Source organism: Halococcus salsus (genome assembly GCF_009900715.1).
GTDB classification, from domain to species: Archaea; Halobacteriota; Halobacteria; order Halobacteriales; family Halococcaceae; genus Halococcus; species Halococcus salsus.
On record NZ_JAAAJC010000004.1, the window covers coordinates 110,520 to 218,347 of the forward strand.

The window sequence follows — 107,828 nt, forward strand, 5'->3', positions numbered from 1 at the left end:
TCGTCGCCGGCGTCCTCGTCGTCGAGCGTGGTTCGCTCGCCGAGTTCGGAGACGTTGCGGACGACCGATTCGAGCCGCTCGTGGAGCGCCCCCGCCCGCTCGTTACGGCGTTCGCGCTTGAGCTCGCGGAGCCGCTGGTCGTACTGTTTCTCGAGCATGAACGCGGTCCCCGAACCCGCGTCGGCGATCTCGGTGTCGAGCTCCCCGAGCCGGTCGTCGCTGGCTTCGAGGTCTTCGACCAACGCCTGCTCGTCGCGCCGGAGTTCGATCCGGTACTCCCAGTGGCCGGCGACCGCGTCGAGGTAGTCACCGACGGTCTCGCGCTCCTCGCGGACCCACTCGCGCACGCTCTCGTCGCTCCCGGTCACGACGGTGTCGAACTGGAAGGGAAGCGGGGTGTCGAACGCCTCGCCCGCCTCGTCGACGACGCGCTGGTGCTGGAGCACCCACGTCCGCACCACGTCCATGTCGGCGGTGTCGTAGAGGGATTCACAGTCGTGAACCACGACTCCGATGTCGTCGACCGCGACCAGCCGCACGGGTTCGTCGTCGACGCCGGTCGCCGAGAACTCGGCGTCGCCGTCCAGCCGCACGGCACAGTAGAGGTACCGTCCCTCGTCGAACGCGTCGGTCTCAGACACCGTCGATCACGCCCCGTTCGTCGCGGGGTTCGTCGGCACGCTCGACGAGGTCCCGGACCAGCCCGTCGAGCTCGCCACGGAGGTCGTCGACCGGCTCCTCGATCCCCTCGTCCTGCTTGATGTTCTCGATCTCGGTTTCGAGCGCCGCCAGCTGCGAGCCCAGCCGCTCGATCTCCTCGTCGGTGAGTTCGCCCGACTCCATCCGGCGGATCGCCTCGCGTTCCATCGCGTCCACGAGGAGTTCGACCACCGTGACCACCAGGGTCATCAGCCCGTCGCGCGCCTGGTCGCCGTCGACGTCAATCGTCGTCATTGGCCTCCTCCACGACCTCCTTGGGCTCCTCGGTCTCACCGTCCTCGTCCGCTTCGTCGTCCTCGTCGGAGTCCGGCCGCGAACGGATCCCGGGCTCGCCCTGGTCGTCGGAGTCGCCGGCGGCGTCGACGACCTCCTCGCCGACCGCGTCGATCGTGGTCTGTTCGTCGTCCGTCTCGTCCGGGAGCTCGGACCGCCCGGAGGCCGCCTCGACCCGTTCCATGTCGGTGCCGTCCGGGAACTCGAGACCGTACTCGGCGGCGGTCTCGAACGAGGCGATCGCGGCCCGGAGCTGGACTCCGAGGAGTTCGGTGTCGCCGATGGAGACCACGATGTCGGCGTTGATCACGACCCCCTTGTCGAGCAGCATCTCCACCACGTCGGCGAGGCTGTCGCTCTCTCGCGTTGGACCGCCGCTACTCATCGTCGGCCTCCTCGTTCCGGATGCCCTCGAATCGCGAACCGTAGAGCCGGGGGTGGTTCGGCGCGTTCGAGTGGCGCGTCTCGGCCGGCACCGTCGAGTAACCCGTCGACGACCAGCTACCGGTCTTCCAGCCCGCGGTCATCGTCGAGACCGCGGTCGGGTTCCGGGAGGAGGGCTGGCCGATGTCGCCCCCGGTCTTCTCCTCGATCTTCTCGTTCGCGGTCTCGCGCGCCTCCTTGACCTGCTCGCGCGTGTCGAGCACGCTCTCGCGGAACTCCCCGATCGCGTCCCGGAGCTTCGATTGGATCGTCGCCTGGGCGGCCGCCTGCTGTTCGGCGAGCGAGGGACCGTCGGCCGACGACGTGCTCGTGTCCGGTCCATCGTCGGACGAACTCAGCATCGAGGAGTCATCGGTTCCCGATCCGTCGTCGGACGAACCAAACATGGACGAGTCGTCGGACGAACCCAGTATCGAGGAGTCGTCGGCCCCCGAATCGTCCGGATCGTCGTCGGTGACCTCGTCGGTGGCGTCCTCGAGTTCCTCTTTGTTCCGGATGAACTCCCGGACGTCGACCGACCCCCAGAGCTCGTTGAACTCCACGAGCGAGGCGAGCTGGGTGAGTTCGACCGCGCGGCCCGGTTCGAGGGTCGCTATCGCCTCCGGCAGCTCGTCGGCGTCGATCGCCGACGGGAGCTCCTCGATGTCGATGGCGTCGGGGAGCTGGCTCATGTCGACGGTGTCGAGGAGCTCGCCGGTCTCCTCGATGACGTTCCCGAGGTCCTCGATGTCCTCGCGGGCCTCCGAGAACGCGATCTCGCCGTTCAACACCCCGAGGAGCGATTCGATGTCGGTCTCGACGCGCTCGATGAGACCGTCCATCTCCGGCAGCTCGGGGAGTGCGTCCTCGGCCTCGCCGGATTCCTCGGCGGTCTCGGTCTCGTCGGTCTCCTCGTTCGCGTTCCGCTCCGAAGCGCCGAGCGCGGAGTCGAGCTTGTCGGCGGCCTCGGCCATCCGTTCCTTCGATTCGGAGTCGCTCATGCCGCCCCCTCGACGACGAGTCGAACGTCGAGCACGCCGTTGTTGAACGACGCGTCCGCGACCGCGAGGTCCCCACGCGGGAGCGAGACGCGTTCGAGTATCACCGAATCCGTCCCGACCACGAGGGTCTCGCCCGACGAGTCGACGCCCGCCGCGAGGTCGTGCGGGTCGACGTCCGGGAGGTCGAGCGTGACGATACAGCCCTCGTCGGTCGGGTTCACGGAGGCCGCGTAGTCGGTCTCGACCTCCGGGTCACGCGACTGCGACTCGTCCCGGCCAGGTCCGATCCCGACGTCGAGCCCGTAGTCGAACCGGGTGGAGCCGCTGCGGCCGCTCCCGGTCGCGCTCCGGCGTCGCTGGTTCCGTTCGTCCATGTCGGCGATGGTCTCGAACAGCCCCGACAACACCGTCCGGACGAACCCCGATCCACCGGCGTCGCTTCGTTCCGCGTCATGGTCATCGGATGTCATTATCGTTTCACCTCAACCTTGCTCGACAGCGTCTCGCGCGCCTCGCGCGCGACGTCGAGCTGTGTTCGCAGCTCGTCCTGTCTGCGTTCGTACTCCTCGACATCGCGGTCGCCGATCTCGAACAGCAATCGGTTCTCTTTGATCTCGTCCTGTATCCCCTGGACGTCGTAGAGCTCCTCGATCGCCATCGAGTGGATGACGTTCGCGACCGAGACGATCGGGCGCAGGAGGAGGTCGTCGAGGATGAACACTATTGCTGATTCCCCTGTGCACCGATCTCGATGTCCACGAAGTTGTACGGCGGCCACGGCCCGGTGTACTGGACCGTGAGGACATCGCCGTAGTCGTCGGTGACCGCGTCTACGGCCTCGTCGAACGCGATCCGTTCGTCACGGTCGACGAGATACGACCGGTTCATCACGAGCCGGTCGCTGAACCGGTCGTTCTCGGCTTCGTTGACGCTGGCCGCCGCGAACCGTTCGACGGCGTCCTCGCGAACCGCCTCGGCGTCGATCGAGGCGTCCTCGTCGGCGACGAGCTTGACGCCGAACTCGAAGTAGCCGTCGATCTCGCGGAGCGCCTTCGTGAACGCCCGCCGGCCGCCCCGAAGCACGTTCTTGAGCGCCCGGCCGTTCTTGAAGACCGACCCGAACTGCATCGGCACCACCGTTCGGCCGCCGTCGTCGAGCAGGACGGTCTGGAGGACGTCGTCGTGCGCGCGGGCGTTCTCGTCCGAGAGTTCGGGGTCCATCGTGTCGATGTCGGTCACGATGGCCGCGAGCGGGCCGTGGCTCACCGTGTAGGCGTTCGTCGCACCCGCAACGCCGTCGACCTCGAACTCCAGCTCCTCGTTCTCGACGACGCCGTAGGCGTAGAGGTTCTCGCTCATGATGGGACGACGCACGGACAACTCTCGCGCGCCATACCATAGTATCAGCGGTCGTGCTAATAGGCATGTCGCCAGCACGCGCAACCTCTCGCGGGACCGCGTTCGGTCTCCCGCCCCCCATTCGACGGCCGGATCGAACCACCGGCGGCACCCCACCCTGCCGGTGCTTGCCCAAAGAGTATTAGGTGGCCCATCCTCGAAGGGAGTACGATGAGTGCACGACCCTCAAGCGACAGTCTGGCCGAAGTGCTCGACCGAATCCTCGATAAGGGGATCGTCATCGACATCTGGGCGCGTGTCTCGGTGGTCGGTATCGAGATCCTCACGGTCGAGGCGCGCGTGGTCGTCGCCTCGGTCGACACCTTCCTCCACTACGGGAAGGAGATATCCAAGTTGGAGATGGCGAGCCAGTCCGGGGACCTCCAGGACCTGAAGGACCTCGATCTGGGTACCTCGCCGATGGTCCAGCCCGAACCCGACGAGCCGGAAGTCCGGATCGAAGAGCAAGAACAAGAGCAGTAACGCCCACCATCGGTCGGGCGTCGCGCCCGAACCCGTGCGGCGTTTTATATATCACCCCCGAGATGATACCATCCACCAATGGCTGACCTCGACCCAAGCGAGTATACCATCGACGAACTGCGCGACGAACTCGAATCGATCGACGACCCGGACACCCTCGAGGAGGTCCGCGAGTCCGAATCCGAGAACGAGAACCGGACCGGAGCCCTCGACGCGATCGACGAACGTCTCGACGCCGTCGAAGACGACGAGAGCGAGGCGGACGGCGGATCGGACGGGTCCGACCAGACCACCGCCGACGGTGGCGAGAGCGTCAGCCCCGGCATCCTCGAGGTTCGAAACCACGTCCGCGACGCCGCCGCGGACCTGATCGGCCGTCCGCTCGATAGCGTCATCGAGATCGAACAGAACGACGACGGCGACTGGCACGCCCTCGTCGAGATCGTCGAGCGCAACTCGGTGCCCGACACCCAGGACATCATCGGGCGGTACGCGCTCCAGGTCGACGACGGCGGAACGATAACGGGCTACCGACGGCTGGACCGATACCGTCGCGGCGACACGCGACGCGACGAGGAACCCTCGCAAGCGCTGTAGTCACCGAATTCCTTCTCAGCCGCTCGATCCAGCGAACCCAGCGATCGGTCAGTTCTCGGTGGCCGTCTCGTCCTCGCCGGCCTCGTCGATCGGGTCGTCCGTTGCCGACACCCCGACGCGCGTCGATTCGACGTCGCTGCCGACGCCGTGACCGAGCGAGATCGTCGGGGTGAGGGGCTCGCCACGAACGAGTTCGGGGAGCACGATCCGCACGGCTTCGAGCATCACGATGAAGACGATCGGGAGCACGAAGAAACCGTACCAGCCGAGGAGGGTCGGGCCGAGGATGTACGAGAACATCAGAAGTACCATGTCGAGCTGGCGACCCGTGATGTAGGGCTGGACGAACGTCTGGGGGAGGATGTCGAGCACGAGGAAGTAGACGACCAACACCCCGACCACGAACGCGAGCGCGCCGCGACCGGCGTCGAGCGCCTGCAGCGCGAGGTAGCCGACGAGCGGGAGATAGACCACCTTGCTGACAACGATCGGGAGGAGGCTCGTGAGCCCGGTGAGCACCGAGAGCGCGAGGATCAGCGGGACCTCGATGCCCGCCGGAGCGAGGAGGGTGGTGGCCTCGTAGGTGACCCCGGCGATGACCGTCATCGCGGCGACGAACAGGACGTTGCCGAAGAAGACCGATTCGAGGTCGGCGTCGACCGTCGAGGCGTAGGCGTAGGCGACGGTGTCCTCGCCGCCGACCAGCGACTCGAACCCACGCGCGAGCCGGTGGTCGTTTTCGAGCAGGTAGTACGAGAGCGCGACCGCGAGCGCGACGAGCAGGAGGCCGCCGAACACCGCGTTGAAGACCAGCGTGCCCTGCTGGAGCAGCGTCGGGAGGAGGTCGAGGACCTGACGGGGCTGACTGACGAGCTGAGCCGGGTTCCGAAGCAACGAGCTGACCATCGCCTGCTGGTCGGCGGGGAGCGCGCTGACGTTGAGGTACGTCGCGATGCTCTCAGAACTGTCGGAGAAGAGGAGCCGCCGGACCTGCTGGTAGATACGGAAACCGGTGTAGACGACGAGCAGGAGGATCGGGACGACCACCACGACGACGGTGGTGACCGCCGCGAGCCCGGGGGAGTCGGTGTAGCGCGCGAACCGTCGGCAGATCGGTCTCGTAGCGTAGTAGCCGAAGACGCCGAGGACGATCACACCGACGAAGGAGTACGCGAGATAGGCCGCGACGAGCCCGAGAGCGAGGACGAAGACCCACCACGCGACGCGCGCTCGGTTGGTGAACGGACCGAACTCGCCATCGGAAGCCATCGTCCCGTGCGACAGCCGCTCCCCGGAAAGCCCTTGCCCTTGCATGGGGACCGAACTCGACGGGAAGGTTTTAGGCCGCTTCGCCGTGGTTTCGGGGTATGATACTCTCGGACGGCGACATCCGCCGGCGGCTTGCGGCGGGCAGCCTCGCCATCGAGCCGCTCGCCGACCCCGCCCTCCAGATCCAGCCCGCGAGCGTCGACCTCCGGCTGGGTCGGGAGTTCCTCGAATTCCAGCGGACCAACATCCCCTGTATCCACCCCGACTCGACGAACGAGGTCGACGAGTACGTCACCGAGACCGTCGTCGACGAGGACGAGGAGTTCATCCTCCATCCGGGCGACTTCGTGCTGGGGACGACCGTCGAACGGCTCTCGGTCCCCGACGACCTGATCGCCCACGTCGAGGGGCGCTCCTCGCTCGGCCGGCTCGCGGTCGTGATCCACGCCACGGCGGGCATCGTGGACCCGGGCTATCGGGGCCAGGTCACGCTCGAACTCTCGAATCTGGGGACCGCGCCGGTCGCGCTCTCGCCCGGCATGCGGATCTCGCAGGTGGTCTTCACCGAACTCAAATCGCCGGCCGAGGAGCCCTACGGTGCGGGTCGGGGCTCGAAGTATCAGGACCAGACCGGGCCACAGGCCTCCCGGATCGGCAACGACCACGAGTTCGGTGGCGACCAGCGTGCCGGGATCGAGGGGGACGAGGAACCGCGATGAGGTTCGTCGAGGAGATCGTGGTCGACGAGTTCCTGCCCACGTTTCGCTCGCTGTTGGCCGAGCGCCTCCGCGAGCGCGGGCTGACCCAGAGCGAGGTGGCCGACATCCTCGACATCAGCCAGTCGGCGGTCTCGAAGTACGCCCACGGCGAGGTGGCGCGGAACGACCGGATAAGCGAGGACGACCGGGTCGCCACCCTCGTCGACGAGCTCGCCGACGGCCTCGCGACCGGCGAGACGACCCAGGTCGGCGCGCTGGTCGAGACCGAGATCCTGATCCGGGCGCTCGAACGCGGCGACCTTCTGGCCGATCTCCACGCCGAGGCGGTGCCGGGGCTCGCGGGCAACGCGGGCTTCGACGTCCACGACGCCGACAGCGACCTCCGAGCGGCCGAGCGCACGCTGGCGTCGGTCCGGCGCGGGCTCACCACGCTCGAAACGACCGGTGGATTCGCGAGCCTCATCCCGAACGTGGGCTCGAACCTCGTCGAGTGCGTCCCCGAGCCGAACGGGATCGAGGACGTCGCCGGCGTTCCGGGCCGGATCTTCGACGTGAAGGGCCGAACCACCGTGCCGGGCGAACCGGAGTTCGGGGTCTCGGGCCACGTCGCGGGCGTGTTGCTCGCCGCGCGCGCCGCGGGCAGCGACGCGCGCGCCGCGCTCAACCTCCGCTACGATCCGGCGATCGTCGAACGGCTCGAAGCCGAGGGCTTTCGCACTGTGGAGTTCGACGGCGACACCGACGCCGAGTCGGCCATCGGGGCGGTCGAGGCCGCCGACGCCGACGTGCTCTACCAGGCGGGCGGGTTCGGTATCGAGGCCATCGTCTACCTCCTCGCGCCGAGCGCCGAGGACGCCGCCGCCCGCGTCCGCGACCTCGTCTGATATGGGGCAGCACACCGACGCGGCGAACCGGGGCACGAACGAGGCGCAGACCTTCTACGGCCGGTGGGCGCGACTCTACGATCTCGTCGCCACCTTTCCAGGGGTCGGGTCGTGGCGCGAGCGCACTGCCGAGAGCCTCGACCTCTCGCCCGGCGACACCGTGGTCGAGATGGGCTGTGGAACCGGCGCGAACTTTCCGTACTTGCGTGAACGGGTCGGCGCGAGCGGCACGGTCGTCGGGGTGGATTTCACGCGTGGGATGCTCGACCGCGCGGCGGTCCGGGTCGAGGAGCGAGGTTGGCAGAACGTCCACCTCGTCCGCGGTGACGCGACCGCGCCGCCGATCGAGGGACCGATCGACGCCGTGCTCGGGAGCTTCGTGGTCGGGATGCTCGGCAACCCTGCGGCGGCGGTCGAGGAGTGGTGCTCGCTGGTCCGGCCCGGCGGTCGAATCGCGCTGCTCGACGCCAGCCGAAGCACGGACCCGCGGGCGCGCCCGCTCGACGCGCTCTTTCGACTGTTCGTCGCCGCGAGCGCCCCGCCCACGACCCGGCTCCGATACTCGACCCCGCCGTGGAAACCGCTCGACGACCGCGTGGCCGCCGCCCGCGAGCCGCTCGAAGGTCGTCCTGAATACGCCCACGAGGCGTTCGCGCTCGGGTTCGTTCGACTGAGTTCCGCCACCGTCGAGCGAGACGGCGAGACGCCTGAAAGCTCATGAGGGTAGGTTTGGAACAGTCCGGTATGGCGACGGACGACCCACGAAAGGACGAGCGAGCGCTGACGATGGCCGACGCCGTCCGGGTCTACAAGTGGCTGACCGTGCTCGCACTCGTTGCCTTCCTCGCGGCGTTCTTCCTCCCGCCGATCGTTCCAAGCGCCCTCACGAATACCGTCGTCGGCGTGTGGTTGCTCGCCACCCTCCTCGCGTTCGCCCACGTCGGGATCCGGAACTCGACCCACGGCGTCTGACCCTCACACAAGCGTTCGAGTCCATCCGCCGACTCGTCACGACGCCCCACCGGCGACCGAACGGTTTTCGACCCCGACCCGAGTAGTCGGCTCGTGAGCGACACTAGCAATATCGACCTCACCGCCCACCACACCGGGATCACCGTTCGCGACCTCGACACGGCCATCGAGTTCTACCGCGACGTGCTCGGTCTCGACGTCGCGGCGGAGTTCACCCTCTCGGACGACGAGTTCGCGGCGGCGGTCGCCGTCGAGGATGCCACGGGAAAGTTCGCGCACCTCGACGCCGGCGGGTCGCGCGTCGAACTCATCGAGTACGAGCCAGAGGGCGAAACAGTAGGTGAGACGATGGTGAACCAGCCCGGCGCGAAACACCTCGGCCTCGCGACGGACGACGTCGACGGCTTCTACGAGGGGCTGCCCGAATCCGTCGAGACGCTGAGCGAACCCCGAACGACCGGCAGCGGGTCGCGCATCCTGTTCGTCCGCGACCCGGAGGGCAACCTCGTCGAACTCGTCGAATCGTAGGGTCGCGGGATCAGTCGTCGGCGGGTGCCCGCGGCGTCAGTTCGATCGGGTCGGCGTCGATCCCGAGCTCGTCGATGGCGGCCTGGGCGGCGCGCTTGCCCGAGAGGAGCATCGCGCCGAAGGTCGGTCCCATCCGGGGCAGGCCGTAGGTCGTGGCGACCGCCATCCCGGACGCGACGACGCCGTCGTGGACCTTTCCGGTGTGTTCGACCACGCCGTCCTCGGACTTCCCGACCCACATCGAGTCGTGGCCCGGCGAATCGTGACCCGGCGCACCGTAGGAATCCTCTCCTGTGTGGTCCATCCCGGTCGCGCTCTCGGCGGCGCTCCCGAGCCCCGGCGCGTCGAGCACACCCCGTTCGTCGAGCTTCGAGACCACCATCGCGTCGTGGCCGGTGGCGTCGACCACGACCTCGCTCTCGACCGCGATCGGGTCGACGCAGGTGATCTCCCGCGGGAGGGCGTGGACCGGCGTCCAGTTCATCACGATCCCGCCGACGCGGTGGTTCTCGCGCACCACGATGTCGGTGAACTCCGTCATGTTCTGCATCTTCGCGCCCGCGTCACAGGCCGCCTTGATCAGTCCCGAACACGCCTCCGGACCGTTCGCGACGTAGAGCCCCTCCGAGTCCGCCGATTCCTCGTAGCTCACGTCGAGGTCGTCGAGCACCGACTGGGCGGGGTCCCGTACCGTGACCTTGTTCATCAGGAAACCACCGAGCCAGAACCCACCCCCGAGGTAGTTGTTCTTCTCGACGACCATCGCCTTCACGCCGCGCTCGCCCAACTCCGTCGCCGCCATCAGGCCCGAGGGGCCGCCGCCGACGATTATCACGTCCGACTCCGTGTAGTCGAGGAACTCCTCGGTCCACTCCTGGCCGATCGCTCGCGTGACGTCCGCCTCGCCCACGTCGCTGAACTGGGTCATACAACCCAGTGATATTCAGTCGTGGTAGAAAAGTGTTCCGTCGAGGGCGGGTTCGGCGTCGACGGCCGGGGTCGATCCGAAGTGCGTATAACGGGCGTCCCCGCCTTCCAAACTGGATGGAGTACGGTCTCGTCGTCGTGTGGTGGGTCGCCTACGTCGTGCTCGGGCTGTTCGGCCTGCCGGTCGCCGCGCGGCTCTGTTCGTCGCTGCCGGGCCGGGGGGCTGGCTTCTCGCTCGGGCTCTCGTTCGCCGTCTTCGGTCTCGTCGGGTTCTGGGTCGGCCACCTCGCGCTGGGCTGGGTCGCGGTGATCGCGGGACTCGCCGGGCTCGCGGTCTGTGCGATGGCCTCGGTCCGGGGCGGCGTCGAGGTCGACCGCCGGGCGGCCGCCGAGGTCCTCGTGGTGTTCACCCTCGTCTACCTGGTCGTGATCGCGGTTCGCGGCGTCGACCCGGGGATCACCCCCGACGGCGAGAAGTTCCTGGATTTCGGGCTCGTGATGTCGCTCTATCGTGCGCCCACTCTCCCGCCCGAGGACATGTGGTTCTCGGGGGAGGCGGTGATCTACTACTACGGCGGCCACCTCCTCACCTCGATGTTGAGCCGGCTGCTCGACGTCCACCCGTGGTACGGGTTCAACCTCTCGATGGCGGGCCTCTACGGTGCGCTCGCGGCGGGGGTCTACGAACTCGCCGGCGCGGTCTCGGTGGGCCGGCGGCTCGACCGTGCGAAGGAGACCCTCGGGGGAAAGAGGCTTTCGAAGCCCAACACGACACGGGCCCTCGCGGGCGTGACGGCGGTCTTCTTCGCCGTGGGCGCGGCGAACCTCGCGACGGCCGTTCGACTGGTCGTCCGTCGCCTGCCGTCGGGGCTCCGGGAGCCCGCGGCGGGTGCGCTCGCGTCCGTGCACACCCAGTTCGCGGCCGAGGCGATACTGACCCCGATCGCCTCGAACTACTACTTCAAGAGCGCGGGCCGGATCATGGCCGACCTCTACAACCCGTTCCCGCTGTTCGCCATCGTCCGGGGCGACCTCCGGCCGTACGCCGTGAGCACGCCGTTTCTCGTCGTCGTGGTCGGGCTCTGTTATGCCTACTACCGGACTCCCGAGACCCACCGCCGTCGGCGACAGGTCCTGCTGTTCGGCGCGATACCGTTCGTCGTCGGGTTCATCGTCATCGTCAACACCTGGGGGCTCGCGGTCGCCGGCGGCGTGGTCTGGCTCACGCTCACGTTCGCGCCGGCCCGCCTCCGAAACCTTCTGCCATCGAGGGCGGCCGCCGACCTCTCGCCGTACGTCGAACGGGCGACGACCGGTCGGGCATCGGCGGCGCTCGCCCGCCTCGTCGGTGCGCTCGTGGCGGCGGGCGTCGTGGGGGTTCTCGGAATCGTCGCGGCGCTACCGTTCGTCTTCGGTCCGCTCAGCAGCGGTCCCTCGACTCCGGTCGCGGCGGTCGCGGCGGGTGCGCGCAGCCCGCTCGGCTCGCTCCTCCTGATCCACGGGGCGTTCCTCGCGGTGTTCGTCGCCTACTACGTCGCACAGGTTCGCGAGCGCTGGCAGACCCCGGCCGCCGTCGCGGTGCTGTGCTGGTTCGTCGCGGTCGTCGTGCTGGTGCCCGCCGCGCTCGCCCCGCTCGCGCTGTTCGGCGTGCTGCTCGCCGCCGGCTGGTACTTCGTCGCGACCGACCGGACGGGTTTCGAGGGCGTCCTCGTTGTCGCGGGGCTCGGGCTCGTCCTCCTCGCCGAAGTCGTCTACATCAAGGAGGGCGGCGGTACCCGGTTCAACACCGTCGTGAAGACCTACATGCCGGCGTGGGTGCTCTGGGCGAGCGCGGTCGGGGTGATCCTCCCCCGGCTCGTCCGCGGTCGCCGGCGCTGGTCGTGGTCGCGCCGTCAGGTGCTCGCGGGCGCGCTCGCGGGCGTGCTCGTGGTCTCGACCGCGACGTTCGGCGGGGTCGCGTTCACGAGTCACTTCGCGAACTCGCCGGTCGAGGAGCCGACGCTCGACGGGCTGGCGGCGGCCGAGAACAACGTCCCCGGCCAGGTCGCGGGGATCGAGTGGCTCGACGACCGGTCGGGTCGCCCGACCATCGTCTCGGCCGCAAGCCCCTACATCTACCGCTGGAGCGCCGCACCGGCGGCGAGCCTCACCGGTCTGCCGACCGTGATCGGGGTGCCACACGAGATCCAGTACCGGGGCTGGACGGCCTACGCGGATCGGGTGCGAGCCGTCAACACGATCTACCTCGGAACCGACGAACAGCGCGTCGCGCTGCTCGACCAGTACGGCGTCGAGTACGTCTACGTCAGCCCGACCGAACGCATCCGCTACGGCGACGTCGAGCCGTTCGACGACCTCCAGGGTGTTCGGGTGGCCTATCAAGAGGACACCGTCACGGTCTACGCCGTCAACCAAAGTCGGTTGGCGACGTAGTCGGAACCCGACCTCAGTCCAGCTGTCCCGACCGGATCGCCCGTTCAGCGTCGGCGAGCGCCGCCTCGCGGTCGAAGTTCTCGATTATCGCGTCCCACTCCTCGGGTCGGTCGCGGAGGTCACGGGCGTGCTCGGTGATGGCCGGGAGCGCACGGACGAGGTTGTCGACCACCGGGACGGCGGCGGCCTGCGGCGAGCGCGACAGTGGGTTGAGGTCGATCACGATCTCGGTCTTGCCCATCTCCGCGAGCGCCGCGGCGCGGTCGCCGTCTTCCAGGGGAACCAACACCACGTCGGCGGCACCGATCCCGTCGGCATCGACCTTGCCGCGCTCGTGGGAGAGACCGGGGATCCGGGCGTCGGCGGTGAGTCCCTTCACCTCGCTCGCCCCGTGGTCGCGGAGGTGGTCGGCGATCGCGTTCATCCGCGCCTCGGTCCGATTGAAGAGGTTGACCTCGATCGCCGCATCCGTGGCGTCGGCGAGGTCGACCACCGCCTCGGGCGCGAGCGCGGCGACGTTGCCGTTGACGGAGACCACGGGCGACTCCGCGCGGAGGAGGTGGGCGGCGGCGGCGCGCTCGGCGGCGGCGGCGCTCTCGATGGTCCGTTCGCCGATGAGGTAATCGAAGGCCTCGCCACGGCCCTCCGCGATCAGCCCCTGTCGACTCGTGATCCCGGCGTCGATGCCGGCCTCGATCCGGTGGCGGGTCCGGAGCGACGCGCTCCGGGGGTGGTCGTCGGGGACCGCCGTGTGGCTCATACCACGAATTCGTGATGAATCGGGAAAAATCGACCGTTCCGTGCGCCGGGCGGTCAGACCAACCGCGCACCACACGGGTCGACCTCGCAGACGACCGGGTCGTAGCCCGCCGCCGAGAGGCCGTCGCCGAGCGAGATCACCGTGTCGCCGAGCATCGCCATCGCGGCCTCGCCACCCGCCTCGCGGACGGCCTCGATGGCCGCCTCGACGGGCGGGGTGAGCAGGTCGGCCTCGATCGCGAACGACCGCGAGAGCGCCAGCGCCCGCGGGAGCGTCGGTTCGTCGAGCAGCGCGTCGAGCGCGCGCTCGCCCGCCACCGAGAGGGTCCCGACGTCGCCACCGATGATCTCGTCGGTCGAGCGCCCACCGAACGAGACGTACTCGATCCGGGTTTCGGGTACCGAGAGCCCGTCGAGACGGTTCATCACCGGTGCGCCGGGGTCGAGTCGGACCGGGACCCCGCCGCGGGCCTGAGCCACGACATCCCCGAGGCCGGTTCCCGCTTCGACCTCGGCGGCGTGGGCCACCCCGACGAGTTCGTTCTCGGTGAGCGCGAGGTCGTCCGCGGCGTTCGCGACGAGCGCGGTCCCGAGCGCCGCACCGCCGGAGACCCCGAAGCCCGCGCTGACGGGGACGGAGGTCTCGACGACCGCGCGTGCCGCGACCCCGAGCGCGTCGAGCGTGCGGGTCACGGCCTCCATCTCGACCGGGTCGCCGTCGAGGACCACCGCAGGCTCGTCGGCGGGAACGAGTTCGACCGTCACGCCGTCGGTGAGTGCGAGGCCGACGCCTCGGGACCCTGTCTTTCGAGGGTCCTCGTGGCGGTGGACGCTGAAGAACCCCGTGACGTGACCGGGGACGAACGCCCGGAGTCGGTCGGTCGTGGCGCTCCCTCGGGCACGGCTCCGCGTCATATCCCAGCCTCGGCGGCGGCCGGGATAAGCCGCCCGTTCGGGCGGCGGATCGGTCCGCTCGATAGGGGTCCCGTCCGGTGGAATCGCCTGCACCCGCTGGCGATAGCGCTATGTATCGATCGGCTCTTTTCCCGCTACCGAATGCCGGGATCGAAACCAACGGAACCATGCCTCCAGCGTCGGGACGGCGAGCGGTACCCCCCGGAGGCGCGTGCGTGTCGGTGAACGACGGCGACCCCGGGGACGGCGACCGGACTCGGGAGGGTTCGACCGAGGCACCCGACGACGGGGACCCGATCCGCGAGTCCACCGGCCACGCCGCCTCCGGCGCGCCGAACGCGGGCTGGGCGATGGGCGACCGCTTCTCCTCGGAGGAGATCTTCCAGCGCGTGCTCGCCACCGCTGACGAGGAGGTCTCGACCGGCGCGCGCGAACTCTTCTTCAGCGGGCTCGCCGCGGGCTTCGCCATCGTGCTCACGTTCGTCGCCCACGCCGCGCTGACGGCGTACTTCCCCGAGAACACTTTGCTGGCCTCGCTGCTCTACCCCATCGGCTTCATCTACATCATCCTCGGGCGCTACCAGCTCTACACCGAGAACACCCTACCCCCGGTCGCGCTCTTTCTCGCCCGCCTCGCCAGCCTGCCCCTGATGCTCCGGGTCTGGGTCATCGTCCTCGTCGGGAACGTCCTCGGGGCGGGCCTCGGCGTGTTCGTGCTCGCCCACACTCACGTGCTCTCGCCACCGGCGATGGCGGCCGCCGCGGAGTTCACCCAGTCGGGTCTCGAAACCGGCTGGTGGGACCTCTTCTTCAAGGCGGTGTTCGCGGGCTGGCTGGTCGCGGGCGTCGTGTGGCTCGGCCACGCCGTCCGGGACTCGATCGCCCGTCTGCTCCTGATCTACGTCGTCTTCTACACCATCGTCGCCACCGAGCTCTACCACGTCGTCGTCACCGCCGCCGACGCGCTGTTCGCGGTCTTCGTCGGCGACGCCGGGCTGTTCGCGGTGTTCGCCGAGTTCTGGCTGCCGGTGTTGCTCGGCAACACCGTCGGCGGGGTCGTGCTCGTGGCGCTGGTGAACTACGGCCAGACCGAACGCCGGCGGTTTCCCGAGATACGCCAGCTCTCGACCCGCGAGTGGCTGTTCAGCTGGCGGGGCGGTCGCGACCGCGACCCGATCGACGTGGAGCAGGCGGGCCCCGAGAACGACTAACGGAAACGGGTCCGGAGCGATTCAGAGCAGCTCGACGACGGTGATGATCCCGTAACCGAGCCCCAGTGCGAGCGCCAGCGACCCGATCCAGGCGAGGACCGTGTACCCCATCTTCGCGCCGCTGACGCCCGCCCCGCCCGCCGCGTAGCCGCTCCCCACCACGGCGCTCACGATGATCTCGTTGAACGAGACCGGGATCCCGAAGACCACGGCGGCCTGCGCGATCGCGAACGAGGGGATCAGCGCCGCGATGGATCGTCGGGGACCGAGCGAGGAGTAGTCCTGAGCGATCGCCTTGATCATCCGCGGCGCGCCCATCCACGACCCCACGAGGAGACCGAGGCCACCGAAGATCAGCAGCCCCACCAGGGGGAGCGTTATCGGTAGCGAGGCTTCCCCTATCGCCGCGATCAGCGGCCCGACCGCGAGCCCGACCTGGCTCCCGCCGGCCGAGAACGCCACGAGACCACCGAGCACGAGCAGGAACCGGCGTTCGGCACCTTCCGCACCGCCCGACATGTCGTAGGCCAGCAGCCCCGCGGCGACGACCGCGGCGACGACCGAGACCAACGCGATACCGACCGACGACGACATCGAGAGGTCACGGGTGGCCGCGACCGCGATCGACGCGCCGCCGTCCGGCCCGAGCAGGGTGAAGGGGATGTTGGCGACGATGAGGCCGATGACCGCCCCCAGAGCGGGGACGCTGTAGCGTTCCGGGATCCGTTCGTCCCGGAGCAGCCGCGCGGTGGCGTAGGCGACCCCGCCGCCGACGAACGGGGTGAGCACCCAGAGCGCGCCGATCTCGAGGTACTTCGACCAGACCGGGGTCCCGCCGAGGCCGAGGCCGACGCCGATGACCGCCCCGGTCACCGTGAACGCGGTGGCGATCGGGTAGCCGGTGAAGATCCCGACCGCCACGAGGACCGCCGCGAGCAACAGCAACACCGTCGCGGCCGTCGGCGACAGCGTGAGCCCGCCGACCAGTCCCGTTCCGACCGCGTCCGCGACGTTCGCGCCCTGGAGGACCGCGCCGAGCAGCCCGAGGATCCCCACCAGGAAGCCCGCGCGCATCACCGAGATGGCGCGTGCGCCGACCGCCGGCGCAAACGGGGTCGACCCCGACGACCCCGCACCGATCGTCCAGGCCATGAAGAAGCTCGCGAGCACCGCGACGACGAGGATGGCTATCGTGCCGAGCGCAACCATCTACGTCGTGTCCTCCCCGTCGGCGGTGGCCCGCCGTTCCTCATCGCCGAGCACTACATCACTCATCGGAGTACTGTTCAGCGCGTCCGAACAAACGTCCGTCGCCGGCACCCGCATGGTCTTGCTGTCGGCATCAGCGGCGAAGTGATAGGGCTGTCGAACCACGGAAGCCGTGAAAGCGCTCGCAGGGGACGGTCGTTCGTTTTCAGTTGATCCACAGACTGATTAGCGAATACGTTCTAGCACAGCGCATACATGCCGTCGATAAGCGCTCGGATCCCCGACGAGGAGCGCGAAACCCTGGAGGAGGTCGCCGACCTGCTGGGCGAGGACCGGAGTACGACCATCCGAAAGGCGCTCCAGGCAGGTCTTTCGGACCTCCGGATCCGTGTCGCGGTTGAGCAGTATCAGACCGGGGAGATCTCAGTGAACCAGGCCGCACGGATAGCAAACGTCTCGCTCGGCGAGTGGCTTGAGATCGCCCACGATCGAAATCTTACGACCCAACTCTCACCGGAGGACCTGAAACGAGACGCCGACGCCGCACGAGAGTTGTGATCCTCGTCGATGCAACGACGCTTCTCTCGCTTGGAACCATCGGCGAGCTGGACTTGCTCTTGAACTTCGATCAAGACCCAGCGGTGCTTCCCGCCGTCGACGACGAAGTCGTGACCGAACCAGCACGTACCAACCTCGATCGATTCTACGACCACGACAGCGTCCGCGCTCCCTCGGACGGACTCGTTTCGTCCGACGAACCGATCGGGGACGCGAGAGGGGAGGCGGAACGGATCCTCGACCAGTCCGAAATCGATGGCGACTTCGAGATCGTCCTCGCAGTTCTCGTCGAAACCAAGGCCGGACGTTCCGTCGGGGTGGTCTCCGACGACCGACGAGTTCGGACCATCGCGAACGGGCTCGGCGCGATCGTCACGGGAACGGTCGGTGTCGTCGTCCGCGCGGTCGAGGAAGGGCTACCACCAAACGATGGGAAAGACCTGATTCGGGCGATCGACCGCCATGGGTTGCACATGACGGGCGAGTTACGCGAGACCGCGGACGAACTCATCGAAGACGCCGCAACCAGTTCCGAGTGATTACGGACTCGAACGCTGCCGTTCCTGCGAGATTCACTTCGTTCGTCTCGGTGACTCCAAGCGTCTTCGTCAGGGACTCAGACGCTGGCGATCTCGCGGGAACAGAACCGCCTCACGGATGTTCGGCAGGTCGAGCATCGTCATCACGAGGCGCTCGCCACCGATCGCCCAGCCAGCGTGGGGCGGCATGCCGTACTTGAACATCTTGGTGTAGTACTCGAAGGCCTCGGGGTCGAGGCCCTGCTGTTCGAAGCCCTCGACGAGCTGGTCGTGGCGGTGTTCACGCTGGCCACCCGAGACGAGCTCCATCGAGGGGGCCATCATGTCGAAGCCCGTCGAGAGTTCGCCGTCCTCGTGGTCCATGATGTAGAACGGCTTGATCTCGCTGGGCCAGTCGGTGATGAAGTAGTGGCCGTCGACGTCCGCGCCGAGCGCGCGCTCGCCCTCGGTGGGGAGGTCGTCGCCCCACTCCAGCTGCTCGTCGAGCTCGCCGGTCGCGTTGATCCGCTCGATGGCCTCCTCGTAGCTCAGTCGCGGGAAGGCTTCCTCGGGGACCTCGAAGTCCTCGTAGCCGAGGGTTTCGAGCTGGCTCTCACAGTTCTCGGCGACGGCCTCGTAGGCCGACCGGATCACGTGCTCGCAGGCGTCCATCGCCTCCTCGTGGTCGATGAAGGCCGACTCGAAGTCGATCGAGGTGGCCTCGTTGAGGTGGCGGGGCGTGTTGTGCTCTTCCGCTCGGAAGATCGGGCCGATCTCGAAGACCCGCTCCAGACCGCTGCCGACCATCAGCTGTTTGAACAGCTGCGGCGACTGGTTCATGAACGCCTCGCGCCCGAAGTAGGTGATCGGGAAGAGCTCGGTCCCGCCCTCCGTGCCCGTGGCGACGATCTTCGGGGTGGTGATCTCCGTCCCACCCAACTCGCGGAACGCCTCGCGGGCCGCTCTGAGAACCTCGGCACGGATCTCGAAGATCGCCTTGGCCTCGTCGCGTCGGAGGTCGAGGGTGCGGTTGTCGAGCCGCGTCGGAAGCTCGGCGTCGACCTTCTCCGAGGGGTCGAGCGGGAGGCCGGGTTCGGCGGGCGCGAGGACCTCCACCGACTCGGGCACCATCTCGACGCCCGTCGGCGCGCGCTCTTCCTCCTCGACCGCGCCGGTCACCGAGACGACGCTCTCGCGGCTCACCTCGGTCCCCGTCTCGACGAGGTCGTCGTCCATCGCGTCCTTCTCGAACTTGACCTGGATCTTCCCGGTGCGGTCGCGGACGATGAGAAAGGCAATTCCCCCAAGATCGCGGATCTCGTGGGCCCAGCCCGCGATCGTCACCGTCTCGCCCGGCTCCGCCGCCGCCGTCTCGGTTCGGTCGTTCATACACGGGATGCGAAGCCGTGGTTGTAAACGCCGTCGGTTTCGACGGATCCCCTGCGGGGAGTGTGACCCACGAGCGGCGAACGGGCCCGAACCCGACCCGTTTTAGCCCGCCGAACGGTGTGTTCACCCGTGCCATCCACAACTCCCGGGCGCGTCGTCTCGCTCGAATCGCCGAAGGTCGCCGAGACGAACAGCTACGAGCTGCCCACACCGGAACCGGGAGCCGTCCTCACCGAGGTCGTCCGGGCCAACATCTGTGGCTCCGAGCTCCACATCTGGTCGGGCAACCACCCGCTCATCACCGACGGCAGCCTCGGCCACGAAGCCCTCTGTCGCGTGGTCGAACTCGGCGACGGCGTGACGACCGATCGGGCTGGGGAACCCATCGAGGAGGGTGACTACATCGCGCCGGCCTACTTCATCACCTGCGGGGAGTGCGCGTACTGTGGCCGGGGCCAGTTCGGCCAGTGCGCGAACGCCTACCGGGAGTGGTCGAAGAACCCGACCGAGCACCCGCACTTCACGGGGACGTTCGCGACCCACTACTACGTCAGCCCCGACCAGTACTTCTACCGCGTGCCCGAGGGCGTGGGCGACAAGGCGGCCGCGAGCGCGAACTGTGCACTCTCGCAGGTCCTCTTCGGCTTCGACGAAGTCGGACTGAGCCACGACGACACCGTCGTGGTGCAGGGTGCGGGCGGACTCGGACTGAACGCGCTCGCCGTCGCGACCGAGAGCGGGGCCGAGACCATCGTCATCGACGGGGTCGAGCAACGTCTCGACCTGGCGCGGCGGTTCGGGGCCGACCACACCATCGACATGGACGAGTACGGAACCGTCGAGGAACGCGCCGAGCGAGTCCGTGAGTTGACCGGCGGGCTCGGGGCGGACGTCGCCGTCGAGGTCACCGGCGTCCCCGACGCGTTCAGCGAGGGAATCGAACTACTCCGGAAGGGCGGGCGCTACCTCGAGATGGGGAACATCGTGCCCGGCGAGACGACCGACTTCGACCCGGGGAAGATGACGCGCAAATCCATCGACGTCGTCTCGACGATGCGCTACGACCCGTGGTACCTCCGCGAGGCGCTCGAATTCCTGGCGGTTCACGAGGACGACTACCCGTTCGCGGACCTGCTCGACGCCGACTTCGCGCTCGACGACGTTCAGGAGGCGCTTCGGGCGTCCAACGACCGCAGCGTGACGCGGGGCTCGCTGGTTCCCGAGCGCGACTGAGCCGCCGAGTCGTCCGATGGAGTCACGGGAGTATCACGCAAAGCGGTTCACCACGTCGCGGCGGGCGACCCGAGCGGGAGGCCGCGTTCAGGACAGGTACTCGCCGGTGACCGTTCGACGCATCCCTCTGACGAGCTCCAGATATTCCTCGGGGGTGTGTTTCCCGCGTTTCGCCCGCCGGATTGACGCCTTCGCCTCGTCGTCGGCGAGGAGGTCGACGACCATGCAGGCCGTGAGCTTCGCCGGGATGACGTAGGCCATCTCCTCGTCGACGGCCCGGAACTCGGGGGTGTGTGGCGTGCCCTCGAACCCGCCGATCATCGGGTGAACACCCGGAACCACCTGGGTGACGTCGCCCATGTCGGTCGAACCCGTCGTGTGCGGGTCGCTGATGTCGATCGCCTCGGCCCCGAGTTCGGCGACCGCGTTCGCCTCGTAGGCCTCGATCATCGTCTCGTCGGTCTCGAACGGGAGATACCCGGGATAGTCCTCGATCGTCACGTCGGCCCCGACGGCCATCGCGCCGCTTTCGAGCGCCCGGTTGACGGCCGTGTTCGCCTCGGTGACCGCTTCGGTCGTTCTCGCGCGGGTGTACGACTCCATGCGTACGTCCGCCGGCACGACGTTGACGCCGTCGCCGCCCTTCGTGAGGATCGGGTGGACCCGAACGTTGTCCTCGTCGGCGAACGTCTCGCGCTGGGCGTGGACCGCGTTCATCCCGAGCATCGCCGCGTTCAGCGCGTTGGTGCCCTCCTCGGGGGCCGCCCCGGCGTGCGAGGAGCGGCCGCGATAGGTGACGAACTTCCCGACGAACCCGTTCGTCGACGACCGGGTGAGGACCTCCCGACCGGGCGTGTCGGCGTCGGCGTGGACCATCGTCGCGCAGTCGACGTGGTCGAAGTAGCCCCGTTTGATCAGTTCCTGTTTGCCCCCGAGGAACTCTATCTCCTCGCCGACCAGCGACCGACGGTACTCCAGGTCGAGATACTCCTCGGCGGGGACCGCGAGGAACTCGACGGTGCCGTCGAGTTCGTCGAGCAGTCCGGTGGCAGTGAGCCCGTAGGCGGTGCCGACCAGGTTCGCCAGCTGGGCGTGGTGACCACAGGCGTGACAGGCCCCGGTCTCGGGGTCGGCCATCGGGTGTTCCCAGTTGACGAGCGCATCGAGTTCGCCGAGCACGGCGATCGTGAACGAGTCCTCGTCGGGTTCGGTTTCGGCGGGAGTAGTGGCACGCGCCCCCGTGATGGCGAGGTCGCGCTCGACGGCGAGCCCCATCCCCTCGAAGGCGTCGACGACCTTCGTGGTCGTCGCGTGTTCCTTGTAGCCGAGCTCCGGCTCCGCCGCGACGGCCCTCGCCAGGTCGATGAGGTCGTCCCGATGCTCGTCGATCGCCGTACAGACCGCTTCCTTTGTGGTTTCGGTTGGTGTCATTCGATATCAGATGAGTCCTTGGTAGCTCAGGATGGCCTGGGCGATCAACGCGGAGCCGACGAACGTGCCCGTGAACGCACAGATGGCCACGACCACGATCTTCCAGCTCATTCGTTTCATGCTCGTCACCTGGAGCCCGATGGAGAGCCCGGCGTAGGCGAGGATCGGGGTCGTGGTCGCGAGGAACTGAACCGGGTCCGTCAGCGAGAGCACGAGTTCTTGAACCGGTGAGAACGGGAGCGAGAGCACCAGCCCGATCACCGTCGCGTACGCGAACGCGGGGAATTCGAGCGGGACGTGCCGCCCCAAGAGCAGGGAGACGAAGCCGATGACGGCGATGAGCGCCATGCCGGGGGCGGCCTCGACGGGGCTGATCCCGTAGCCGATGGCGTTCCCGACGACGGTCACGACGCCGATGACCACGAGCATCTTCGCGATGTTGGCCTCGAAGGCCGGCGATTCGAGCGTCACGCGTCCTCACCTCCGACGAGCGGCCGTGCGAAGGCGTACAGCCGGTTGATCAGCGGGAGGGAGACGAAGATCAGGACGTAGATCCCGGTGAGCGCCGTGAGGAGGTTGCTCGTCGCGGCGAACGCGAGGAGCCGCTCGGCCGACACCCCGCTCACCGCCTCCGCGAGCGAACTCGAACACGCGGTCATCATGCTCGCACTCCCCATCCCGCAGGCCATCGAGAGCGCCAGCGGGTGGAGACCCGTGATCGGCGCGAGCCCGCCGAGCAGCCCGAAGAAGATGGTCCCGAAGACGGTTCCCGTGAGGTAGACGCCGATGACACCCCGGCCCTCGGGCGATTCGATCCCGTAGCGCTCGGTGACGACGGCGAAGGTCGCCTCGCGGGCGATGCTCACCGCGCCGCCGATCGCCTCCCGCCGCAGACCGAGCAACAGCGCGACCGGCAGCGCGACGAAGATCGTCCCGAGGTTCCCGAGCTCCTGGAGCAGGAACGCCGGACCCGCACTGACCAGATTGTTGAACTCCGGACCGACCTGCGTCCCGTACTTGACCGCCAGCGGCATCAACGCGACCGTCAGCAGCGGGGCGCTGACCTCGCTGACGTCCTTCGAGACGACCGCCCGGAGGGGCTGGAGATACCGACCGAGCACGCTGTAGCTGACGAGGATCCCGATGACGACCGCGTACAGCAGCGGGAGCAACACCACCTGACCCGGCCCGACGCCGAACTGGTGGCTCCCGATCAGTTCGGACACGACGACGATCGCCAGCACCGTGAGGTGCGTCCGCAGGTGTATCGACCACCGACCGACGGTGCGGATCGGCTCCCACACCCCGGACCCCGGTTCGTCATTCGCCACACCGTACCTCCGTGGTAGACAGTTTCAACCTCATCGGTACGATGGTCGGCGATCCTGTCGGGTATGACTCTTTCCATACTGTCCCGGCGATTTCATCCAATTATTTAATCTTTCGTGAATATATCCGATCGTATGTTTTCGGCCGATGGTGGTGTTCCGACCGATAGCGTCGCGAGTCATCCGGACCATCCTCCACGGTCGAACACACATATTCTGCTGAAAACGCAGAATAACCGTATTTCTTATCACGATTCGTTTCCATAGGACAGTATGGAAAACGATTCAACATGGTAGCGGTCGTCGTCGTGGTCGACAGGGGTGGACCCATCGGCGGCGCGCTCGCGTCGCGAATCGTCGACGACGCCGGCCGGGTGATCTTCCTCGACGGGAACGAGCACGCGGTCGAGCGGGCGAGCGATGCGGGGGTCGACGCCCGGACGGTGGACAGCGGCCGGGCCGGCGTGTTCGACGGGGACGGCATCGAACGCGCCGACCTCGGGCTGGTGGTCTCGCCCGAGGACGGCCACAACCTCCTGGTCGGACAGTTCCTCCGTCTCAGGGGCGTCGAACGCGTGGTCGGGTTGGTGAACGACCCGGCGAACCTCGACGCGTTCGCGGGGGCCGGGATCGAGCCGGTCTGTGCCACGAGCACGCTGACCGGCGTGCTCGACGCGCGCCGACGTGAGCCGCGAGTTGGGGTCCGGAGCGGTACGACCGAGACCACGGTCGAGCCGCACGAGACGGACGAACCCTCCCGAACCGACGACCGCGAGCGGCTTCGGTCGGACGGCGGACGTGTGAGGCCGAGCGGATGACGAAGGGGCTCGAACGCGACCTCGGTCTGCCGTCGGTGCTCGCGATCAGCATCGGCGCGATGATCGGGAGCGGGATCTTCATCCTGCCCGCCCTCGCGGTGGACATCGCCGGCCCGGCCGTCGTGCTCGCGTACCTCATCGCCGGCCTGCTGGTGGTGCCGGCGGCGCTCTCGAAGTCCGAGATGGCGACCGCGATGCCCGAATCCGGCGGGACCTACCTCTTCATCGAGCGCGGGATGGGCCCGCTGCTCGGGACCGTCGCGGGGCTCGGCACCTGGTTCGCGCTGTCGTTCAAGGGCGCGCTCGCGCTCGTCGGCGGCGTCCCCTACCTGCTCTACCTCTTCGAGGTCCCCCAGTGGATCACGACGCCGCTCGCGCTGACGCTCGCGACGATCCTCGTCGGCATCAACGTGCTCGGCGCGAAACAGACCGGCCAGCTCCAGGTCGTCATCGTCGGCGTAATGTTGGTCGCGCTCGGCTGGTTCGCGCTCGGCGGCCTGCCGTCGGTCTCGCTCACCAACTACGAGGGCTTCTTCGCCAGCGGGACGGGCGGGATCCTCGAAGCCACGGGACTCGTGTTCGTCTCCTACGCGGGCGTGACGAAGGTCGCGAGCGTCGCCGAGGAGATCGAGAACCCCGGACGGAACGTCCCGCTCGGGATCCTCGGCTCGCTCGCGTTCACCACCGTTCTCTACGTTCTGATCGTGTTCGTGCTGCTCGGCGTCACCGACCCCAGCACGCTCGGGGACACGAACGCGCCGATGGCGCTCGCCGCGGACGTCGCGCTCGGGCCGATAGGGGTTCTCGCGGTCGTGGTCGCGGCGCTGCTCGCGCTCGTGAGCACGGCCAACGCGGGCGTGCTCTCGTCGTCGCGCTACCCGCTCGCGATGAGCCGCGACAAGCTCGCACCGCCCTCGCTGGGCGAGATCAGCGAGCGGTTCAACACCCCGAGCAACTCGATCACGGTCACGGGGGTCGTCCTGCTCCTCCTGATCGCGTTCGTGCCGATCCAGGACATCGCCAAACTCGCGAGCGCGTTCCAGATCCTCGTCTTCGTGCTGGTGAACGTCGCGCTGATCGCGTTCCGCCGCGGCTCCAAACCCTACGAACCCACCTTCCGCTCGCCGCTCTACCCGTGGGTGCAGATCGCGGGCGTCGTCGGCGGACTCGCGCTGTTGACACAGATGGGGACGGTTCCGCTGGTCGGCTCGGTGGTCATCACGCTCGCGGGCGTGGCGTGGTACCTCGGCTACGGCCGCCGTCGCGTCGACCGCGAGGGGGCGGCCGTCGACGCCGTGCGCCGCGAGATCGGTCGCCGGAGCGTCGTACGCACCCGGAACGCGATCGCGCCGGCCGGGGGCTACGAGGCGATGGTCGCGGTTCCCGAGACGACCGACCCGGCCCACGAGCGGGGACTGATCGGGGTCGCGGCCGACCTCGCGCGCGTGCAGGACGGTTCGGTGACGGTGGTCCGGTTCGACGAGGTGGCCGACCAGGTGCCGCTGCCCGCGGCCACCGACCCCTCGGAGGGGGATCTCGCATTCGAGGACCGTATCGAGGCGCTCGAAACCGACTTCGACGTGCCGGTCCGGGCCCACGAGACCGTGAGCCACGACACCCGTCACGCGGTCGCGAACGCCGTCACCGACCGCGACCCCGACGTGCTGGTGCTCGGCTATCGCTCGCGGGGGCTCCGCGACCGGGTGTTCGACTCCGACGCCGACTGGGTGCTCGCCCACACCGACTGTGAGGCGGTCGTCGTGGACGACCCGGAGAACGGGTTCAGGGACATCGAAACCGTGACCGTGCTCACGGACGAGGGTCCGTACGACCCGATGAAGGTGGCGGTCGCCGACGCGGTCGCGATGGCACACGGCGCGACGGTCCGCTTCGAGTACGCCGTCGACGACCGACCCAACGACGCGCGCCAGCGGGCGCTCACCGACTACCACGAGGCGATCGCCGAGGTCTGTTCGGCACCGGTTCGAACCGGCTTCGTCCGGACGGACGGCGGGCGACCCGATGCCGACACCGACGTGTTCGTCGTCGCGGCCGGGAACCGTTCGCTCGTCGCCGATACCGACCGGCCGGTGCTCGTGGTTCGGCCGCGGGGGGCGACACCCACCGGGCGGGTACGGCAGGTGCTCGAACGCTGGCTGCTGTAGCGTTCGCGACCAACGACAAACCCTTTCCCGGCCGCGGCCGCCTACCGGTCGTATGCCGTCCCGTGAACTCGACGAGATGGACCGGTACATCATCTATCGACTCCAGGGCGATGCCCGGAGCACCTCCGCCGCCCAGATCGCCACCGACTACGGCGTCTCGCCGAGCACGGTTCGCAACCGGATCGCGAGCCTCGAAGCCGACGGCGTGATCCGGGGGAGCCACCTCGACGTCGACTACGAGGTGGCGGGCTATCAGCTGTTTACCCTGATCTTCTGCACCGCACCGATACCCGAACGCGAACGGCTCGCGCGCGAGGCGCTCACGGTTCCGGGGGTGGTCTCGGCGCGCGAACTCATGACCGGCGAGGAGAACGTCCACGTCGTCGCGGTCGGTCGGAACGGCGACGACCTGAGCCGGATCGGCCGGGACCTCTCGGCGCTCGGGCTCGAGATCGTCGAGGAGGAGCTCGTCCACAACGAGTACACCTGTCCGCTCCACTGGTTCGACGAGACGAGCGACCCGACGGAAACCTCGGATACGGACGAAAACGAGTAACGCCGGACCCGGTCGTTCGACGGTGTTCGTGTCCGTTCAGGTCGCGTCGCTCACATCGCTTGAGCGATGGTTCAAGGACTCGCCGACGGCTCGCGAAAGCACACCGAGCGCGGTTTCGAACTCCTCGCGGGACCCGAACACCATCGTGGTCGGTGCATCCGGAACGCGAAGAACGGCACCGAGCGCGCCGACGATCGTCCCGACCGCTCGCACGAACCGCGACTCGTTTTCGATGTCCGCCCACGAGAGTTCGATCGTCATCGTGGCGCTGTCAGCGCGGATACGTCGAAGCCCGAGGATGTCGAAGCCAGCGTGTGTCCTGAAAAAGCGCCGTTCCTCCCACGATGTCTCCGCGATGTCCTCAGGATAGACGTAGAGCACTCCTTCGGTGACTTCGTACCACTGTTCGCCATCGGTCCAGCGGCCGAGCGTGGCGACCGGGACGAGGAGCGCGCTGCGCTTGTCGGCGAGGGTCCGAAGGTCGCGTTCGTAACCCGCATCGGCGGCCGAGACGTTCACGCTACCTCCAGTCCGGTAGAGCTACGTCTCGTCAGTGTGAATCACCAGTCCCCACCGTGGAAGTTCTGTATCGAGCAGCGATTCCACTGCTGATCGGCCCTTGGGAAGCGGGATTCGGTAGCGTTCGCCCGCGATCGGTTCCGTCGTCCACGAAGCCCGGTCGTCGACCCGTTCGAAGCGAGGGTCGGTTGGCGGTTCGTCACGCTCGGGATCGACCGCAACAGTCACCGCCGTGGCGTAGTCCATTGCGATTCTGGCAGCGTCGCTTCGGAGCGCAGTGCGACCGTCGACGCGGCGCCGATCGAGATGATGGGTTTCCTCGCGTTCTTCGGGCGGGCGTTCGTGCGGTCTTCGCTCGACCATCTCACCACCGATCCGGCGGCGAGCGAGAAAACGTTCCGCGTGATGACCGCGTCAGGCCGCGTCGTTCGCGCCCCGAACCGTCTCGCGAACGGCGTCACAGCCCGCGTCGTGGACGAGGTCGCCCACGATCACCGTGTCGGCGTGGGTCCCCATCTCGTGGGCCGTCTCGTAGTCGTGGACGCCGCCGCCGTAGAACAGGGTGGCCGAGTCCAGCGCGTCGGCCGCGCTCGCGACGATATCGGGGTCGCCGTAGGTACCCGAGTACTCGACGTAGATTATCTCCTGGCCGAACATCCGCTCGGCGACCGTGGCGTAGGCCGCGACCTCCTCGGCGTCGAGGTCGCAGTTCGCCTGGGTGTACTCCGCCACCGAGGACTCGGGGTTGAGCACGATGTACGCCTCGGTCCCGGTCCGGTCCCAGTCGATGTCCGAGTCCATCCGGACCCACTCCTTGTGCGCGCCGGTCATCCACGCGATGTCGCCGGCGTTGAACACGATCGGGACGAGGTAGCCCGAGAGGTCCTCGGAGTGAACGACGGTCGCCGAGATCCCCGGTTCGACGTAGAGCGGGACGTCGTGGGCGGCGCACGCGTCGATCACCGCCTCCATTTTCTCCTCGGTGATGCCCGTCGTGCCGCCGATCTCGATGGCGTCCGTGCCGGTCTCACAGACGTCGTCGTAGGTCTCGCCGTCGACGAGGTCCTTGTCGGGGTCGATCTTCACGATGTGGTTCCACTCGTCCCACGGCCCAGTCATACCCCTTCCACGTCCGAGCGCTACCTAAACGCCTTCGATCCCCGAAACGATTCGAAGAGTTCAGTCGGCCTTCGCCTGCCAGGTTCGGACGCTGTCGGCGCTCACGCCCTGGACCTCGGCGGCCACGGTGTCGGCCTCGCGCTCGCGGAGGTCGTCGAGGGTCTCGATGCCCACCGCCGCGAGCTTCTCGACGGTCTTCTCGCCCACGCCGTCGATGTCGACGAGATCGCCGACCGACTGGCGTTCTTGGTAGTCGCGGTAGTTACAGATCGGACAGCCGAGCTCCCAGGGTTCGTCGCCACTGTGGACGACGAGCTCGGGGAGGTCGTGTTCGTCGCAGCGCTCGTCGGTGACCTCGATCTCGCCGCGGCGCGGCAGGGGCAACGAGTAGTCGCAGTCGGGATACCGGGTACAGCCGACGAGCCGCGAACCAGTCCGAAGGGTCTTGATCGCGAGCTCGCCACCGTGTTCCTCGCCGCAGTCGGGACAGTCGCCTATGACCACGTCCGCCTCGGCGTCGGCCTCCTCGGCGGCACACAGCGGACAGCCGTGAACGAACGTGCTCCGGCCGTCGAGGATCTTGACCTTCCGGAGGTCGTGCTCGTCGCAGGTCTCGTCGAGGATGAGGGGTTTGCCGGACGACGGGAGCGGGAGGGTGAACTCGCAGTCGGGATAGCCGTCACAGCCCACGAAGTGCGAGCCGTAGCGGCTCTGTCGAACGAGGAGGTCGGCCCCACACTCGGGACACGGCCCGAGGGTCTTGTCCTCCTTCAGGGACTTCCGGAGGTCCGCGCCGAGTTCCTCGCGCGAGGCGTGGAGCTCGTCGAAGACGGCCGACAGCATCTCGCGGGACTCCTCGGTGACGTCGTCCAGACTGATCTCGCCATCGGCGATGGCGGCCATATCCCGCTCTAGCTGACTCGTCATCTCCTCGCTCACGACGAGGTCGGCGTACTGCTCGCCGGCGTCCACCACCGCGCGCGCGAGCCGGGTCGGCCGTGGCGGGTCGCTCTCGATGTACCCCCGGTCGTAGAGCTTCTCGATGGTGTTGTGGCGGGTGGCCTTCGTCCCGATGCCCATCTCCTCCATCCGCTCGATGAGTCTGGACTGGCCGCGTCGGCGGGGCGGCTGGGTCTCCTTCTCGTCGAGACGGACGTCTTCTACTGGGAGTTCCTCGCCCTCGTCGAGGTCCGGGACGTGGTTCTCGCTGGTGTTGAAATAGGGGTAGACCGCGTGGTAGCCGGGTTCGACCAGGCGCTTGCCGTTGGCCTTCAGGCTGTGCTCGCCGACGCGGGCCGTGACCTGGAGGTGCTCCCACTCGGCCGGGTCGGCCACCGTGGCGAGGAACCGCCGCACGACGAGTTCGTAGATCTCGCGTTCGTCGTCGCCGAGCGCCGACCCTGCTGGAAGCTCGCCCGTCGGGTGAATCGGCGGGTGGTCGGTGGTCTCCTCGTCGCCCTCGGTGGGCGTGCAGTCGCCGTCGAGCAACTCCTCCGCGTCCTCGCCGAACTCGCGGTGAGCGGAGAGATCATCGAGGAGGTCCTCGATGTCGAGGTCCTCCGGGTAGACGGTGTTGTCCGTCCGCGGGTAGGTGATGTAGCCCGAGGTGTAGAGCTCCTCGGCGAAGCTCATCGCGCGGCTCGCGGAGTAGCCCAGGGACCCCGCCGCCCGGATGTACTGGGTGGTGTTGAACGGGTTGGGTGGGTCGTCGGTTCGGGTCCGTCGGGAGACCTTCTCGACGGTCGCCGTGCTCGTCTCCTGCAGCGCCTCGTACACCGATTCGGCGAGCGCTTCGTCCCAGACTCTGTCCGTGCCGCGACCCTCGTTCGCGTCGAAGTACTGGACCTCGAACGCCTCACTGTCCTTCGTGAGGTCGGCGAAGAGCTCCCAGTAGGTCTCGGGGTCGAACGCCTCGATCTCGCGCTCGCGGTCGACGATGAGTTTGAGAGTCGGGGACTGGACCCGGCCGACGCTGATGAAGTCCTCGCCGCGCTGTTTCGCCGCCAGCGAGAGGAATCGGGTGAGCGCCGCACCCCACACGAGGTCGATCTCCTGACGGGCTTCGCCGGCGGCCGCGAGGTCGAAGTCGAGGTCCTCGAGGTTCGAGAAGGCCTCCGTGACCTCGCGCTCGGCGAACGAGGAGAATCGGGCGCGCTTGACCGGCGCGTCCGAGACCTCCCGAACGAGGTCGTGGGCCTCCTTGCCGATGAGTTCGCCCTCGCGGTCGTAGTCGGTCGCGATCACGACGCTGTCGGCGTCGCGGGCGAGCAGGCGAAGGGTTCGAACGATGTTCTCGCGGCTCTCGTGGGGTTCGACCACCACGTCGGCGTCGATGAGTTCCACGGGCTGGACGTCGCGCCAGTTCGAATACTCCGGCGGGAAGTCGTTCTCGACCACGTGGCCCGAGAGGCCCACACACCGCCGACCACCCCACTTGTAGACGTTGACCCCGTTGCGGCGCTCGACGTCCGCGCCGCCGCCGCTCAGGATTTCGGCGATGTTGCGCGCCGCGGTCTCCTTCTCGGTGATTATCAGCTCCATCGTGCGGCTCCCCCGTCGATCATTGGGGGACGATAGACCGATACGATAACTAAACCTTTCGGGAAACCGCCCGAGCGCGTCCGCACATACACGAGACGTGTACCGTCAGCCGTCGAGTTCGGCTCGAAGCGCCTGGTTCACGGTCCCAGGGTCGGCGCTCCCGCCCGTGGCCTGCATCACCTGGCCTACGAGGAAGTTGAGCGCGCCGTCCTCGCCGTTCTCGTAGTCCTCGACCGCGTCCGGGTTCTCCTCGACCGCCGTCGAAACCGCCGCCGCCACCTCGTCTTCCCCGGTCGTGCCGAGCCCCTCGCGCTCGACGACCTCGTCCGGGCCGTCGCCGTCGTCGAGCATCGCCCTGAGGACCACTTCCTCGGCGTTCTTCTCGGTGATCTCGTCCTCCTCGGCGAGTTCGATCAGATGGAGGAACTCGTCGAGCCGGTCCTCGATGTCCGTGACGGCCATGTCGCGGTAGTTGAGTTCTCCCAGGAGGGTGTCGGCGACCCACGAGGCCGCCACGTCGGGGTCGAAGCGGTCGGCCACGCGCTCGTAGAAGTCCGCCACCTCCCGGGTGGAGGTGAGCTTTCGGGCTTCCGCCGACGAGAGGCCGTACTCCTCGCTAAATCGCTCGCGGCGGGCGTCGGGCAATTCCGGGATCTCGACCTCCTCGGCCCACTCCGAGACCCGGAGCACGGGCAGGTCGGCTTCGGCGAAGTAGCGGTAGTCCTTCTCCTCCTCCTTCGAACGCATCGAGAGCGTGACCCCTTTGCCCTCGTCCCAGTGGCGGGTCTCCTGTTCTACGGTCTGCCCACGCTGGAGCGCGTTCTTCTGCCGGCTCGTCTCGTAGGCCAGCGCCTTCTCCGCCCCTCGGTGGCTAGAGATGTTCTTGACCTCCGTTCGGTTCGCCGTCGCGAGTGCCTCCGCCCCGATGGTGCCGTCGGCTGCGACCTCCTCGTCGGGCACCAGCGAGATGTTGGCGTCGATCCGGAGCGAGCCGTCGCGCGAGCTGTCGAAGACCCCGAGGTACTCGAGGACCTCCGTGAGTTTGGCGAGGAAGGCCCGGACCTCGTCCGGGCTCCGGAAGTCGGGTTCGGTGACGATCTCCATCAGGGGGACCCCGGCGCGGTTGTAGTCGACGCGGGTGTAGTCGGCGGTGTCGATGCCGCCGCCGGCGTGCTGGAGGCTCCCCGGGTCCTCTTCGAGGTGAGCGCGCTCGATGGCGATGGTGCGTTCGTCGTCCGCGACGGTGACGGTGAGTTCGCCGTCCCGACAGAGCGGCCGGTCGTACTGGGTGATCTGGAAGTTCTTCGGGAGATCGGGGTAGTAGTAGTTCTTCCGATGAAAGCGGGTTTCTTCCGGCACGTCGGCGTCGATGGCGGCGGCGAGTTTGAGCGCCCCCTCGACGGCGGCCTCGTTGAGGACGGGCAGCGCGCCGGGCAGCCCGAGGCAGGTCGGACAGGTGTGTGAGTTCGGCTCGCTGTCCTCGAAGTCGGTGCTGCAGCCACAGAAGATCTTGCTCTCCGTTTCGAGCTGGACGTGAACCTCGAGGCCGATCACGACGCTGTACTCGCGCGCCTCGACGGCTTGTGCAGTCATTGGAAGCCAGTTCGTCCGCGGCCGCTAAAACGTACCGGGACCGGCGACCCGACCGGGCTCACGCACGAGATGTCAACTTCCCAAATAGTGTCTGACGCACGTTTATATCCGTGGAATGACCGGTGACACCATGAGCGGCAATCGCGTCGAGAAGCTCGAATCGCGGGTCGAAGAGCTCGAAGCCTCCGTGAGCGGTCTCACCGAGGAGCTGATGCAGACGAAGGCCCGGCTCGCCGAGATCGAGGACGACTCGACCGACGAGTACATCGAGGCCGGCGTCGGGAGCGTCACGGACGGCGGGTCGAGCGAGACGAACGAGTCGAGCGAAGAAGCTAACCCCACGGAGCACGAGACTCAGGACACCGAACCGCCGGAGGCGGACGACATCATCGTGGCGTAGGCCACCCCCGCGAGCACCCCATGCACATCAAAACGCTCGTCTTAGAGAACTTCAAGAGTTTCGGCCGGAAGACACGACTCCCGTTCTACGAGGACTTCACGACCGTGAGCGGCCCGAACGGCTCGGGGAAGTCGAACATCATCGACGCGGTCCTCTTCTGTCTCGGGCTCGCACGCACCCGCGGCATCCGGGCCCAGAAGCTCACGGACCTGATCTACAACCCGAGTCACGACGACGGGCAGGACCCGAGCGGCACGCGCGAGGCCAGCGTCGAGGTCGTGCTCGACAACGCCGAGACGACCCTCACACGAGCCGAGATCGAAAGCGCCGCCGGCACCGACAATGTCGGTGACATCGAAGAGATCACCATCAAACGCCGGGTCAAACAGACCGACGACAACTACTACTCCTACTACTACCTCAACGGTCGCTCGGTGAACCTCTCGGACATCCAGGACCTCCTCGCGCAGGCCGGCATCACGCCCGAAGGCTACAACGTCGTGATGCAGGGCGACGTCACGGGGATCATCAGCATGACCGCGGGCGAGCGCCGCGAGATAATCGACGAGATCGCGGGCGTGGCGGCCTTCGACGCGAAGAAGGAGGACGCCTTCGAGGAGCTCGACGTCGTCGAGGACCGGATCGACGAGGCCGAACTCCGGATCGCCGAGAAGGAGGAGCGACTCGACCAGCTCCAGGACGAACGCGAGACCGCGCTCGAATACCAGTCGCTCCGCGAGGACAAAGAGGAGTACGAGGCCTACCGCAAGGCCGCCGAACTCGAGGAGAAACGGGCGCAGCTCGCCGAGACCGAGGAGCGGATCGCGGATTTGGAGGACGACCTCGCCGACCGCCAGTCCGAACTCGACGAACGACAGGGCAAGGTCGCCCGGCTCGACGACGACCTCGACGACCTCAACGAGGAGATCGAACGGAAGGGCGAGGACGAACAGCTCGCGATCAAACGCGAGATCGAGGAGATCAAGGGCGAGAAGAGCCGGCTGGAGGACAGGATCGACTCGACCGAGGAGCGGATCGCGGACGCCGAGTCCGAGCGCCGGCAGGCGTTCGTCGAGCTCGACAAGAAACAGGAGGACGTCGAGGAGTTCGAGCGCGACATTCGGAGCCTCAAGGTCGAGAAGTCGGGGATCGCCGCGGACATCGAGGACGAGGAGGCGAAACTCGCGGAGGTCGAAGCCGAGATCGAGTCGGTGGACACCGAGTACGACGAAGTGAAGGCCGACCTCGCCGACCGGCGCGAGGCGCTCGAACGCGCCAAGAGCGAGAAGAACGAGAAACAGCGCGAGCAGGACCGACTGCTCGACGCAGCCCGGCGGCGCTCGACCGAACAGAGCGAGAAGGAGGCCGAGATCGAGGACGCGCGCGAGGGGATCCCCGGGATCGAGGCGGCCATCTCGGACCTCGAGGACGAACTCGAGAAGGCCGAACGCAACGAAGCGAACATCGAGGGCGTCGTCTCGGACCTCGCCGAGGAGAAGCGCGAGCGGAAGGACGACCTCGACGAGGTCGAGGACGAGCTCCGGGCGGCGAAGGAGGAGTACGCGACCCTCGAATCCCGAAACGATAGTAGTGGATCGTCGTACGGCCGGGCGGTCTCGACGGCGCTGAACGCGGGGCTCGACGGGGTGCACGGAACCGTGGCCCAGCTCGGCGGGGTGGCGGGCGAGTACGCGACGGCGTGTGAGACCGCGGCGGGCGGGCGGCTCGCGAACGTCGTGGTGAGCGACGACGGGGTCGGCCAGCGCGCGATCGAACACCTCAAGTCCCGGAACGCGGGTCGGGCGACCTTCCTGCCGATAACGAAGATGCAGCGCCGGTCGCTCCCGAACCGGCCGAATCGCGAGGGAGTCGTCGACTTCGCGTACAACCTCGTCGACTTCCCCGACGAATATGCCGGGATCTTCTCGTACGTGCTCGGCAGCACGCTGGTGGTCGAGGACATGGCGACCGCGCGGGACCTGATGGGCGACTACCGGCTGGTGACGACCGACGGCGATCTGGTGGAGAAGAGCGGCGCGATGACCGGCGGGTCGAAGAGCGGGTCGCGCTACTCCTTCGAGTCCAGCGCGGGCCGGATCGAGCGGGTGGCCGACCGGATCACCGAACTCGAAGAGCAGCGACGCGACGTCCAGGAGGAAGTCCGGGAGATCGAGAGCCGGCTCGACGACGCCCGCGACCGGCGGTCGGCGGCGGCCGACCAGGTCCGGGACATCGAGAGCGAGATCGAGCGCAAGGAGCGCGAGCGCGCGGAGATCGAGTCCCGGATCGACTCGCTCGAAAGCGACATCGAGGAGATCGAGGACGACCGCGAGGCGGTCGACGCGGAGATGAACGAACTCGAGACCGCGATCGCGGGCTACGACGAGGAGATCGCGACCATCGAGGCGGATATCGAGGAGCTGGAGAGCGAGCTCGCGGACTCGGACATCCCGGAGCTCACGAGCGAGGCCGACGAGATCCAGGGGACGATCGACGAGCTCGAAGAGCGGATGGACGACCTCGACGGCGAGCTGAACCAGCTCCAGCTCGAAAAGCAGTACGCCGAGAGTTCGATAGAGAACCTCAACGACAAACTCGAGACCGCCCAGAACCGGAAGGCCGAGGCCGAAGAACGGATCGACGAGCTCGAAACCGCCATCGAAGAACAGGACGAGAAACTCAACGAACGCGAAGCCGCCGTCGAGGACTTGGAGGACGAGCTCGCGGACCTCAAGGCCGAGCGGACGGAGCTGAAGGCCGAACTGAAGGAGGCCACGGCGGCGCGCGACGAGCAGCGCGAGGCGGTGAACGAGGTCGAAGGGAAACTCGACGACCGCCGGGAACGCCGCGAGCGCCTCGGCTGGGAGATCGACGAGCTCGAAAGCGTCGTCGGCGAGTACGACCCCGAGGAGATCCCCGACCACGACGAGGTCGAACGCGAGATCGGTCGGCTCGAAGGCGAGATGGAGGAGCTCGAACCGGTGAACATGCTCGCGATCGACGAGTACGACGCCGTCGCGGACGACCTCGACGACCTCACCGACAAGAAGGCCACCCTGACCGACGAGCGCGGCGGGATCGAGGAGCGGATCGACTCCTACGAGGCCCAGAAGAAGGCGACCTTCATGGAGTCCTACGAGGCGATCAACGACCAGTTCGAGTCGATCTTCGAGCGGCTCTCGGCCGGCTCCGGGACGCTCCACCTCGAAGACCCCGAGGACCCCTTCGAGGGCGGGCTAACGATGAAGGCCCAGCCGGGCGACAAACCCATCCAGCGGCTGGACGCGATGAGCGGGGGCGAGAAGTCGCTCACGGCGCTCGCGTTCATCTTCGCGATCCAGCGCCACAACCCCGCGCCATTCTACGCGCTCGACGAGGTCGACGCCTTCCTCGACGCCGCGAACGCCGAACGCGTCGGCGAGTTGGTGGACGAACTCGCCAGCGACGCCCAGTTCATCGTCGTGAGTCACCGCTCGGCGATGCTCGAACGCTCCGAGCGGGCGATCGGCGTGACGATGCAGGGCGACAACGTCTCCGCGGTGACGGGCATCGACCTCGGGGCGGCGGAGGCCCCGGCGGATGATTGACGCCCCGCCGGAGCGGGCCACCGACGAGGACGAGGTCGAGCCGGTCGAACTCCTCGTCCGGCTGGCCGAGGAGGGCGAGATCGAGCCGTGGGACATCGACGTCGTCTCGGTGACGGACGCCTTCCTCGAACGGCTCGACAGCGCGGACCTCAGGACCTCCGGGCGGGCGCTGTTCTACGCCAGCGTCCTGCTCCGGATGAAGAGCGAGGCGCTGTTGGAGTCCGACGACGAACCCGACCCCGAAGCGGAGATAGAACCGTGGGAGGAGGGTTGGGAGGAACAGCGGGCGGACGGCGAGGACGACCTCGATTTCGACCCGGTAGCCTCGCTCGAAGCCGAGATGGACCGTCGGCTCGACCGCAAGCAGGCGCGGGGGACACCCGAGACCCTGGACGAGTTGGTGAGAGATCTCCGGGAGGCCGAACGCGACTCGTGGTGGAAGGAGTCCAGGACCTACGACACCAGCGGCTCGCCCAAGGGGTTCCAGCGTGGCACCCAGACCCTCGACTATCACTCCGACGACGGGCTCCGGGTCGACGACGAACCCACCGAGTCAGATGTTACGGGTACGGCCCACCACGAGGACATCGAGACCACCATCGCCGACGTCCAGCGCGTGCTCAGAAAGCAGTACGACGCCGGCCGCGACGAGGTGCTCTACACCGAGGTCGAGCTGGCGGGCGGCTCGCGCGTCGAGACGTTCCTGGCACTCCTCTTCCTCTCCCATCGGGGTCACGTCCGGCTCGAACAGGACGACCTCTTCGGCGACCTCTGGGTCCAGAACCCGGCGGCGACCGGGGCCTCCGAGGAAGCGGTCGCCGACTGATCCGATCCGGTCGCCGTCAGTCGTTCGTGGGTCGGTATCGGATCTCGTGGCGGGTTTATTGCCATCGACCTACCGGTGTGAGGTGTAATGGCAGACCCGTTCGGGCGCGCGCTCGCCGACTTCCATCACGACGAACAGGACGAACCGCTGGTCCAGCGCGACGGCGAGTGGGCACGCGAACACCCGGTCGAGGCGTTCTACTTCGGCACGTTCGACGAGACGAACCAGCGGAGCAAGTTCATCGAATCGTGGGTCGACGGACCGGTGCTCGACATGGGCGCGGGCGTGGGGCGCGACGCGCGGTATTTCCAGGACCGCGTCGAGACGGTGGCCATCGAGACCAGCGACGCGCTCGTGGAGACCATGCGCGAGCGGGGAGTCGAGGACGCGCGTCGTGGCGACATGTTCGCGCTCCGCGAGAGCTTCGGCCGCGACCGGTTCCGCTCGGCGTACGCGTGGGGAACCCAGCTCGGTCTCGCCGGTTCGATGGACGGGCTCCGGGAGTTCCTCGGCGACCTCGCGTTCGTCACGACGCCGGACGCCACGGCGACGCTCGACTGCTACGACCCCGAGCGCGTCGAGGACGGCGAGATGCTCGGCTACCGCGCCGATCCGACGCCCGGCCTCGCCTACCGCGTGATGCACTTCGAGTACGAAGGGACCGTGGGCGAGACGCTGTTGTTCAGGCTGTTCGGTCCCGACCGACTCCGCGAGGCGGCGGCGGACACCGACTGGCGCGTGGCCGAGGTCGAGCACACGAACGAGGTTCATTATCTCGCGGCGCTCGAAAAGGCCGGCTGACTCCACCGAAGGGGCGAAACGCCGATTACCCGGCCGCGTTTCGGGCGACTATGGAGGTCGTCGAGGACACCCTGGACGCCGAACTAGAGGATTTTCTGGCTCGACCGCTCTTCTGCCACCTCGGAACCGAATCGTCGGACGGTCCACGGGTCTCTCCGCTCTGGTTCCTCTGGGAGGACGGCGCGCTCTGGATCATCGCGACGCGCTCGAACAAGACCTTCCCCGAACGGATCGAGGCGGACCCGCGAACCGCGGTCTCGATCGTCGATTTCGACCCCGAAACCGGTCGGGTCGAACACGTCGGATTACGTGGCCGCGCGAGCGTCGAACCGTTCGACGGCGACCGGGGCGAACGGCTCCTCACCCAGTACCTCGGTCCCGACGAATCGGCGTGGGACGAGATGTTTCGGGATCTGGACGAGGTCGCCGAGCGGTACGCGTTCGTTCGTTTCGTGCCGGAGACGGTGGTCGAACGCGACCAGTCGTACGCCGGTAGCCTGTCGGGTTGACGCCCGCGTCCGTTACCGCAGGACGAATCCCTAAACTCGTCCGCGCCGGATCGCCACTGTGAGTCAAACATCGGACTCGATGCGAGCCGTACAGGTATCCGAACCCGAGGCCGACTTCGAGGTGGTCGAGCGCGACGTCCCCGAACCGGGCCCCGAGGAGGTTCGCGTCGCGGTCGACGCCTGCGGGGTCTGTCACAGCGACGCCTTCCTGAAGGAGGGCCAGTGGCCGGGCGTCGAGTACCCGCGGACCCCCGGCCACGAAGTGATCGGCCACGTCGACGCGGTGGGCGAGCGCGTCGAGAGCTTCGCCGAGGGCGACCGCGTGGGCGTCGGCTGGCACGGCGGTCACTGCTTCACCTGCGAGCCCTGCCGGCGCGGCGACTTCATCGCGTGTGAGAACGGCGACGTGACGGGCTTCGACCACGACGGCGGCTACGCGGAGTTCCTCACCACGCCCCAGGAGACCCTCGCGCGGGTGCCCGAGGACCTCGACGCCGCCGCGGCCGCACCGCTGCTCTGCGCCGGCGTCACGACCTTCAACTCGCTGCGGAACACCGACGCCGAACCCGGCGACCTCGTCGCGGTCCAGGGGCTCGGCGGCCTCGGTCATCTGGGTGTGCAGTACGCCAGCCGGTTCGGCTTCGAGACCGTCGCGGTCTCGCGCGGCACCGACAAACGCGACCTCGCCTTCGAACTCGGCGCGGACCACTACGTCGACAGCGAGGCCGAGGACCCCGCGGAGGCGCTCACCGATCTCGGCGGCGCGAAGGTCGTGCTCGCGACCGCGCCCCACGCCGACGCGATGGAGTCGGTCGTGGGCGGCCTCGGTGTCGACGGCACGCTGCTCACCGTCGGGGTTCCCGGCGAGCCCCTCTCGGTGCCGGTCCAGCCGCTCGTCACGAGTCGTCAATCCGTCGCAGGGTGGCCCTCCGGCGACGCGCGTGACTCACAGGACACTCTCGAATTCAGCGCGCTCCGTGACGTGGAGTCGATGGTCGAGACCTACCCGCTCGAGGAGGCCGAGGAGGCCTACGAACGCATGATGAACAGCGAGGCACGCTTCCGGGCCGTCATCGAACCCTGACGGAGCGATAGTTCGCGAAAAATCGGCGGTCGTCGGTCGCTCCCTTAGACGTCGTCGGTCTCGCGGTCCTCGTGTTCGCCTTCTTCGATCTCCTCGACGACCTTGTCACAGAACGCCTCCAGGTCGTCGGGGTTGCGGCTGGTCACGAGACCTTCGTCCACCACGACCTCCTCGTCGACCCAGTTTCCGCCTGCATTTCGGATGTCGGTTTCGAGGCTGTGGTAGGAGGTGAGTTCCCGGCCGTCGACCACGTCGGCCTCCACGAGGGTCCACGGGCCGTGACAGATCACCGCGAGGGGTTTCTCGGTCTCGAAGAAGTCGTTGACGAACTCCACAGTCGTATCGTCCGCGCGGAGGGTGTCCGCGCCGACGGTTCCGCCAGGAATTACGAGGCCGTCGTAGTCTTCTACTGTGACCTCGTCGAACGACTTCTCGATCTCGTACGAGCCGGCCGGATCGAGGTCGCCCTCGACGGTCTCGACCTCGCCGGTCTCGATGCCGAGCACGTCGACGCTGCCGCCGGCGTCCTCGACGGCGCTCTTCGGTTCGGTGAACTCGACCTCCTCGCTGCCGCGGGGTGCGAGGACGATACCGACGGACTTGCCTTCGAGTGGATCGGCCATTACATCACGTGAAACGGCCCCGACCGTCCTGAGGGCAAGGCTTGCGCTCGCAAACGGCTCGCTCAGTCGAGGTACTCGCCGATGAAGAGGTCGACGCCATCGCGGACCTCGTCGGGGATCGCCTCGCTCGCGGTGTTGATCGTGCCGTCGAGGGCGTGCTCGCAGTCGCAGTCGCGGTCGTCCGGCATCGTCTCAATCGCCTCCCGAACGACCTCGTTGATGTTGTCCTCGTTGACTTCGGCGTTCTCGAGCACCTCCTCCAGACTCACCTCGCTGTCGTCCTTCCAGACGTCGTAGTCCGTGACGCCGGCGAGGGTGGCGTAGCAGAGCTCGGCCTCGCGGGCGAGTTTGGCCTCGGGGACGGTGGTCATGCCGACCATGTCCCAGCCCTGGGCGCGGTAGAACTCGCTCTCGGCCTTCGTCGAGAACTGCGGGCCCTCGATGCAAACGTAGGTCCCGCCCGCGTGTGCGCCGTCGTCGAGGACGTCGTCGGCGGCCCCGAGGAGGTGCTCGCTCATGTGCGGGCAGTAGGGCTCGGCGAAGCCCATGTGGACCACCATCCGCTCGTCGAAGAAGGTGCTCTGTCGGTGTTTCGTGCGGTCGAAGATCTGGTCGGGAACCACGAGGTTCTGCGGCGGGAGGTCCTCGCGGAGGCTGCCGACCGCGTTGGTCGAGAGCACGCGTTCGGCACCCAGGTCCTTCAGGGCGTAGAGGTTCGCGCGGTAGGGGACCTCCGAGGGTGCGTGCTGGTGGTCGTGGCCGTGGCGCGCGAGGAAGGCGACCGCCTCGCCGTCGAGTTCGCCGATCGTGATCGGGCTAGATGGGGAACCGAAGGGCGTCCCGATGTGCTCGTCGTGGGCGTTGTCGAGGTCGAGCGCCTCGTAGATCCCGCTGCCGCCGATGAGGCCGATCATGCCGCGGCCTCCGCGAGCCGCCACTCGTCGTCGCCGGCGGCTTCGACCACCCCACGGCGCTCCATCTCGATCAGCACCTCGTCCATCCGGTTCGGTTGGGCGATCTCCATACTGATCCGGTCGATCTCGTGGTGTTCGGCCAGGAGATGACGGATCTCGTCGAGCGAACGCGGCTCCGCACCCATCACGCGGGTCACGAGGTCGACCATGTCCTCGATGAAGTTCCAGGGGTAGACCACCCAGGTCCACTCGTCGAGACGTTCGCCGACGAAGTCGGGTTCGAACTCGCTGGTGCCCAGCAACTGGAGCGTCGCGGTGCGGACGGCGTTGGGGTCGCGGTCGGTGACGTACTCGTGAGCACGCTCGATGGACCCACCCGTGTCGGCGATGTCGTCGATGATCAGGACGTCCTTGCCCTCGACACTCCCTTCGGGCATCGGATAGCGGATCTCCGGCTCCCCGGTCTTCTGGGCGGTTCCCACGTAGTGTTCCATCTTGAGGCTCGTGAGGTCGTCGAGACCGAGGAAATCACAGAGACACCGCCCGGCGAACCAGCCGCCGCGCGCGAGCGCGACCACGACGTCGGGTTCGTACTCGGCGCGCTTGACCTGGTTCGCGACGGCCCGACACCGACCGTAGATATACTCCCAGTTGGTGATGGTGCACGTGAAGTCGTCGGGAAGCTCTGACATGGACTCTGACGGACGAACGCGGTCGGACGTGTTAAGTCGTTGTGTCTTCGGCGACCGAGGTCGTCGACCGTCCCGTCTCGGCCTCGACCTCGCTTCCCGGCACATGAACGCACAACGGTGATGCCGGTCCGTCGGTCACGACCGATACGTTCGAGACCGAGCCGGTCGCGCCGCGCCGTATCGCGACCTCGCCAGCGAGCCGTCCCGCGTTCGGCCCCCTCTCGGGTTCGGAACCTTCTTTATCGACGTCAGTGAGTAACGATCCACGATGGCAGTACTCTGGCTCGACGCGGTCGGCAAGGACGACATCGACGCCGTCGGCGGCAAGGGGGCGTCGCTCGGCGAGCTCGCGGGGGCCGGCCTGCCCGTGCCACCGGCCTTCGTCGTCACGGCAGGGACGTATCGCTCGTTCATCGAGGAGACCGGCATCGACGACGACCTCTTCGCGGCGGTCGACGTCGACTCCGACGATTCGAGCGCGCTCGCGGCGGCGGCCGAGCGCGCCGAGGAGCTCATCCTCGGGACCGAGATGCCCGAGGAGTTGAAAGAAGAGATCCTCGAAACCTACGGCGACCTCGACGGCGGGGAGTTCGAGGAGGCGTTCGTCGCCGTCCGGTCGTCGGCCACGGCGGAGGACCTCCCCGACGCCTCGTTCGCGGGGCAACAGGAGACCTTCCTCAACGTCACCCGCGACGACCTCGTCGAGCGGGTGAAGGAGTGCTGGGCCTCGCTGTTCACCCAGCGGGCGATCTACTACCGCGAACAGCAGGGCTTCGAACACCGTGCCGTCGACATCGCCGTCGTCGTCCAGCGGATGGTCGACGCCGAGAAGAGCGGGGTCATGTTCACCTCACACCCCTCGACCGGGGCACCCGAGGTCATCGTCGAGGCGGCCTGGGGGCTCGGCGAGGCGGTCGTCGCGGGCGAGGTCTCGCCCGACAACTACCGGATCGACCGCGAGACCAGCGACGTGGTCGAGACCACGATCGCCGACAAGAAGACGATGTGCGTCAAGGACCCCGAGACCGGCGAGACCGCGATGCAGCCGGTGCCCGACGAGAAACGCGAGGCCCAGGTGCTCGACGACGACGAGATCGAGAGTCTGGTCGCGATCGGCGAGCAGGTCGAGGGCCACTACGGCGACCCCCAGGACGTGGAGTGGGCGATCATCGACGGCGAGGTGTTCATGCTCCAGTCCCGGCCGATCACGACCATCGCCGACTCCGGGGAGAGCCAGGCGGGCGTCGCCGACGGCAGCGGTGTCGCGACCCAGTCGGAGTCGAACGGCTCCGGGAGCGACGTCATCCTGACCGGGCTGGGTGCGAGCCCGGGGACCGCGAGCGGGGACGTGGCGGTCGTCAGCGAGCTCGACCAGCTCGACAAGGTGGGCGAAGGCGACGTGATCGTCACCGAGATGACGACCCCGGACATGGTGCCCGCGATGAAGCGCGCCGCCGGGATCGTCACCAACGAGGGCGGGATGACCTCCCACGCCGCGATCGTCTCGCGCGAGCTCGGGGTGCCCGCCGTCGTGGGCACCAGCACGGCCACCGACGAGCTCGAGGACGGCCGGCGGATCACGATCGACGGCGACAAGGGCACCATCCGTGAGGGCGCGGCCACCACCGACGAGCGCGACGCGGTCGAGGAGGTCCGCCCGCAGGCCCCCGTCAAACCGATGACCGCGACCGAGGTGAAGGTCAACGTCTCGATCCCCGAGGCCGCCGAACGCGCCGCCGCGACGGGTGCCGACGGGGTGGGGCTGCTCCGGATGGAACACATGATCCTCTCGACGGGCAAGACCCCCGAGAAGTACATCAACGACCACGGTGAGGACGCCTACATCGAGGAGATCGTCCAGGGGATCCAGGGCGTGGCCGACGAGTTCTACCCCCGCCCCGTCCGGGTTCGAACCCTCGATGCGCCCACCGACGAGTTCCGACAGCTGGAGGGCGGCGACGACGAGCCCAACGAACACAACCCGATGCTCGGCTATCGCGGCATCCGCCGGAGCCTCGACCGGCCCGACGTCTTCGTCCACGAGCTCGAAGCCTTCCGCCGGCTCTACGGTATGGGCTACGACAACGTCGAAGTGATGTTCCCGCTCGTCAACGACGTCGAGGACGTGATCCGGGGGCGAAACCTGCTCGAAGAGGTGGGTATCGACCCCGAGAAGCGGTCGTGGGGTGTGATGGTCGAGACGCCGGCGAGCGCGCTCTGCATCGAGCAGATGGCCGACGCGGGCATCGACTTCGCCTCGTTCGGTACCAACGACCTCACGCAGTACACCCTCGCGGTGGACCGCAACAACGGCCAGGTCGCCGACCGGTTCGACGAACTCCATCCGGCGGTGCTCGAACTCATCGGCCAGACGATCGCGACCTGTCGCGAGCACGACGTCTCGACCAGTATCTGTGGACAGGCCGGCTCGAAACCACAGATGGTGAAGTTCCTCGTCAACGAGGGCGTCTCGTCGATCTCCGCGAACATCGACGCCGTCCGCGACGTCCAGCACGAGGTCAAGCGCGTCGAGCAGAAGCTCGTTCTCGACACCGTCCGATAGACCGACCCCGCGGCTCGTGCGGTTCCGCGATCCGTGAGCGCACGTTCCGCCTCGGAACACCACACTTAGGTGCGACAGATACCCAGAGTCGCCCGTGACGTACCTCCCGCCGGTCGTCCTGCCGATTCTCGCTGGACACGTCCTCCAGTTCGGTGGTCTCGAACACGCGGTCGAGACCGCCTCGGGGCCGTTCGGGTTGGTGATCGTCGCGGTCTACTCGTTTCTCATCGCGATCGCCCTGCCGCTGCCGAGCGAGGTCGTCCTCCTCGCGGCCCAGTCGGGGCTCGGGTTCGGCTTCTCGGGCACCGTCGACCTCGCCATCGTGATCGTCGTGAGCGGGCTCGGCAAGGCCGCCGGCAGCGTCGCCGCCTTCGCGCTCGGTCAGGAGGCAAAACGCCAGTCCGGTCCGGTCATCGACCGGCTCCGGGAGTCGCGCTTCGACATCGTGGAGTGGTCCGAGCGCCGGACGGTCGAACTCGCCAGACAGTACGGCTACCTCGGGCTCGCGCTCGCGCTCTGTGTCCCCTTCTTTCCGGACACGATCTCGATCTACGCCTTCACCGTGCTCGAGGAGGACTACGCGAAGTTCGCGGCCGCGACCTTCGTCGGCAGCGTGGGCCGGCTGCTTGTGGTCGCGGGCGTGCTCGCACCGTTCTTCTCGCTGTGAAGCCTCCATCCCCTTCTCGCCGTGAAACCCCGCTTCGTCCGTCCGTTCTCACGCCGATTCGGCGGACGGGGGTAGCGGGCGAACACGGGTCCCCCGGGGACGCGCGTATCGCAACCCGGATTAGGGCATCGGCACTCGTTCCCCTATGGCCGATGGTGAGCACACTCGAACACTCGGCGTCGTCTCACTCGGTATCGCCCTGCTCCTCTTCGGCGGCGCGTCGTTCTTCCTGTTCCTGTATCCGGTCGAACCGCTCACGCCGTTCGTCTACGCGATCACCGCGGTGCTGTCCGTCGGCGGGGCCGGCTTCCTCGTTACCGGTCTCCGCCGGATCGTTTCCGGATGAGGGATCGAGCGATGTGGCTCTCCAGCCAGGCGACCGAGCGGTGCGGGTTCGTCGCCGCGGGACCGGCCGACCGACTCCATCTCCGAGTCAGTTCGACCCGCTGTCCTCGCGCTCGTCGTCCTCGTCGGTCAGTTCGCTGATCTTCCCCTCGACCTCGTCCTCGCGCGGTCGCCGGTCGATGCGCTCGTTCACTTCCTCGACCCGCTTCGTGACCTCGCCGACCTCCTCTGAGACCGTCTCCTCGACCCGCTGGTCGACTTCCTCCGAAACTGTCTCTTCGACCCGTCGGTCGACTTCTTCCGAAACCGTCTCTTCGACTCGTCGGTCGACTTCCTCCGAAACCGTCTCCTCGACCCGTCGGTCGACCTCTTCCGAGACCGTCTCCTCGAATCGCTGACCGACCTCCTCCGAGACCGTCTCTTCGACCTGCTCGTCGACCTCCCCGGTCATCCAGTACGGGTCGAACCGGGCCATCTTCCACCCGACGTGGATCGCATAGGAGACGAGCACGCCCAGTCCGAACGCGACACCGACGCCGGTGCCGACCGTGAGGATCAGGGCTATCGCGGCGAAGATCAGCACGCCGTAGGTGAGGTCCACGATCGAATCGACGCGATTCGGGTTCATAGACACACTATGAACGGTTGCAGGGATAGGTGTACCGTGAACCGCCCGACATCGGTTCCCGGGCCGCCGGATCCACGGTCCGGTGGCGAGGATCTCGAACTACGCCGAGCGGGAACGATCGTCGGTCGACGAGCGCACCGTTATAAGCTGGACTCGCCTCTTCATAGACTATGGTCGAACCTCTTCTGGTGGTTGGTCTCGTCGTCGCGCTCTTCGTCGGCTACAACATCGGCGGTGCGAACACCGGCCCAGCGTTCGGTCCGGCCGTCGGTGCGGGGGTGCTCTCGAAGGTCGCCGCGGCGGCGCTGATGTCGGTCTTCTTCTTCCTCGGCGCGTGGACCGTCGGTCGACGGGTCGTGGACACCCTGGGTCAGGACCTCCTGACCGACCCCGGGGTCTTCACGATCGAGACCAGCATCGTGGTGTTGTTCTTCATCGGCGGCGCGCTGTTCGTCGGGAACTACTCCGGGGCCCCCGCCTCGACGTCGATGACGGCCGTCGGGGCGATCGCCGGACTCGGGATCGCAACGAACGAACTCGACTGGGCCGTGATGGGCGAGATAGCGGTCTGGTGGATCGTCGCCCCGCTCGTGGGGTTCTGGACCTCGATGGTGGTCGGTCGGTACTTCTATCCCAGGATCAACAGCTGGATCGCGGTCACGACGACCGAGGGGGCCCTGCTCGAACTCGATCGGTCGGGGACGGTCCCGGTGCCACGGCGGGGGACGAACACCACCGTCCGGGAGCTGGCGGGCACGGTCGTCGTCGTCGCCATCGCGTGTGTCATGGCGTTCTCGGCGGGGACGTCGAACATGGCGAACGCGGTCGCGCCGCTGTACGGGGCCGGCGTCGCGCTGGACCCGTTGATGGTACTCGGCGGTGTCGCGGTCACCATCGGGGCGTTCACGATCGCCCGCCGAACGCTCGACACGCTCGGCAACGACATCACGACGCTCCCGCTGACCGCGGCCATCGTCGTCGCGGTGATCTCCTCGGGTATCGTGATCGGTCTCTCCGCGATCGGCATCCCCGCCTCGTTCGTCATCATCGCGACGATGTCGATCGTCGGGCTGGGCTGGGGACGAGCGACCCGCACCGTCGCCGTCTCGGAGGTTCGCCGCGAGCGGACGCCACCGCTCTCGGTGGACGCGCTGGCCGTCGACGAGCCGGGCGAGGACGCCCCCGCGATCGGCGAGGAGGAACCAGAGCGAGTCGCGAAAGCCGGCGAACTGTTCGACCCCGGCACGACCGGCCGGGTGATCGTGATGCAGAACGTCGTCCCGGTGCTCTCGACGATCGGTGCCTACGCCACGTTCCGGGTGGCCTTCGAGTTCTGGTGGTGACCGGGTCTCGGGGCCCGCTCGCGTACGCGAGGGGCGGACCACCTACCCTTATCCGTCCAGCGCGACGAGTGCCCGTCGTGAAACCGGTGTTCCAGTTCGGTATGCGCACGACGGTCTGGAGCGCCGGGTGGAGTCGGCCCTCGCCGCCGGTTCGGTAGCACGGACCGGCCACCGGGGCGGTGAACCGCGGCGCGTCTCCCGTATCGTTTTCGACCACCAGTCACCACACCCATGAAACCAACGAAACCCAAAACGCCGGGCTTTAGGCCCGCATCGAGGTATCGACACGTATGAGCCACGAGACGTTCCCCACCGACCACCCCGCGGTGGTCACCTGCGGGTTGCCCTACGCCAACGGCGACCTCCACGTCGGCCACCTCCGAACCTACGTCGGCGGCGACGCGCTGGCGCGCTCGCTCCGCAAACTCGGCCAGGAGACCGCGTTCGTCTCCGGATCGGACATGCACGGCACCCCCGTCGCGGTCAACGCCTGGGAGGAGGGCGTCAGCCCCGAGGAGTTCGCGCTCCGGCACCACGAGAAGTATCAAGAAACCTTCCCGAAGTTCGACATCGAGTTCGACAATTACGGTCACACCCGTGAGGAGACCAACGTCGAACTCACCCAGGCGTTCGTCGGCGAACTCGACGAGGGCGGCCACATCTACGAACAGGAGATCGAGGTCGCATGGGACCCCGAGGCCGACCAGCCCCTGCCCGACCGGTACGTCGAGGGGACCTGCCCGTACTGCGGCGAGCACGCCCGCGGCGACGAGTGCGACGAGGGCTGTGGCCGCCACCTCGAACCCGGCGAGATCGAGGACCCGACCAGCGTGGTCACGGGGAACCCCGCCGAGTACCGCACCCGCGAACACGAGTTCCTCCGGCTCTCGGACTTCCAGGACTATCTCACCGAGTTCATCGACCGACTGGAAGGCACCGCGAACGCGAGGAACCAGCCCCGCGAGTGGATCGAGGGCGAACTCCAGGACTGGTGTATCACGCGCGACCTCGACTGGGGGATCGAGTACCCCGGCAAGGAGGAGCTCGTGCTCTACGTCTGGGTGGATGCCCCGGTCGAGTACGTGTCGAGCACGAAGGCCTACTCCGAACGCGTCGGACGGGAGGAGTTCGACTGGGAGGAACCCTGGCAGGAGGAGGGCGAGCTCGTCCACGTCATCGGCCGCGACATCATCCAGCACCACACCGTCTTCTGGCCCTCGATGCTCCACGGCGTCGACTACAACGAACCCCGCGCGGTGCTCGCGAGCGGGTTCGTCAACCTCGACGGTAAGGGGTTCTCGACCAGCCGAGATCGCGCGGTCTGGGTCGACGACTATCTGGACGAAGGGTTCGACCCCGACCTCTATCGGTACTACATCGCCACCGGCAGCGGCTTCCAACAGGACATCGACTTCTCGTGGGAGCGCTTCGCCGAGCGGGTCAACGGCGAGCTCGTCGGCACGGTCGGGAACTTCCTCTATCGGTCGCTGCTGTTCGCCCACCGTAACTACGACGGGACGCCCGACGCCGACGTCTCCGCGGAAGTCGAGGACCGCATCGAGGACGCCATCGAGGACTTCCGGGCGGGCGTCAACAACTACTCGGTCAGGGCGGTCGGGCAGTCGGCCGTCAAACTCGCCCAGTTCGGCAACGAGTACATCCAGGGCCACGAGCCGTGGAACCTCGACGACCCCGAACGAGCCGACGTGATCCGCGACTGTGTCCAGATCGCGAAGGCCGTCGTGGTGCTTTCGGAGCCGATCATGCCCGGCACCGCCGAACGGCTCTGGGACCAGCTCGACGAGTCGGGCTCCGTCCACGAGGTCGGCGTCGGGGCGGCGCTCGACGCGCCCTCCGAAACCTTCGACGCACCCACAGAACCGTTCGAGGGGATCGACGACGACCGTGTCGCCGAACTCAACGAGCGTTTGGAAGCCCAGATCGCGGCGGCCAGCGAGAGTTCGGACACGACGGATGCCAACGAATCGGCGGACGAGGAGACATCCGACGACGAATCGGAGGACATCGCTATCGAACCGCTCGCCGACGACCGGATCGGGTTCGAGGCGTTCGGCGAACTCGACGTTCGAGTGGGCGAGGTCGAGCACGCCGAGGGGATCGAGGGCGCGGACGACCTCGCACGGCTGGAGGTGGATCTGGGTGCCGAGACCCGCCAGATCGTCGCGGGCATCAAACAGCTCCACGACCTCGACGCGCTGCCCGGAACCCGGGTGGTGGTGCTCGCGAACATCGAGAAGGCCGAACTGTTCGGTGTCGAGAGCAACGGCATGGTCCTCGCGGCGGGCGAGGACGCGGACCTGCTCACCACCCACGCCGACAGCCCGCCGGGGACGAAGATCCGGTAGTCGGGTCGGACCGACGGTCTCCGGAGGGATGTCGGGCGAGGGCGGTACGCACTTCCGTTTCGGGTTCGTAGCCGAGCCATGGCGGACGACGACGAGTGGAAGTACTCAGTCGAGGACTTCGAAGACCCCGAAGAGAGCGACGCGGGCGAAGCCACGGACGTCTTCGGCGACGCGCAGACTCGGCGGGAGATCGAACCCGAGTCGCCGAGCTTCGAGAACGCGCTGTTCGTGGTGTTCGGGGTCGCGCTGGCGCTGTTGATCCTGCTCGGGGTCTGACCCGTCCCCAACAGTTAATCGCACAGCCGCCCTGGGTTCAGTATGATACCGGCGCTCGGGACCGCGGCCGTGGCTGCGGTCCTCGGTTCGCTGCCCCTCCAGGTGACCGAGCTCGTCTTGGACCAGCTCCCGCTCGTACTCCTGATCTGTGGGCTCGCACTGGTCGGTGCGGAGGCGTTGGCACCCGGCGGGCACCTGATGGTACTCGGCGTCGCGCTCTTGACCGCGGGCATCGTCGGACTGGCGCTCGGCACCTTCCTCGCCCCGGTGTTCCTCGCGGCGGTGCTCGCGCCGGTCGTGATCGCGAGCGGCGCGGCGGCGTTCTACGTCTACCGGGAGTTCGACTTCTACGGCGGGAAGGGGTCGGGCCGGACGAGCGACTCGTCGGCGCTCCGGGGCAAGACCGGGCGCGCTACCGAACGCATCACCCACAGCAGCGGCGAGGTCAAACTCGACGAGGGGGGCTTCAACCCCTACTACGCCGCCCGGGCGCTCGACCGGGAGATCGAGGAGGGCGAGGAGGTGCTGGTCACCGACCCCGGCGGGGGCAACGTGGTGACCGTCGAGTCGCTCTCGATGATCGAGGACGACGAGATCGACCGGGCGCTGGCCCGCGGGCACGAGGAGTCGGCCGACGAGCGCGAGCGCGAGACCGCTTGAGAGGGCGGCGATGAACACCGTCGGAACGCTTATGCTTCCGAGATTCTGACATTCAGAGCGAGATGCTACTCGAACCGCTGCAGGTCGGCGCTCTCCTCCCGGCCATCGTCGTCCTGCTCCTCCTGCTGGTCGCGGTCGCAACCGTCTACAGCTCGATCGAGATCGTCAACGCGTACGAGAAACGCGCGCTGACGGTGCTCGGTGACTACCGAAAACTCCTCGAACCCGGCATCAGCTTCGTGCCGCCGTTCGTCAGCAACACCTACCCGTTCGACATGCGGACCCAGACCCTCGACGTCCCCCGTCAGGAGGCGATCACCCGCGACAACTCGCCGGTGACCGCCGACGCAGTCGTTTATATCAAGGTCATGGACGCGAAGAAGGCCTTCCTCGAAGTCGACGACTACAAGCGCGCGGTCTCGAACCTCGCACAGACCACCCTCCGCGCCGTGCTCGGCGACATGGACCTCGACGACACGCTGAGCAAGCGCTCGGAGATCAACAGCCGCATTCGACGGGACCTCGACGAGCCGACCGACGAGTGGGGTGTGCGGGTCGAGTCGGTCGAGGTCCGGGAGGTCAACCCCTCGCCCGACGTCCAGCAGGCGATGGAACAGCAGACCTCCGCCGAGCGCCGTCGCCGTGCGATGATCCTCGAAGCCCAGGGTGAACGCCGGAGCGCGGTCGAGAGCGCCGAGGGTGAGAAGCAGTCGAACATCATCCGCGCCCAGGGTGAAAAGCAGAGCCAGATCCTCGAGGCCCAGGGTGACTCGGTCTCGACGGTGCTCCGGGCGAAGTCCGCCGAGTCGATGGGCGAACGCGCGGTCATCGAGCGCGGGATGGAGACCCTCCAGTCGATGGGCGAAAGCGAGTCCACGACGTTCGTGCTGCCCCAGGAGCTGACCTCGATGCTCGGGCGGTACGGCAAACACCTCCCCGGCAGCGACGTCACCGAGAGCAACGACGACCTCCAGAGCCTCGACTTCGACGCCGAGACACGCGAACTCATCGGGCTCGACAACATCGACGAGATCCTCGGCAACATCGACGAGGAGGCCGAACTCGATGTCGAGGAGATGGAACAGGAGGCCGAAGCCATCAAGACCGGCAAGGCCACCACCGACATCCAGGACCCCGACGACGTCATCGCCGAGATGGACGAGCCGACGGGGACCGGATCGGGGCCCGACTCGACCGAGGCGAGCGACGAGGAACTCGAACCCGAGACGAACTGAGTCGACGCGCACACAGTCAAAGCCGTTTTATCTGCCTATCCCGAGGCAGTACCAATGGGCGACCCCGAGGTCGACGAGGGAAAACGCGCGACGCTCCGGCGGTTCGCCGCCGTCGGGGCGGTCGGGCCGCTCGCGCGCCTCGCCGACAGGGACGAAGACGACGAGAGCGACGCCCGCGACGCCATCACGGGCTACCTCGCGGCGACGCCGGGCGCGCACTTCTCGAAGGTTCGTGACGACCTCGAGCTTGGAACCGGCGAGACCCAACACCACCTCCGGCGGCTCGAAAACGACGCGGTCGTCGAGAGCGACCGCGACGGCGACTACCGACGGTACTTCCCCGCCCGGGAGTTCGACGCGTTCGAGAAGGTCGCGCTCGGCGTCCTCCGTCGGGAGACGCCACGGGGAATGGTGATCGCGCTGCTTCGCGACCCCGACGCGAGCGCGAGCGACCTCGCCACCGACCTCGGGGTCTCGCGGCCGACGGTGAGCAAACACGCCGCCGACCTCGAGGATGCGGGGGTGCTCTCGCGTGGCGAGGGCTACGCGCTCGTCCGTCCGGAGCTCCTGTTGACGCTGCTCGTTCGATACGCCAACTCGTTCGACGTCGCGACGCTCCAGTTCGCGCGCGAGGCCGACCGGTACATCAGCGTCGACGGATAGTTCGGTTCACCTGGTGACCTTCCAAGTGGTGCTGGAGGAGTAGCCCCACTTCTCGACCGAGAGCGGCCCGTCGGAGTTCTGGATCGCGGTCATGTTGGTACCGACCTCCTTCGCCGAGAGCCCGACCGCCTCGCCGATGAGGCGGGACTTGAAGTAGGTTCGTGTGGCCACGTGCTCGCGGAGGTACTCGAAGATCCGTCGCTGTTTCTCGCTGAGAGCGGGCATCGCCGCGGTGGTAGCGCCCATAGTCTCTCTACCGAGGCGGCGTACATACGGGGTTTGGTACGGTGGGGTAATCCGGCCGCCGTCCGTCGGTTTTCGTCCTCATGGAACGGTCGAGGCGATGGTCGTGGGCCGCGAGGTCGTTCCGAGCTCCGGGGGATGGTACGTGCGGGTAACGCCCTCGAGCCCTCGTTTTCGGGCTCGTCGGTGAGCGGTAGTTCTTTGGTCCTCCGCTCCAGAGACGCGAACGGAGCACTACGTGATGGAAATCTCTGATAAACTCCTGTGTCTGTTCAACGCTGATGTCTCCGAGACCGGCGACACCTACACCGTCGAGGTGCCGCGGCGCGAGGTCGATACCGGTTCGATCGAGACGGGTGAGACCTATCGCGTGGCGCTGATCTCGCGCGAGTCGGTCGAGAGCGGGACGAGCGGGTCATCGTCGTCGTCGAACCGCCCCTCGACCGAGCCACAGCCGCCGGTCGACGTCGGCGAGATGCGCTACGTCGAGGTCGAGGACATCGGCAAGCAGGGCGACGGTATCGCCCGCGTCGAGCGGGGCTACGTCATCATCGTCCCCGGAGCGGAGGTCGGCGAACAGGTCAAGGTCGAGGTCACCGAAGTGAAATCCAACTTCGCGGTGGGCGAGATAATCGAGTAGGTCGTCCGTTGCGGTCAGGGCGCTTCGTACGTACACCGACGAGTCGGCGGCCGGCCGCCTCAGTTCTCCTGGCCGGGCTCGCTTTTGGCGTGGTCGTCGTCGTCGTTCGCGTCGAACTCCTCGTCACAGTTCGCACAGCGGTAGATGCCGGCGGCACCGCCCTCGATACGTTCGACGTCGCCCGAACCACAGGACGGACAGGAGGGGGTCTCGCCGATGCCGTGTGTGTCGTTCATCGAGTCGGTCGTACCATCGGGCATCGAATAAACGTCCCGCTACTCGTCGGAGGCCCGTTCGTCTTCGCCGTCGAGCCGCGTCCCGTCGGGTCGTTTCGCGCCCTCCGAATCGTGGACCACCACACCGTCGGCGTCGGGGGCGGGTTCGTACCGGTCCTGGACCGCGATCGCCTCCTCGAGTTCGCGGACCGCGCGGGTCTTGAGCGCGCCCGCGAGCGCCTCGGCGTCCGCGCGGTCGATGTCGCGTCCGAGCCCCTCGCACTCGTGGGCGCGCACCGCGCCGACTCGATCGACCGCTGCACCCATCGGCTGGTTCGTCCCGTCGAGCGCGACGCTGAACGGGTAGGTCCGACAGATCAGCGGGCGGTCCTCGTGGACGGTACACGCACCCGTTCCATCCCGTTCGGTGTAGAAGCTACAGTCACCACAGCCGGTGGTTTCGAGCGCCCACTCGAAGGTCTCGCCCGTCGGGCCGTCGGGACCGGGTTCGACTCCGTACGGCATCGGGCGGGCGACGTCGCGCCACTCCCGACCGGTCGCGTCTTGGAGGTCGCGCACCTCGTCGGGGAAGACCGTGGCGGTGTGGTCCTCGTGGCCGTCGGGTCCGTCGGCGGCCTTACAGCACGCCCCACAGCGGGTGCACTCGAATCCCATCGTCTCGATGGCATCGGCCAATTTCGACGTGTCGAGGTCGCGGGCGCGGGCGAGTTCGTCCTCGAAGCTCACACCCACACCAGCCAGCCACGCCGCAAAAACCCGTCGTCGGGGCGATAGTCTCAAGTTCGATCGAGCCTGAACCACAACACAACCGATCCGTGGAATTCGTCGCGTTGCACCCCGCTTTCGGAGGAAGTTTTAAATACTAGTAGTACTAACCAGAGGTTAGGATGACACCAACACTCCAGCAGTTCGACGACCGGGACGACGTACTCCGGCGATACGAGTACGCCGACCGGGTGGTGTACGCCGCCGACCTCGGCCCTGCCGACGATATCACGGTCGACATCGTCGACGGCACCGTGATGCTCGTCCACGGCGACGAGCAGGCGGACTTCGAGATCCGGGAAGCCGGATCGGCCGAAGCGACCATCAACAACGGCGTGCTTACCGTCGAGGTGGCGCGATAACATGAAGCTCTCAGTCAAACCGCTGAAGCAGAAGGACGCGGGCCGCGGCCTCGCGGCCGTCGACCGCGCCGCGATGGAGGAGCTCGGGCTCGAGAACGGCGACTACATCCTGATCGAGGGGAGCGACGGCCGCGCGATCGCGCGGGTCTGGCCGGGCTACCCCGACGACCAGGGTCGTGACGTGATCCGTATCGACGGCCAGCTCCGCGGCGAGGCCCAGGTGGGCATCGACGACCGCGTGAGCGTCGAGAAGGCCGACGTCAAACCGGCCGACTCGGTGACGGTGGCGCTGCCCCAGAACCTTCGGATCCGGGGGAACATCGGCCCCTACATCCAGGACAAGCTCTCGGGACAGGCGATCACGCAGGGCCAGACGATCCCGTTCTCGCTCGGCTTCGGGCCGTTCTCGGGGAACTCCGGCCAGCGCATTCCGCTGCGAGTCGCGGAGACGTCCCCGAGCGGGACCGTGATCGTCGCCGACACGACCACGATCGAGGTCAGCGAGAAGCCCGCCGAGGAGATCGTCTCCGAGGACGGCGACGACACCGCCAGCACGCCCTCCGTGACCTACGAGGACATCGGTGGCCTCGACCGCGAGCTCGAACAGGTCCGCGAGATGATCGAGCTCCCGATGCGCCACCCCGAGCTCTTCAAGCAGCTCGGCATCGACCCGCCGAAGGGCGTCCTGCTCCACGGCCCGCCCGGCACGGGCAAGACCCTGATCGCGAAGGCGGTCGCCAACGAGATCGACGCCCACTTCGAGACCATCTCGGGCCCCGAGATCATGTCGAAGTACTACGGCGAGTCCGAAGAACAGCTCCGGGAGATCTTCGACGAGGCCGAGGAGAACGAACCCGCGATCGTCTTCATCGACGAGATCGACTCGATCGCCCCCAAACGCGACGACACCTCGGGTGACGTCGAGCGCCGGGTCGTCGCCCAGCTCCTCAGCCTGATGGACGGGCTCGAAGAGCGCGGCCAGGTCACCGTGATCGCCGCCACCAACCGCGTGGACGCGATCGACCCCGCGCTCCGGCGCGGCGGCCGGTTCGACCGCGAGATCGAGATCGGCGTGCCCGACAAGGAAGGCCGAAAGGAGATCCTCCAGGTCCACACGCGCGGGATGCCGCTGGAGGAGGGGATCGACCTCGACACCTACGCCGAGAACACCCACGGGTTCGTCGGTTCGGACCTCGAATCGCTGGCGAAGGAGTCGGCGATGAACGCCCTCAGGCGAATTCGACCCGAGCTCGACCTCGACGAGGAGGAGGTCGACGCCGAGGTGCTCGAATCGTTGCGGGTCACCCGCGACGACATGAAGAGCGCGCTGAAGGGCATCGAGCCGTCCGCGCTCCGCGAGGTGTTCGTCGAGGTCCCCGACACCAGCTGGGAGAACGTCGGCGGGCTCGAAGACACCAAGGAACGCCTCCGCGAGACGGTGCAGTGGCCGCTCGACTACCCCGAGGTGTTCGAGGCGATGGACATGAACGCCGCGAAGGGCGTGATGATGTACGGCCCGCCGGGCACGGGGAAGACCCTGCTCGCGAAGGCCGTCGCCAACGAGGCCCAATCGAACTTCATCTCGATCAAGGGCCCCGAACTCCTCAACAAGTTCGTCGGCGAGTCCGAGAAGGGCGTCCGCGAGGTCTTCTCGAAGGCCCGCGAGAACGCACCCACGGTCGTGTTCTTCGACGAGATCGACTCGATCGCGGGCGAGCGCGGCCAGCACGCCAACGATTCGGGCGTCGGCGAGCGCGTCGTCTCGCAGCTCCTCACCGAGCTCGATGGGCTCGAAGAGCTAGAGGACGTCGTGGTGATCGCGACCTCGAATCGACCGGACCTGATCGACAGCGCGTTGCTCAGACCTGGGCGGCTCGACAGACACGTCCACGTCCCGGTGCCCGACGAGGAGGGCCGGGAGGCTATCTTCGAGGTTCACACCCGGAACAAGCCGCTGGCCGAGGACGTCGACCTCGCCGACCTCGCGCGCCGAACGGAGGGCTACGTCGGCGCGGACATCGAGGCCGTCACCCGCGAGGCCGCGATGGCCGCGACCCGCGAGCTCATCGAGATGAGCGACCCCGAGGACCTGGTCGGCAACGTCGGCAACGTCCGGATCGGCGTCGAGCACTTCGACCAGGCGCTCGACGAGGTCAACCCGAGCGTCACCGCCGAGACCAGGGAGCGCTACGAGGAGATCGAGTCCCGGTTCAACGCCGGCGAACCCGCGAACAACGAACCCGAGATCGGGCAGACCTTCCAGTAAGGTCGCCCGCGACCGGTTTCCTCATCCGCTTCGGTTCCCGTCGTAGCGAGCCGACGTGAGGAGCGATCGCGGCTCGTCGAGGCGGCATGAGTGTGCGTGTACCGACGGTCTTTTTCCGTTATCGAAAATCATTACGGTCCCCAGCCTCCACGATAGTCGATGTCATCAACGGAGGCGACCAAGAACCGGTGGTTGATCGCCGCGTCGGCCGTCGCGATCCACCTCTCGATCGGGAGCATTTACGCGTACAGCATCTACCAGATCCCGCTGAACGAAGCCCAGGGGTGGGGGACGTCGAGCGTGACGACCGCGTTCTCCATCGCGATCTTCGTCCTCGGGATCACGGCGGCCTTCCTCGGGAGCTACGTCGAGAAGTACGGCCCGCGGTTATCCGGGCTGGCGGCGGCGGTGCTGTACGGCCTCGGGATGGTCGGATCGGGGCTCAGCGTCCAGCTCGGGAGCCTCCCGCTGTTCCTCGCCACGTTCGGGGTCGTCGGCGGGATGGGGCTCGGACTCGGCTACATCACGCCGATCGGAACGCTCGTCGAGTGGTTCCCCGACCGCCGCGGGATGGCGACGGGCCTCGCGGTGATGGGCTTCGGTGCCGGGGCGCTGCTGACCGGTCCACTCGGGAACTACCTCATCCAGTCCGTCGGCGTCGCGACGACGTTCTACGCGCTCGGCGTTCTCTACCTCGTCCTGATGGCCGCCGGCGCGAGCTATCTCGCCAAACCGCCGGAGGGCTGGCTCCCCGAGGGGATAGAGGACACCCCGGAGAACCAGGAGGAAGCGAAGAGCGCGCTCGACGGTATCAGCAACCTCACCGCGAAGGAGGCGCGCACCTCGCCGCGGTTCTGGATGGTCTGGCTCATCGTCTTCATCAACGTCTCCGCGGGGATCATGCTGCTCGCGTTCGCCTCGCCGATGCTCCAGCAGATCGCCGGTGCGAGCGCGACGACCGCGGCGTTCATCACCGGCTACATCGGGATCTTCAACGGCGGCGGCCGCATCGTGTGGGCCTCGCTGTCGGATTACATCGGCCGGACGACGACCTACGCGGCGTTCTTCGCCATCCAGATCGTCGCCTTCTTCGTGATGCCACAGGTCGCGGGCGTCTGGCTCCTCGCGGGGCTCATCTTCCTCGTCATCACCTGCTACGGCGGTGGCTTCGCCTGCCTCCCGGCCTACCTCAGCGACCTCTTCGGCACCCAGGAGGTCAGCGCGATCCACGGCTACGCGCTCACGGCGTGGGGATTCGCCGGGGTGGCCGGACCGCAGCTCGCCTCCGCGATCCTCGAATCCACGGGAAGCTACACCAGCGCGCTCTACATCATGAACGGGGCGCTCGTCGTCGGGCTGATCACGGTCGCGGTCCTCCGCTGGCGGATCGGGAAGCTCCAGGACGCGGGCCGGTCCCGCGGGACCGCCGAGACGGCCAACTGACGGTCGCGAACCGCTTTTCGGAGTCCGTCGATGCCGGCTCGGTCACCGGCGGCGATAGTCGACGAGAACGGAGCCGTCGTCGAACCGACGTGTCGTGTCGAGAGCGAGGTCGACCCGCACTCCATCGGGGAGGGCTCGGATTCCCCCGCCGACGATCGTCGGGACGATGCGCAGTCGATAGCGGTCCACCAGCCCTGCCTGGATGGCCTCGGCAGCGAGTCCGGCCCCACCGATAGACAGGTCGCGGTCGGCCTGGGCTTTCATGGTTCGTATCGCGTCGGCGTCGAACGTCCGCTCCAGTCGGGTCCGCGATTCCGGCACGGCGTCCAGGGTGGTCGAGTAGACGACTTTGTCGGTCGCCCGCCACGCCTCGGCGAACTCGCGTTGGACTGCGGGGAGGTCGTCGAGGACGACGGTGTCCCACACCCGCATCGTCTCGTACATACGACGGCCGAGAAGGGAAGTGCCGACCGATCGCTGGTGGTCGTCGAAGAAGGCGTGTGCGTCCTCGGACGGCTCCGACCAGTCGAAGTTGCCGTTCTCGTCGGCGATGTAGCCGTCGAGCGAGTGGCTGACGACGTAGATGAGCGCGGCCATGGATCCCCCTTGGTCGTCACAGCTCATCAATAGCGACGGTAGACGGACTGGAAAGCAGTTAGACCGGCTGGGGCCACGTTACGCACCATCTGGAACGGAAGATGACTACTCAGTGACCCTTGAAGAAACCGAGTTGCCCAGATCGATCCGCTTCGCCGTCGCGTCGGTCCGTTCGTACGAGACTACTTCGTGGGTGCGCCGTCGCGTTACGGTGCGTCCGGCGTCGACGGCTCACCACGGTCACCGGTCACCAGTCGGTTGCGGTGGACGATCCCGACGTTGTTCGCGGTGTTCTCGGTCAGGTTCCGGAAGGCGTCGGCGGTGTCGCCCTCGTCGAGCACGACCGGTGAACCGCCGTCGCCGCCCTCCCGAACGGCGGGGTCGAGCGGGAGCTCCCCGAGGAACGGCATCTCGACCTCCTCGGCGAACGCGCGACCGCCGCCCTTCCCGAAGAGGTCGTGTTCTGCGCCGCAGTCCGGGCAGACGAACCCGCTCATGTTCTCGACGATCCCCAGCACGGGGGTCTCGTGTTTGCCGAACATCTCGAGGCCCTTCCGCGCGTCGTCGATGGCGACGTCCTGCGGCGTGGTGACGATGACGGCCCCGGCGAGCGGAACGGTCTGGAGCATGGTGAGCTGGGTGTCGCCGGTGCCCGGGGGCAGGTCGACCACCATGTAGTCCAGCGCGCCCCACTCGACGTCCTCGAAGAGCTGGGTGAGGACCTTGTGGACCATCGGGCCGCGCCAGATCACGGGGTCGTCCTGACCGACGAGGAAGTCCATGCTCATGAGCTTCATGCCGTACTTCTCGGGCGGGACGATCTTCTCCTCCGGGGTGGCCTGTGGGCGCTGGTCGGCCCTGACCATCCGGGGAACGTTCGGGCCGTAGATGTCGGCGTCGAACAGCCCAACGCGCGCCCCCATCTCCGAGAGCCCCGCGGCGAGGTTCACCGCGACGGTGGACTTCCCGACCCCACCCTTCCCGCTCGCGACCGCGATGACGTTCTTCACGCCCGGCAGGACGTCCTGGCTCCGCTCGACGCTCGCGGTGAGGTCGACCTCGATACCCGCGTCGGCACAGACCTCGCGCACCCGCCCCGCGATGGCGGTTTCGTTCGGCGAGTAGGGCGCACCGAGCGCGAGCGAGATGTGCGCGACCTCGTCCCGAACCTCGATGTCGTTGACGAGGCCGAGCGAGACGATGTCGTCACCGAGATCCGGGTCCTCGACGTTCGAGAGGAGGTCCTGCACGTCGGATACGTTCATGGCGCGGGTAGCGCCGGACGAGCGATAAGGGTTGGGAAGCGGCCGATCCGAGGTCGAACCACGCGGCGGGTGTTTCGTGGGGGTTAAATACCCGCATCGAAATAGAACCACTACGACGTACTGCAGGGGACCGGCCCCGAGTCCGGGAGGGCGACAATACAACCACACGAGTGTCGTGGTAGCCAAGCCTGGCCCAAGGCGCAGGGTTGCTAACTCTGTGGCGCACAGCCTCCGGGGTTCGAATCCCCGCCACGACGCATCACGGATCAACGCATGAGTGCAGAAGACCCAGACACACCGGCCGAGGACGAAGAGGAGGAGGACATCCGCTACTTCGTCCGGATCGGCCAGACCGACCTCGACGGCACGAAAAGCGTCGAGCGGGCGCTGACCGGCATGAACGGTGTCGGCAGGCGAACCGCTCGCATCATCGCGGAGCAGGCGGAGGTCGACAAGACGGCGACCCTCGGTCGCCTCGACGACGACGCCGTCGACGCCATCATCGAGGGCGTCGAGGGACTCGCCGACGAGGTGCCGCAGTGGCTCGTCAACCGCCCGAAGGACTACTTCTCGGGCGAGGCGGCCCACGAGGTCGGCAACGACCTCTCGCTGACGCGACAGCAGGACATCAACCGAATGCAGATGATCAGTTCCTACAAAGGCGTGCGCCACAACCGCGGACAGAAGGTTCGCGGCCAGCGCACCAAGTCCACCGGCCGCTCGGAGGGTACCATCGGCGTGAACGTCGAGGCCCTCCAGGAAGAGATGGAAGAGGAGGAAGGGTAGATGGCGCTTGGCACCAACACCAAGGGCTACGAGACCCCGAACCACCCGTTCCAGGGCGAGCGCATCGCCGAGGAGTCCGGGCTGATGGGTCGCTACGGCCTGAAGAACAAGGAGGAGCTCTGGCGAGCCGAGTCCGAGCTTCGTGACTTCCGTCGCGAGGCCCGACGGCTGCTCGGGAACGCACAGGGCGACCCCGAGGAGGCCGAGCGCGAGGGCGAGCCGTTCCTGAACCGGCTCCGCCGCCTCGGCATCCTCAACGAGACCGACTCGATCGACGCCGTCCTGAGCCTCGACACCACCGACGTGCTCGAACGCCGGCTCCAGACCGTCGTCTACCGCAACGGCCTGGCGAACACGCCGAAGCAGGCACGTCAGTTCGTCTCCCACGGTCACATCGTGATCGGCGACAGCCGCGTGACGGCTCCCTCCCGGAAGGTCTCGACCACCGAGGAGGACCGGGTCGCCTTCGACGAGGGGAGTTCGCTCGCGGACGAACTGCATCCCGAACGTGCGGAGGGGCAGGAATGAGCGCCAACGAGGGCAACGAGGACCGCTGGGCCGTCGCCCACGTTCACGCCTCGTTCAACAACACCATCATCTCCGTTACGGACCTCACGGGGGCCGAGACCCTCGCGAAGTCGAGCGGTGGCACGGTGGTGAAACAGAACCGCGACGAAGCCTCGCCATACGCGGCAATGCAGATGGCCGAGACCGTCGCGGAGGAAGTGCTCGCCCAGGGTATCGAGGGCGTCCACGTCAAGCTTCGCGGTCCCGGCGGCAACCTCCAGAAGAGCCCCGGGCCGGGCGCACAGGCCACCGTCCGCGCGCTCGCCCGCGCCGGGCTCGAGATCGGCCGGATCGAGGACGTCACGCCGATCCCACACGACGGCACACGCGCACCCAAATCCAGCGGGTTCTAACCAATGAGCACCACCGACTACGAGGTCGAGTTCATCGACGTCGACGAGCGCGAGGCGCGCTTTCTCGTTCGCGGGATCACGCCGGCGTTCGCCAACGGGATCCGGCGGGCGATGGTGGCGGACGTGCCGACGCTCTCGATCGACACGGTGAGAGTGATCGAGAACTCGTCGGTGATGTTCGACGAGCAGATCGGCCATCGGCTCGGGATGGTGCCCCTCTCGGCCCCGCCCCACGAGTTCGAGGTCGGCGAGAGCGTGACCCTGGGGCTCGACGTCTCGGGGCCCGACACCGCCTACTCGGGCGACCTCCAGAGCGCGGACTCGATGGTCGAACCCGCCGAGCAGAACGTCCCGATCATCGACCTGAAGGAGGACCAGCGCCTCGAAGTCGAGGCCGAAGCCGTGCTCGATAGCGGGAAGAGCCACGCCAAACACCAGGGCGGCGTGGCCGTCGGCTACCGCCACCTCCAGCACGTCGAGGTGGCCGGCGACGCCGACGAGTTCGCCGACGAGGAGCCGAACATCCTCCGCGGCGTGATCGAGGACGACGGCGAGCTGGTCCCGACCGAGGAGTTCGGTAGCGACCTCACGAACCGGTACCCGGGCAAGGAGCTCGAGGTGACCGATGTCCCGAACGCGTTCGTCTTCCACGTCGAAACCGACGGGTCGATGAGCGTCGAGGAGCTGGTGCTCGCGGCCGTCGACTCGCTCGGCGACCGCGCGAACGAACTCCGCGAGGCGGTTCAGCTGTAATGTATCGCCCCACGAACCGGTCCCGGTCGAACGCGGTGGCGCGAGGGTCGACGAGCCCCGCGTTCGCGACGACCGAAACTGGTTTGTGGGGACAGGAGAAAGACGGTTTCGCGTGCAGGGATAGCCAAGTCAGGTCAACGGCGCAGCGTTCAGGGCGCTGTCTCGTAGGAGTTCGCAGGTTCGAATCCTGCTCCCTGCATGCTCTTTTCGGAGTGATAGTATGAGCAAGACCAATCCGAGGCTCACGAGTCTCATCGACGAACTGGAGTCGGTCGCGCGCGAGACGGAGAGTCCCGTCTGGCAGGCCGTGGCCGACCGCCTCGAGAAACCCCGGCGGACCCACGCCGAGGTCAACCTCGGGCGGATCGAACGCTACGCGAAAGAAGACGAGACGGTCGTCGTCCCGGGGAAGGTGCTCGGGAGCGGCGTCCTCCAGAAGCCAGTCACCGTCGCGGCGGTTGACTTCTCGGGGACGGCCGAGACCAAGATCGATCAGGTGGGAGAGCACGTCGCGCTCGAAGACGCGATCGAATCGAACCCCGAGGGCTCGAACGTGCGGGTGATCCGATGAATAGTGCAGAATTCGAACCCGACATCGTGGTCGACGCCCGGGACTGCATCCTCGGGCGGGTGGCCAGTCAGGTGGCCGAACGCGCACTCGACGGCGAACGTATCGCCGTCGTGAACGCGGAGGAGGCCGTCATCACCGGCAGCGACGACGACGTGATGGAGGTCTTCGAGACCCGCGCGGGGCTCGGCTCCGACCAGGGACCGCGCTACCCCAAGCGGCCGGACCGGATCATGAAGCGCTCGATCCGCGGCATGCTGCCGTACAAGCGGCCGCGCGGTCGCGAGGCCTTCGAGAACGTCCGCGTCTACGTCGGCAACCCGTTCGAGGGGAGCGAGGTGCTCGACGACACCTCGCTCGACCGGCTCTCGAACATCAAGTTCGTCCAGCTCGGCGACGTCAGCAAGAACCTCGGCGCGAACGTCACGTGGTGATACATCAATGGTAACCAACACCTCAGGCAAGAAGAAGACCGCCATCGCCCGCGCGACGATCTCCGACGGGGAGGGTCGCGTCAGAGTCAACTCGGCACCCGTCGAGCTCGCCGAACCCGAGCTCGCGCGGCTGAAGATGCTCGAACCGTTCCGGCTCGCCGAGGAGCAGCGCGAGGAGGTCGACATCTCGGTCGACGTCTCGGGCGGCGGGACGGTCGGCCAGGCCGACGCGGTCCGGACCGCGATCGCCCGCGGGCTGGTCCAGCACACCAACGACGCCGAGCTCCGCGACGCCTACATGGAGTTCGACCGGTCGCTGCTGGTGAACGACGTCCGCCAGTCCGAGTCGAAGAAGTGGGGCGGTCCCGGCGCACGCGCGCGCTACCAGAAATCCTACCGATAACATGAACACGAGCACAGGGGGACGACGACGATGATGGTTCCGGTGCGGTGTTTCACCTGCGGGAGCGTCGTCGGCGAACACTGGGAGGCGTTCGAGTCGCGGATCGAGGACGGCGAGGACCCCGGTGACGTGCTCGACGACCTCGGTGTGAAACGCCACTGCTGTCGGCGGATGCTCGTCTCGCACACCGACCTCGTGGACATCGTGGCTCCCTACCAGTGATGTCGATGGCGAACCAACGCTACAACCGATACGAGAAGGCCCGGATCATCGGCGCACGTGCGCTCCAGATCGCCTACGGCGCGCCGGTGCTGGTCCAGACCGAGAGCACCGAGCCGATACTGATCGCCGCCGAGGAGTACGACGCCGACGTGTTGCCGTTCACCGTCTGGCGGGGCGAGCAGTGACGCTCATCACCGAGGTCCGGCTCCGGCGGATCCTCGACTCGCGTGGGAACCCCACGGTCGAGGCCGAGGTCTCGACGGAGTCGGGTGGGTTCGGTCGGGGGGCCGCCCCGAGCGGCGCGAGTACGGGGGCCCACGAGGCCGTGTCGCTCCCCGCCGACGAGGCAATCGCGGCGGCGCGCGAACACGCCGTCCCGCGGATCGAGGGGCAGGTCTACGCCGGCGACCAGCGCTCGGTGGACGCCGCGCTTCGGGCCGCCGACGGCACCGACGACTTCGGGACGATCGGCGCGAACAGCGCCGTCGCGGTCTCGATGGCGAGCGCGAAGGCCGCCGCCGACACCCTCGGCGCACCGCTCTATCAGCATCTCGGTGGGGCCTTCCGCGGCAACTCGTTCCCGACGCCGCTCGGCAACGTGGTCGGCGGGGGCGAACACGCGAAGGAAGCGACCCACATCCAGGAGTTCCTGTCCGCACCCGTGGGTGCGCCGAGCGTCACCGACGCGGTGTTCGCGAACGCGCGGGTCCACGGCGAGGTCAGTTCGATCCTCGACGACCGCGGGATCCCGGCGGCGAAGGGCGACGAGGGCGCGTGGGCACCCGCGATCGACGACGAGGAGGCCTTCGAGGTCGTCGCCGAGGCCACCGACACGGTGGCCGACGAGGTCGGCTTCGAGGTCGGCTTCGGGCTCGACGTGGCCGCGGCCGAGCTCTACGACCCCGACGACGAGGTCTATCGCTACGGCGACACCGAACGAACCACCGGGGAACAGGTCGAGTACGTCGCGGACCTCGTGGACGAGTACGACCTCGTCTACGTCGAGGACCCGCTCGACGAGGAGGACTTCGCTGGGTTCGCCGACCTCACCGCGCAGGTGGGCTCGGAGACGCTCGTCTGTGGCGACGACCTGTTCGTCACCAACACCGAGCGCCTCGCGCGCGGCATCGACGAGGCCGCGGCGAACGCCATTCTGGTGAAACCCAACCAGATCGGCACGCTCTCGGACGCGTTCGACGCGGTCGAACTCGGTGTGGAGAACGGGCTCGCGCCCGTTATCTCCCACCGGTCGGGCGAGACCGAGGACACCACGATCGCACACCTCGCCGTGGCGACCGACGCCCCGTTCGTGAAGACGGGCGCGGTCGGCGGCGAGCGAACAGCCAAGTTGAACGAACTCATCAGAATCGAGGAAACCGCATGAGCGAAAACGAAGAGGGGCTCGACGCGGCGGAACGCGACATCGAGGCGGAGCCGACCGGCGAAGCCGGCGCGAACCCCGCCGAGAACCCCACAGACACGGACGTATCGACCGACGACCAGCCAGCCGAGACCGAGGAGGCCGAAGACACCGGCCCGACGTTCGACGAGGACGTCATGGCGGACGACGAGGCCGACCTCCTGATCCCGGTCGAGGACTACCTGGGAGCCGGTGTCCACATCGGCACCCAGCAGAAGACCAAGGACATGGAGCGGTTCATCCACCGCGTCCGAACGGACGGCCTCTACGTCCTCGACGTCGGCCGCACCGACGAGCGGGTTCGGACCGCCGCGAACTTCCTCTCGAACTACGACCCCGAGAACGTGCTCGTCGCGTCCTCGCGCCAGTACGGTCGGTTCCCGGCCGAGAAGTTCGCCGACGCCATCGGCGCACGTGCGCGAACGGGTCGGTTCATCCCGGGCACGCTCACGAACCCCGACTACGACGGCTACATCGAACCCGACGTCCTCGTCGTCACCGACCCGATCGGTGACTCCCAGGCCGTCACCGAGGCCGTCACCGTCGGGATCCCCGTGATCGCGATGTGTGACTCGAACAACTCCGTAAGCAACGTCGACCTCGTGGTGCCGACGAACAACAAAGGTCGTCGCGCGCTCTCGGTTGTCTACTGGCTGCTCGCGAACGAGACGCTCGACCGCTCGCCCGACGGCGAGCCGACCTACGCGCTCGACGACTTCGAAGAAGGCATCTGAGTCGGCACTTCGCTTCCTGAGGAAGTTTCCACCACTGCTTTTGCTCCGCTACTCGACAGTGGGAACGACGAAATCGAACTCCAAGTCGTCGTCTTCCCGGCCGACCCGGAGAACGCGTTCGATAAAGGCCGTCTTGCCTCGTGAGTAGGCCGCCAGATCGTCGTGGTCGGTGGCGAGCTCTCGTTTCAATCGTGCGTATTCAGCACGGATCTCCCGATGGGCGCACAGCACCTCACGGGTCACGACACTCGTCTTCCATTTGTTGCCGGAGACGGCGAACACGTGGTCGTTGTACCGTTGACCATCGTGCGAGCGAAAGATCGGGTGCCACGTACTCGTGTTTTCGTGCCGAGTTCCACCTAGTTCAGTTTCGAGTGTGCGTGCGATAGCTGAGACGGCGTCGTCAGCAACGACGATGTCCAAGTCGACGATGTCCTTTGCGGGAAAGTCGGGAACGGCCGTTGAACCGACGTGCTCGATCCGCAGGATATCCTTTTCGATGTCATTGATAGCCACGGCATCGAGTATCCGGTCGCGCTCCGCCACGAACCGTTCGCGCCACACCTCGTAACGCGACGACCGCAGCTTTATCGGGTCGTCGTGTGGGTTGACCATTAGTAAGCGGAGCGATTAGAAGTACTTCACTGCTTCGCCGGGCGGAAACCACAGCAGCGCCACAGAAAATTACCGAAACGATTTCACTGCAGTTCGTCGACCCCGAAGCGGACCGTTTCCGGCGGACCTTCGAATTTGACCTGCATCGTTTCTACCTCGCCGTCGACGAGTTCCGGCAACATCGCTTCGAACTGCTCGTACGAATCCGTCGCCGACTGTGCCTCGGCCGCATCCTGGTCCTCGTACAGCTCGAAGAATCGGATCAAGTTCGGGTCAACGACATCGGTCATCGCGCGGTAGGTAACCGTTCCGGGCTCGTTTCGCGAGCGCTCGGTGAGGTCCCGGATCACGTCGAGCGCCTCCTCGCGGCGATCCGGATCGACGGGAATGGTGGTGTGAACGAGGAGCATCGAGCGCCGTTCAACCGAGGGTTCGGGCGAAGTCCTCGACCGGCATGACCGAATAATCCACCGAGACCGTGTCCTGGGTCGCGCGGATCTTCCCGACGAAGGTCGAGATGTCCTCGAGGTCGCCGTCGAGGATGAAGATTTCCATGCAGTAGTGGTTACCGACGTGACTGTGGAAGTTCGAAGCCACCAGGTCGTCGTGTTCGTGGCGGAGGTGCATCATCCGCTCCTCGACGCTGGTGGTCTCGTAGTCGAACAAAACCGTGACGACCGCCATGAGCTCGCGGTCCTCGAGCCGAGCGTCCTCGAACTCCCCGAGGAGGTTGCGCCCCGCCTCCCTGATGACCTCGCTTCGCCCGGTGTAGCCGTGGTCGTCGGCGAAGGTGTCGATCCGTTCGAGGAGTTCTTCCGGCATCGAGACGCTGACAACGGTCATGTATTAACTCAGTTCGCTTCAACTATTAGGCTTTGCTATAGTTCGGATCGGTCGCCGACCGAGCGGATCCACAAACACTGATACGCCGGCCGACGGAGAGGGCGCATGGCGGTCTCAAGCGCCCCCGGCAAGGTCTATCTCTTCGGCGAACACGCGGTGGTCTACGGCGAGCCCGCGGTGCCGTGTGCGATCGAGCGCCGGGCACGGGTCGAAGCCACCCGGCGCTCGGATAGTCGGGTCCGGGTCCACGCCCACGACCTCTACCTCAACGGCTTCAGCGTCGAGTACGCGGGGCCGGCCGACGACCGACCGACCGTGGCCACCGACCAGTCGGTGCTCGACCTCGGGATGCGCTACATCGACGGCGCGATCGACCGTGCCCGCGACCTCGCCGACCAGCCCGAAGTGGGTCTCGACGTCACCGTCGAGAGCGACCTCCCGCTGGGGGCCGGTCTCGGCTCGTCGGCGGCGGTCGTGGTGGCGGGGATCGACGCCACGGCACGCGAACTCGGTGTCGAGCTCAGTTCGAAGGAGGTGGCGAACCACGCCTACAGGGTCGAACACGAGGTTCAAGACGGGGAAGCCTCGCGCGCCGACACGTTCTGCTCGGCGACCGGCGGCGCGGCGAAGGTCGAGGGCGACGACTGTGAGACCATCGACGCACCGAACCTCCCGTTCGTGGTCGGCTACGACGGCGGCACCGGCAACACCGGCGAACTCGTCGCGGGCGTACGGGCGCTCCGCGAGGAGTACGACTTCGCGGCCGACACGGTGGGGGCGATCGGCGACCTCGTGCGCCGCGGCGAGCGCGCACTCGACGCGGGCGACGTCGACGAACTCGGCCGGCTGATGGACGTCAACCACGGTCTGCTCTCGGCGCTCGGGGTCTCCTCGCGCTCGCTCGACGCGATGGTGTGGGCGGCCCGCGAGGCGGGCGCACGGGGGGCGAAACTCACCGGGTCCGGGGGTGGGGGCTGTATCGTCGCGCTCGACGAGACCGAGGACACCCCGACGGCGCTCGGGTACACCCCCGAGTGCGAACGGGCGTTCCGCGCGGAACTCGACACCGAGGGTGTCCGGCAGGAGGACGGATGACCGGCGAGCCGAACACGGAAAGTCGAGCCGCGACGAAAGCGGCGGTGCTCAAACTCGGCGGGAGCGTCATCACGGACAAGTCCAACCCCGAAACCCTCGATACGGAGACACTTGACCGCGCCGCGGACGCGGTGGCGGCGTTCGAGGGGGAGCTCGTCGTGGTCCACGGCGGCGGGAGCTTCGGCCACCACCACGCCAGCGAGCACGGGATCACGACGACGGCCGGGAGTCACGATGCGACGGGCGCACGCGCCGTCCACGACGCGATGCGACGGCTCAACGACGCGGTGCTCGACGCGCTCCGCGAATGCGGCGTCCCGGCGCTCCCGCTCCACCCCCTCTCGGCGGCCACGCGCGACGATTCCGGGGAACTCTCGCTGGCGACCGACGTCGTCGCAAGGATGCTCGGCGAGGGGTTCGTCCCCGTGGTCCAGGCCGACGTGGTCACTCATGTGGGTCGAGGTGTGACGATCCTGAGCGGCGACGAACTGGTGGTCGTGCTCGCGAGGGCGCTCGATGCCGACCGAGTGGGCGTCTGTTCCGGCGTGCCGGGTGTGTTCGACACCGACGGGGCGGTCATCGACCGCATCGACTCCTTCGAGGACGTGCGGGCGGCGCTCGGTGGGAGCGACGCGACCGACGTCACCGGGGGAATGAGCGCGAAGGTCGAGGCGCTGCTCGGGCTCGACGCGCCGGCCTGGGTGTTCGGCCTCGACGACCTCCCCCGATTCCTCGACGGCGAGTCCGCAGGGACGCGAATCGGGTAGTCGATCCGACCGGAAAGCGACCACGGGACCCGGATCGAGCAGGAAGAACTATGCCCTCACTCGGTGTTTCGTTCGGTGTATGTCAAGTGTCAACATTACTACCGCCATCAAGTACGGTTTCATCGTGGTCGCGTACTTCGTCGGAATCCTGATCCTCGGGGGGATCGTCGCTGCGATCGGGTTCGCGCTCGTCGGTGTCGGCGGGAGCGGGTTCGGGGATGCCAGCGGGGGGGTCGGCGCGGCTGGCGGCGTCCTCGCGCTGGTCGGCATCGTCGTCGGCATCCTCGGCTACGTGATCATCATCGGGGCGGCGTTCGGCATCCAGTACAAGATCATCTCCGACGGGGTGGCGCGCGGCATCGAAACCGCCGGTGGGGTGACGGGTGGACGCGCGACCGACGCCGACGAACGGACGTAATCGGGCATATCGTTCCGGGAGCGAGCCACGGGGTTTATACCACCCCCGTCCCGTAGCAACGCACATCCGAGAGACCGCCCCGAGCATCGGGGCGGCCGGGCGGGTCGCGTGACCTCGCCAGCCGGCGGAACATCCCTGCTCGCGGGCGGCTCTGGAGTACTAACCATGGAAATCGATATTGCAACCATCGGCGGCTACGAAGAGGTCGGCCGACAGATGACCGCCGTTCGGGCGGGCGACGACATCGTCGTCTTCGACATGGGTCTCAACCTCTCGAAGGTCCTGATCCACGACAACGTCGAAACCGAACGAATGCACAGTCTCGACCTGATCGACATGGGCGCGATCCCCGACGACCGGGTCATGTCCGACCTGGATGGGGAAGTCCAGGCCATCGTCCCGACCCACGGCCACCTCGACCACATCGGGGCCATCTCGAAGCTCGCCCACCGCTACGACGCGCCCGTGGTGGCGACGCCGTTCACGATCGAACTCGTCAAACAGCAGATCGAGAGCGAGGAGAAGTTCGGGGTCGGCAACGACCTCGTCAAGATGGACCCGGGCGAGTCGATGGAGATCGGCAACGGGCTCGATCTCGAGTTCGTCAACGTCACCCACTCGATCATCGACGCGATCAACCCCGTGCTCCACACCCCCGAGGGATCGATCATCTACGGGCTCGACAAGCGCCTCGACCACACCCCCGTGATCGGCGACCCGATCGACATGGACCGCTTCCGCGAGATCGGTCGCGAGGGCGAGGGCGTGCTCTGCTACATCGAGGACTGCACCAACGCCGGCCGCAAGGGCCGAACCCCGAGCGAGCAGCTCGCTCGTGAGGAGGTCCGTGACGTGCTCTACAGCATGGAGGACTACAAGGGCGGCATCGTCGCCACCACCTTCTCCAGTCAGATCGCGCGGGTCAAGTCCATCGTGGAGTTCGCGAAGGACATCGGCCGTCAGCCCGTCCTCCTCGGTCGCTCGATGGAGAAATATTCGGGGACTGCCGAACGCCTCGACTTCGTCGACTTCCCCGACGACCTCGGGATGTTCGGTCACCGGCAGTCGGTCGACCGGACCTTCAAGCGGATCATGAACGAGGGCAAGGAGAACTTCCTGCCGATCGTCACGGGCCACCAGGGCGAGCCGCGCGCGATGCTCACCCGGATGGGTCGGGGCGAGACGCCCTACCAGCTCGACGAGGGTGACAAAGTGGTCTTCTCGGCACGGGTCATTCCCGAGCCGACGAACGAGGGCCAGCGCTACCAATCCGAGCAGTTGCTCCGAATGCAGGGCGCACGCATCTTCGACGACGTCCACGTTTCGGGCCACATGTCTCAGGAGGGCCACTACACGATGCTCGACGCCATCCAGCCCCAGCACGTGATCCCGGCCCACAACGACCTCGAACACCTCGCGCGCTACATCGACCTCGCCGAGAGCCAGGGCTACCGGATGGGTCGGGACCTCCACGCGACGCGCAACGGCAACGTCATCTCGCTGGTCGAATGAGCGCTTCGGGGGCGGCGGTCGTCGAGGCGGTCGCGGCACGACGGGAGCGCGTCAACGCGTCGCTCTCGGAGTACCTCCCGATAGGCGAGCCCGAGCGCCTCTACCGCGCCTCGCGTCACCTGCTCGACGCCGGCGGCAAGCGCCTCCGGCCCGCGGTCACGCTGCTCGTGGCCGAGGCGCTCACCGACACCGAACCGCTCGGTGCGGACTACCAGTCGTTCCCGACGCTCGGCGGGTCGGGGCCCGACGAGATAGACCTCATGGCGGCCGCGGTGAGCATCGAGACGATCCAGTCCTTCACCCTGATCCACGACGACATCATGGACGAGGACGACCTCCGGCGCGGGGTGCCCTCCGTCCACAGCGCGTTCGACACCGAGACCGCGATCCTCGCTGGCGACACGCTCTACGCGAAAGCCTTCGAGTTCATGCTCGCCACCGGCGCGCCACCCGAGCGCACCGTGCGCGCACTCTCGGAGCTCGCCAGGACCTGTACCCGGATCTGTGAGGGGCAGTCGCTCGACGTCGCCTTCGAGCACCGCGACGACGTCACGACCGACGAGTACATCACGATGGTCGAGCAGAAGACGGCCGTTCTCTACGCCGCCGCGGCCCGCATCCCGGCGATCCTGCTCGGCGCGGACGACGAGACGACCGAGGCGCTCCGCCAGTACGGGCTCGACATCGGCCGGGCGTTCCAGATCCGCGACGACGTGCTCGATCTCACTGTTCCGAGCGAGCAGCTCGGCAAGCAGCGCGGCAGCGACCTCGTCGAGGGCAAGCGCACCGCCGTCACGCTCCACGCCAGCGAGCACGGCGTCGACCTCGACGACCTCGTGGTGGCCGAGACGCCCGCGGCGGTCACCGAGGAGGAGGTCGACGCCGCGGTCGCCGAACTCGACGCCGCGGGCAGCATCGAGTACGCCCGCACCCTCAGCCGCGACCTCGTCGACCGCGGGAAGTCCCACCTCGAAGTCCTCCCCGACAACGAGGCCCGCCGCCTGCTCGCTGGCGTCGCGGAGTACCTGATCGAGCGCGGGTATTAGATCCCCACGCTCCCACCTTTTGCTGCGGTCGCTCGCGTTGCTCGCTCCCTGGCAAAATGTGGATCAAAAGCGCGTCGGGTTCCCGCCGGTCACCCTCGCGCCCGCTCGTTCGCCGTCGGCTCACTCGCGGTGGGATCACTAACCGCTCCGCAACCGCATAGCGCCGCCTCCGTCGAAGCCCTCGCGCCTACGGCGCTCGCCCTTCATCCACCAGGGACCGCTCCGCGCCACCGCCGCCAACCGCACCGCTGTCGCGGCCGTACCGCTCCGCACCGCCGGCTGCGCGGCGACTGCCGACTCCAGAGACGACCATTGCAAACAAATCTCAATCCGTCGGTTTTCGGGTGATTCGGACCGGGAATGAAAAGGAACTTACCCGACGGCCGAGACGGAGTTCGCATGAAGGCTATCGTGCTCGCCGGCGGGTATGCGACCCGACTCTGGCCGATCACCAAACACCGGCCCAAGATGTTCCTCCCCGTCGGTGACACCGTCGTCATCGACCGGATCTTCGAGGAGCTCGAAGCCGACGAGCGGATCGAGGAGGTCTACATCTCGACCAACGAGCGCTTCGCCGAGGAGTTCGAGGCCCACGTCGAGGAACGGGGCTTCGAGAAACCCACGCTCTCGATCGAGGACACCACGGGCGAGGACGAGAAATTCGGGGCGGTCGGCGCGCTCGCCCAGCTCATCGACCGCGAGAACGTCGACGACGACCTCCTCGTGGTCGCGGGCGACAACCTCCTCAGCTTCTCGCTCGGCGACTTCATCGACGACTTCGAGGAGCGCACCGAACCCACGATCGCGGCCTACGACGTCGGCTCGCGCGAACGCGCCAAGTCCTACGGTCTCGTCGAACTCGACGGCGATCGGGTCGTGGACTTCCAGGAGAAACCCGAGGACCCCAACTCCACGCTGGTCTCGATCGCGTGCTACGCCTTCCCCGCCGACGCGCTCGTGCTCGATGAGTACCTCGCGGACGACAACAACCCGGACGAGCCGGGCCGGTTCGTCCAGTGGCTCCGGGGCCAGCGCGACGTCTACGCCTACACCTTCGACGGCGCGTGGTTCGACATCGGCACGCCCGAGAGCTACCTCGACACCGTCGCGTGGGCGATCGACGGCGATTCGTCCATCGCGTCCGACGCCACCGTCGAGAACAGCGAGATCGGGTCGGGCGTCCACGTGATGCCGGGTGCCACCGTCAAGAACTCGACCCTCGAACACTCGGTGGTCTTCCCCGAGGCCACCGTCGAGGACTGTACGGTTCGCGACTCGATCCTCGACAAACACGTCGACGTCGCCGGGGTCGACCTCACCGGCGCGCTCGTCGGCGAGCACACCGTGATCCCGAACGACGAGTAACGGGATCCGGTGGATTCTTTTCCCGACGGGCCGTTCTCGCGATATGGCATCACGCAAAACGAAGGTCGCATTCGGCCTCGGTGTCCTGCTCGCCGCCTCGTTCGCGATCCACTACGCCCTGTTCGGCGCGCTGCCGCTCGGCAAACCGTCGATGCTCGACGACGAGTAACTATCCGAACGACTACCCGAGCCGCGCGTCGGTGACCCGGAGCCGACCGCGCGTCCCGTCCCACTCGGTCTCGTAGTCGAGTTCGATCGGACGCGCCATGTGCGGCCCGTCGGTCACCAACGTCTCGAACTCCCCGCCCTCGCCGAGCACGTGGACCCCGTACTCCTCGTGAAGGGCTTGGAGGTCGTCGAACGCTTCTTCGTCGAGCACGCGCCCGAGCCACGACTCGTCGAGGCCACGGGCCGCGACCTGTACCACTCGGATCTCGAAGCCCGCATCGAGCATCGCGTCGGCGAGCTCGCGCGGGTCGCGCCCCCAGAGCGGGGCGAACAACTCGATGCCGAGCCGGTCGCACATCCCCTGGATCCGGCTCGTCTGGAACTCGCTCTCGACCGCCCCCGCGGTGACCCCCGCGAGGTCCCCATCCATGGTGAGGTCGCGGAGGGCGCGTTCGAGGGGTTCGAGTTCGGCGTCGCCGCGCGCACCGGACTCCTCGATGCCCCGCCCCGCCTCGTCCGGGTCGACCTCGACGAGTTCGATCCCGATACTCTCGGCCGCGAGCCGCGCGAGCCGCGTCTCGGGCACGTGATACATGTACGAGCCGTCGTCGGGATGCACCGTCAGGAGCCGCTCGACCGGCAGGTCGGTTTCGAGCGCGCGGTAGAGCGCCCACGAGGAGTCCTTGCCGCCGGAGAACAAGCTCACCCACGCCTCCGTCATGGGCTTCGTACCGCGGCGAGGGCTAAACCCACGTCGGTCGACCGGCGTCGGGCGCGACATCGGTCGCCAACCCGGAAGGTTAAGACCGTCGGGCCGAGTATTGGGGGAAATGAGCCGTCATCGCGCCGGCAAGCGCCCGTGGCTCGCCGCGGTGCTCGCGGTCATCTACCCGGGGCTGGGCCACCTCTATCTCCGGCGGTGGTTCCGGGCGCTCGCGTGGTTCCTCCTGGTGTTTCTCACGGTCCAGATCACGCTCCCTCCGTCGGCGCTCCCCGAGTCGGGGGAGTTCAGCATCGAGGCGGTGCTGGCGGCGAGCCAGGCGCTCCCGATCGAAGCCACGTTCGCGCTCCTCGTGCTCACGATCCTCAACATCGCCGACGCCTACTACCTCGCCCGCCAGCGGAGCACGGAGGCCGCGGGGCGAAGCGAACCGATGGAGACGATCCAGGGTGCCGTAGGCGACGATTCGACGGGCGACGAGTCCCCGGACCACTGTCCCCACTGCGGCCGCACGACCGACACCGACCTCGATTTCTGCCAGTGGTGCGGCGAACCGCTCGACACCGAGCCCGCGTGACCCGCGGGCGTGGAGTAGAAGTTCGCCGAGGTCTTTAACGACCCATGGGCTACGCCTGTCCGGTCTGTGAGACGCCCCAGGCCGACGCGCACCACCTCGCCAACCACCTCGCGTTCACCGCGTTGCTCGGCGACGACGACCACGAAGCCTGGCTCGACGAGCACACGCCCGGCTGGGACGAGGCGGGCGAGGACGAACTCGCCGAACGGGTGCTCGCGGAGGCCAAGGAGGTCGAGTTCCCGCAGGTCTTCGAGGACACCACTGATGACCACGACCACAATCACGACCATCACGACCACGACGAGCCTCGACCCGGCGAGCTCTTCGACGACGAGCCACCGATGGCGGGCGGTCGCGGACCCGACGAGGGCCGCGGCCCCGGTGGAGAGGTCGACCCCGAGACGGCCGAGGCGCTCCGGAAGGCTCGGGAGCTGACCCGCGACGACGACGAAAGCGAGTAGTTCCCTCGGGGTTCAGTCCCGCCATGCACACCCAGGGACGGTTCTCGCCGGCGACCGCCGAGCAGGCGCACGAACGCTACGACGACCTCGGACCGACCGCCCAGACCGCCGTCCGGGAGGCCGCGACCGCGATGGAGTTCGAGAAGGACGAGTACGACGACCGCGTGACGAGCGAGGTAGTCGAGCGGGTCCGGAACGCGCTGTTCGCGAGCGAGCTCGAAGTCAGGGTCGGGGACCGCGAGGAGTTCGACGACTGGCTGGCGGACCACCCCGACTACGAGTCCCACGTCATCGGGAACGAGAACGTCGACCGGGTGGCCTGGCACGCCGCGCCGTTCGCCGACACCGTCGCGGCGGCGACGTTCGCCAACCGAGAGCGCGCTGCGGTCGAGACCCTCCGCCGCCAAGCCTTCGGCCGCATCTACCGCGACCTCTTCTAAACTTCTTCTCTGTATCCCGAATCCCGTCTTCTCTGTGACCAGTCTAAGGTGTGGTCTTGACCGAGGTCCGTAGCTCCGATTACAAGTCCTGATGCAAACGAGAGACCGCACCCGCAACCGCCCCGCGACAGCCACATACCTCCCCAGCCGACTGCGCTCCTCGATCGCTCGGCTCACGGCTCACTTCGTTCGCCGTTCGCGCGTTCGGTGGTGTTCACTTCGTTCACACCACCCATCGCTCCTTGCGGTGCTCATCCCTCGTACAGTGCTCGCGGTCGGTGCTCACTGTCGTTCGCACACGACCGCGAGCGCGCGCCACCGCGGACCGTGAAGCTGAAGATTTCGATGTGGAGATACGAACCGGGACCTCAGGCCGAGAGTTGGTCCTGATTCACGCGGTAGATCGTCACCGCGTCCCACCGTTTTTCGACGCTGACGCCGTCGAGGCCGCTGAAGTCCACGTCACCGTAGGCGAGGCGTTCGTTCGGGCCGACGTAGATGTAGCGGACGTCGTACTCGTCGAGGAGCCGGGCCCGTTGGGCGGGGGTACCCTCGTAGATGGTCCGGACGTCGTCGACCCGCTCGAAGTAGGCCGCCTCGCCGCGGTAGCCGACCTCGTGGTCCCAGCCGACGACCGTCGGGACCCCGGTGAGGCTCGACGGCGCGTTGACCCAGTGGTAGTCCGTGAGCGCCTCCTCGTCGTTGCAGTAGCACGACGGCACCGAGACGATGGTCGGCTGGCCCGGGCGGGCGTCGAGCCACTCGATCGCGTCGGCCTCCTCGGGGTGAGTGGTCGAGACGAACGCCAGCGCGTCGATCGTCGGGTCGTCGACCTGCGAGACGCTCTCGGTGCTCGTGAAGTGAGCCGTGAGTGCGAACGCACCGTAGACCGACGCCAGGACGACGACGAGGCCGACCAGAACGCGGCCCGCGAGTCGCCAGCGCCCCGTCAGCGCCTCGCGGGCGGCCGTCGCGTCGGGGCGGTGGGCGTCGACGAGCCACGCACCGACCGCGCCCGCCGCGACCGCGAACAGCATCCAGACCTGGGCGTAGGTCTTGAAGACGGTGTTGAGCCGGCCCGGCCCCGCGTTGCCCTGGATGTAGACGAACTCCACGAGCAGGAGGACCCCGACTCCGGCCACGATCAGCACCGTCTCGAAGCCGACCGCGGGGAGTGGGTCGGCATCGGTCCGAACGCCGCCGTCGGACTCCGTCGGTCGGCGGTCGTCCGTGACGGTCGACGACGGGGACCGTCCGGTGTCGTGCCGGTGGACGAGCACCAACCAGCCGACGACGAGGAGCGGGGCGAGGAGCGCGAGCGCGGCGGCGTCGGCGAGCCACGCCACCGCGACCAGCCCGAGGATCCCGACGAGCACGGCCTGCGTGGTGGCCGTATCGAGCAGCCGTCGCCCGCGGTCGAGGAGGTAGGGGACGAACAGCGCGAGGAACGCGCCGTGGACGAGGAGGAGCGCGCCGAGCGGGCTGCGGTCCGGGAGGAACGCGACCGCGCGACCGCTGGCGGAGTCGAGCCAGAACGGAAACGACCACGCGATGCCGACGACGAGGACGACGGCCGCGACGACGAGCGCGACACCGGTTCGGAGTGCCTCGCGCTCGACTCGCGACCCACCCGTGGGGAGTCGGTCGCCGACCCGCGGGACCAGGGTTCGGGGATCGCTATCGGCGAACGTCATCGCGAGCCAGCCGACCCCGACTGAGGTGGGGAAGCTCCAGGTGTTGACCACCGTGAGGAGGCCGACGATTGGGGGCACGGCACCGAAGACGAGGAGCCGACGTCGGCGAAGCGCGGCTTCGGGGGTACGGTAGTAGGCGAACCAGCACGCGGCGGCGAGCAGCAGGAACGGCGTGCTCAGCATGTGGGCGTGGAGGTCGCCGTTGAGCCACGCGAACAGCGGGAACTCGTTGATCGCGCCCGGGATCACCCGGCTGGCGTCCCAGTAGCTGAACGCGCCGGGCGACGCCGCGAGCCCGGCGAGTTCGACGTCGAGCCGAGCGGCGACGGCCTGCGCGAGCCCGTCGGGCAGGACGAGCAGCACGGCACGGCCGGGGGTTTCGAGGTTGCTGGCGAAGCCGACGAAGAAGGCCGCGAGCGCGCCCGCGACCGGGGCCGACCGACCGCGAGCCGCCGCGACCGCCCCCGCGAGACCGTAGGCCGCCGTCACGACCGCTCCGAAGAAGCCCGCGAGCGCGAGGTTGTAGGCGTAGCGTGCGGGGGTGAACGTGACCTTCATCAGCAGCGCCGTCAGCAGGTGGCCGCCGTAGTAGTACTGGACGGGTTCGCCCGCGAACCAGAAGTCCTCCGGCGGGAGTGCCTGCGTCCGAAGCAGGGACTTGAGCAGCCCGAAGTCGAGGAACTTCTCGCCGCCGCTCGGGTGTACCGCGGGGTCGACGGCCCGGATCGCGACCACGAACAGGAACGCGCCCGCGAACACGACGACCGGTCCGACGAAGCGGCGGAGCTCGAAGTCGGTGCGGTCGAGGCCGCGGAGCGAGAGTGCGGAGAGACCGACGAGGACGAGGAGGCCGGCGACGAGGCCCGCGTCGAGCGAGAGGTGGCCGACCCAGTAGGCCACGACGCCGACGACCGTGAGCGAGAGCGGGATCGAGAGCGTCGCCCCGCGGTCGGGGAACCCACGGAAGAGGCGGACGGCGAGCGGGAGGGCGACCACCCCGAGACCGAGGAAGACGACGAGCCAGAGCGCCACCGGACCGTACTCCATAGCGACACCGGGGAACCGGCGTATATCCGTCTTGTGGGATTCGGTCGTCCCCCGTTTCGAACCCCTTTTACCCGCGCCGTCGGTGCCTCCTGCATGCAGCGGTCCGTCGGGGTCGTCGTGCCGGCCTACCGGCCCGACGTCGAGCGACTCGTCGAGTACGTCGATAGGATAGCCGAGCGGCTCTCGCCGGCGACGATCCGGGTCGAACTCGATGCCCCGCGCTCGGAGGTCGTCGCGGCGCTCGCCGACACGCCCGCGACGGTCGCCACGGCTCCCTATCGCCGCGGGAAGGGCCGCGCGATCACCGCCGGCTTCGAGGCGCTCGACACCGACGTGCTCGCGTTCGCCGACGACGACGGCAGCACGCCCGCCGACTCGTTCGCGGCGGTGGTTCGACCGGTTGTGGAGGACGAGGCCGACCTCGCGGTCGGGTCGCGCCGCCATCCGGATTCGCCGATGGGCCACCACCGGACGTTCGGCCGACGGCGGCTGGGCGACGCGTTCGCGTGGCTCGCCCGCCGCCTCGTCGAGCCGAGCCTCTACGACTACCAGTGCGGCGCGAAGGCCGTCTCGCGGGCCGCGTGGAACGAACTCCGCGAACACCTCTACGAACCGGGCTTCGCCTGGGACGTCGAACTCGTCGCGATCGCGGGCGCGCTCGGCCAGCGCGTCGTCGAGGTTCCTGTCGAGTGGCACGACCAGCCCGACTCGACGGTCTCGCCGGTCGGCACCTCGCTCGCGCTCGCCCGCGGCGTGCTCGCCGCGCGGCATCGTGCGGGGCTGATCCACGAGAGTCGGCTCCACGGCGCGATCGACGCCCGGCGGGCCGAGCAGTCGAGGCTCGTCGAAACCCACGGACCGGACCGACCATGACCCGCCGGGAGTCGCGGTCGTGAGCCCGTCCGGGCCGCTGACCGCCCTCCGAGCACGGCTCGATGGCGGCGGTCGGCTCTCCCAGCGCGCACTCGCGTTGCTGTCGGCGGTGCGGTTCGGGAAGTTCGTCTCGGTAGGCGTCGTCGGCGCGGTCTTCGACGTCACGACCTCGACGGTCCTCCGCGAGCTCGGGGTGTTCCCCGAACTCGCCGTCTTCATCGGTATCGAGGTCTCCATCGTCGTGATGTTCCTGCTGAACGACGTCTGGACGTTCTCGGGCGAGCGGACGGGTGGCGGGTTCGCACGCCTCCGACGGTTGGTGCGCTCGAACCTCGTCCGCACGGGTGGCATCCTCGTCCAGCTCGTGACCTTCCACGTGCTCTATCGGATCGTCGCGGTCCAGCTCACCCTCCTCGGGATCGACGGCTGGTTCGTGGTCTCGAAGCTCGGCGGGATCGGGCTCGGGATGGTCGTCAACTACGTCGCCGAGAGCCTGTTCACGTGGCGTGTTCACAGGGGCACCGAGGATAAGTGAATCACAACCCTTAACCAGCAAACTCGGTTACGAAGAGATAGCGGGATAGGATAGCCAGGAGATTCCGGCGGGCTCATAACCCGCAGACCGGTAGTTCAAATCTACCTCCCGCTACGTTTCTCGAATCCAACTCATGAGCGAGGAGCGCCGCGACGAGCGAGTGCTGGATTCGAGAACGGGCGACGAGTAGATTTGAAGCAGACGACGAGCGACCAGCGGGAGTGACGTCGGCGTGGTTCAAATCTACCGGCCCCCACCTTTTGCTGCGCTCGTTCACTTCGTTCACTCGCTGGCAAAATGTGGATCAAAAGTCTCCTCCTTCCACCGGAAGAGCTTCGCTCTTCCGTGCTCTCGCTCGCCTTCGGCTCGCGAGAACTGCGGTCAGTCGTCGGCCCGCTCGCTCCCTTCGGTCGCTCGCGGTGCAACCACTAACCTTACCGCACCGCCACGCACAGCACCGCCGAAGCCCTCGCTCGTTTCACTCGCTCACCCTTCATCCACCAGGGCCGCATCCGTCACCGCGACCGCACTGCGGCTACAGCCGCATCACCACTATCCTTCCAATTCGGTGAAGTAGTCCGTCAGACCGACGCGTCGACACCCAACTCGTCGAGCAGTGTTTCCGCAGCGGCGGCCGACGACCCCGGTCCACGGGCGGTGACGAGGTCGCCGTCGACGGTCACACTGGTATCGGCATCGAGTTCGGCATCCCAGTTCCCGCCGGCGGTCTTCGCCTCGTCCTCAACCCAGTAGGGAAGCTTCCGCCCGTCGGGCATTCGATCCTGGTCGTCGACGATGCCCTCCTCCCACTCGTTCGGGAAGCCAGTCACGTCGCGGCCGTCGACGAGGAAGTCCTCGTCGTCGGTACGGGTGAATCCGAGCAGGCCGACCGCGTGACAGACCACGAGCGCCGTCCCGTCCTCGCCGGCGACCGCGTTCGCGAGCAGGTCGCGGGCGTGACGGTCCTGGTTGACGTCCCATTCGGTGCCGTGACCGCCGGGGAACACCACGGCGTCGTAGTCGGCGGCGTCGACCGACGCGACCGGGCTCGGGTCGTTGAGCCGTTCGTCCGTTTCGTCGACCTCGCGGACCCACGCCGCGGTCTCCTCGCCGACCTCCTCGGGGTCGGCCGAGCGCTCGTCCATGACCGGTGGGTCGCCGCTCGGCGTCGCCACCGTCACCTCGACGCCCGCGTCGTCGAGCGTCGTGAGCGGTTCGATACATTCCTCGCCCCAGTAGCCCTCCTCGCTGACGACGAACAGTGCGGTTGTCATCGCTACTGGCTACTCTCTCCGGACCGAAAAGCCCCGTGCCGTGCGGTCGAAGGTAGTTCTACCCGTCGCCCTGCGGGTCGACGATGACGACCTCGCCGTCCTCGACGTCGACGTTGATCAGCGTCTTCACGTTGTACTGGCCGTCCTCGAGTTCGTTGCCGCCGCCGACCTTCTTGATCACCGCGACGACGTCGGCGACCTCCGCGCCGATCTCCTCCAGTGCCCCGGTGATGCCCCGAAGGGTACCGCCCGTCGAGAGCACGTCGTCGAGCAGGAGGACCTTGTCGCCCGGGTCGACGTCGTTGACGTACATCTCGTTCTCGGAGTAGCCCGTGACCTGCGAGAGCGCGACCTCGCCGTCGAGACCGTACTGGCGTTTCCTGACGACGACCAGCGGGATGTCGGTCATCAGCGAGACCGCCGTCGAGAGGTGGATCCCCATCGCCGCGGGCGTGACGATCTTGTCGACGTCGACGTCGGCCTTCCGGATGATCTTGATCACGATCTCGCGGAGGAGGCTGGGTTCGAGCATCGGCACGCCGTCGCTGATCGGGTGGACGAAGTAATGATAGCCGTCCTTTTCGATGATGGGTGCCTCACGCAGCGACTCCGCGAGCTGGTTCATGCTCCGGGTATAGCCAGTCGTCGCTAAAGCCTGACGGTCCATCCGGCGAACCCCCCTTTGGGGACGGCTCGACACGCTCGAAACCATCGAGACGGGACGACTCGTGAATAGTACCTAGTCGACCACAATAAACATATGTTCTGGAGCGCGTTGGTTCGAGCATGTCTTCGTCGGATGATGTGAGAGGACCGATTCGTGTTCTTCACGTCGACGACGAACCGGGCTTTTGCGAACTGGTCGGGCTGTTCCTCGAACGCGAACACGACGCGATCGAGGTGACGACGGCGACGAGCGCCGAGGCGGGGCTCGAACGGTTCGACGCGGCCGACGAGCCCGTTGATTGCGTCGTGAGCGATTACGATATGCCGGGGATGAACGGGCTCGACTTCCTCGAACGCGTTCGGGAGTCGAACCCGGACCTCCCGTTCGTACTGTTCACCGGGCGCGGCAGCGAGGAGATCGCGAGCGAGGCCATCACCGCCGGTGTCAACGAATACGTGGAGAAACGCCACGGCACCGAACAGTACGCCCTCCTCGCCAACCGTATCGACCACCTCGTCGGCGAGTACCGTGCCGAGCGCGAACTCGAAGCCACGAACGAACGGCTTCGGAAACTCTACTCGGGGATCACCGACGCGGTCTTCGCCCTCGACACCGAACGGCGGTTCACCTACGTCAACGGCCGTGCCGAGGAGCTTCTCGGCCAGTCCGAGGAGGAACTGGTCGGCGAGGCGGTCGAGGAGGAGTTCTCGGTACTCGCCAACACCAAGTTCGAGACGGAGGGCAAACGGGCCTACCGCGAGAACGAACCGGTCGAGTTCGAGGAGTACTATCCGCCGCGCGGCGCGTGGCATCGGGTTCGTGCGGTGCCGACCGACGACGGGCTAACGGTCCACCTCAGCGACGTCACCCAGCGGCGGGCACGCGAGCGAGCGGTATAGCGCCGGCAACGGCCCCCGAGCGAAGCCGACCGAGCGGGAACTTTTTGCGCCGAGCGTCCCAACCCGCGCTATGGCACAGACGACCGAGCGGTACGGCGACTGGCCGCTCAAGCGGCTGATGACCGAGGTGGTCGGCTCGGGCCACAAGTCCGCCGACGACATGACCCGCGAGCAGGCGCGCGAGGCGTTCACCCGGATCCTCGACGGCGAACCCGACCACACCACCCTCGGGGCGTTCTGGCTCGCGAATCGCTGGAAGCGCAACACTCCCGAGGAGCTCGCGGCCTACATCGACGTGATGGCCGAGGAGTCGGTCGAGTTCGCCGCCCCCGACTGCGACCCCGTCGATTGCGGCGCGAACTACGATGGAAAAGGCCGTTCGGCGATCCTCGGGGTCGGTGCGGGCCTCGTGGCCGCCGCCGCCGGTACCCCCGTGGTCACCCACTCCGGCGACCGCGTCCCGACCCAGGAGCAGGACGCCTACAAACACGTCCTCGACGAGCTGGGGGTTCGGACGGACCTGGCTCCCGAAGAAAGCGCCGAGATGGTCGACGAGACGGGGTTCGGCTTCTACTACCAGCCTAACTTCAACCCCGGCATCGACGCGATCTCGGAGCGCCGTGCGATGATGGGCGTCCGGACGTTCGTCAACACCATCGAGACCCTCGCGAACCCCGCGGAGGCGAGTGTGCATCTCGGGAGCTTCTATCACCTCCCCTACGCCAAGCGCATCATCGACACCTTCGCCGAGAGCGAGCACTACGAGGTGCCCCGCGTGGTGATGTTCCAGGGGATGGAGGGCTACGACGACATCCGGCCCGGTTCGACGACGGTCGCAGTCGGTGAGGACGGCGACCTCGACGACTTCGAGATCAAGACCGCCGAGTACGGCATGGACTTCGACGCCGAGGACCTCGGGGTCGACGACGTGGCCGCCGACTCCGCGACCATCACCGAGGAGGTGCTCGCGGGCGAGCGCGACGACCAGTTCGCCGACGCGGTCGCGCTCAACGGCGCGTTCCGGATCTACGCCCGCGAGGACTGCGACTCGCTCGACGAGGGGCTCTCGACCGCGCGCGAGGTCATCGCCGACGGCAGCGCCGCGAGCGTGCTCGACGACCTCCGGGACGTCTGAGTTCGTCGACCGAGCGCCTCGATACCCGAAGTCGGCAGGGTTTTCCGCCGCGCGGTGTTTCCCCGAGGCATGACGAACGCGACCCTGCACACGAACCGCGGCGATATCGAGGTCGAACTCTACGACGAGCGCGCGCCGCGCACGGTCGAGAACTTCGTCGGGCTCGCGACCGGCGAGCAGGAGTGGGAGGACGGCGGCGAGACGGTCGAGGAACCGCTCTACGACGACGTGGCCTTCCACCGCGTGATCGAGGGCTTCATGATCCAGGGTGGCGACCCCGACGAGACCGGACGCGGCGGCCCGGGCTACTCCTTCGACGACGAGTTCCACGACGACCTCCGCCACGACTCGGCGGGGGTCCTCTCGATGGCGAACTCCGGCCCGAACACCAACGGCTCGCAGTTCTTCATCACGCTCGACGCCCAGCCCCACCTCGACGACCGCCACGCGGTCTTCGGGAAGGTCACGGACGGGATGGACGTCGTCCGTGAGATCGGCTCGGTCGACACCGACCGCAACGACCAGCCCCAGGAGGAGGTCGTCCTCGAATCCGTCGAAGTCCACGACTGAAGCGGAGCAAAAACGTTACTCGATCGACTTCGTCCGACCGAACGCTTAGGTACCACTCCGGTCGAAGTATTACTCATGAGCGGTACGACTCGTGACGTCGTCAGAGTGTCGGCGAAGGGGCAGGCGACGATCCCGAAGCAACTCCGCGAGAAGTTCGGGATCGAGACCCCAGGACGGGTTCGGTTCCGCGAGAGCGAGGCGGGCGAGATCGTGGTCGAGCCCGTTCCACGACCGTCAGAGCTCCGGGGTCGACTCGCCACCGACGAGTACGAGCGGGGCGAAATCACGGCGAAGCTTCAGGAGTTTCGCGATTCCGAACGCGTCGAAGAGCGGCCGCGCGACGTGGCGAACCCGGATGGCGATGAGTGAAACCTACGTGTTTGACGCCGAGCCGCTGATCGCGTACTGCTACGACGAACCCGGCGCGGACCGTGTCGAGTCGCTGCTGACGGCGGTTTACGACGGCGATGCGACCGGTTTCATGAGCGAGGTCACTGCGACGGAGGTCACGTACAAGATCGCGTGGCTCGAAACCGATGGGCGACCCACGGCTGACGACCTCGCCACCGGTCGAACCCAGGTTCGGGATATCGTGGACGGTGGGTGCAAGCTTCGACCCACGACCGAGTCGTGAGAGACGGCGGCACGAGTGAAAGCGGGTGGTGGCATCGCCCTCGGTGATGCGTTCGCGGTGGCACTTGCCGATGCGGCCGACGCGACGCTCGTGGTGGGTGCCGACGACGACTTCGCCGACCTCTCGATCTCGATTCGAATCGAACGGATCCGAGACGAACCGGCGTAGCCTCGACGCGAAACGGTGGACGATCCCATCGTGTGCTGTGGGAGCGTTCGAACGGCAAGCGCAAAGACCGTCGAGGTACGATCGAACACATGCCCGACGAACCCGTCGACCCCAGCGACATCGGCGAGCACGACGCCCCGCCGGTCGAGGAGAAGCCCTACAAGATAATCTTCGAGGCCAACAAGTGTATCGCGGCGGGCAAGTGCGCCGAGGTCTCCGAGAACTGGACGATGAACCTCACCTCCGGGATCGCCCAGCCCGAATCCTACTTCATCGACGAGTCCGCGCTGGAGGACAACATCGAGGCCGCCGAGGTCTGTCCCGCGAAGAAGGACCGGGGTGTGATACACGTCGTCGATCGCCGGACGAACGAGGAGATCGCGCCCGACCCCGCGGGCGACGGCTCGCTCTCGGTCGATTGGTAGCCCGGCAGTAACCGAAACGGGTTTTCGCGCGCGGACGAACTCCCTACTGCGCGAGGGTGGCCGAGTCTGGCCAAAGGCGCTGGGCTTAAGACCCGGTCTCTTAGGAGTTCGTGCGTTCAAATCGCATCCCTCGCACTCCATTTCGACCGATCAGTTCGTCCGTTCCAGTTCTCCACCTCGAACGTCGGCACTCGACTCGGTTCCCGGATTGTGACTTCCGGAACGATTTAGTCGCCGTCGGGCGAATTCGCGCCCATGTCAGTACCGAGCGTGACGTTGCCGAGCGGCGACGAGATGCCGATGATCGGCGTTGGCACTTGGGACATCGACGGCGAGACGGTACAGAACTCCGTCCGCGCCGGGCTCGACGGGGTCTACACCCACGTCGACACCGCCGAGGGCTACCGAAACGAGAGCGAGATCGGCGAGGTGCTCGCCGACTACGACCGCGAGGAGTTCTTCCTGACCTCGAAGGTGCTGCCCGGGAACCTCGACTACGACTCGGTGATCGAGGCCTGTGAGGACTCGCTCGACCGGCTCGGGACCGATTATCTCGACCTCTATCTGATCCACTGGCCGAACCCGGCGATCTCGCTGCGCGAGACCCTGAACGCGATGGAGACGCTCCACGACGACGGGAAGGTCCGGAACGTGGGCGTCTCGAACTTCAGCGCCTACCAGCTCAGCAACGCCCTCCACATCGCGGACGTGCCGATCGCGGTCAACCAGATCGAGTTCCACCCCTGGTTCCAGCGGCCCGAGCTCGTCGAGTACTGCCGGGAGAACGACGTGGCCGTCGAGGCCGCGGCCCCGCTCGCACGGACGGACGTCCTCGGCGACGACACCGTCGAGGATATCGCCGAGAACTACGACAAGACCCCGGCCCAAGTCGTCCTCCGGTGGGCGGTCGAGGAGAGCGTGGTCGTGATCCCGAAGTCGTCCTCGCCGGACCACATCGAATCGAACGGCCAGCTCTTCGACTGGGAACTCGACGAGGACGACCACCAGCGCCTGAACGGGATCGACCGCGACCAACCCGTCTACGACCACCCGGCGAAGGACTGGACCGGCGACGTCTACGGGATCGCGGAGTAACGCCCGAGAGCAGATCGAATCCTCGGGCGTCACCGTGCCGTCGGAACGACGATTTTATCACGATTCCCCATGTCGATCCGACCAATGGCTTCCACACTCCTCGTCGAGGACGTCGCCGACCAGGTCGTCACCGCCGCCCGCACCGCGACCGGCGACCGCCTCCGGTCGGTGACCTACTTCACGCGCACCGACTACGACCAGCTCTACCTCCGGGACGACCTCGAACGCGACGCCGACGTGATGAGCTTCATCGGCCACGAGTGGCACGACTTCAAGAACACCCGCGACGCCTACCGAAGCTCCGAGCTCGGGGCCTACCGTCACACCATCCGGGTGTTCGAGAACGGCTACCTCCTCCGGATCACGACGGACCGCGACGGGGTGTTCGTCACCACGGATGGTCTGACGATGAGCGACTTCGAGGCGGTCGCGAGCGCGGTCGTCGCGGTTCTCGAAGACCGCTGACCGCTGGCGAAGTCGAGTGACGACGCGTTTTTGCCGCCGACCACCGAATTCGGGGTATGACCGAGACACACGACGCGTTCGCGGCCCACGACGCCTACGAGCGCGACGGCGAGTGGTACGAACTGACGACGACGCCGTTCGACGCGCGGGCGGCCCCCGCCAGCGACGGCTATCGGGTCCAGGTCATCGTCCCGACGCTCGACGGCGCGACCGAGGAGCCGGTCGAGGACGTCCTCGACGACGGCTGGTTCGAGACGTTTCGCCTCCGCCTCGACGACGCCGACGGCGCGGCTCGTTCCGACGTATCGGTGCCCGAACCGACCGTCGAACGTGAGGACGGCCTCGTGGTCGTCGAGTTCGCGTTCGACCACGAGGAGCCGCGGGTGGCCGCCGAGACGGCGAAGGTGCTCGCCGAGTACGTCGAGGGGACCTACGTCGAGGGGATCGTCCCGGGCTTTTCGTACCTGCCGCCCGTCGCGGGGTTGCTCGCGCGCGCCCGTACGCAGGGGGACAGCGAGGGTGAGGGCGACCGCGGCCCGATGCCGCTCTAGGCGCTCGCGCGCTCGCCGACCACGACCTGCCGGACGTCGCCGAGGACGTCGAAGTCCGCGAGCGCGACGAGGCGGTCGCCGACTTCGAGCGAGTCGTCCTCGCGGGGGAGCCCGAGCTGTTCGTCGGCCTTCCCGAACGCGAGGAGGTCGGCGTCGCCGGGGAGTTCGAGCTCGCTCATGGTGTAGCCGAGCATCGGCGAGTCGTCGGTGACGGTGAACTCCACCAGCTGCAGGTTCTGTGCGATGTCGGCGATGGCACGGATCGAGCCACCGACGAGGGCGTTCTTCGCGCCGATCGCGCCGAGGCGTTCGGGGTAGACCACCTCGTCGACGTCGCTGGCGTACTTCCGGTAGATGTCCTGATAGTAGTCGTCGTCCGAGCGCATCACGGTGCGACAGCCGTGGGCTTTGGCGATCATGCAGGCGACGAAGTTGGTGGTGAGGTCGCCGGTGAGCGCGCCGACCGCGTCGGCGTCCTCCAGCCCCGCCTCCAGCAGGTCCTCCTCGCGCGAGCCGTCGCCGTCGACGACGTCGACGATCTCGAGACGGTCACCCCAGAGCCCCTGAAGACGTTCGGGGTCGTTGTCGATCACGGTCGCCTCGTGGCCCTCGTCGGCGAGCACCCTCGCGGTACGGAGTCCGACCCGGCCAGCGCCCACGATGACGAATTGCATATCACCTCTTATAGCGAGGACGGTCAATAGCTTTACTCACCGAATCGAGCCACAGTCCGAACGGGATCGCCCGACCAGCCGCCGTCGACCCGTTCCGACATCCGGAAGGTGGTTCGGGCCAGAGATACGACATGGTCTCGGTCGTCGACCTCGTCGGGCTCCTGGCCGTGGTGGTGGTCAACACCGGTATCGCGGCGGTCGGCACCCGCATCCTCCGGGCCACACTCGCCACCTGGTGGGGTGTCGCGGTCTACACGCTCGTGCTCGTTCCCACCGCCGAGACGGCGGTGGCGCTCGTCCTCACCGGTCCGGTCGGACTCGGCCCGAACCTCGGGACCCCGACCGCCGTGGTGGCCCTCGTGGTCGCGCTGCCGTTCGCACTCGGGGTCGCCATCGACTTCTTCTGGATGCCCGCGCCCGACGAGGTCGACCTCCCGGACGGTTTCGACGGCTGAAGGGGTCAACCGAGCAGTGAGACACAGCCCCCGGCGACGATCCGCGCCACCTCGACCACTTCGTCGGTGTAGACGAACTCGCCCGCGCCGTGAATGTTCTCGCCGTCCGGTCCGACGATGACGGTCGGGAGGCCCGCCCGGTGACCGAAGTAGTTGAAGTCGCCGACGCTCGAGAAGTAGCCGATCGCCGGTTCCTCGCCGGTCACCGTCTCGACGCCGCTCGTGAGCGCGCCCACGAGCGGTTGGTCCGGGTCGGTGACGTACGGCCCGTAGCGGACGTCCGGGGCGGGTGCGTCCCGAAAACCGACCTCGACGTCGGAACCGAGGTCGAGGTCCTCGACCAGCCGCTCGGCGTCGGCCCGGACCACAGCCTCGGTCTCGCCGACGACGACGTGGCGGTCGACCAGTAATCGACAGGCTTCGGGAACGGAAAGCGTCTCGCCGCCGCCCTCGATCTGTAGGGGACAGACCGAGCCGTCGCCGAGCTGCTCGTGGGAACCGACCGCCAGGTCCTCGAACGCGGCCGCCAGCCGTCCCGCATCCGCCACCGCGTTGACCCCCTTGTCGGGTTGTGAGCCGTGCGCGGCCTGCCCCGTGACCGAGATGTCGTAGAGGAACCGGCCGCGCGCGCCGAGCAGGAGCGCGGGGTTCTCGATATCCTCTTGGGCGAGGATCGGGCCGGGTTCGGTGACGACCGCCGCGTCGCACTCGTCGGTAATACCATCCCGGAGCAACTGGTTCGCGCCGAGGCCGTAGGGCCCCTCCTCGTCGACGACAGCCGTGAAAATCACGCTTCCCGCCAGGTCGGCCCCGGCGAGCGCGTCGAAGGCGACCATGATCCCCGCGAGCCCACCCTTCATGTCGCACGCACCCTGGCCGTAGAGCTTGCCGTCCTCGACGCGCCCCGAGAGCGGGTCCTCCTCCCACGCCTCGACGATCTGCACCGTGTCCATGTGGGCGTTCAGGAGGAGCGTCGGCGCGTCGGGGTCGGAGCCGTCGAGCCGCGCGAGCACGTTGTTCCCCTCGAAACCAGTGAGGGCGGGTTCGCTCACGGGGTGGCGTTCGGGGTCGAGATTTCGAGCGTCGAGCCAGTCGAAGACGAACTCGGTGATCGCGTCCTCCTCGAAGTAGGGGCTTCGGATCCGCACGAGTTCTCGGAGGAGATCGATCGTCTCCTCGTGGTCGATGCGCTCCGTGACGGTCCGAATGGCATCCTCGTCGGGGGTGGCGTCGTGGTCGGCGGTCCCGTGACTGCTCGGATCAGTCATCGGCGGTCGTCTCCTGGATATCCGGGTCGTACTCCGCGGAGGGGACTCCCGGAAGGGTGTCGAGGATCGCCCCGACGTCGGTGCCGGCCTGGCGACCCCGGTACCAGTAGATCCCGAACACCACGAGCCCGGCGAGTAGCCACGGGACGTAGATCGCGAGCGAACCTTGGTAGGCCTGGGTGAGCAGCGCGAGTGCACCGAGCGCGCCCACGGCTCCGGAGAGGTACAGGCCACCGCCGAGGTCGAAACCCGCCCGCTCGACCACGTCGGGACGGGCGAGTCGCGCGTACAGCAACGTCACCGAGACCGCGAAGTAGGCGATGAGGTAGCTGAAGGTCGCGATCTTGATGGCCTGGTCGAGCCCGGCCGAGTAGAACGTCAGCGCCGAGGAGACGACGTAGAGGGTGAGCAACGACCAGTGTGGCGAGCCGAAGCGGTCGTTCACGGCCGAGAACCACCGCGGGAACACCTCGTCCCACGACCACGAGTACGGCATCTTTATCCCCGCCGCCATTATCGCGTTCACGCTCGACGCCGTAGCGAGCAGCCCACCGATGGCGACGATGGCCGAGCCGTTCGCCCCGAGGAAGGTCTCGGCGGCGTCGGCGAGCGGGCGTGCCGAATCCGCGAGGGTGGTGTAATCCGCGACGACACCGTAGATGACCGCCGCGGTCCAGATGTAGAGCAGGGTGAGCACGAGGGTGCCGCCGACCATCGCGAGCGGGAGGTTCCGGGAGGGGTTCTTGACCTCCGCCCCCATCTGCCCCGCGACCGCGATGCCGATGTAGGCGTAAAAGAGCGGGACGGCGGCTGCGAGGAAGCCGTCCGCGCCGCCCGTGAAGAAGGGCTGGTAGTTCGCGGTCTCGATCTGGAACGTGCCTGGAATCACGAGCACGAGGATCGAGACCACGAGCAGCCCGAAGATGACGTTCTGTGCGATGCTGTAGCCGCGCGACCCGACGAGGTTGACGAGGAACAGAACTGTCAGGAGGCCAAATCCGACGAGCGCGACCTCGCCCTCGCCCGCGATGAGGTCGGGGAAGAACACCTGGAGGTAGCTCCCGAACCCGATCGCGAGCACCGCGTCGGCGGCCATGTAGCCGAGCCACTTCGACCACGTCACTAGAAAGCCAGGCAAGCGGTTCCCGAGCGTTCGCGAGACGTAGGCGTACGACCCCGCGGCTCCCGGAAAGACGGTCGCCATCCAGCTGTAGTTGACCGCGATGGCGGTCGCGAGCAGCCCGGCGACAACCACCACGAGGATCACGCTGGGGCCGGTGGTCGAACTCGCGGTGCCGAGCGTGACGAACAGCCCCGCGCCGAGCGTGCCCGCGACCACCGTGCTCATCGCCCCGAGCGCGCCGATGTCGCGCGAGAGGCTCCGGTCGTCGTTCCCACCGCTGTGTGCCATACGATACCACGCTAGTGCGAGGGCATAACACGACCCCCTATCATGAGAGGGTCAACGTCCGAGGAGTTTGGCCTCGGCCTTCCGGAGGTGTTCGAGGAGGGTGGCCTTCGAGACCCCGAGCTCGGTCGCGAGGTCGGCGGCGCTCACGTCGCGCGGCCAGGTGTAGTAGTTCCGGCGGCGTGCGAGGTCGAAGACCTCGCGCTGGCGTTCGGAGAGGTCGTCGAGCGGCAGGACGCCGGTGGCGCTGTAGGCGACGGCGATGTCCTCGATGCGGACCTCGGCGTCCATCTCCTCGCGAACGGCGGCGATCCGCTCGGCGACCGTCTCCCGGTCCGCGTCGACCAACACCGTCCAGTACTCCCGCCCGTGGTGCATTCTGACGGGTTCGTCCGGGATGAAGCCGCGCGAGACGAGCGCGTCGTTGATCGAGTTCTCGATCTCGTACCGGACCACGATCCCCCGACTCGCGTTCCCCGGGACGGGTTCGTCGACGGCGTGGAGCCCGGCGACGTGTGCGCCGTCGGTCTCCCAAACGGAGTCGGTGAGGGGGGAGGCCCGTACCGCCTCGACCAGCGCCGCGGTCTCGGCGTCGGTCTCGCCGTAGACGGTGAACCGGCCGGTCGCCGAGCCGTCGATGGTGTAGACGCCGTGTCCGAGGAGGCCGGCATCGCTGTCCTCGGTGACCGCGAGCGTCCAGCAGTCGGGGTGCCAGATGTCGAGCGTCACCCGGAGACCCGTCCCCTCCCGAGGCGTCATCGAGGTCGGTAGAACGACGAACCGCAAAAGCCGTTCGCCGGTCCGGGGGCGGATCCGAGCATATATCCCCCCGCGCGGGACTCCCCTACCAATGGCACGGCTCGCGCGGGTCTCGCTCTACCCCATCAAATCACTGGACCCGACGACCGTCCCCGGAGCCGAGGTCGGCGGGAGCGGCGCGCTCGACGGCGACCGGCGGTACGCGATGACGGATGGCGAGGGCGAGTACGTCAACGGCAAACGAACCCCCGCCGTCCACCGGCTCCGGACGTCGTTCGACCGCGTGGTGAACGAGGTCGTGGTACGGAAACAGGGTGGCTCCGAGGCGCGCCGGTTCGACCTCGACGCCGACCGAGATGGGCTAGAAGCGTATCTGAGCGAGCACTTCGGGCTCGATGCCAGGCTCGTCGATGCCGACGGCGGGAGCTATCCCGACGACACCACCCTCCCCGGACCGACGGTGATCTCGACGGCGACCATCGAGACGGTCGCGTCGTGGTACCCCGGACTCACGACGGAGAACGTCCGCCGTCGGTTCCGTGCGAACCTCGAAGTCGACGGCGTCCCGGCGTTCTGGGAGGACCGGCTGGTAGGTGACCACGACCACGGCGTCGCGTTCGCGGTCGGTGACGTCACGTTCACGGGGGTCAACCCCTGCCAGCGCTGTGTCGTCCCGAGCCGGGATCCCTACACGGGTGAGGGGATGCCCGAGTTTAGACCGACGTTCATCGAGCGGCGCGAGGCGACGCTTCCCGACTGGGTGGACACGACGCGGTTCGACCACTACTTCCGGCTGATGGTGAACACGACCGTGTCGCCCGCCGAACGCGGGGGCGAGGTTCGCGTCGGCGACGAGGTGACGATCCTCGGCGAGGAACGGTTGTAGCCCGCTGGGGACTCGAATGAAGGGGAGGCCGGTCGTCGACCCGCACAAACGTTATTCGCCCTGCCGCCCCAGTTCGGACAGGATGTGTATCTACTGTAGCTACGACATGGAGGGCTGGTCGAAGCTCCTCGAGTACGACGAGGTCTACCAGAACGCGACGAAACGCGAGCGCGAGGCCGAGTCGAACTACGGCTTCAACGAGTCGTGGGACGAGCTTCGCGACCAGGTTTCGCCGTAGCGCTCGATACCGCTACGCCGTCGGGAACGGATCGGCGAACGAGTCCCCGCGCTCCTCGTCGCCGACGAGACAGTCGTCGAGCGCCGAGACGATCTCGTCTTCCGTCATATCGGTACCGATGAACACCAGCCGGGTCCGTCGGTCGTCGTCCGCGCGCCAGGTCCCGATCGGCCCCGCCTGGACCGACGGCCCGGCCTGATTGAGCCCCATCACGTCCTCGCGACCCGCGAGCCGGAAGATCCCCTTCGCGCGCACCACGCCCTCGTCCCAGGTGTCGAGCCACGCGTCGAGCCGTTCGGGGTGGAAGGGCCGCTCGCGTTCGTAAACGAACGACGAAACCCCATGTTGCTCGGCCGCCGATTCGCCCTCGTGGTCGTGGCCCGCGAGCGCGCGCTTCCAGCCCGCGGAGCGGGTCGCGGCCTCGAAGTCGAAGCTACCCGTGTCGAGCACCCGTTCGGGCTCGATGTCGGCGTGGGTGGTCCGGACGACCTCGGCGCGGGGCTGGAGGGTCCGGAGGGTCGCCTCGATCGAGTCCAGCTGCTCGTCGGGCACGAGGTCGCACTTGTTCAACAGGAGGACGTCACAGAACTCGATCCCCTCGACCAGCACGTCGGCGAGCGGGCGGTCGGTCTCGGGGTCGTCCGAATCGGGGAGCGACGCGCCGGCGTCGAACTCCTTCCAGAAGCCGTAGGCGTCGAGCACCGTCACCATCGTATCGAGCCGGTAGTACTCCGTAGGGTCGACGTCGCTCTCGTCGGTACCCTCGGTGAACGTCCGCGCGACCGGGACGGGTTCGCTGATACCCGAGGATTCGACCACCAGCGCGTCGAACTCGCGCTCCTCGGCCAGCCGAACGACTTCGGTCAGGAGGTCGTCGCGGAGCCGACAGCAGATGCAGCCGTTCGAGAGGTCGACGATCCCCGAGTCGTCCGACGACCGCGAGAGGAGGTCGGCGTCGACGTTGATCTCGCCCATGTCGTTGACGACCACCGCGACCTCGCGGTCGCCGGGGTCGGCGAGCAGGCGGTTGAGGAGCGTGGTCTTGCCCGCGCCGAGCGTGCCGCTGAGGACGGTCACGGGGATCGGGTCGGTCGTCATACTTTCTCCAGGAGTTCGAGCACCAACAGTCTTCCAACGATATCGGGTGTAGCGACGGCGCGCGGGTTCCGTTCCGGGACCCACACCGCTTTGCGTGACCGGTGACGAGGAGGGTCGTGGCAGGAAGGCTGGTCGCCACGTGGCGGCGCGTGCTCGCGCTCGCGTGGCCAGTGATGGTCTCGCAGGTGCTCCGGACGCTGATGCGCACGGTGGACGTGCTCGTCACCGCAACGTTCTCGCCGGCGGCGGTTGTCGCGGTTGGGCTCGCCGACCTCTACGGTCGGATCCCGCTGCGGATCGGGCTGGGCTTCGGGAGCGCCGCGATCGCGCTTTCGAGCCAGGACACCGGTGCGGGGGCCGACGCCAACCGCGCCGAGGCGGTGTCGAGCGCGCTTTCGATGGGCTTGGTCGCCGGCCTCCCGATCGCCGCCGTCGGGGTCGGCTTCGGCGGGCCGCTCATCCGATTATTTGGGGCGAGGGGAACGGTCGTGACGCTCGGCGCGACCTATCTCGGTGTCGTGCTCGCCACCGCACCCGCCCGCCACGTCTCGCTGGTCGCCGCTCGCGCGCTCCAGGGGGCCGGCGACACCCGCACCCCGATGTACGTCACCGGCCTCGCGAACGTCACCAACATCACCGGGTCGGTGGTCTTCGGGCTCGGACTCTTCGGGGTTCAGCAGTACGGCGTGCTCGGCGTCGGCGGGGCGACGGCGGTCTCGAACGTGCTCTCGGCCGGCCTGCTCGTCGCCGCCATCCGAAGTTCCCGCACCGACCTCCGGCTGGTCCGGCCCGCGGACCCGACCGTCGCCCGCCAGCTCGTCGTCGTCGCCGCCCCGAAGGTCGCCGAGGGGCTGGCCGCTACGGTCGCCGAGTTCCCGTTCAACGCCCTTCTCCTCGGCTTCGGTCGGCCGGTCAACGCGGGGTTCCAGATCGGTCGCCGGGTCTACCAGCAGGTCACGGGCCCGCTCTCGCGGGGCTATCGCACCGCCGCCAGCGTTCTCGTCGGCCAGGCGCTCGGCGACGGCGACCCCGCCGCGGCGCGGTATCGCGGCTGGGCGACGACGGGGTTGAGCACGATGACGGTCGGCATCGTCGGCGTGGCGCTGTTCGTTCTCGCACCCGACGCCGTCCGACTGCTCGCGAGTGGCTCGCCCGACGCGCTCCCCTACGCGACGGGGTTCGCACGCGTCTACGGCCTCAGCGCCGTCTTCCTCGCGGGTTTCATCGTGCTCTCGGGGGCACTCTCCGGCGCGAGCGAGACCCGGATCCCGCTGGTCGCCCGCGTCACCGGCGTTTTTGGTATCCTGGTCGGTGGGACGTGGCTCCTCGGTGTCGAACTCGGTTGGGGCGTGCAGGGTGCCTACGCCGCCGTCGCCGGCCAGTACGTCTGGATGACCGCGGTCGTGTTCGTCGGCTTCGCCACCTCCCGGTGGGCGAGCCGCGCCGCGGGGATGATGGCCGCACGCGACACCGCCGACGACTGACGGCACCGTATCCCCGTCTTCGTTCCGAAGCTCTGGGGCTCTGACCCCCGATCCAGCCGAACCGGCGATTTCGATGTGTTCGTGTATCTCACGTCGCTCGTGTGGTGTGTGTTGGCAACCACCGACGGCCGGTCGCGGAACCGGAGGTGGCGGCCGTGGGGCTGACCGCCACCATCCACGTCAGTAGCCCGAACCTCGCGCTCACTCCGACGATCCGGGCGTGCCCCGACGTGACCATCCAGGTCATCCCGCACTCGACGACCGACGCCGGAACCGGCCTCTTCTTCCTCGTCGAGAACCCCGTCGAGCCGTTCGAGACCGCGCTCGACGCCGACCGCCGTCGGCGGCCGGGTCCGCCGCGGGACCGCCGAACTCATCGAGACGGTGCTGGTCGAGGGGGAGTAGTCGGCCCGGCACTGCCCGCGGAGGACCGCTTCCTTCCGCGCTCGCGTGAATCCTCGCCGACGGGGATGGATCCCGCTTTTCGGCCATCCTAAAACGGAACGGCTATTACGTGTTAGGCTCGCCTAAAAGTATGACGGACAGTGACCCATCGAGCGGGCGACCGACGCGTCGGGAGTACGTGAAGTACGGCGGTGCCATCATCGGTGGCGGGCTTCTCGCGGGGTGTAGCGGGCAGTCGAACGGTGGCTCGGGCTCGACGGAACGGGCTGGTAGATCGACGTCGACGGGGGAAGCAACCGGATCGTCGGCGACGGCATCCGGCACCGATTCGACGTCGACCGGGGAGGCGACGGGGTCGACGGCGGCCGAAACCGGGACGGCGTCGGGGTCGAGCTACACCGCCGAGCTGTCGCCGGTCGGGACCGTCGCGCTCGACGCGCCGCCGGAGAACGTCTTCACCCACTTCCCGTGGTTCCCGGACATGGCCAGCGCGCTCGGGCAGGGTGACACCATCAACAACCTCTGGTGGGACGGCACGGTCGAGGGGCTGGCGTACTTCACCAACGAATTCGACGGGTTCGAGATCGAGTGGGCCGACGAGGCCGGGGAGTACGGGTTCTCGAAGGAGCGGCTCTACGAACTCGACAGCGACCTCCACCTCGTCGACCCCGCGTGGGTGACCACGGAGGACAACTGGTCCCGAAGCGACGTCGAGGAGGTCACGAACAACGTCGGCCCGTGGTTCGGGAACTACTACAGCAGCTATCACGCCACGCCCCCAAAGGGCTGGGCCGACGGCTACGAGTACACCACGCTGTGGGAGCTGTTCGACCGCGTCGCGAGTCTGTACGGGGAACGAGAACGCTACGAGGCGCTCGCGTCCGTCCACGACGACCTCCTCGGGACCGTCGAAGAGGGGATCCCCAAGCAATCGGAGCGGCCGAGCGTCGCGTACATCTCCGTTACGGAGGACCTCGCCGACATCTACCGGCTCCGACTGAACGCGCCCGGCTACTGGAACGCCCACACCCGTCCGCTCGGCGCGACCGATGCCTTCGGCGACGAGGGGTTCTCGGGGCCGTTCAGCCAGATCGACCTGGAGGCGCTGTTGGCGGCCGACCCGGACGTGATCCTCGCGCTGTGGACGGTCACGGAGACGGTCGATTTCGGTGCGCTGAAGCGGAACCTCGAGAACGACCCCGTCGGGGGCGAGCTGACCGCCGTCGGGAACGACCGGGTCTACCCGCAGGGGACGCGGTGGCAGGGCCCGCTGATGAACCTCTTCCAGACCGAGATGACCGCAAAGGAGCTCTACCCCGACCAATTCGGCGAGTGGCCCGAGTACCGGGACGGCGATCCCTATCCCGAGTTCGGTCCCGACGAGCAGCTGTTCGACCACGGGCGGGTCGCGAACGTCCTCACTGGGAACGACTGACCGAGCCGTGTCCCGGCCACGGAATAAGCGGCTGAGATAATGCACCTCGGGATTTATACCCCGAGGGACGGCAGTCGAGGGGTATGAGTACAGGGAACACGCTCCCGGACCGGTCGAGATCCGGGGACCGGTCGTATCCCGCGACGGGACGCGACGAACCGCTGTTCGACCCCGACAACGAGAAGACGATCCGATGACCACCACGAACCACACCGACAGATGACCGACCAGCCTTCGGAGACCGTCACGTTCGCCGACATCGAGCGCGCCCGCGACCGCCTCGACGACGACTCGGTCGTGAAGCACACCCCGGTCGAGCGGAGCACGTCGCTCGATACGATGACCGGCGGCGAGGTCTCGCTGAAGATGGAGCACCTCCAGTGGACGGGCTCGTTCAAGACCCGCGGGGCGTACAACACGATCGCCCAGCTCGCGGCGGACGGCGGGACCGAACGAGTCGTCGCCGCCAGCGCCGGCAACCACGCTCAGGGGGTGGCGCTCGCGGCGACGAGGCTCGGGATCGACGCCACCATCGTGATGCCGACCGACGCCCCACAGGCGAAGGTCGACGCGACCCGGGGCTACGGTGCCGACGTCGACCTCGTCGGCCGTGACTTCCAGGCCGCGATGGCCCACGCCCAGGGCCTGGTCGACGACGACGCGACCGCGTTCGTCCACGCCTACGACGACCCCGCGATCGTCGCGGGCCAGGGCACCCTCGGGATCGAAATGTGTGAGGACCGCGACGTCGACACGGTGGTGGTACCGATCGGCGGTGGTGGGCTCATCTCCGGGATCGCGACGGCCTACAACCATCTCTCGCCGGAGACCCGGGTGGTCGGGGTCCAGGCCGAGGGGGCCGCGACGGTCCACGAGAGCCTCGACAAGGGGATCCCGGTGACCCTCGATTCGGTGAGTACGATCGCCGACGGCATCGCGACCGGTGGGATCTCGGATCTCACCCTCTCGCTGATCGACGAGCACGTCGACGAGGTCGTCACCGTCTCGGACGACGAGATAGCCCAGGCGGTGCTCCTGTTGATGGAGCGGGCGAAACAGGTCGTCGAGGGGGCGGGCGCGGCGTCGGTCGCCGCGCTCCTCGGCGAGGAGCTCGACGTCGAGGGCGAACGGGTGTTCGCGCTGCTCTGCGGTGGCAACCTCGACATGACGATGCTTCGAACCGTGCTCGTCCACGCGCTCACCGACCGCCAGCAGATCCTCCGGCTCCAGGTCCGGATCGACGACCGCCCCGGCGAGATGGGCTGTCTCTCGAACATCGTCGCCGACCACGGCGCGAACATCCGCACCGTGCGCCACGACCGCTCGGCCCCCGAACTCGACGTCGGCGAGGCGTACCTCCTCTTTCGGGTCGAGACCAGCGGCGCGGGTCACGCCCGCGCGATCATCGACTCGATCCGCGAGGAGGGCTACGAGGTGAGCCACGAGAACGCCTGAGACCCCTCGGTGATCGCTCTCGTCCGTCGAACGCCGGCCGGCGCGTCGAAACACCCATTGCACAGCGTGTTGGACGGTCTCGTAGAGCAATCGCGATGTACGACCGAATCCTGATCCCGACCGACGGGAGCGACGAGGCCCGGAAGGCGGCCGAGCACGGTATCGAACTCGCGGCCGCGCTGGACGCGACGGTCCACACGCTCTACGTGATGGACCTGCCGGGCGTGCCGCGTGCCCTCTCGATCCGCGACGACGAGGAACAGGTCCGCGAGGAGTACGAGGCCTACGGCAAGCGCGTGACCGAGGAGGTGCGCGAGATGGCGGCGGCCGCCGGGGTCGAGTGCACCACGGCGGTCAAACCCGGCACCGTCCACGAGCGGGTCGTCCGGTACGCCGACGACGAGGGCCTCGACGCCATCGTGATGGGGACCGGCTATCAGGGCCGGTTCGGCGCGCTGCTCGGCACCATCGTCGAGAAGGTCGTCCGGACCTCGTCCGTCCCGGTCATCTCGACGAAGGTGACCGAGGCCGAGGCCCGTCGGGCCGGGACGGGCAGCGACTGACCGGATCCGGTTTCAGGAGAGCGCCACGTCCGTCGCGTCCTTGTCGTAACCGAGCCAGACGCTGAGGAGACACGCGACCACGAGCAATGCGACCGGCAGCCCGAGCACGGCGACGAGGGCCGCCTCGAAGACCGCCAGCACGCCGAGCCAGATGAGCGTTCCGAGGCTCGCGAGCGAGACCGTCGCGACGGTCGTGATACCGAGGGAGAACGCCGCTGCCGCGTCGGGACCGGGTGTATGTCGAAGAGAGGTCATCGGCCGAACCGATGGACTCGGGGAAAGTGAACGCCACGGTCGGCACCGACCGTGGTTCGGGCTCACGTCCACCGTTCGCGAGCGTAGATCACGATGCTCGCGCTCAGGAACAGCGCCCCGGCGAGCCCGAATCGCTCCGCCGTCATGAGCGCCACCCCGCCGGCCATCGCGAGGGTGGCCACGACCGCCAACCCGACCGAGACGAGGCGGGTCAATCGGTCGAGGTCGCGTCGTCGCTTCCCGAGACGTCCGTGACGACGTCGCCACCGGAGGAGGTCACGGCCACGTCCTCGTCGCTCCGGATCTCCTCGATGTGGTCCATGAACTCCTCGGATTCGAGGATCTCGTACTCGTTTCTGAGCCCGAGATAGACCGTATAACACATCACGAGGAGTATCACGGCGAAGGGGAGCCCCGTCGAGATCGCCGCCGCCTGGAGCGCGGTGAGACCGCCACCCCAGAGCAACACCGCCGCGACGATGCCCTCGGTGGTCGCCCAGAAGATCCGTTGGGCCTTCGGGACGTCGTGTTTCCCGCCCGAGGTGAGGTGGTCGATGACCAACGACCCGGAGTCAGACGAGGTGACGAAGAAGCTGATCACGAGCAGCGTCGCGAGGATCCCCGAGACCGCACCCAGCGGGAACTGTTCGAGGAGCGCGAACATGGCGACGGTCTGGCCGACCTCGTTGTAGGCCGCGAGCACCGCGCCGTTGCCGGTCAGGGCGTTCGCGATCGCGCCGCCGCCGAACGTCGAGAGCCAGACGGTCGAGAACAGCGTGGGCAACACCAACACGCCGAGCACGAACTCGCGGACCGTCCGCCCCTTCGAGATCCGCGCGATGAACATCCCCACGAACGGCGACCACGCGATCCACCAGCCCCAGTAGAAGACCGTCCACCCCGAGACGGTCGGTGCGAGTGTGTTACCCGCGCCCGCGCCGATCGTGCCGGTGAAGAAACTCAACGCGAGGAAGTTCCCGAGGTACGTACCGAACCCCTCGACCATGCCGCCGACGATGTAGAGCGTCGGCCCGACGACGAAGACGAAGCCGAGCAGGAGGAACATCAAGTAGAGGTTGACCGTACTCAGGCGTTTGACGCCGCCGTCGAGCCCCGCCGCGACCGACGCCACCGCGATGAGGGTGATCCCGGCGATGAGGAGTACCTGGGGCACCGTCCCGACCGGGACGTCGACGATCCCGAGCATATCGCCACCAACGTAGGAGATCCCCTGGTTCACCTGCGAGACGCCCAGCCCGAGGGAGGTACAGAGCCCGAAGAGGGTGGCAAACACCGACACGAGGTCGATGACGTGGCCCGGCCAGCCGTAGATCCGTTCACCGAGCAGCGGCCAGAAGATCGACCGGAACGTGAGCGGCAGCCCCCGATTGAACGAGAAGAAAGCGAGGCCGAGCCCGACGAGCCCGTAGATCGCCCAGGGCGAGAGCCCCCAGTGGTAGATGGTCTGTGCCAGCGCCGCCGTCCCGGCCGCGGCGGTCCCGGACTGGGCACCGAAGAACTCCGGGGGGCTCCCCATGTAGACCATCGGTTCGGCGACGCTGTAGAACATCAGCCCGATCCCCATACCGGCGCTGAACAGCATCGCCATCCACGAGAACCGGCTGAACTCGGGTTCGGCCTTGACCCCGCCGATCCGGATCGAGCCGTACTTGCTGGCGGCGAAGTAGACGATGGTGATCAGGAAGACGTTCACCGCGAGCAGGTAGAACCACCCGAACGTGGATTCGATGAACGACTTCGTCCCGTCGAAGACGGCGGTCGCCTGCTCTTGACCCAACAACAACGTGATCGCGACGAACAACACGATGAGCGCAAGCGCGCCCGGGAAGACGACCGGGTGGACGTCGAATCGACCCCCGAGGAGTTCGTGGTTCGTGTCCCCCGGCTCGCGGTCCGAATCGGGGTGGAACAGCTCCACTTGGAGCCCACCGGACATCTCCCCGGTCGTGTCGTCGGATTCAGCCATTCACCCGTCCTCCGTGGGATTCGCGTTTCGAGCCGTCGAGTTCGTATCGTCGTACAATCATGATCTACGTGTTCGATCGTGTGGATACGCGCTTATAATCGTTCCCGATGCCAGCGGGTCCGGGCCACCCCCCACGACGCGGTCGCCACCGCCGCGTCGCGACCCGATTGGTATCGATACGCATGCGAAAAGTTACCAGTCGCCCTTATAAATCTTCAGGTTGAGCACGACGCGCTATATACCCGAATCGGTCGCGGTATCGTCGACCGATCCCCGGCTTCCTGGTCGCGGCGGCTTCGTTACAGCCCCGTCGGCCGGTCGATGAACGTCGTCTCCATCCCCCATCCATCGGCGAGGGCCTGAAGCGAGCGCACGCCGAAGGTCTCGGTGGCGTAGTGCCCCGCGAGATAGACGTGGATCCCCGCCTCCTTCGCCTCGTGGTAGACCTGCTGTTTGCCTTCCCCGGTGACGAACGCGTCCGCGCCCCACTCTGCGGCCTCGTCGAACCAGTCGGCGGCGCTCCCGGTGGCGACCGCGACCTCCTCGACCGTCTCGGGACCGAAGTCGAGGTGCTGGACACCGTTTTCCGGGCCACACGCCTCGGCGAGCGCCGTTCGGAGTCCGTCCGGCGTGAACCCCTCCGGGGCGATCCCCGCGATCCCGATGTGTTCGGCCCCGAGCGCGGCGAACGGCTCCTGGGCTTCGAGTTCGAGCGCGTCCGCTACCCCCGCGGCGTTGCCGAGGTCGGGGTGGCTATCGAGCGGGAGGTGAGCGGCGTAGAGCGCCAGGTCGTGCTCGAAGAAGGGTGCGAGCCGGTCGTAGCGCGCGCCGGTCACCCGCTCGAGATCGCCCCAGAACAGGCCGTGGTGAACGACGAGGACGTCGGCTCCCACCTCGACCGCCCGCTCGGCGGTCTCGACGGCGGCGTCGACCGCGAACGCGGCGTGGTCGACCTCGACCGGTGAATCCACTTGGCGGCCGTTGGCGCTCGCGTCGAGGTCCGCGAACGCGTCGGTACGGAGGCGGTCGTCGAGCCGGGCCGCGAACTCGTCGAGGTGCATACCGGCGGTTCCGCCGCCACGGTTAAGAACGTGTGTGACCTCCTTCCCCCGGAGGTCGATTCTATGAGCAAGCTCTCGAAGATCACGAAAGCGTGGCGACGACTCCCGAACAAGACACAGGGACGGATCAAGCGGAAGGCCAAACGACTCCTCCGCCGCGGCAAGGACTCGAAGAAATAACTCCCCTCAATCGGCGGTTCGGGACGCGTGCGTGAAGACGAACTCCCGGAGGAGTTTCGCGCCGAGCGCGGCGGCCTGGCCGTCGTCGCGGTCGTTTATCTCGACGACATCGAACCCCACGCACTGCGGCGCGACCGCGCGGACCACGTCCCGGAGGTCGCGCGGCACGAGGCCGAACGGTTCCGGGGTGCCCGTGCCGGGCGCGAAGCCGGGGTCGGCGGCGTCGATGTCGACGCTGAGGTAGACCGATCCATCGAGATCCGGACTCCAGTCCGGCACCGACGCCGGCGGGACGACGGTCACGTCGTCCGCTTCGGCGCGGTCCCACTCGGCCTCGCTCCCGGCCCGTGCCCCGAGAATCACCGCTCGGTCGGCGTGGTCGAGAACGCGACGCGTCGCTGTGGCGTGGCTCAGTGGATTCCCCATGTATTCTTCTCGAAGATCGAGGTGGGCGTCGAGGCAGACGTAGACGTCGGGTTGGGTCGCGCGAACCCCGGCGACGCTTACGGTGTGTTCACCGCCGACGAGCAGCGGCAGCCGTCCGTCGTCCGCCGTATCCGAGAGGTCACCCGCGAGGAAGTCGAGATACTCACCGACGTCGTTCCAGGGAGCGATGTCCCCGGCGTCGTGGACGCCGAGGGCGGAGAAGGTTCGATCCGTGCGGTGGTCGTAGTCCTCGAACGGTTCGGCGGCGTGACGGAGTTCACGGGGCCCGAAACGCGCACCGGGTCGGAAGGAGGTCGAGACGTCGAGGGGGGCACCACGGAGGACGTAGTTCGCGCCCTCCTCGTCGGCTCGCGCCCCCGGAAAGCCCATCAGACGACCTTGCGCTGTTCGTCCATCTCGAGGTACTCGATCTCGTCGTCGGGCGAGAGGCTGGTGCCGTCGGGGGTCTTGATGGTGAAGGTCTGGTAGGTCTCGAGGTCCATCACCTGGGCGACGCTGTCGGACTCCATGCTGACGACCTGGCCCTGTTTTCGGTTGATGATCGGGACCCAGACCTTCGCGTCCACAGGTTGGGTGAAGTTGCGCTTGTTCTCGTCGAAGACGCCCTTGCCCTCGACACGGGCCTTCGCGCTGCCGTGCTTGCCGGGTTTGGCGGTGCTGTAGGCGGTGATTTGACACGGCGTATCGTCGATCATGACGTAGCTTCCCTCGTCGAGTTCGCGAACTTGCGTCTGCTGTCTGGCCATGTCCGTGGTTGTTAATCCGGGGGTATAAACGGTTTGGAACCGCTCGTCTACGCCCCGCCGTGGGTCTCGATGACCCGTTCGACGCGTTCCAGTCCGTCGGTGAGCGCCGGGGTCGGGAGCCCGAACCCGATCCGGAAGCGGTCGTCGTGGCCGAAGACGCTCCCGGGGGCGAGCACGACCGATTCTTCCTCGACGACGGTACGACAGAACGCCTCCGAGTCCGCGAACCCGTCGGGGATCGTCGGGAAGCCGTTCACCCCGACCGGTTTGAGCCAGTCGAGGTCGTGCTTCTCGACGAACTCGGCCACCATCTCCCGGTGCTTCCGCGCGAGCGCCCGGTTCTCGTCGAGGATCGCCGTCTCGTCGGCGAGGGCCTGGCGGGCGACGTGCTGGCCGAAGATCGAGGGCGAGATAGTCGTGTAATCCTTCCAGTTCCTGACGCCGTCCATCACCTCGGACGGTCCACAGACCCAGCCGAACCGCAGGCCGGCGAGTCCGTAGGCCTTCGTGAGGCTCGTGGTACTGATCCCGTGGGGACCGAGGCTCGCGACGGGAGCCTGCGGTTCGTCGTCGAGCAGACGGTAGACCTCGTCACAGAGCAGGTAGGCGTCGTTGTCGGCCGCGAGGTCGTAGACCGACTCGACGCGCTCCTGTGAGTGGTACCGGCCAGTGGGATTGTTGGGGTTGTTGAGCACGACGAGTTCGGTTTCGGGGCGGATCGCGTCGGCGACCGCGTCCGGATCGAGCCGCCAGTCGGGTGGCGTGAGCTCCACCGTCGTCACCTCGGCGAACGTCTCGGGCAGGGTCCGCAGCGACTGGTAGGTCGGGGTGACGACCACCGCGTGGTCGTCAGGGTCGAGCACGGTGCGCATCGCCAGGAAGTTCGCTTCTTGGGTCCCGCAGGTGAAGACCACCTCGTCGGCCGCCCGGCCGTACCGTCCGGCGACCCGTTCTCGGAACGCAGGGTCGCCGTCGGTCGGGATGACGTAGCCGAGTTCGCCGGGGTCGGTGTCGAAACGCGAGGCGTCGAGGCTCCGGATGCCGCTCTCGGCCAGCATGACGTCGGCATCGTGTTCGTACGCGTCGAACCAGCGTTCGAGCGCGAACGGTTCGATCTGCATACCGAACACACCGCGAGCGGCGATAAAAGCACCCCGACAGCCCCGTGTCCAAAGCGGATAGACCGTTTTTTGCCCCCGGCCATCGAGCGCTTCGCATGGCCAAACAGCCACACCTGCTCGTCGAACCGGGCGACCTCCACGACGTCGTGCTCCTCCCCGGCGACCCCGACCGCGTTGACCGGATCGCGGGTCACTGCGAGGACGGCGAACTCATCACCCACAATCGCGAGTACAAGATCATCAACGCGACCTACGAGGGTACTGATGTGACGATCTGCTCGACCGGCGTCGGTTGTCCGTCGGCGGCGGTGGCGATCGAGGAGCTCGCGAACGTCGGCGTGGAGACGTTCATCCGGGTAGGCACCATCGGGGGGCTCCAGGCCGACATCGAGGTCGGCGACGTCATCGTGGCGACCGGCGCGGCGAAGGACGAGGGCACGACCCGGCGCTACGAGGCGGATACGGTCCCGGCCGTCCCGGATTTCGACGTGCTGTCGAGCCTCGTGGATGCGGCCGAGAGCCGCGAGGAGCCGGTCCACGTCGGGCCGATCGCCTCGGACGACGCCTTCTACGCCGAGACCGACGAGTACGTCCAGAACTGGGAGGAAGCGGGCCTGCTGGGCGTCGAGATGGAGGCCGCGGCGGTGTTCTCGCTCGCGCGCCGGAAGGGGCTCCGGGCGGGGGCGATCTGCACGGTGGATGGGAACCTCGTCGCGGGCGCGCAGAAGGGCGAGACCGAGGACGACGAGGAGCTGCCGGAGAAGGCGAAGAACAACGTCGCGCGCGCCATCGACATCGCGCTCGACGGTGCCGTCTCGCTCTGAAGGAGCGAGAGAGCCTCAGCCACCGGTCACCGGCGGGAACGCGGCGAGTTCGTCGTCCTCGTCGAGTCGGGTGTCGAGCCCGTCGCCGTCGGTGAACGGGTCCTCACCGTTTCTGAGGAGGTTGATGTGGTCCCGGACCGTGCCGTCCTCGACGATCTCGGCTTCGAGCGCGGGGTGGCGCTCGAACAGCGCGGCGAGCGCGTCGGCGAGCGTGGCGTTCGGTTCCACGGAGATAGGGACTTCGCGTTCGCCAGCGGTCTCGGCGAGGGTGGCGAAGAGCTTCCAGTGCAT

The 107,828-nt window shown here is 67.6% G+C and carries 127 protein-coding genes and 4 tRNA genes (1 of these 131 only partly in view); 80 read left to right on the forward strand and 51 right to left on the reverse strand.

Annotation, left to right across the window (positions count from 1 at the left end; genetic code table 11):
* The 7 genes in view from gvpL to GT355_RS12055 are tightly spaced (each overlapping or abutting the next) and all read right to left on the reverse strand, a layout consistent with a single transcriptional unit that may run on beyond the window.
* On the reverse strand, positions 1-641 hold the 5' portion of the coding sequence (gvpL, locus tag GT355_RS12025) for a gas vesicle protein GvpL (protein ID WP_160134857.1). It extends 181 nt beyond the left edge of the window; the window shows 641 of its 822 coding nt (coding positions 1-641); its start codon is at positions 639-641; its stop codon lies beyond the left edge, outside the window.
* Positions 634-954, reverse strand: coding sequence for a gas vesicle protein GvpK (gvpK, locus tag GT355_RS12030; protein WP_007695223.1), 321 nt, complete (start codon positions 952-954; stop codon positions 634-636). The genes gvpL and gvpK overlap by 8 nt, the downstream gene beginning before the upstream one ends.
* Positions 941-1,378 (reverse strand): gas vesicle protein GvpJ, encoded by a 438-nt coding sequence (gene gvpJ, locus GT355_RS18475; protein WP_160134858.1) that lies wholly within the window; start codon positions 1,376-1,378, stop codon positions 941-943. The genes gvpK and gvpJ overlap by 14 nt, the downstream gene beginning before the upstream one ends.
* Positions 1,371-2,417, reverse strand: coding sequence for a hypothetical protein (locus tag GT355_RS12040; RefSeq protein WP_160134859.1), 1,047 nt, complete (start codon positions 2,415-2,417; stop codon positions 1,371-1,373). Before GT355_RS12040 ends, gvpJ begins: the two co-directional genes overlap by 8 nt.
* Positions 2,414-2,887, reverse strand: a complete 474-nt coding sequence (gvpH, locus tag GT355_RS12045; protein ID WP_160134860.1) for a gas vesicle protein GvpH — start codon at positions 2,885-2,887, stop codon at positions 2,414-2,416. The genes GT355_RS12040 and gvpH overlap by 4 nt, the downstream gene beginning before the upstream one ends.
* Complete coding sequence (gvpG, locus tag GT355_RS12050) at positions 2,887-3,138, reverse strand: gas vesicle protein GvpG (protein WP_160134861.1); 252 nt, start codon at positions 3,136-3,138, stop codon at positions 2,887-2,889. Before gvpG ends, gvpH begins: the two co-directional genes overlap by 1 nt.
* Positions 3,138-3,776 carry a GvpL/GvpF family gas vesicle protein gene (locus GT355_RS12055; protein WP_160134862.1) on the reverse strand — a complete coding sequence of 213 codons (639 nt, stop codon included), beginning with the start codon at positions 3,774-3,776 and terminating at the stop codon, positions 3,138-3,140. The genes gvpG and GT355_RS12055 overlap by 1 nt, the downstream gene beginning before the upstream one ends.
* A gap of 210 nt (positions 3,777-3,986) precedes the next feature.
* On the opposite strand from GT355_RS12055, the gene gvpA reads away from it, so the two are divergent.
* Both gvpA and GT355_RS12065 read left to right on the forward strand, forming a co-directional pair.
* Positions 3,987-4,298 carry a gas vesicle protein GvpA gene (gene gvpA / locus GT355_RS12060; protein WP_010612514.1) on the forward strand — a complete coding sequence of 104 codons (312 nt, stop codon included), beginning with the start codon at positions 3,987-3,989 and terminating at the stop codon, positions 4,296-4,298.
* A gap of 78 nt (positions 4,299-4,376) precedes the next feature.
* Complete coding sequence (locus tag GT355_RS12065; protein WP_160134863.1) at positions 4,377-4,895, forward strand: gas vesicle protein GvpO; 519 nt, start codon at positions 4,377-4,379, stop codon at positions 4,893-4,895.
* Between the two features lie 48 nt (positions 4,896-4,943).
* Here the strand turns inward: GT355_RS12065 and GT355_RS12070 are convergent, their stop codons facing one another.
* Positions 4,944-6,164, reverse strand: coding sequence for an AI-2E family transporter (locus GT355_RS12070; RefSeq protein WP_160134864.1), 1,221 nt, complete (start codon positions 6,162-6,164; stop codon positions 4,944-4,946).
* 98 nt (positions 6,165-6,262) lie between these two features.
* Here GT355_RS12070 and dcd point away from each other — a divergent pair, with 98 nt between their 5' ends.
* The 5 genes from dcd to GT355_RS12095 all read left to right on the forward strand — a co-directional run bounded on the left by dcd (position 6,263) and on the right by GT355_RS12095 (position 9,267).
* The gene (gene dcd, locus GT355_RS12075) at positions 6,263-6,883 is read left to right on the forward strand and encodes a dCTP deaminase (RefSeq protein WP_120074893.1); all 621 of its coding nucleotides are present in this window, start codon (positions 6,263-6,265) and stop codon (positions 6,881-6,883) included.
* Positions 6,880-7,767 (forward strand): thiamine-phosphate synthase family protein, encoded by an 888-nt coding sequence (locus GT355_RS12080; protein WP_160134865.1) that lies wholly within the window; start codon positions 6,880-6,882, stop codon positions 7,765-7,767. The genes dcd and GT355_RS12080 overlap by 4 nt, the downstream gene beginning before the upstream one ends.
* 1 nt (position 7,768) lies before the next feature.
* Positions 7,769-8,488: a class I SAM-dependent methyltransferase gene (locus GT355_RS12085; RefSeq protein ID WP_160134866.1), complete on the forward strand. Its 720-nt coding sequence runs from the start codon at positions 7,769-7,771 to the stop codon at positions 8,486-8,488.
* A gap of 23 nt (positions 8,489-8,511) precedes the next feature.
* A complete protein-coding gene (locus GT355_RS12090) occupies positions 8,512-8,739 on the forward strand; it encodes a hypothetical protein (RefSeq protein ID WP_240145802.1) in 228 nt (75 codons plus the stop codon).
* 93 nt (positions 8,740-8,832) lie between these two features.
* Positions 8,833-9,267, forward strand: a complete 435-nt coding sequence (locus tag GT355_RS12095; RefSeq protein WP_240145803.1) for a VOC family protein — start codon at positions 8,833-8,835, stop codon at positions 9,265-9,267.
* Between the two features lie 10 nt (positions 9,268-9,277).
* Here the strand turns inward: GT355_RS12095 and GT355_RS12100 are convergent, their stop codons facing one another.
* The gene (locus GT355_RS12100; RefSeq protein ID WP_160134868.1) at positions 9,278-10,195 is read right to left on the reverse strand and encodes a sulfide-dependent adenosine diphosphate thiazole synthase; all 918 of its coding nucleotides are present in this window, start codon (positions 10,193-10,195) and stop codon (positions 9,278-9,280) included.
* A 116-nt stretch (positions 10,196-10,311) separates the two neighbouring features.
* On the opposite strand from GT355_RS12100, the gene GT355_RS12105 reads away from it, so the two are divergent.
* The gene (locus GT355_RS12105) at positions 10,312-12,627 is read left to right on the forward strand and encodes a DUF2298 domain-containing protein (RefSeq protein WP_160134869.1); all 2,316 of its coding nucleotides are present in this window, start codon (positions 10,312-10,314) and stop codon (positions 12,625-12,627) included.
* A 13-nt stretch (positions 12,628-12,640) separates the two neighbouring features.
* On the opposite strand, the gene GT355_RS12110 is transcribed toward GT355_RS12105, so the two are convergent.
* Together GT355_RS12110 and GT355_RS12115 are read right to left on the reverse strand one after the other, a co-directional pair.
* A complete protein-coding gene (locus tag GT355_RS12110; RefSeq protein ID WP_160134870.1) occupies positions 12,641-13,387 on the reverse strand; it encodes a 4-phosphopantoate--beta-alanine ligase in 747 nt (248 codons plus the stop codon).
* 53 nt (positions 13,388-13,440) lie between these two features.
* Positions 13,441-14,301 (reverse strand): pantoate kinase, encoded by an 861-nt coding sequence (locus GT355_RS12115; protein ID WP_160134871.1) that lies wholly within the window; start codon positions 14,299-14,301, stop codon positions 13,441-13,443.
* A gap of 215 nt (positions 14,302-14,516) precedes the next feature.
* Here GT355_RS12115 and GT355_RS12120 point away from each other — a divergent pair, with 215 nt between their 5' ends.
* A complete protein-coding gene (locus GT355_RS12120) occupies positions 14,517-15,512 on the forward strand; it encodes a formate/nitrite transporter family protein (protein WP_160134872.1) in 996 nt (331 codons plus the stop codon).
* Between the two features lie 21 nt (positions 15,513-15,533).
* Here the strand turns inward: GT355_RS12120 and GT355_RS12125 are convergent, their stop codons facing one another.
* A complete protein-coding gene (locus tag GT355_RS12125; RefSeq protein ID WP_160134873.1) occupies positions 15,534-16,721 on the reverse strand; it encodes an inorganic phosphate transporter in 1,188 nt (395 codons plus the stop codon).
* The gene (locus GT355_RS12130) at positions 16,722-16,886 is read right to left on the reverse strand and encodes a hypothetical protein (protein WP_160134874.1); all 165 of its coding nucleotides are present in this window, start codon (positions 16,884-16,886) and stop codon (positions 16,722-16,724) included.
* Positions 16,887-16,976: 90 nt separating this feature from the next.
* On the opposite strand from GT355_RS12130, the gene GT355_RS12135 reads away from it, so the two are divergent.
* Together GT355_RS12135 and GT355_RS18060 are read left to right on the forward strand one after the other, a co-directional pair.
* Positions 16,977-17,279, forward strand: coding sequence for a UPF0175 family protein (locus GT355_RS12135; protein ID WP_160134875.1), 303 nt, complete (start codon positions 16,977-16,979; stop codon positions 17,277-17,279).
* Positions 17,276-17,818, forward strand: a complete 543-nt coding sequence (locus tag GT355_RS18060; protein ID WP_192928011.1) for a PIN domain-containing protein — start codon at positions 17,276-17,278, stop codon at positions 17,816-17,818. The genes GT355_RS12135 and GT355_RS18060 overlap by 4 nt, the downstream gene beginning before the upstream one ends.
* 69 nt (positions 17,819-17,887) lie before the next feature.
* Here GT355_RS18060 and aspS read toward each other — a convergent pair whose 3' ends face one another.
* Entirely contained in the window at positions 17,888-19,186 is a 1,299-nt protein-coding gene (gene aspS, locus GT355_RS12145; RefSeq protein ID WP_160134876.1) for an aspartate--tRNA(Asn) ligase, read from the reverse strand.
* 129 nt (positions 19,187-19,315) lie between these two features.
* Here aspS and GT355_RS12150 point away from each other — a divergent pair, with 129 nt between their 5' ends.
* Entirely contained in the window at positions 19,316-20,419 is a 1,104-nt protein-coding gene (locus tag GT355_RS12150) for a zinc-binding dehydrogenase (protein ID WP_160134877.1), read from the forward strand.
* Positions 20,420-20,506: 87 nt separating this feature from the next.
* Here the strand turns inward: GT355_RS12150 and GT355_RS12155 are convergent, their stop codons facing one another.
* Genes GT355_RS12155 through GT355_RS12165 form a run of 3 tightly spaced genes read right to left on the reverse strand, consistent with a single transcriptional unit; the run spans position 20,507 to position 23,181 of the window.
* Entirely contained in the window at positions 20,507-21,850 is a 1,344-nt protein-coding gene (locus GT355_RS12155; RefSeq protein WP_160134878.1) for an amidohydrolase, read from the reverse strand.
* A gap of 6 nt (positions 21,851-21,856) precedes the next feature.
* On the reverse strand, positions 21,857-22,321 hold the full coding sequence (locus tag GT355_RS12160) for a hypothetical protein (RefSeq protein ID WP_240145804.1): 465 nt from the start codon (positions 22,319-22,321) through the stop codon (positions 21,857-21,859).
* Complete coding sequence (locus GT355_RS12165) at positions 22,318-23,181, reverse strand: DUF3100 domain-containing protein (RefSeq protein ID WP_240145805.1); 864 nt, start codon at positions 23,179-23,181, stop codon at positions 22,318-22,320. The genes GT355_RS12160 and GT355_RS12165 overlap by 4 nt, the downstream gene beginning before the upstream one ends.
* Before the next feature lie 287 nt (positions 23,182-23,468).
* Between GT355_RS12165 and GT355_RS12170 the strand changes: the two genes are divergently transcribed.
* Genes GT355_RS12170 through GT355_RS12180 form a run of 3 tightly spaced genes read left to right on the forward strand, consistent with a single transcriptional unit; the run spans position 23,469 to position 26,717 of the window.
* Positions 23,469-23,996, forward strand: coding sequence for an NAD-binding protein (locus tag GT355_RS12170; protein WP_160134879.1), 528 nt, complete (start codon positions 23,469-23,471; stop codon positions 23,994-23,996).
* Positions 23,993-26,161 (forward strand): amino acid permease, encoded by a 2,169-nt coding sequence (locus tag GT355_RS12175; RefSeq protein WP_160134880.1) that lies wholly within the window; start codon positions 23,993-23,995, stop codon positions 26,159-26,161. The genes GT355_RS12170 and GT355_RS12175 overlap by 4 nt, the downstream gene beginning before the upstream one ends.
* Positions 26,162-26,213: 52 nt before the next feature.
* Entirely contained in the window at positions 26,214-26,717 is a 504-nt protein-coding gene (locus GT355_RS12180; protein WP_160134881.1) for an Lrp/AsnC family transcriptional regulator, read from the forward strand.
* 36 nt (positions 26,718-26,753) lie between these two features.
* Here GT355_RS12180 and GT355_RS12185 read toward each other — a convergent pair whose 3' ends face one another.
* The 5 genes from GT355_RS12185 to gatB all read right to left on the reverse strand — a co-directional run bounded on the left by GT355_RS12185 (position 26,754) and on the right by gatB (position 32,489).
* A complete protein-coding gene (locus GT355_RS12185) occupies positions 26,754-27,236 on the reverse strand; it encodes a hypothetical protein (protein WP_160134882.1) in 483 nt (160 codons plus the stop codon).
* A gap of 21 nt (positions 27,237-27,257) precedes the next feature.
* Positions 27,258-27,599, reverse strand: a complete 342-nt coding sequence (locus tag GT355_RS12190) for a hypothetical protein (protein ID WP_160134883.1) — start codon at positions 27,597-27,599, stop codon at positions 27,258-27,260.
* Positions 27,600-27,650: 51 nt separating this feature from the next.
* Entirely contained in the window at positions 27,651-28,355 is a 705-nt protein-coding gene (locus GT355_RS12195; RefSeq protein WP_160134884.1) for a phosphoglycerol geranylgeranyltransferase, read from the reverse strand.
* 60 nt (positions 28,356-28,415) lie between these two features.
* Complete coding sequence (locus tag GT355_RS12200; RefSeq protein WP_160134885.1) at positions 28,416-30,896, reverse strand: DNA topoisomerase I; 2,481 nt, start codon at positions 30,894-30,896, stop codon at positions 28,416-28,418.
* A gap of 105 nt (positions 30,897-31,001) precedes the next feature.
* The gene (gene gatB / locus GT355_RS12205) at positions 31,002-32,489 is read right to left on the reverse strand and encodes an Asp-tRNA(Asn)/Glu-tRNA(Gln) amidotransferase subunit GatB (protein WP_160134886.1); all 1,488 of its coding nucleotides are present in this window, start codon (positions 32,487-32,489) and stop codon (positions 31,002-31,004) included.
* A gap of 130 nt (positions 32,490-32,619) precedes the next feature.
* Here gatB and GT355_RS12210 point away from each other — a divergent pair, with 130 nt between their 5' ends.
* From GT355_RS12210 to GT355_RS12235, 6 genes are all read left to right on the forward strand, one after another.
* Positions 32,620-32,889 (forward strand): DUF7518 family protein, encoded by a 270-nt coding sequence (locus GT355_RS12210; protein WP_192928012.1) that lies wholly within the window; start codon positions 32,620-32,622, stop codon positions 32,887-32,889.
* A 20-nt stretch (positions 32,890-32,909) separates the two neighbouring features.
* The gene (gene smc / locus GT355_RS12215) at positions 32,910-36,476 is read left to right on the forward strand and encodes a chromosome segregation protein SMC (protein WP_160134888.1); all 3,567 of its coding nucleotides are present in this window, start codon (positions 32,910-32,912) and stop codon (positions 36,474-36,476) included.
* Complete coding sequence (locus GT355_RS12220; protein ID WP_160134889.1) at positions 36,469-37,302, forward strand: segregation/condensation protein A; 834 nt, start codon at positions 36,469-36,471, stop codon at positions 37,300-37,302. The genes smc and GT355_RS12220 overlap by 8 nt, the downstream gene beginning before the upstream one ends.
* A gap of 87 nt (positions 37,303-37,389) precedes the next feature.
* Positions 37,390-38,103: a class I SAM-dependent methyltransferase gene (locus tag GT355_RS12225; RefSeq protein ID WP_160134890.1), complete on the forward strand. Its 714-nt coding sequence runs from the start codon at positions 37,390-37,392 to the stop codon at positions 38,101-38,103.
* Positions 38,104-38,153: 50 nt separating this feature from the next.
* Positions 38,154-38,612: a pyridoxamine 5'-phosphate oxidase family protein gene (locus GT355_RS12230; protein WP_160134891.1), complete on the forward strand. Its 459-nt coding sequence runs from the start codon at positions 38,154-38,156 to the stop codon at positions 38,610-38,612.
* 79 nt (positions 38,613-38,691) lie between these two features.
* A complete protein-coding gene (locus GT355_RS12235; RefSeq protein WP_160134958.1) occupies positions 38,692-39,696 on the forward strand; it encodes an alcohol dehydrogenase in 1,005 nt (334 codons plus the stop codon).
* 44 nt (positions 39,697-39,740) lie between these two features.
* Here the strand turns inward: GT355_RS12235 and GT355_RS12240 are convergent, their stop codons facing one another.
* The 3 genes from GT355_RS12240 to GT355_RS12250 form a co-directional block, all read right to left on the reverse strand.
* Complete coding sequence (locus tag GT355_RS12240) at positions 39,741-40,319, reverse strand: type 1 glutamine amidotransferase domain-containing protein (RefSeq protein WP_160134892.1); 579 nt, start codon at positions 40,317-40,319, stop codon at positions 39,741-39,743.
* Positions 40,320-40,381: 62 nt separating this feature from the next.
* The gene (gene mtnP, locus GT355_RS12245) at positions 40,382-41,233 is read right to left on the reverse strand and encodes an S-methyl-5'-thioadenosine phosphorylase (RefSeq protein WP_160134893.1); all 852 of its coding nucleotides are present in this window, start codon (positions 41,231-41,233) and stop codon (positions 40,382-40,384) included.
* Positions 41,230-41,925, reverse strand: coding sequence for a phosphoribosyltransferase (locus tag GT355_RS12250; RefSeq protein ID WP_160134894.1), 696 nt, complete (start codon positions 41,923-41,925; stop codon positions 41,230-41,232). Before GT355_RS12250 ends, mtnP begins: the two co-directional genes overlap by 4 nt.
* A gap of 268 nt (positions 41,926-42,193) precedes the next feature.
* On the opposite strand from GT355_RS12250, the gene ppsA reads away from it, so the two are divergent.
* From ppsA to GT355_RS12265, 3 genes are all read left to right on the forward strand, one after another.
* A complete protein-coding gene (gene ppsA, locus GT355_RS12255; RefSeq protein WP_160134895.1) occupies positions 42,194-44,488 on the forward strand; it encodes a phosphoenolpyruvate synthase in 2,295 nt (764 codons plus the stop codon).
* Between the two features lie 94 nt (positions 44,489-44,582).
* On the forward strand, positions 44,583-45,155 hold the full coding sequence (locus tag GT355_RS12260; protein ID WP_160134896.1) for a YqaA family protein: 573 nt from the start codon (positions 44,583-44,585) through the stop codon (positions 45,153-45,155).
* Positions 45,156-45,300: 145 nt separating this feature from the next.
* A complete protein-coding gene (locus tag GT355_RS12265; RefSeq protein ID WP_160134897.1) occupies positions 45,301-45,501 on the forward strand; it encodes a hypothetical protein in 201 nt (66 codons plus the stop codon).
* Between the two features lie 87 nt (positions 45,502-45,588).
* On the opposite strand, the gene GT355_RS12270 is transcribed toward GT355_RS12265, so the two are convergent.
* A complete protein-coding gene (locus GT355_RS12270; RefSeq protein WP_160134898.1) occupies positions 45,589-46,128 on the reverse strand; it encodes a hypothetical protein in 540 nt (179 codons plus the stop codon).
* A gap of 170 nt (positions 46,129-46,298) precedes the next feature.
* On the opposite strand from GT355_RS12270, the gene GT355_RS12275 reads away from it, so the two are divergent.
* The 6 genes from GT355_RS12275 (at position 46,299) to GT355_RS12300 (ending at position 52,671) form a co-directional block, all read left to right on the forward strand.
* Complete coding sequence (locus tag GT355_RS12275; RefSeq protein WP_160134899.1) at positions 46,299-47,471, forward strand: inorganic phosphate transporter; 1,173 nt, start codon at positions 46,299-46,301, stop codon at positions 47,469-47,471.
* 290 nt (positions 47,472-47,761) lie between these two features.
* Entirely contained in the window at positions 47,762-49,837 is a 2,076-nt protein-coding gene (gene metG / locus GT355_RS12280; protein ID WP_160134900.1) for a methionine--tRNA ligase, read from the forward strand.
* A 78-nt stretch (positions 49,838-49,915) separates the two neighbouring features.
* Positions 49,916-50,113 (forward strand): DUF7312 domain-containing protein, encoded by a 198-nt coding sequence (locus tag GT355_RS12285; RefSeq protein WP_120073512.1) that lies wholly within the window; start codon positions 49,916-49,918, stop codon positions 50,111-50,113.
* Between the two features lie 42 nt (positions 50,114-50,155).
* Positions 50,156-50,773, forward strand: a complete 618-nt coding sequence (locus GT355_RS12290; protein ID WP_160134901.1) for an NfeD family protein — start codon at positions 50,156-50,158, stop codon at positions 50,771-50,773.
* Between the two features lie 62 nt (positions 50,774-50,835).
* Positions 50,836-52,008 (forward strand): SPFH domain-containing protein, encoded by a 1,173-nt coding sequence (locus tag GT355_RS12295; protein WP_160134902.1) that lies wholly within the window; start codon positions 50,836-50,838, stop codon positions 52,006-52,008.
* Between the two features lie 54 nt (positions 52,009-52,062).
* Entirely contained in the window at positions 52,063-52,671 is a 609-nt protein-coding gene (locus tag GT355_RS12300; RefSeq protein WP_160134903.1) for a winged helix-turn-helix transcriptional regulator, read from the forward strand.
* A 6-nt stretch (positions 52,672-52,677) separates the two neighbouring features.
* On the opposite strand, the gene GT355_RS12305 is transcribed toward GT355_RS12300, so the two are convergent.
* Positions 52,678-52,917, reverse strand: coding sequence for a DUF7123 family protein (locus GT355_RS12305; protein WP_120073504.1), 240 nt, complete (start codon positions 52,915-52,917; stop codon positions 52,678-52,680).
* Between the two features lie 238 nt (positions 52,918-53,155).
* On the opposite strand from GT355_RS12305, the gene GT355_RS12310 reads away from it, so the two are divergent.
* Positions 53,156-53,554, forward strand: a complete 399-nt coding sequence (locus GT355_RS12310) for a TRAM domain-containing protein (RefSeq protein ID WP_120073502.1) — start codon at positions 53,156-53,158, stop codon at positions 53,552-53,554.
* A 59-nt stretch (positions 53,555-53,613) separates the two neighbouring features.
* Here the strand turns inward: GT355_RS12310 and GT355_RS12315 are convergent, their stop codons facing one another.
* Together GT355_RS12315 and GT355_RS12320 are read right to left on the reverse strand one after the other, a co-directional pair.
* Positions 53,614-53,790 (reverse strand): hypothetical protein, encoded by a 177-nt coding sequence (locus tag GT355_RS12315; RefSeq protein ID WP_233554001.1) that lies wholly within the window; start codon positions 53,788-53,790, stop codon positions 53,614-53,616.
* A 39-nt stretch (positions 53,791-53,829) separates the two neighbouring features.
* Positions 53,830-54,516: a YkgJ family cysteine cluster protein gene (locus GT355_RS12320; protein WP_160134904.1), complete on the reverse strand. Its 687-nt coding sequence runs from the start codon at positions 54,514-54,516 to the stop codon at positions 53,830-53,832.
* A 161-nt stretch (positions 54,517-54,677) separates the two neighbouring features.
* On the opposite strand from GT355_RS12320, the gene GT355_RS12325 reads away from it, so the two are divergent.
* From GT355_RS12325 to GT355_RS12335, 3 genes are all read left to right on the forward strand, one after another.
* Positions 54,678-54,917, forward strand: a complete 240-nt coding sequence (locus GT355_RS12325) for a DUF7127 family protein (protein ID WP_160134905.1) — start codon at positions 54,678-54,680, stop codon at positions 54,915-54,917.
* 1 nt (position 54,918) lies between these two features.
* A complete protein-coding gene (locus GT355_RS12330; RefSeq protein ID WP_120073495.1) occupies positions 54,919-57,183 on the forward strand; it encodes a CDC48 family AAA ATPase in 2,265 nt (754 codons plus the stop codon).
* Between the two features lie 159 nt (positions 57,184-57,342).
* Positions 57,343-58,626: an L-lactate MFS transporter gene (locus GT355_RS12335; RefSeq protein ID WP_160134906.1), complete on the forward strand. Its 1,284-nt coding sequence runs from the start codon at positions 57,343-57,345 to the stop codon at positions 58,624-58,626.
* 42 nt (positions 58,627-58,668) lie between these two features.
* On the opposite strand, the gene GT355_RS12340 is transcribed toward GT355_RS12335, so the two are convergent.
* On the reverse strand, positions 58,669-59,250 hold the full coding sequence (locus GT355_RS12340; RefSeq protein WP_240145806.1) for a dihydrofolate reductase family protein: 582 nt from the start codon (positions 59,248-59,250) through the stop codon (positions 58,669-58,671).
* A gap of 179 nt (positions 59,251-59,429) precedes the next feature.
* A complete protein-coding gene (locus GT355_RS12345; RefSeq protein WP_160134907.1) occupies positions 59,430-60,488 on the reverse strand; it encodes an Mrp/NBP35 family ATP-binding protein in 1,059 nt (352 codons plus the stop codon).
* A 172-nt stretch (positions 60,489-60,660) separates the two neighbouring features.
* On the opposite strand from GT355_RS12345, the gene GT355_RS12350 reads away from it, so the two are divergent.
* From GT355_RS12350 to rpsB, 13 genes are all read left to right on the forward strand, one after another.
* Positions 60,661-60,745: transfer RNA gene (locus tag GT355_RS12350), tRNA-Ser, on the forward strand.
* Positions 60,746-60,761: 16 nt separating this feature from the next.
* Positions 60,762-61,274 (forward strand): 30S ribosomal protein S13, encoded by a 513-nt coding sequence (locus GT355_RS12355; protein ID WP_120073488.1) that lies wholly within the window; start codon positions 60,762-60,764, stop codon positions 61,272-61,274.
* The gene (locus GT355_RS12360; protein ID WP_120073487.1) at positions 61,275-61,802 is read left to right on the forward strand and encodes a 30S ribosomal protein S4; all 528 of its coding nucleotides are present in this window, start codon (positions 61,275-61,277) and stop codon (positions 61,800-61,802) included. It begins immediately after the preceding gene.
* The gene (locus tag GT355_RS12365; RefSeq protein WP_007695315.1) at positions 61,799-62,194 is read left to right on the forward strand and encodes a 30S ribosomal protein S11; all 396 of its coding nucleotides are present in this window, start codon (positions 61,799-61,801) and stop codon (positions 62,192-62,194) included. The genes GT355_RS12360 and GT355_RS12365 overlap by 4 nt, the downstream gene beginning before the upstream one ends.
* 3 nt (positions 62,195-62,197) lie before the next feature.
* Positions 62,198-62,947 carry a DNA-directed RNA polymerase subunit D gene (locus tag GT355_RS12370; RefSeq protein ID WP_160134908.1) on the forward strand — a complete coding sequence of 250 codons (750 nt, stop codon included), beginning with the start codon at positions 62,198-62,200 and terminating at the stop codon, positions 62,945-62,947.
* Positions 62,948-63,061: 114 nt separating this feature from the next.
* A tRNA-Leu gene (locus GT355_RS12375) sits at positions 63,062-63,146 on the forward strand.
* Positions 63,147-63,167: 21 nt separating this feature from the next.
* Entirely contained in the window at positions 63,168-63,518 is a 351-nt protein-coding gene (locus GT355_RS12380) for a 50S ribosomal protein L18e (RefSeq protein ID WP_007695319.1), read from the forward strand.
* Positions 63,515-63,949 carry a 50S ribosomal protein L13 gene (locus GT355_RS12385; RefSeq protein ID WP_160134909.1) on the forward strand — a complete coding sequence of 145 codons (435 nt, stop codon included), beginning with the start codon at positions 63,515-63,517 and terminating at the stop codon, positions 63,947-63,949. Before GT355_RS12380 ends, GT355_RS12385 begins: the two co-directional genes overlap by 4 nt.
* Before the next feature lie 7 nt (positions 63,950-63,956).
* The gene (locus GT355_RS12390) at positions 63,957-64,352 is read left to right on the forward strand and encodes a 30S ribosomal protein S9 (protein WP_007695323.1); all 396 of its coding nucleotides are present in this window, start codon (positions 63,957-63,959) and stop codon (positions 64,350-64,352) included.
* Between the two features lie 30 nt (positions 64,353-64,382).
* Positions 64,383-64,574: a DNA-directed RNA polymerase subunit N gene (locus tag GT355_RS12395; protein WP_007695325.1), complete on the forward strand. Its 192-nt coding sequence runs from the start codon at positions 64,383-64,385 to the stop codon at positions 64,572-64,574.
* 5 nt (positions 64,575-64,579) lie between these two features.
* Positions 64,580-64,759: a DNA-directed RNA polymerase subunit K gene (locus GT355_RS12400; protein WP_192928013.1), complete on the forward strand. Its 180-nt coding sequence runs from the start codon at positions 64,580-64,582 to the stop codon at positions 64,757-64,759.
* Positions 64,756-65,958 carry a phosphopyruvate hydratase gene (gene eno, locus GT355_RS12405; protein WP_160134910.1) on the forward strand — a complete coding sequence of 401 codons (1,203 nt, stop codon included), beginning with the start codon at positions 64,756-64,758 and terminating at the stop codon, positions 65,956-65,958. Before GT355_RS12400 ends, eno begins: the two co-directional genes overlap by 4 nt.
* Entirely contained in the window at positions 65,955-66,728 is a 774-nt protein-coding gene (rpsB, locus tag GT355_RS12410; protein ID WP_120073478.1) for a 30S ribosomal protein S2, read from the forward strand. The genes eno and rpsB overlap by 4 nt, the downstream gene beginning before the upstream one ends.
* Positions 66,729-66,776: 48 nt before the next feature.
* Here rpsB and GT355_RS12415 read toward each other — a convergent pair whose 3' ends face one another.
* The 3 genes from GT355_RS12415 to nikR form a co-directional block, all read right to left on the reverse strand.
* Positions 66,777-67,343, reverse strand: coding sequence for a GrpB family protein (locus tag GT355_RS12415; RefSeq protein WP_160134911.1), 567 nt, complete (start codon positions 67,341-67,343; stop codon positions 66,777-66,779).
* A gap of 83 nt (positions 67,344-67,426) precedes the next feature.
* Positions 67,427-67,753: a putative quinol monooxygenase gene (locus GT355_RS12420; protein ID WP_160134912.1), complete on the reverse strand. Its 327-nt coding sequence runs from the start codon at positions 67,751-67,753 to the stop codon at positions 67,427-67,429.
* Positions 67,754-67,763: 10 nt separating this feature from the next.
* Positions 67,764-68,186 carry a nickel-responsive transcriptional regulator NikR gene (nikR, locus tag GT355_RS12425; protein WP_120073472.1) on the reverse strand — a complete coding sequence of 141 codons (423 nt, stop codon included), beginning with the start codon at positions 68,184-68,186 and terminating at the stop codon, positions 67,764-67,766.
* Positions 68,187-68,291: 105 nt separating this feature from the next.
* On the opposite strand from nikR, the gene mvk reads away from it, so the two are divergent.
* The 7 genes from mvk to GT355_RS18480 all read left to right on the forward strand — a co-directional run bounded on the left by mvk (position 68,292) and on the right by GT355_RS18480 (position 74,558).
* Positions 68,292-69,281: a mevalonate kinase gene (gene mvk / locus GT355_RS12430; RefSeq protein ID WP_160134913.1), complete on the forward strand. Its 990-nt coding sequence runs from the start codon at positions 68,292-68,294 to the stop codon at positions 69,279-69,281.
* Positions 69,278-70,048 (forward strand): isopentenyl phosphate kinase, encoded by a 771-nt coding sequence (locus tag GT355_RS12435; protein ID WP_160134914.1) that lies wholly within the window; start codon positions 69,278-69,280, stop codon positions 70,046-70,048. The genes mvk and GT355_RS12435 overlap by 4 nt, the downstream gene beginning before the upstream one ends.
* A gap of 79 nt (positions 70,049-70,127) precedes the next feature.
* Positions 70,128-70,466 (forward strand): hypothetical protein, encoded by a 339-nt coding sequence (locus GT355_RS12440; protein ID WP_160134915.1) that lies wholly within the window; start codon positions 70,128-70,130, stop codon positions 70,464-70,466.
* 165 nt (positions 70,467-70,631) lie between these two features.
* Positions 70,632-71,978, forward strand: coding sequence for an RNase J family beta-CASP ribonuclease (locus tag GT355_RS12445; protein WP_160134916.1), 1,347 nt, complete (start codon positions 70,632-70,634; stop codon positions 71,976-71,978).
* Positions 71,975-73,024, forward strand: coding sequence for a geranylfarnesyl diphosphate synthase (idsA3, locus tag GT355_RS12450; protein WP_160134917.1), 1,050 nt, complete (start codon positions 71,975-71,977; stop codon positions 73,022-73,024). The genes GT355_RS12445 and idsA3 overlap by 4 nt, the downstream gene beginning before the upstream one ends.
* A 399-nt stretch (positions 73,025-73,423) precedes the next feature.
* Positions 73,424-74,389, forward strand: coding sequence for a nucleotidyltransferase family protein (locus tag GT355_RS12455; protein ID WP_160134918.1), 966 nt, complete (start codon positions 73,424-73,426; stop codon positions 74,387-74,389).
* 43 nt (positions 74,390-74,432) lie between these two features.
* Positions 74,433-74,558 carry a hypothetical protein gene (locus GT355_RS18480; protein ID WP_275690153.1) on the forward strand — a complete coding sequence of 42 codons (126 nt, stop codon included), beginning with the start codon at positions 74,433-74,435 and terminating at the stop codon, positions 74,556-74,558.
* 12 nt (positions 74,559-74,570) lie between these two features.
* Here the strand turns inward: GT355_RS18480 and GT355_RS12460 are convergent, their stop codons facing one another.
* Positions 74,571-75,278: a diphthine--ammonia ligase gene (locus tag GT355_RS12460; protein ID WP_160134919.1), complete on the reverse strand. Its 708-nt coding sequence runs from the start codon at positions 75,276-75,278 to the stop codon at positions 74,571-74,573.
* Between the two features lie 109 nt (positions 75,279-75,387).
* On the opposite strand from GT355_RS12460, the gene GT355_RS12465 reads away from it, so the two are divergent.
* Genes GT355_RS12465 through GT355_RS12475 form a run of 3 tightly spaced genes read left to right on the forward strand, consistent with a single transcriptional unit; the run spans position 75,388 to position 76,756 of the window.
* Positions 75,388-75,855, forward strand: a complete 468-nt coding sequence (locus GT355_RS12465) for a zinc ribbon domain-containing protein (protein ID WP_160134920.1) — start codon at positions 75,388-75,390, stop codon at positions 75,853-75,855.
* A gap of 44 nt (positions 75,856-75,899) precedes the next feature.
* On the forward strand, positions 75,900-76,316 hold the full coding sequence (locus tag GT355_RS12470; protein ID WP_160134921.1) for a DUF5810 domain-containing protein: 417 nt from the start codon (positions 75,900-75,902) through the stop codon (positions 76,314-76,316).
* 23 nt (positions 76,317-76,339) lie between these two features.
* Positions 76,340-76,756 carry a DUF5809 family protein gene (locus GT355_RS12475; protein ID WP_160134922.1) on the forward strand — a complete coding sequence of 139 codons (417 nt, stop codon included), beginning with the start codon at positions 76,340-76,342 and terminating at the stop codon, positions 76,754-76,756.
* A gap of 368 nt (positions 76,757-77,124) precedes the next feature.
* On the opposite strand, the gene GT355_RS12480 is transcribed toward GT355_RS12475, so the two are convergent.
* On the reverse strand, positions 77,125-79,497 hold the full coding sequence (locus GT355_RS12480; protein WP_160134923.1) for a DUF2298 domain-containing protein: 2,373 nt from the start codon (positions 79,495-79,497) through the stop codon (positions 77,125-77,127).
* Between the two features lie 93 nt (positions 79,498-79,590).
* Here GT355_RS12480 and GT355_RS12485 point away from each other — a divergent pair, with 93 nt between their 5' ends.
* The 3 genes from GT355_RS12485 to GT355_RS12495 all read left to right on the forward strand — a co-directional run bounded on the left by GT355_RS12485 (position 79,591) and on the right by GT355_RS12495 (position 81,019).
* Positions 79,591-80,370 (forward strand): glycosyltransferase, encoded by a 780-nt coding sequence (locus GT355_RS12485; RefSeq protein WP_160134924.1) that lies wholly within the window; start codon positions 79,591-79,593, stop codon positions 80,368-80,370.
* A 19-nt stretch (positions 80,371-80,389) separates the two neighbouring features.
* Positions 80,390-80,905 (forward strand): GtrA family protein, encoded by a 516-nt coding sequence (locus GT355_RS12490; protein WP_160134925.1) that lies wholly within the window; start codon positions 80,390-80,392, stop codon positions 80,903-80,905.
* Between the two features lie 39 nt (positions 80,906-80,944).
* Positions 80,945-81,019, forward strand: a tRNA-Met gene (locus tag GT355_RS12495).
* Between the two features lie 467 nt (positions 81,020-81,486).
* On the opposite strand, the gene GT355_RS12500 is transcribed toward GT355_RS12495, so the two are convergent.
* Positions 81,487-82,179: a type 1 glutamine amidotransferase domain-containing protein gene (locus tag GT355_RS12500; RefSeq protein WP_160134926.1), complete on the reverse strand. Its 693-nt coding sequence runs from the start codon at positions 82,177-82,179 to the stop codon at positions 81,487-81,489.
* A gap of 58 nt (positions 82,180-82,237) precedes the next feature.
* Positions 82,238-82,804, reverse strand: a complete 567-nt coding sequence (gene hpt, locus GT355_RS12505; protein WP_160134927.1) for a hypoxanthine/guanine phosphoribosyltransferase — start codon at positions 82,802-82,804, stop codon at positions 82,238-82,240.
* 161 nt (positions 82,805-82,965) lie between these two features.
* Here hpt and GT355_RS12510 point away from each other — a divergent pair, with 161 nt between their 5' ends.
* The 11 genes from GT355_RS12510 to GT355_RS12560 all read left to right on the forward strand — a co-directional run bounded on the left by GT355_RS12510 (position 82,966) and on the right by GT355_RS12560 (position 88,788).
* A complete protein-coding gene (locus GT355_RS12510) occupies positions 82,966-83,745 on the forward strand; it encodes a response regulator (RefSeq protein ID WP_160134928.1) in 780 nt (259 codons plus the stop codon).
* Positions 83,746-83,815: 70 nt separating this feature from the next.
* Entirely contained in the window at positions 83,816-84,880 is a 1,065-nt protein-coding gene (locus GT355_RS12515; RefSeq protein WP_160134929.1) for an anthranilate phosphoribosyltransferase, read from the forward strand.
* 69 nt (positions 84,881-84,949) lie between these two features.
* Positions 84,950-85,450, forward strand: coding sequence for a peptidylprolyl isomerase (locus GT355_RS12520; RefSeq protein ID WP_160134930.1), 501 nt, complete (start codon positions 84,950-84,952; stop codon positions 85,448-85,450).
* A gap of 75 nt (positions 85,451-85,525) precedes the next feature.
* A complete protein-coding gene (locus GT355_RS12525; RefSeq protein WP_120073969.1) occupies positions 85,526-85,819 on the forward strand; it encodes an AbrB/MazE/SpoVT family DNA-binding domain-containing protein in 294 nt (97 codons plus the stop codon).
* A complete protein-coding gene (locus GT355_RS12530; protein WP_160134931.1) occupies positions 85,812-86,084 on the forward strand; it encodes a PIN domain-containing protein in 273 nt (90 codons plus the stop codon). The genes GT355_RS12525 and GT355_RS12530 overlap by 8 nt, the downstream gene beginning before the upstream one ends.
* Before the next feature lie 15 nt (positions 86,085-86,099).
* Positions 86,100-86,252 carry a hypothetical protein gene (locus GT355_RS12535; RefSeq protein WP_160134932.1) on the forward strand — a complete coding sequence of 51 codons (153 nt, stop codon included), beginning with the start codon at positions 86,100-86,102 and terminating at the stop codon, positions 86,250-86,252.
* Between the two features lie 89 nt (positions 86,253-86,341).
* Positions 86,342-86,677: a ferredoxin gene (locus GT355_RS12540; RefSeq protein ID WP_120073973.1), complete on the forward strand. Its 336-nt coding sequence runs from the start codon at positions 86,342-86,344 to the stop codon at positions 86,675-86,677.
* Between the two features lie 50 nt (positions 86,678-86,727).
* Positions 86,728-86,812, forward strand: a tRNA-Leu gene (locus tag GT355_RS12545).
* A gap of 120 nt (positions 86,813-86,932) precedes the next feature.
* On the forward strand, positions 86,933-87,772 hold the full coding sequence (locus GT355_RS12550) for an aldo/keto reductase (RefSeq protein ID WP_160134933.1): 840 nt from the start codon (positions 86,933-86,935) through the stop codon (positions 87,770-87,772).
* A gap of 84 nt (positions 87,773-87,856) precedes the next feature.
* The gene (locus tag GT355_RS12555) at positions 87,857-88,237 is read left to right on the forward strand and encodes a DUF7522 family protein (RefSeq protein WP_120073977.1); all 381 of its coding nucleotides are present in this window, start codon (positions 87,857-87,859) and stop codon (positions 88,235-88,237) included.
* A gap of 56 nt (positions 88,238-88,293) precedes the next feature.
* Positions 88,294-88,788 (forward strand): DUF5813 family protein, encoded by a 495-nt coding sequence (locus tag GT355_RS12560; RefSeq protein WP_120073979.1) that lies wholly within the window; start codon positions 88,294-88,296, stop codon positions 88,786-88,788.
* On the opposite strand, the gene GT355_RS12565 is transcribed toward GT355_RS12560, so the two are convergent.
* Positions 88,785-89,462 carry a potassium channel family protein gene (locus GT355_RS12565; protein WP_120073980.1) on the reverse strand — a complete coding sequence of 226 codons (678 nt, stop codon included), beginning with the start codon at positions 89,460-89,462 and terminating at the stop codon, positions 88,785-88,787. The genes GT355_RS12560 and GT355_RS12565 overlap by 4 nt on opposite strands.
* 131 nt (positions 89,463-89,593) lie before the next feature.
* Between GT355_RS12565 and GT355_RS12570 the strand changes: the two genes are divergently transcribed.
* A complete protein-coding gene (locus GT355_RS12570; protein ID WP_160134934.1) occupies positions 89,594-89,917 on the forward strand; it encodes a DUF7991 family protein in 324 nt (107 codons plus the stop codon).
* Between the two features lie 5 nt (positions 89,918-89,922).
* Here the strand turns inward: GT355_RS12570 and GT355_RS12575 are convergent, their stop codons facing one another.
* The 3 genes from GT355_RS12575 to GT355_RS12585 are packed head-to-tail and all read right to left on the reverse strand — an operon-like array spanning position 89,923 to position 93,352.
* On the reverse strand, positions 89,923-91,185 hold the full coding sequence (locus GT355_RS12575; protein WP_160134935.1) for a M20 family metallopeptidase: 1,263 nt from the start codon (positions 91,183-91,185) through the stop codon (positions 89,923-89,925).
* The gene (locus GT355_RS12580; RefSeq protein ID WP_160134936.1) at positions 91,178-92,596 is read right to left on the reverse strand and encodes an APC family permease; all 1,419 of its coding nucleotides are present in this window, start codon (positions 92,594-92,596) and stop codon (positions 91,178-91,180) included. The genes GT355_RS12575 and GT355_RS12580 overlap by 8 nt, the downstream gene beginning before the upstream one ends.
* Before the next feature lie 51 nt (positions 92,597-92,647).
* Positions 92,648-93,352, reverse strand: a complete 705-nt coding sequence (locus GT355_RS12585; protein WP_160134937.1) for a helix-turn-helix domain-containing protein — start codon at positions 93,350-93,352, stop codon at positions 92,648-92,650.
* Between the two features lie 91 nt (positions 93,353-93,443).
* Between GT355_RS12585 and GT355_RS12590 the strand changes: the two genes are divergently transcribed.
* Together GT355_RS12590 and GT355_RS18065 are read left to right on the forward strand one after the other, a co-directional pair.
* Positions 93,444-94,238, forward strand: a complete 795-nt coding sequence (locus GT355_RS12590) for an MOSC domain-containing protein (RefSeq protein ID WP_160134938.1) — start codon at positions 93,444-93,446, stop codon at positions 94,236-94,238.
* 82 nt (positions 94,239-94,320) lie between these two features.
* Positions 94,321-94,476, forward strand: coding sequence for a hypothetical protein (locus GT355_RS18065; RefSeq protein ID WP_192928014.1), 156 nt, complete (start codon positions 94,321-94,323; stop codon positions 94,474-94,476).
* Positions 94,477-94,488: 12 nt separating this feature from the next.
* On the opposite strand, the gene GT355_RS12595 is transcribed toward GT355_RS18065, so the two are convergent.
* Positions 94,489-95,574: a CobW family GTP-binding protein gene (locus GT355_RS12595; protein WP_160134939.1), complete on the reverse strand. Its 1,086-nt coding sequence runs from the start codon at positions 95,572-95,574 to the stop codon at positions 94,489-94,491.
* 173 nt (positions 95,575-95,747) lie between these two features.
* Between GT355_RS12595 and GT355_RS12600 the strand changes: the two genes are divergently transcribed.
* The 5 genes from GT355_RS12600 (at position 95,748) to GT355_RS12620 (ending at position 100,916) form a co-directional block, all read left to right on the forward strand.
* Positions 95,748-97,058, forward strand: coding sequence for an MATE family efflux transporter (locus GT355_RS12600; RefSeq protein WP_192928019.1), 1,311 nt, complete (start codon positions 95,748-95,750; stop codon positions 97,056-97,058).
* 101 nt (positions 97,059-97,159) lie between these two features.
* Positions 97,160-97,555, forward strand: a complete 396-nt coding sequence (locus GT355_RS18275) for a hypothetical protein (RefSeq protein WP_240145808.1) — start codon at positions 97,160-97,162, stop codon at positions 97,553-97,555.
* A gap of 38 nt (positions 97,556-97,593) precedes the next feature.
* Positions 97,594-98,898 carry an ABC transporter substrate-binding protein gene (locus tag GT355_RS12610; protein ID WP_160134940.1) on the forward strand — a complete coding sequence of 435 codons (1,305 nt, stop codon included), beginning with the start codon at positions 97,594-97,596 and terminating at the stop codon, positions 98,896-98,898.
* Between the two features lie 219 nt (positions 98,899-99,117).
* Entirely contained in the window at positions 99,118-100,353 is a 1,236-nt protein-coding gene (gene ilvA / locus GT355_RS12615; protein ID WP_160134941.1) for a threonine ammonia-lyase, read from the forward strand.
* A gap of 95 nt (positions 100,354-100,448) precedes the next feature.
* On the forward strand, positions 100,449-100,916 hold the full coding sequence (locus tag GT355_RS12620; RefSeq protein WP_160134942.1) for a universal stress protein: 468 nt from the start codon (positions 100,449-100,451) through the stop codon (positions 100,914-100,916).
* A gap of 12 nt (positions 100,917-100,928) precedes the next feature.
* On the opposite strand, the gene GT355_RS12625 is transcribed toward GT355_RS12620, so the two are convergent.
* The 7 genes from GT355_RS12625 to GT355_RS12650 form a co-directional block, all read right to left on the reverse strand.
* Positions 100,929-101,171: a hypothetical protein gene (locus GT355_RS12625; protein WP_120074000.1), complete on the reverse strand. Its 243-nt coding sequence runs from the start codon at positions 101,169-101,171 to the stop codon at positions 100,929-100,931.
* A gap of 62 nt (positions 101,172-101,233) precedes the next feature.
* Complete coding sequence (locus GT355_RS18070; RefSeq protein WP_192928015.1) at positions 101,234-101,386, reverse strand: hypothetical protein; 153 nt, start codon at positions 101,384-101,386, stop codon at positions 101,234-101,236.
* The gene (locus GT355_RS12630; RefSeq protein WP_160134943.1) at positions 101,383-103,158 is read right to left on the reverse strand and encodes a BCCT family transporter; all 1,776 of its coding nucleotides are present in this window, start codon (positions 103,156-103,158) and stop codon (positions 101,383-101,385) included. The genes GT355_RS18070 and GT355_RS12630 overlap by 4 nt, the downstream gene beginning before the upstream one ends.
* A gap of 299 nt (positions 103,159-103,457) precedes the next feature.
* Positions 103,458-104,219, reverse strand: coding sequence for a Nif3-like dinuclear metal center hexameric protein (locus GT355_RS12635; protein WP_160134944.1), 762 nt, complete (start codon positions 104,217-104,219; stop codon positions 103,458-103,460).
* Between the two features lie 186 nt (positions 104,220-104,405).
* Positions 104,406-105,215 (reverse strand): agmatinase, encoded by an 810-nt coding sequence (gene speB / locus GT355_RS12640; RefSeq protein ID WP_160134945.1) that lies wholly within the window; start codon positions 105,213-105,215, stop codon positions 104,406-104,408.
* A complete protein-coding gene (locus GT355_RS12645) occupies positions 105,215-105,592 on the reverse strand; it encodes a translation initiation factor IF-5A (protein WP_007695398.1) in 378 nt (125 codons plus the stop codon). Before GT355_RS12645 ends, speB begins: the two co-directional genes overlap by 1 nt.
* Before the next feature lie 47 nt (positions 105,593-105,639).
* Positions 105,640-106,713 (reverse strand): aminotransferase class I/II-fold pyridoxal phosphate-dependent enzyme, encoded by a 1,074-nt coding sequence (locus GT355_RS12650; RefSeq protein ID WP_160134946.1) that lies wholly within the window; start codon positions 106,711-106,713, stop codon positions 105,640-105,642.
* 95 nt (positions 106,714-106,808) lie between these two features.
* On the opposite strand from GT355_RS12650, the gene GT355_RS12655 reads away from it, so the two are divergent.
* Positions 106,809-107,537 carry a nucleoside phosphorylase gene (locus GT355_RS12655; protein ID WP_160134947.1) on the forward strand — a complete coding sequence of 243 codons (729 nt, stop codon included), beginning with the start codon at positions 106,809-106,811 and terminating at the stop codon, positions 107,535-107,537.
* Positions 107,538-107,552: 15 nt separating this feature from the next.
* Here the strand turns inward: GT355_RS12655 and GT355_RS12660 are convergent, their stop codons facing one another.
* The gene (locus GT355_RS12660) at positions 107,553-107,828 is read right to left on the reverse strand and encodes a ubiquitin-like small modifier protein 1 (RefSeq protein WP_160134948.1); all 276 of its coding nucleotides are present in this window, start codon (positions 107,826-107,828) and stop codon (positions 107,553-107,555) included.

What these genes read in the sequence shown, in the direction of transcription:
- GT355_RS12400 (WP_192928013.1), top strand. Translation starts at nt 64,580, where the DNA reads ATGGCGAACCAACGCTACAACCGATACGAGAAGGCCCGGATCATCGGC.
- GT355_RS12315 (WP_233554001.1), bottom strand. Translation starts at nt 53,790, where the DNA reads ATGAACGACACACACGGCATCGGCGAGACCCCCTCCTGTCCGTCCTGT.
- GT355_RS12220 (WP_160134889.1), top strand. Translation starts at nt 36,469, where the DNA reads ATGATTGACGCCCCGCCGGAGCGGGCCACCGACGAGGACGAGGTCGAG.
- GT355_RS12395 (WP_007695325.1), top strand. Translation starts at nt 64,383, where the DNA reads ATGATGGTTCCGGTGCGGTGTTTCACCTGCGGGAGCGTCGTCGGCGAA.
- GT355_RS12230 (WP_160134891.1), top strand. Translation starts at nt 38,154, where the DNA reads ATGGAGGTCGTCGAGGACACCCTGGACGCCGAACTAGAGGATTTTCTG.
- GT355_RS12275 (WP_160134899.1), top strand. Translation starts at nt 46,299, where the DNA reads ATGGTCGAACCTCTTCTGGTGGTTGGTCTCGTCGTCGCGCTCTTCGTC.
- GT355_RS12455 (WP_160134918.1), top strand. Translation starts at nt 73,424, where the DNA reads ATGAAGGCTATCGTGCTCGCCGGCGGGTATGCGACCCGACTCTGGCCG.
- speB (WP_160134945.1), bottom strand. Translation starts at nt 105,215, where the DNA reads ATGGGCTTTCCGGGGGCGCGAGCCGACGAGGAGGGCGCGAACTACGTC.
- GT355_RS12440 (WP_160134915.1), top strand. Translation starts at nt 70,128, where the DNA reads ATGTCAAGTGTCAACATTACTACCGCCATCAAGTACGGTTTCATCGTG.
- ilvA (WP_160134941.1), top strand. Translation starts at nt 99,118, where the DNA reads ATGACCGACCAGCCTTCGGAGACCGTCACGTTCGCCGACATCGAGCGC.
- GT355_RS12335 (WP_160134906.1), top strand. Translation starts at nt 57,343, where the DNA reads ATGTCATCAACGGAGGCGACCAAGAACCGGTGGTTGATCGCCGCGTCG.
- GT355_RS12500 (WP_160134926.1), bottom strand. Translation starts at nt 82,179, where the DNA reads ATGACAACCGCACTGTTCGTCGTCAGCGAGGAGGGCTACTGGGGCGAG.
- GT355_RS12560 (WP_120073979.1), top strand. Translation starts at nt 88,294, where the DNA reads ATGACCGAGACACACGACGCGTTCGCGGCCCACGACGCCTACGAGCGC.
- dcd (WP_120074893.1), top strand. Translation starts at nt 6,263, where the DNA reads ATGATACTCTCGGACGGCGACATCCGCCGGCGGCTTGCGGCGGGCAGC.
- hpt (WP_160134927.1), bottom strand. Translation starts at nt 82,804, where the DNA reads ATGAACCAGCTCGCGGAGTCGCTGCGTGAGGCACCCATCATCGAAAAG.
- gvpA (WP_010612514.1), top strand. Translation starts at nt 3,987, where the DNA reads ATGAGTGCACGACCCTCAAGCGACAGTCTGGCCGAAGTGCTCGACCGA.
- smc (WP_160134888.1), top strand. Translation starts at nt 32,910, where the DNA reads ATGCACATCAAAACGCTCGTCTTAGAGAACTTCAAGAGTTTCGGCCGG.
- GT355_RS12470 (WP_160134921.1), top strand. Translation starts at nt 75,900, where the DNA reads ATGGGCTACGCCTGTCCGGTCTGTGAGACGCCCCAGGCCGACGCGCAC.
- GT355_RS12135 (WP_160134875.1), top strand. Translation starts at nt 16,977, where the DNA reads ATGCCGTCGATAAGCGCTCGGATCCCCGACGAGGAGCGCGAAACCCTG.
- GT355_RS12175 (WP_160134880.1), top strand. Translation starts at nt 23,993, where the DNA reads ATGACGAAGGGGCTCGAACGCGACCTCGGTCTGCCGTCGGTGCTCGCG.
- GT355_RS12570 (WP_160134934.1), top strand. Translation starts at nt 89,594, where the DNA reads ATGGTCTCGGTCGTCGACCTCGTCGGGCTCCTGGCCGTGGTGGTGGTC.
- GT355_RS12240 (WP_160134892.1), bottom strand. Translation starts at nt 40,319, where the DNA reads ATGGCCGATCCACTCGAAGGCAAGTCCGTCGGTATCGTCCTCGCACCC.
- GT355_RS12565 (WP_120073980.1), bottom strand. Translation starts at nt 89,462, where the DNA reads ATGCAATTCGTCATCGTGGGCGCTGGCCGGGTCGGACTCCGTACCGCG.
- mtnP (WP_160134893.1), bottom strand. Translation starts at nt 41,233, where the DNA reads ATGATCGGCCTCATCGGCGGCAGCGGGATCTACGAGGCGCTCGACCTC.
- GT355_RS12285 (WP_120073512.1), top strand. Translation starts at nt 49,916, where the DNA reads ATGGCGGACGACGACGAGTGGAAGTACTCAGTCGAGGACTTCGAAGAC.
- GT355_RS12645 (WP_007695398.1), bottom strand. Translation starts at nt 105,592, where the DNA reads ATGGCCAGACAGCAGACGCAAGTTCGCGAACTCGACGAGGGAAGCTAC.
- GT355_RS12445 (WP_160134916.1), top strand. Translation starts at nt 70,632, where the DNA reads ATGGAAATCGATATTGCAACCATCGGCGGCTACGAAGAGGTCGGCCGA.
- GT355_RS12540 (WP_120073973.1), top strand. Translation starts at nt 86,342, where the DNA reads ATGCCCGACGAACCCGTCGACCCCAGCGACATCGGCGAGCACGACGCC.
- GT355_RS12630 (WP_160134943.1), bottom strand. Translation starts at nt 103,158, where the DNA reads ATGGCTGAATCCGACGACACGACCGGGGAGATGTCCGGTGGGCTCCAA.
- GT355_RS18480 (WP_275690153.1), top strand. Translation starts at nt 74,433, where the DNA reads ATGGCATCACGCAAAACGAAGGTCGCATTCGGCCTCGGTGTCCTGCTC.
- GT355_RS18065 (WP_192928014.1), top strand. Translation starts at nt 94,321, where the DNA reads ATGTGTATCTACTGTAGCTACGACATGGAGGGCTGGTCGAAGCTCCTC.
- GT355_RS12065 (WP_160134863.1), top strand. Translation starts at nt 4,377, where the DNA reads ATGGCTGACCTCGACCCAAGCGAGTATACCATCGACGAACTGCGCGAC.
- gvpH (WP_160134860.1), bottom strand. Translation starts at nt 2,887, where the DNA reads ATGACATCCGATGACCATGACGCGGAACGAAGCGACGCCGGTGGATCG.
- GT355_RS12250 (WP_160134894.1), bottom strand. Translation starts at nt 41,925, where the DNA reads ATGTCAGAGCTTCCCGACGACTTCACGTGCACCATCACCAACTGGGAG.
- GT355_RS12525 (WP_120073969.1), top strand. Translation starts at nt 85,526, where the DNA reads ATGAGCGGTACGACTCGTGACGTCGTCAGAGTGTCGGCGAAGGGGCAG.
- GT355_RS12210 (WP_192928012.1), top strand. Translation starts at nt 32,620, where the DNA reads ATGAGCGGCAATCGCGTCGAGAAGCTCGAATCGCGGGTCGAAGAGCTC.
- GT355_RS12655 (WP_160134947.1), top strand. Translation starts at nt 106,809, where the DNA reads ATGGCCAAACAGCCACACCTGCTCGTCGAACCGGGCGACCTCCACGAC.
- GT355_RS12300 (WP_160134903.1), top strand. Translation starts at nt 52,063, where the DNA reads ATGGGCGACCCCGAGGTCGACGAGGGAAAACGCGCGACGCTCCGGCGG.
- GT355_RS12070 (WP_160134864.1), bottom strand. Translation starts at nt 6,164, where the DNA reads ATGGCTTCCGATGGCGAGTTCGGTCCGTTCACCAACCGAGCGCGCGTC.
- GT355_RS12415 (WP_160134911.1), bottom strand. Translation starts at nt 67,343, where the DNA reads ATGGTCAACCCACACGACGACCCGATAAAGCTGCGGTCGTCGCGTTAC.
- GT355_RS12480 (WP_160134923.1), bottom strand. Translation starts at nt 79,497, where the DNA reads ATGGAGTACGGTCCGGTGGCGCTCTGGCTCGTCGTCTTCCTCGGTCTC.
- gvpK (WP_007695223.1), bottom strand. Translation starts at nt 954, where the DNA reads ATGACGACGATTGACGTCGACGGCGACCAGGCGCGCGACGGGCTGATG.
- GT355_RS12475 (WP_160134922.1), top strand. Translation starts at nt 76,340, where the DNA reads ATGCACACCCAGGGACGGTTCTCGCCGGCGACCGCCGAGCAGGCGCAC.
- GT355_RS12040 (WP_160134859.1), bottom strand. Translation starts at nt 2,417, where the DNA reads ATGAGCGACTCCGAATCGAAGGAACGGATGGCCGAGGCCGCCGACAAG.
- GT355_RS12055 (WP_160134862.1), bottom strand. Translation starts at nt 3,776, where the DNA reads ATGAGCGAGAACCTCTACGCCTACGGCGTCGTCGAGAACGAGGAGCTG.
- GT355_RS12515 (WP_160134929.1), top strand. Translation starts at nt 83,816, where the DNA reads ATGGCACAGACGACCGAGCGGTACGGCGACTGGCCGCTCAAGCGGCTG.
- GT355_RS12080 (WP_160134865.1), top strand. Translation starts at nt 6,880, where the DNA reads ATGAGGTTCGTCGAGGAGATCGTGGTCGACGAGTTCCTGCCCACGTTT.
- ppsA (WP_160134895.1), top strand. Translation starts at nt 42,194, where the DNA reads ATGGCAGTACTCTGGCTCGACGCGGTCGGCAAGGACGACATCGACGCC.
- GT355_RS12360 (WP_120073487.1), top strand. Translation starts at nt 61,275, where the DNA reads ATGGCGCTTGGCACCAACACCAAGGGCTACGAGACCCCGAACCACCCG.
- GT355_RS12610 (WP_160134940.1), top strand. Translation starts at nt 97,594, where the DNA reads ATGACGGACAGTGACCCATCGAGCGGGCGACCGACGCGTCGGGAGTAC.
- GT355_RS12170 (WP_160134879.1), top strand. Translation starts at nt 23,469, where the DNA reads ATGGTAGCGGTCGTCGTCGTGGTCGACAGGGGTGGACCCATCGGCGGC.
- GT355_RS12195 (WP_160134884.1), bottom strand. Translation starts at nt 28,355, where the DNA reads ATGACTGGGCCGTGGGACGAGTGGAACCACATCGTGAAGATCGACCCC.
- GT355_RS12295 (WP_160134902.1), top strand. Translation starts at nt 50,836, where the DNA reads ATGCTACTCGAACCGCTGCAGGTCGGCGCTCTCCTCCCGGCCATCGTC.
- GT355_RS12575 (WP_160134935.1), bottom strand. Translation starts at nt 91,185, where the DNA reads ATGACTGATCCGAGCAGTCACGGGACCGCCGACCACGACGCCACCCCC.
- GT355_RS12600 (WP_192928019.1), top strand. Translation starts at nt 95,748, where the DNA reads ATGGTCTCGCAGGTGCTCCGGACGCTGATGCGCACGGTGGACGTGCTC.
- GT355_RS12590 (WP_160134938.1), top strand. Translation starts at nt 93,444, where the DNA reads ATGGCACGGCTCGCGCGGGTCTCGCTCTACCCCATCAAATCACTGGAC.
- GT355_RS12125 (WP_160134873.1), bottom strand. Translation starts at nt 16,721, where the DNA reads ATGGTTGCGCTCGGCACGATAGCCATCCTCGTCGTCGCGGTGCTCGCG.
- GT355_RS12265 (WP_160134897.1), top strand. Translation starts at nt 45,301, where the DNA reads ATGGCCGATGGTGAGCACACTCGAACACTCGGCGTCGTCTCACTCGGT.
- GT355_RS12510 (WP_160134928.1), top strand. Translation starts at nt 82,966, where the DNA reads ATGTCTTCGTCGGATGATGTGAGAGGACCGATTCGTGTTCTTCACGTC.
- GT355_RS12200 (WP_160134885.1), bottom strand. Translation starts at nt 30,896, where the DNA reads ATGGAGCTGATAATCACCGAGAAGGAGACCGCGGCGCGCAACATCGCC.
- idsA3 (WP_160134917.1), top strand. Translation starts at nt 71,975, where the DNA reads ATGAGCGCTTCGGGGGCGGCGGTCGTCGAGGCGGTCGCGGCACGACGG.
- gatB (WP_160134886.1), bottom strand. Translation starts at nt 32,489, where the DNA reads ATGACTGCACAAGCCGTCGAGGCGCGCGAGTACAGCGTCGTGATCGGC.
- GT355_RS12100 (WP_160134868.1), bottom strand. Translation starts at nt 10,195, where the DNA reads ATGACCCAGTTCAGCGACGTGGGCGAGGCGGACGTCACGCGAGCGATC.
- GT355_RS12155 (WP_160134878.1), bottom strand. Translation starts at nt 21,850, where the DNA reads ATGACACCAACCGAAACCACAAAGGAAGCGGTCTGTACGGCGATCGAC.
- GT355_RS12550 (WP_160134933.1), top strand. Translation starts at nt 86,933, where the DNA reads ATGTCAGTACCGAGCGTGACGTTGCCGAGCGGCGACGAGATGCCGATG.
- nikR (WP_120073472.1), bottom strand. Translation starts at nt 68,186, where the DNA reads ATGACCGTTGTCAGCGTCTCGATGCCGGAAGAACTCCTCGAACGGATC.
- metG (WP_160134900.1), top strand. Translation starts at nt 47,762, where the DNA reads ATGAGCCACGAGACGTTCCCCACCGACCACCCCGCGGTGGTCACCTGC.
- GT355_RS12595 (WP_160134939.1), bottom strand. Translation starts at nt 95,574, where the DNA reads ATGACGACCGACCCGATCCCCGTGACCGTCCTCAGCGGCACGCTCGGC.
- GT355_RS12460 (WP_160134919.1), bottom strand. Translation starts at nt 75,278, where the DNA reads ATGACGGAGGCGTGGGTGAGCTTGTTCTCCGGCGGCAAGGACTCCTCG.
- GT355_RS12465 (WP_160134920.1), top strand. Translation starts at nt 75,388, where the DNA reads ATGAGCCGTCATCGCGCCGGCAAGCGCCCGTGGCTCGCCGCGGTGCTC.
- GT355_RS12580 (WP_160134936.1), bottom strand. Translation starts at nt 92,596, where the DNA reads ATGGCACACAGCGGTGGGAACGACGACCGGAGCCTCTCGCGCGACATC.
- GT355_RS12390 (WP_007695323.1), top strand. Translation starts at nt 63,957, where the DNA reads ATGGTAACCAACACCTCAGGCAAGAAGAAGACCGCCATCGCCCGCGCG.
- GT355_RS12380 (WP_007695319.1), top strand. Translation starts at nt 63,168, where the DNA reads ATGAGCAAGACCAATCCGAGGCTCACGAGTCTCATCGACGAACTGGAG.
- GT355_RS12270 (WP_160134898.1), bottom strand. Translation starts at nt 46,128, where the DNA reads ATGAACCCGAATCGCGTCGATTCGATCGTGGACCTCACCTACGGCGTG.
- GT355_RS12325 (WP_160134905.1), top strand. Translation starts at nt 54,678, where the DNA reads ATGACACCAACACTCCAGCAGTTCGACGACCGGGACGACGTACTCCGG.
- GT355_RS12085 (WP_160134866.1), top strand. Translation starts at nt 7,769, where the DNA reads ATGGGGCAGCACACCGACGCGGCGAACCGGGGCACGAACGAGGCGCAG.
- GT355_RS12520 (WP_160134930.1), top strand. Translation starts at nt 84,950, where the DNA reads ATGACGAACGCGACCCTGCACACGAACCGCGGCGATATCGAGGTCGAA.
- GT355_RS12225 (WP_160134890.1), top strand. Translation starts at nt 37,390, where the DNA reads ATGGCAGACCCGTTCGGGCGCGCGCTCGCCGACTTCCATCACGACGAA.
- GT355_RS12190 (WP_160134883.1), bottom strand. Translation starts at nt 27,599, where the DNA reads ATGGTCGAGCGAAGACCGCACGAACGCCCGCCCGAAGAACGCGAGGAA.
- GT355_RS12355 (WP_120073488.1), top strand. Translation starts at nt 60,762, where the DNA reads ATGAGTGCAGAAGACCCAGACACACCGGCCGAGGACGAAGAGGAGGAG.
- GT355_RS12330 (WP_120073495.1), top strand. Translation starts at nt 54,919, where the DNA reads ATGAAGCTCTCAGTCAAACCGCTGAAGCAGAAGGACGCGGGCCGCGGC.
- GT355_RS12385 (WP_160134909.1), top strand. Translation starts at nt 63,515, where the DNA reads ATGAATAGTGCAGAATTCGAACCCGACATCGTGGTCGACGCCCGGGAC.
- GT355_RS12420 (WP_160134912.1), bottom strand. Translation starts at nt 67,753, where the DNA reads ATGCTCCTCGTTCACACCACCATTCCCGTCGATCCGGATCGCCGCGAG.
- rpsB (WP_120073478.1), top strand. Translation starts at nt 65,955, where the DNA reads ATGAGCGAAAACGAAGAGGGGCTCGACGCGGCGGAACGCGACATCGAG.
- GT355_RS12530 (WP_160134931.1), top strand. Translation starts at nt 85,812, where the DNA reads ATGAGTGAAACCTACGTGTTTGACGCCGAGCCGCTGATCGCGTACTGC.
- GT355_RS12620 (WP_160134942.1), top strand. Translation starts at nt 100,449, where the DNA reads ATGTACGACCGAATCCTGATCCCGACCGACGGGAGCGACGAGGCCCGG.
- gvpJ (WP_160134858.1), bottom strand. Translation starts at nt 1,378, where the DNA reads ATGAGTAGCGGCGGTCCAACGCGAGAGAGCGACAGCCTCGCCGACGTG.
- GT355_RS12555 (WP_120073977.1), top strand. Translation starts at nt 87,857, where the DNA reads ATGGCTTCCACACTCCTCGTCGAGGACGTCGCCGACCAGGTCGTCACC.
- GT355_RS12650 (WP_160134946.1), bottom strand. Translation starts at nt 106,713, where the DNA reads ATGCAGATCGAACCGTTCGCGCTCGAACGCTGGTTCGACGCGTACGAA.
- GT355_RS12305 (WP_120073504.1), bottom strand. Translation starts at nt 52,917, where the DNA reads ATGGGCGCTACCACCGCGGCGATGCCCGCTCTCAGCGAGAAACAGCGA.
- GT355_RS12180 (WP_160134881.1), top strand. Translation starts at nt 26,214, where the DNA reads ATGCCGTCCCGTGAACTCGACGAGATGGACCGGTACATCATCTATCGA.
- GT355_RS12115 (WP_160134871.1), bottom strand. Translation starts at nt 14,301, where the DNA reads ATGACGCGGAGCCGTGCCCGAGGGAGCGCCACGACCGACCGACTCCGG.
- GT355_RS12435 (WP_160134914.1), top strand. Translation starts at nt 69,278, where the DNA reads ATGACCGGCGAGCCGAACACGGAAAGTCGAGCCGCGACGAAAGCGGCG.
- GT355_RS12365 (WP_007695315.1), top strand. Translation starts at nt 61,799, where the DNA reads ATGAGCGCCAACGAGGGCAACGAGGACCGCTGGGCCGTCGCCCACGTT.
- mvk (WP_160134913.1), top strand. Translation starts at nt 68,292, where the DNA reads ATGGCGGTCTCAAGCGCCCCCGGCAAGGTCTATCTCTTCGGCGAACAC.
- GT355_RS12635 (WP_160134944.1), bottom strand. Translation starts at nt 104,219, where the DNA reads ATGCACCTCGACGAGTTCGCGGCCCGGCTCGACGACCGCCTCCGTACC.
- aspS (WP_160134876.1), bottom strand. Translation starts at nt 19,186, where the DNA reads ATGAACGACCGAACCGAGACGGCGGCGGCGGAGCCGGGCGAGACGGTG.
- GT355_RS12340 (WP_240145806.1), bottom strand. Translation starts at nt 59,250, where the DNA reads ATGAGCTGTGACGACCAAGGGGGATCCATGGCCGCGCTCATCTACGTC.
- GT355_RS12290 (WP_160134901.1), top strand. Translation starts at nt 50,156, where the DNA reads ATGATACCGGCGCTCGGGACCGCGGCCGTGGCTGCGGTCCTCGGTTCG.
- GT355_RS12235 (WP_160134958.1), top strand. Translation starts at nt 38,692, where the DNA reads ATGCGAGCCGTACAGGTATCCGAACCCGAGGCCGACTTCGAGGTGGTC.
- GT355_RS12345 (WP_160134907.1), bottom strand. Translation starts at nt 60,488, where the DNA reads ATGAACGTATCCGACGTGCAGGACCTCCTCTCGAACGTCGAGGACCCG.
- GT355_RS12370 (WP_160134908.1), top strand. Translation starts at nt 62,198, where the DNA reads ATGAGCACCACCGACTACGAGGTCGAGTTCATCGACGTCGACGAGCGC.
- GT355_RS12105 (WP_160134869.1), top strand. Translation starts at nt 10,312, where the DNA reads ATGGAGTACGGTCTCGTCGTCGTGTGGTGGGTCGCCTACGTCGTGCTC.
- GT355_RS12585 (WP_160134937.1), bottom strand. Translation starts at nt 93,352, where the DNA reads ATGACGCCTCGGGAGGGGACGGGTCTCCGGGTGACGCTCGACATCTGG.
- GT355_RS12090 (WP_240145802.1), top strand. Translation starts at nt 8,512, where the DNA reads ATGGCGACGGACGACCCACGAAAGGACGAGCGAGCGCTGACGATGGCC.
- GT355_RS12660 (WP_160134948.1), bottom strand. Translation starts at nt 107,828, where the DNA reads ATGCACTGGAAGCTCTTCGCCACCCTCGCCGAGACCGCTGGCGAACGC.
- GT355_RS12625 (WP_120074000.1), bottom strand. Translation starts at nt 101,171, where the DNA reads ATGACCTCTCTTCGACATACACCCGGTCCCGACGCGGCAGCGGCGTTC.
- GT355_RS12110 (WP_160134870.1), bottom strand. Translation starts at nt 13,387, where the DNA reads ATGAGCCACACGGCGGTCCCCGACGACCACCCCCGGAGCGCGTCGCTC.
- GT355_RS12310 (WP_120073502.1), top strand. Translation starts at nt 53,156, where the DNA reads ATGGAAATCTCTGATAAACTCCTGTGTCTGTTCAACGCTGATGTCTCC.
- GT355_RS12485 (WP_160134924.1), top strand. Translation starts at nt 79,591, where the DNA reads ATGCAGCGGTCCGTCGGGGTCGTCGTGCCGGCCTACCGGCCCGACGTC.